This is a genomic window from Nocardia salmonicida NBRC 13393 (assembly GCF_001613085.1).
GTDB classification, from domain to species: Bacteria; Actinomycetota; Actinomycetes; order Mycobacteriales; family Mycobacteriaceae; genus Nocardia; species Nocardia salmonicida.
This window is the reverse complement of record NZ_BDBR01000046.1, coordinates 1-83,212: the sequence shown is the minus strand read 5'-3', so window position 1 is coordinate 83,212 and position 83,212 is coordinate 1. Positions and strand designations below refer to the sequence as shown.

Annotated in this window: 90 protein-coding genes and 1 pseudogene; 42 read left to right on the top strand and 49 right to left on the bottom strand. The window is 67.4% G+C overall.

The features are described from left to right. The coding region (locus NS1_RS32450) for a tetratricopeptide repeat protein (protein ID WP_157125510.1) at nt 1-1,663 on the bottom strand (1,663 nt) is incomplete at its 3' end. Further along, nucleotides 1,660-2,034 carry a hypothetical protein gene (locus NS1_RS32445; RefSeq protein WP_157125509.1) on the bottom strand — a complete coding sequence of 125 codons (375 nt, stop codon included), beginning with the start codon at nt 2,032-2,034 and terminating at the stop codon, nt 1,660-1,662. The genes NS1_RS32445 and NS1_RS32450, both read right to left, overlap by 4 nt. Before the next feature lie 601 nt (nt 2,035-2,635). On the opposite strand from NS1_RS32445, the gene NS1_RS42555 reads away from it, so the two are divergent. The 3 genes from NS1_RS42555 to NS1_RS40480 all read left to right on the top strand — a co-directional run bounded on the left by NS1_RS42555 (nt 2,636) and on the right by NS1_RS40480 (nt 4,918). After that, nucleotides 2,636-2,887, top strand: coding sequence for a GNAT family N-acetyltransferase (locus NS1_RS42555; RefSeq protein ID WP_373864378.1), 252 nt, complete (start codon nt 2,636-2,638; stop codon nt 2,885-2,887). A gap of 272 nt (nt 2,888-3,159) precedes the next feature. Then, a complete protein-coding gene (locus NS1_RS40485) occupies nt 3,160-3,963 on the top strand; it encodes a hypothetical protein (RefSeq protein WP_157125508.1) in 804 nt (267 codons plus the stop codon). 811 nt (nt 3,964-4,774) lie between these two features. Further along, nucleotides 4,775-4,918: a hypothetical protein gene (locus NS1_RS40480; RefSeq protein WP_157125507.1), complete on the top strand. Its 144-nt coding sequence runs from the start codon at nt 4,775-4,777 to the stop codon at nt 4,916-4,918. A gap of 174 nt (nt 4,919-5,092) precedes the next feature. Here the strand turns inward: NS1_RS40480 and NS1_RS41035 are convergent, their stop codons facing one another. The 3 genes from NS1_RS41035 to NS1_RS32425 all read right to left on the bottom strand — a co-directional run bounded on the left by NS1_RS41035 (nt 5,093) and on the right by NS1_RS32425 (nt 8,944). Next, complete coding sequence (locus tag NS1_RS41035; RefSeq protein WP_084504695.1) at nt 5,093-5,875, bottom strand: MerR family transcriptional regulator; 783 nt, start codon at nt 5,873-5,875, stop codon at nt 5,093-5,095. A gap of 436 nt (nt 5,876-6,311) precedes the next feature. Continuing rightward, complete coding sequence (locus NS1_RS32430) at nt 6,312-7,568, bottom strand: PucR family transcriptional regulator (RefSeq protein ID WP_062990659.1); 1,257 nt, start codon at nt 7,566-7,568, stop codon at nt 6,312-6,314. A gap of 41 nt (nt 7,569-7,609) precedes the next feature. After that, a complete protein-coding gene (locus NS1_RS32425) occupies nt 7,610-8,944 on the bottom strand; it encodes a lipase family protein (protein ID WP_062990657.1) in 1,335 nt (444 codons plus the stop codon). Nucleotides 8,945-9,292: 348 nt separating this feature from the next. Between NS1_RS32425 and NS1_RS32420 the strand changes: the two genes are divergently transcribed. The 7 genes from NS1_RS32420 to NS1_RS32390 all read left to right on the top strand — a co-directional run bounded on the left by NS1_RS32420 (nt 9,293) and on the right by NS1_RS32390 (nt 16,349). Continuing rightward, nucleotides 9,293-10,597 (top strand): cytochrome P450, encoded by a 1,305-nt coding sequence (locus tag NS1_RS32420; RefSeq protein ID WP_062990655.1) that lies wholly within the window; start codon nt 9,293-9,295, stop codon nt 10,595-10,597. Nucleotides 10,598-10,939: 342 nt separating this feature from the next. Next, entirely contained in the window at nt 10,940-11,251 is a 312-nt protein-coding gene (locus NS1_RS41980) for a GyrI-like domain-containing protein (protein WP_255284774.1), read from the top strand. Nucleotides 11,252-11,379: 128 nt separating this feature from the next. Then, entirely contained in the window at nt 11,380-12,336 is a 957-nt protein-coding gene (locus NS1_RS32410) for an alpha/beta fold hydrolase (protein WP_062990692.1), read from the top strand. 74 nt (nt 12,337-12,410) lie between these two features. After that, complete coding sequence (locus tag NS1_RS32405; RefSeq protein ID WP_062990653.1) at nt 12,411-12,932, top strand: P-loop NTPase family protein; 522 nt, start codon at nt 12,411-12,413, stop codon at nt 12,930-12,932. A gap of 75 nt (nt 12,933-13,007) precedes the next feature. Further along, entirely contained in the window at nt 13,008-13,364 is a 357-nt protein-coding gene (locus tag NS1_RS32400; RefSeq protein WP_056813521.1) for a BlaI/MecI/CopY family transcriptional regulator, read from the top strand. Next, entirely contained in the window at nt 13,361-14,311 is a 951-nt protein-coding gene (locus NS1_RS32395) for a M56 family metallopeptidase (protein WP_062990651.1), read from the top strand. Before NS1_RS32400 ends, NS1_RS32395 begins: the two co-directional genes overlap by 4 nt. Before the next feature lie 124 nt (nt 14,312-14,435). After that, a complete protein-coding gene (locus tag NS1_RS32390) occupies nt 14,436-16,349 on the top strand; it encodes an amidohydrolase family protein (protein ID WP_062990649.1) in 1,914 nt (637 codons plus the stop codon). Here the strand turns inward: NS1_RS32390 and NS1_RS32385 are convergent. Next, nucleotides 16,339-16,953 (bottom strand): class I SAM-dependent methyltransferase, encoded by a 615-nt coding sequence (locus NS1_RS32385; RefSeq protein ID WP_255284773.1) that lies wholly within the window; start codon nt 16,951-16,953, stop codon nt 16,339-16,341. The two genes, NS1_RS32390 and NS1_RS32385, sit on opposite strands and share 11 nt — an antisense overlap. A gap of 121 nt (nt 16,954-17,074) precedes the next feature. On the opposite strand from NS1_RS32385, the gene NS1_RS32380 reads away from it, so the two are divergent. Further along, nucleotides 17,075-18,028 (top strand): DoxX family protein, encoded by a 954-nt coding sequence (locus NS1_RS32380; RefSeq protein WP_063816336.1) that lies wholly within the window; start codon nt 17,075-17,077, stop codon nt 18,026-18,028. A gap of 319 nt (nt 18,029-18,347) precedes the next feature. Then, entirely contained in the window at nt 18,348-18,632 is a 285-nt protein-coding gene (locus NS1_RS32375; RefSeq protein WP_056813505.1) for a hypothetical protein, read from the top strand. Here the strand turns inward: NS1_RS32375 and NS1_RS32370 are convergent. After that, nucleotides 18,629-18,952 (bottom strand): hypothetical protein, encoded by a 324-nt coding sequence (locus NS1_RS32370; RefSeq protein ID WP_056813502.1) that lies wholly within the window; start codon nt 18,950-18,952, stop codon nt 18,629-18,631. The genes NS1_RS32375 and NS1_RS32370 overlap by 4 nt on opposite strands. A gap of 19 nt (nt 18,953-18,971) precedes the next feature. Beyond that, nucleotides 18,972-19,457, bottom strand: coding sequence for a MarR family winged helix-turn-helix transcriptional regulator (locus NS1_RS32365; RefSeq protein WP_056813499.1), 486 nt, complete (start codon nt 19,455-19,457; stop codon nt 18,972-18,974). 74 nt (nt 19,458-19,531) lie between these two features. Between NS1_RS32365 and NS1_RS32360 the strand changes: the two genes are divergently transcribed. After that, complete coding sequence (locus NS1_RS32360) at nt 19,532-20,962, top strand: MFS transporter (RefSeq protein ID WP_056813496.1); 1,431 nt, start codon at nt 19,532-19,534, stop codon at nt 20,960-20,962. A 1-nt stretch (nt 20,963) separates the two neighbouring features. Here NS1_RS32360 and NS1_RS32355 read toward each other — a convergent pair whose 3' ends face one another. Further along, nucleotides 20,964-21,689: a helix-turn-helix domain-containing protein gene (locus NS1_RS32355; protein WP_062990644.1), complete on the bottom strand. Its 726-nt coding sequence runs from the start codon at nt 21,687-21,689 to the stop codon at nt 20,964-20,966. A gap of 391 nt (nt 21,690-22,080) precedes the next feature. Here NS1_RS32355 and NS1_RS32350 point away from each other — a divergent pair, with 391 nt between their 5' ends. The 3 genes from NS1_RS32350 (at nt 22,081) to NS1_RS32340 (ending at nt 24,877) form a co-directional block, all read left to right on the top strand. Beyond that, nucleotides 22,081-22,665 carry a CHAP domain-containing protein gene (locus tag NS1_RS32350; protein ID WP_062990642.1) on the top strand — a complete coding sequence of 195 codons (585 nt, stop codon included), beginning with the start codon at nt 22,081-22,083 and terminating at the stop codon, nt 22,663-22,665. A gap of 188 nt (nt 22,666-22,853) precedes the next feature. Continuing rightward, nucleotides 22,854-24,002, top strand: coding sequence for a hypothetical protein (locus NS1_RS32345; protein ID WP_255284772.1), 1,149 nt, complete (start codon nt 22,854-22,856; stop codon nt 24,000-24,002). Nucleotides 24,003-24,166: 164 nt separating this feature from the next. Continuing rightward, nucleotides 24,167-24,877 carry a DUF1906 domain-containing protein gene (locus tag NS1_RS32340; RefSeq protein ID WP_062990640.1) on the top strand — a complete coding sequence of 237 codons (711 nt, stop codon included), beginning with the start codon at nt 24,167-24,169 and terminating at the stop codon, nt 24,875-24,877. 1 nt (nt 24,878) lies between these two features. On the opposite strand, the gene NS1_RS41975 is transcribed toward NS1_RS32340, so the two are convergent. Together NS1_RS41975 and NS1_RS32330 are read right to left on the bottom strand one after the other, a co-directional pair. Continuing rightward, the gene (locus tag NS1_RS41975) at nt 24,879-25,226 is read right to left on the bottom strand and encodes a hypothetical protein (RefSeq protein ID WP_056813479.1); all 348 of its coding nucleotides are present in this window, start codon (nt 25,224-25,226) and stop codon (nt 24,879-24,881) included. A 99-nt stretch (nt 25,227-25,325) separates the two neighbouring features. After that, a complete protein-coding gene (locus NS1_RS32330) occupies nt 25,326-26,105 on the bottom strand; it encodes an Rv1157c family protein (protein WP_056813477.1) in 780 nt (259 codons plus the stop codon). 193 nt (nt 26,106-26,298) lie between these two features. Here NS1_RS32330 and NS1_RS32325 point away from each other — a divergent pair, with 193 nt between their 5' ends. Further along, entirely contained in the window at nt 26,299-27,624 is a 1,326-nt protein-coding gene (locus NS1_RS32325) for a mannosyltransferase (RefSeq protein WP_371852112.1), read from the top strand. 6 nt (nt 27,625-27,630) lie between these two features. Here NS1_RS32325 and NS1_RS32320 read toward each other — a convergent pair whose 3' ends face one another. Beyond that, nucleotides 27,631-27,918, bottom strand: a complete 288-nt coding sequence (locus NS1_RS32320; RefSeq protein WP_056813475.1) for a 4a-hydroxytetrahydrobiopterin dehydratase — start codon at nt 27,916-27,918, stop codon at nt 27,631-27,633. A gap of 21 nt (nt 27,919-27,939) precedes the next feature. Further along, complete coding sequence (locus NS1_RS41030) at nt 27,940-28,116, bottom strand: hypothetical protein (RefSeq protein WP_165610273.1); 177 nt, start codon at nt 28,114-28,116, stop codon at nt 27,940-27,942. A 125-nt stretch (nt 28,117-28,241) separates the two neighbouring features. On the opposite strand from NS1_RS41030, the gene typA reads away from it, so the two are divergent. The 4 genes from typA (at nt 28,242) to NS1_RS32295 (ending at nt 33,437) form a co-directional block, all read left to right on the top strand. Then, on the top strand, nt 28,242-30,143 hold the full coding sequence (gene typA / locus NS1_RS32310) for a translational GTPase TypA (RefSeq protein ID WP_235569368.1): 1,902 nt from the start codon (nt 28,242-28,244) through the stop codon (nt 30,141-30,143). A 151-nt stretch (nt 30,144-30,294) separates the two neighbouring features. Beyond that, nucleotides 30,295-32,028: an ABC transporter family substrate-binding protein gene (locus NS1_RS32305; protein WP_084504693.1), complete on the top strand. Its 1,734-nt coding sequence runs from the start codon at nt 30,295-30,297 to the stop codon at nt 32,026-32,028. Continuing rightward, complete coding sequence (gene mshB, locus NS1_RS32300; protein WP_062990684.1) at nt 32,025-32,906, top strand: N-acetyl-1-D-myo-inositol-2-amino-2-deoxy-alpha-D-glucopyranoside deacetylase; 882 nt, start codon at nt 32,025-32,027, stop codon at nt 32,904-32,906. Before NS1_RS32305 ends, mshB begins: the two co-directional genes overlap by 4 nt. A 111-nt stretch (nt 32,907-33,017) precedes the next feature. Further along, a complete protein-coding gene (locus NS1_RS32295; protein WP_062990638.1) occupies nt 33,018-33,437 on the top strand; it encodes a hypothetical protein in 420 nt (139 codons plus the stop codon). Here the strand turns inward: NS1_RS32295 and NS1_RS32290 are convergent. From NS1_RS32290 to NS1_RS32275, 4 genes are all read right to left on the bottom strand, one after another. After that, nucleotides 33,427-33,780 carry a DUF1622 domain-containing protein gene (locus NS1_RS32290; RefSeq protein ID WP_056813463.1) on the bottom strand — a complete coding sequence of 118 codons (354 nt, stop codon included), beginning with the start codon at nt 33,778-33,780 and terminating at the stop codon, nt 33,427-33,429. The genes NS1_RS32295 and NS1_RS32290 overlap by 11 nt on opposite strands. A 70-nt stretch (nt 33,781-33,850) precedes the next feature. After that, nucleotides 33,851-34,591 carry a TetR/AcrR family transcriptional regulator gene (locus NS1_RS32285; protein ID WP_062990636.1) on the bottom strand — a complete coding sequence of 247 codons (741 nt, stop codon included), beginning with the start codon at nt 34,589-34,591 and terminating at the stop codon, nt 33,851-33,853. A gap of 287 nt (nt 34,592-34,878) precedes the next feature. Then, nucleotides 34,879-36,537, bottom strand: a complete 1,659-nt coding sequence (locus NS1_RS32280) for a PH domain-containing protein (protein ID WP_062990634.1) — start codon at nt 36,535-36,537, stop codon at nt 34,879-34,881. Beyond that, nucleotides 36,534-37,034 (bottom strand): PH domain-containing protein, encoded by a 501-nt coding sequence (locus NS1_RS32275; protein ID WP_062990681.1) that lies wholly within the window; start codon nt 37,032-37,034, stop codon nt 36,534-36,536. Before NS1_RS32275 ends, NS1_RS32280 begins: the two co-directional genes overlap by 4 nt. Nucleotides 37,035-37,185: 151 nt before the next feature. Here NS1_RS32275 and NS1_RS32270 point away from each other — a divergent pair, with 151 nt between their 5' ends. The 4 genes from NS1_RS32270 to NS1_RS32255 all read left to right on the top strand — a co-directional run bounded on the left by NS1_RS32270 (nt 37,186) and on the right by NS1_RS32255 (nt 41,809). Then, nucleotides 37,186-39,786, top strand: coding sequence for a bifunctional FO biosynthesis protein CofGH (locus NS1_RS32270; protein WP_062990632.1), 2,601 nt, complete (start codon nt 37,186-37,188; stop codon nt 39,784-39,786). Nucleotides 39,787-39,894: 108 nt separating this feature from the next. Next, nucleotides 39,895-40,218: a ferredoxin gene (gene fdxA / locus NS1_RS32265; protein WP_056813450.1), complete on the top strand. Its 324-nt coding sequence runs from the start codon at nt 39,895-39,897 to the stop codon at nt 40,216-40,218. Between the two features lie 26 nt (nt 40,219-40,244). Next, a complete protein-coding gene (gene dapC / locus NS1_RS32260; protein WP_062990630.1) occupies nt 40,245-41,330 on the top strand; it encodes a succinyldiaminopimelate transaminase in 1,086 nt (361 codons plus the stop codon). 74 nt (nt 41,331-41,404) lie between these two features. After that, on the top strand, nt 41,405-41,809 hold the full coding sequence (locus NS1_RS32255) for a protein kinase domain-containing protein (protein WP_255284771.1): 405 nt from the start codon (nt 41,405-41,407) through the stop codon (nt 41,807-41,809). A 100-nt stretch (nt 41,810-41,909) separates the two neighbouring features. Here the strand turns inward: NS1_RS32255 and NS1_RS32250 are convergent, their stop codons facing one another. Both NS1_RS32250 and NS1_RS32245 read right to left on the bottom strand, forming a co-directional pair. Beyond that, nucleotides 41,910-42,458 carry a hypothetical protein gene (locus NS1_RS32250; RefSeq protein ID WP_255284770.1) on the bottom strand — a complete coding sequence of 183 codons (549 nt, stop codon included), beginning with the start codon at nt 42,456-42,458 and terminating at the stop codon, nt 41,910-41,912. Nucleotides 42,459-42,551: 93 nt separating this feature from the next. Then, nucleotides 42,552-43,403: an oxygenase MpaB family protein gene (locus tag NS1_RS32245; protein ID WP_062990626.1), complete on the bottom strand. Its 852-nt coding sequence runs from the start codon at nt 43,401-43,403 to the stop codon at nt 42,552-42,554. Between the two features lie 125 nt (nt 43,404-43,528). Between NS1_RS32245 and NS1_RS32240 the strand changes: the two genes are divergently transcribed. Next, nucleotides 43,529-44,956, top strand: a complete 1,428-nt coding sequence (locus tag NS1_RS32240; RefSeq protein WP_062990624.1) for an acyl-CoA synthetase — start codon at nt 43,529-43,531, stop codon at nt 44,954-44,956. A 35-nt stretch (nt 44,957-44,991) separates the two neighbouring features. Here NS1_RS32240 and NS1_RS32235 read toward each other — a convergent pair whose 3' ends face one another. Beyond that, nucleotides 44,992-45,486: a molybdopterin-dependent oxidoreductase gene (locus NS1_RS32235; RefSeq protein WP_255284769.1), complete on the bottom strand. Its 495-nt coding sequence runs from the start codon at nt 45,484-45,486 to the stop codon at nt 44,992-44,994. Nucleotides 45,487-45,609: 123 nt separating this feature from the next. Between NS1_RS32235 and NS1_RS32230 the strand changes: the two genes are divergently transcribed. Continuing rightward, nucleotides 45,610-45,999: a PPOX class F420-dependent oxidoreductase gene (locus NS1_RS32230; protein ID WP_062990622.1), complete on the top strand. Its 390-nt coding sequence runs from the start codon at nt 45,610-45,612 to the stop codon at nt 45,997-45,999. On the opposite strand, the gene sigJ is transcribed toward NS1_RS32230, so the two are convergent. The 4 genes from sigJ to dapD all read right to left on the bottom strand — a co-directional run bounded on the left by sigJ (nt 45,974) and on the right by dapD (nt 49,805). Beyond that, entirely contained in the window at nt 45,974-46,852 is an 879-nt protein-coding gene (gene sigJ / locus NS1_RS32225; protein WP_084504692.1) for an RNA polymerase sigma factor SigJ, read from the bottom strand. The two genes, NS1_RS32230 and sigJ, sit on opposite strands and share 26 nt — an antisense overlap. After that, the gene (locus NS1_RS32220; RefSeq protein WP_062990620.1) at nt 46,849-47,928 is read right to left on the bottom strand and encodes an NAD(P)/FAD-dependent oxidoreductase; all 1,080 of its coding nucleotides are present in this window, start codon (nt 47,926-47,928) and stop codon (nt 46,849-46,851) included. The genes sigJ and NS1_RS32220 overlap by 4 nt, the downstream gene beginning before the upstream one ends. A 139-nt stretch (nt 47,929-48,067) precedes the next feature. Continuing rightward, nucleotides 48,068-48,685: a DUF8020 domain-containing protein gene (locus NS1_RS32215; protein WP_062990618.1), complete on the bottom strand. Its 618-nt coding sequence runs from the start codon at nt 48,683-48,685 to the stop codon at nt 48,068-48,070. 169 nt (nt 48,686-48,854) lie between these two features. Continuing rightward, a complete protein-coding gene (dapD, locus tag NS1_RS32210; RefSeq protein WP_062990616.1) occupies nt 48,855-49,805 on the bottom strand; it encodes a 2,3,4,5-tetrahydropyridine-2,6-dicarboxylate N-succinyltransferase in 951 nt (316 codons plus the stop codon). Nucleotides 49,806-49,923: 118 nt separating this feature from the next. On the opposite strand from dapD, the gene dapE reads away from it, so the two are divergent. Then, nucleotides 49,924-51,018 (top strand): succinyl-diaminopimelate desuccinylase, encoded by a 1,095-nt coding sequence (gene dapE, locus NS1_RS32205; protein ID WP_062990614.1) that lies wholly within the window; start codon nt 49,924-49,926, stop codon nt 51,016-51,018. A 26-nt stretch (nt 51,019-51,044) separates the two neighbouring features. Here dapE and NS1_RS32200 read toward each other — a convergent pair whose 3' ends face one another. Further along, nucleotides 51,045-51,863 (bottom strand): hypothetical protein, encoded by an 819-nt coding sequence (locus tag NS1_RS32200; RefSeq protein ID WP_218019994.1) that lies wholly within the window; start codon nt 51,861-51,863, stop codon nt 51,045-51,047. A gap of 99 nt (nt 51,864-51,962) precedes the next feature. On the opposite strand from NS1_RS32200, the gene NS1_RS32195 reads away from it, so the two are divergent. The 5 genes from NS1_RS32195 to NS1_RS32175 are packed head-to-tail and all read left to right on the top strand — an operon-like array spanning nt 51,963 to nt 57,023. Further along, nucleotides 51,963-52,763, top strand: coding sequence for an LOG family protein (locus NS1_RS32195; RefSeq protein ID WP_056813420.1), 801 nt, complete (start codon nt 51,963-51,965; stop codon nt 52,761-52,763). After that, entirely contained in the window at nt 52,757-53,311 is a 555-nt protein-coding gene (locus tag NS1_RS32190; RefSeq protein WP_062990612.1) for an LOG family protein, read from the top strand. The genes NS1_RS32195 and NS1_RS32190 overlap by 7 nt, the downstream gene beginning before the upstream one ends. Nucleotides 53,312-53,322: 11 nt before the next feature. Further along, nucleotides 53,323-55,089 carry a long-chain-acyl-CoA synthetase gene (locus NS1_RS32185; RefSeq protein WP_062990609.1) on the top strand — a complete coding sequence of 589 codons (1,767 nt, stop codon included), beginning with the start codon at nt 53,323-53,325 and terminating at the stop codon, nt 55,087-55,089. A 21-nt stretch (nt 55,090-55,110) separates the two neighbouring features. After that, nucleotides 55,111-56,088 (top strand): dihydropteroate synthase, encoded by a 978-nt coding sequence (gene folP, locus NS1_RS32180; protein WP_174562703.1) that lies wholly within the window; start codon nt 55,111-55,113, stop codon nt 56,086-56,088. After that, nucleotides 56,085-57,023 carry a glucosyl-3-phosphoglycerate synthase gene (locus tag NS1_RS32175; protein ID WP_062990607.1) on the top strand — a complete coding sequence of 313 codons (939 nt, stop codon included), beginning with the start codon at nt 56,085-56,087 and terminating at the stop codon, nt 57,021-57,023. Before folP ends, NS1_RS32175 begins: the two co-directional genes overlap by 4 nt. Nucleotides 57,024-57,076: 53 nt before the next feature. On the opposite strand, the gene NS1_RS32170 is transcribed toward NS1_RS32175, so the two are convergent. From NS1_RS32170 to sigE, 9 genes are all read right to left on the bottom strand, one after another. Continuing rightward, complete coding sequence (locus NS1_RS32170) at nt 57,077-57,511, bottom strand: DUF6640 family protein (RefSeq protein WP_062990605.1); 435 nt, start codon at nt 57,509-57,511, stop codon at nt 57,077-57,079. A gap of 1 nt (nt 57,512) precedes the next feature. Further along, nucleotides 57,513-58,106: a TetR/AcrR family transcriptional regulator gene (locus tag NS1_RS32165; protein ID WP_062990671.1), complete on the bottom strand. Its 594-nt coding sequence runs from the start codon at nt 58,104-58,106 to the stop codon at nt 57,513-57,515. Between the two features lie 102 nt (nt 58,107-58,208). Beyond that, nucleotides 58,209-59,288, bottom strand: a complete 1,080-nt coding sequence (locus NS1_RS32160) for an XdhC family protein (protein ID WP_062990603.1) — start codon at nt 59,286-59,288, stop codon at nt 58,209-58,211. Between the two features lie 93 nt (nt 59,289-59,381). Further along, the gene (locus tag NS1_RS32155) at nt 59,382-59,948 is read right to left on the bottom strand and encodes a hypothetical protein (protein WP_157125506.1); all 567 of its coding nucleotides are present in this window, start codon (nt 59,946-59,948) and stop codon (nt 59,382-59,384) included. A gap of 116 nt (nt 59,949-60,064) precedes the next feature. Next, nucleotides 60,065-60,922, bottom strand: coding sequence for a hypothetical protein (locus NS1_RS32150; RefSeq protein ID WP_056813397.1), 858 nt, complete (start codon nt 60,920-60,922; stop codon nt 60,065-60,067). Nucleotides 60,923-61,103: 181 nt separating this feature from the next. Further along, nucleotides 61,104-61,523 (bottom strand): Sec-independent protein translocase protein TatB, encoded by a 420-nt coding sequence (tatB, locus tag NS1_RS32145; protein ID WP_062990599.1) that lies wholly within the window; start codon nt 61,521-61,523, stop codon nt 61,104-61,106. A 33-nt stretch (nt 61,524-61,556) separates the two neighbouring features. Next, on the bottom strand, nt 61,557-63,089 hold the full coding sequence (locus tag NS1_RS32140; RefSeq protein WP_062990597.1) for a S1C family serine protease: 1,533 nt from the start codon (nt 63,087-63,089) through the stop codon (nt 61,557-61,559). A 10-nt stretch (nt 63,090-63,099) separates the two neighbouring features. Continuing rightward, nucleotides 63,100-63,468: a hypothetical protein gene (locus NS1_RS32135; RefSeq protein ID WP_062990595.1), complete on the bottom strand. Its 369-nt coding sequence runs from the start codon at nt 63,466-63,468 to the stop codon at nt 63,100-63,102. Between the two features lie 59 nt (nt 63,469-63,527). Continuing rightward, a complete protein-coding gene (gene sigE, locus NS1_RS32130) occupies nt 63,528-64,190 on the bottom strand; it encodes an RNA polymerase sigma factor SigE (protein ID WP_062990593.1) in 663 nt (220 codons plus the stop codon). A gap of 376 nt (nt 64,191-64,566) precedes the next feature. On the opposite strand from sigE, the gene NS1_RS32125 reads away from it, so the two are divergent. Beyond that, nucleotides 64,567-65,199 (top strand): O-methyltransferase, encoded by a 633-nt coding sequence (locus NS1_RS32125; protein ID WP_056813381.1) that lies wholly within the window; start codon nt 64,567-64,569, stop codon nt 65,197-65,199. Nucleotides 65,200-65,222: 23 nt separating this feature from the next. On the opposite strand, the gene glgC is transcribed toward NS1_RS32125, so the two are convergent. Then, the gene (glgC, locus tag NS1_RS32120; protein WP_056813378.1) at nt 65,223-66,440 is read right to left on the bottom strand and encodes a glucose-1-phosphate adenylyltransferase; all 1,218 of its coding nucleotides are present in this window, start codon (nt 66,438-66,440) and stop codon (nt 65,223-65,225) included. 111 nt (nt 66,441-66,551) lie between these two features. Here glgC and glgA point away from each other — a divergent pair, with 111 nt between their 5' ends. After that, nucleotides 66,552-67,718 carry a glycogen synthase gene (gene glgA, locus NS1_RS32115; protein ID WP_062990669.1) on the top strand — a complete coding sequence of 389 codons (1,167 nt, stop codon included), beginning with the start codon at nt 66,552-66,554 and terminating at the stop codon, nt 67,716-67,718. 61 nt (nt 67,719-67,779) lie between these two features. Here glgA and NS1_RS32110 read toward each other — a convergent pair whose 3' ends face one another. From NS1_RS32110 to NS1_RS40470, 6 genes are all read right to left on the bottom strand, one after another. Further along, nucleotides 67,780-68,610, bottom strand: coding sequence for a putative RNA methyltransferase (locus tag NS1_RS32110; RefSeq protein WP_174562704.1), 831 nt, complete (start codon nt 68,608-68,610; stop codon nt 67,780-67,782). Next, a complete protein-coding gene (locus NS1_RS39540; RefSeq protein WP_011211259.1) occupies nt 68,607-68,774 on the bottom strand; it encodes a DUF3117 domain-containing protein in 168 nt (55 codons plus the stop codon). Before NS1_RS39540 ends, NS1_RS32110 begins: the two co-directional genes overlap by 4 nt. Nucleotides 68,775-68,880: 106 nt before the next feature. Continuing rightward, nucleotides 68,881-69,513: a DNA-3-methyladenine glycosylase I gene (locus NS1_RS32105; protein ID WP_062990589.1), complete on the bottom strand. Its 633-nt coding sequence runs from the start codon at nt 69,511-69,513 to the stop codon at nt 68,881-68,883. Next, nucleotides 69,510-69,830, bottom strand: coding sequence for a DivIVA domain-containing protein (locus NS1_RS32100; RefSeq protein WP_056813364.1), 321 nt, complete (start codon nt 69,828-69,830; stop codon nt 69,510-69,512). The genes NS1_RS32105 and NS1_RS32100 overlap by 4 nt, the downstream gene beginning before the upstream one ends. A gap of 37 nt (nt 69,831-69,867) precedes the next feature. Next, nucleotides 69,868-71,004, bottom strand: a complete 1,137-nt coding sequence (locus tag NS1_RS32095) for an Mrp/NBP35 family ATP-binding protein (RefSeq protein ID WP_056813362.1) — start codon at nt 71,002-71,004, stop codon at nt 69,868-69,870. A 63-nt stretch (nt 71,005-71,067) separates the two neighbouring features. Continuing rightward, complete coding sequence (locus tag NS1_RS40470) at nt 71,068-71,331, bottom strand: hypothetical protein (RefSeq protein ID WP_157125505.1); 264 nt, start codon at nt 71,329-71,331, stop codon at nt 71,068-71,070. A gap of 100 nt (nt 71,332-71,431) precedes the next feature. Here NS1_RS40470 and NS1_RS40465 point away from each other — a divergent pair, with 100 nt between their 5' ends. Then, entirely contained in the window at nt 71,432-71,635 is a 204-nt protein-coding gene (locus NS1_RS40465) for a hypothetical protein (RefSeq protein ID WP_157125504.1), read from the top strand. A gap of 4 nt (nt 71,636-71,639) precedes the next feature. Here the strand turns inward: NS1_RS40465 and NS1_RS32085 are convergent, their stop codons facing one another. From NS1_RS32085 to NS1_RS32055, 7 genes are all read right to left on the bottom strand, one after another. Beyond that, entirely contained in the window at nt 71,640-72,035 is a 396-nt protein-coding gene (locus NS1_RS32085) for a hypothetical protein (RefSeq protein ID WP_062990585.1), read from the bottom strand. Between the two features lie 84 nt (nt 72,036-72,119). Then, nucleotides 72,120-72,845 (bottom strand): WXG100 family type VII secretion target, encoded by a 726-nt coding sequence (locus tag NS1_RS32080; RefSeq protein WP_062990583.1) that lies wholly within the window; start codon nt 72,843-72,845, stop codon nt 72,120-72,122. Further along, nucleotides 72,845-73,174: a type VII secretion target gene (locus NS1_RS32075; RefSeq protein ID WP_169812862.1), complete on the bottom strand. Its 330-nt coding sequence runs from the start codon at nt 73,172-73,174 to the stop codon at nt 72,845-72,847. The genes NS1_RS32080 and NS1_RS32075 overlap by 1 nt, the downstream gene beginning before the upstream one ends. Nucleotides 73,175-73,302: 128 nt before the next feature. Continuing rightward, nucleotides 73,303-74,166 carry a lytic transglycosylase domain-containing protein gene (locus tag NS1_RS32070; protein WP_062990579.1) on the bottom strand — a complete coding sequence of 288 codons (864 nt, stop codon included), beginning with the start codon at nt 74,164-74,166 and terminating at the stop codon, nt 73,303-73,305. Nucleotides 74,167-74,262: 96 nt separating this feature from the next. Continuing rightward, complete coding sequence (locus NS1_RS32065) at nt 74,263-75,564, bottom strand: lytic transglycosylase domain-containing protein (RefSeq protein WP_084504691.1); 1,302 nt, start codon at nt 75,562-75,564, stop codon at nt 74,263-74,265. Between the two features lie 181 nt (nt 75,565-75,745). Further along, entirely contained in the window at nt 75,746-76,336 is a 591-nt protein-coding gene (locus tag NS1_RS32060; RefSeq protein ID WP_056813355.1) for a DUF1003 domain-containing protein, read from the bottom strand. Next, nucleotides 76,333-77,640 (bottom strand): magnesium transporter MgtE N-terminal domain-containing protein, encoded by a 1,308-nt coding sequence (locus NS1_RS32055; RefSeq protein ID WP_084504696.1) that lies wholly within the window; start codon nt 77,638-77,640, stop codon nt 76,333-76,335. Before NS1_RS32055 ends, NS1_RS32060 begins: the two co-directional genes overlap by 4 nt. A 52-nt stretch (nt 77,641-77,692) precedes the next feature. On the opposite strand from NS1_RS32055, the pseudogene NS1_RS32050 reads away from it, so the two are divergent. The 3 genes and pseudogenes from NS1_RS32050 to NS1_RS32040 all read left to right on the top strand — a co-directional run bounded on the left by NS1_RS32050 (nt 77,693) and on the right by NS1_RS32040 (nt 79,791). Beyond that, nucleotides 77,693-78,621: pseudogene (locus NS1_RS32050) on the top strand (HpcH/HpaI aldolase/citrate lyase family protein). A gap of 89 nt (nt 78,622-78,710) precedes the next feature. Next, on the top strand, nt 78,711-79,205 hold the full coding sequence (locus tag NS1_RS32045) for a YflT domain-containing protein (protein ID WP_056813349.1): 495 nt from the start codon (nt 78,711-78,713) through the stop codon (nt 79,203-79,205). A 4-nt stretch (nt 79,206-79,209) separates the two neighbouring features. Beyond that, nucleotides 79,210-79,791, top strand: a complete 582-nt coding sequence (locus NS1_RS32040; RefSeq protein ID WP_062990577.1) for a suppressor of fused domain protein — start codon at nt 79,210-79,212, stop codon at nt 79,789-79,791. On the opposite strand, the gene NS1_RS32035 is transcribed toward NS1_RS32040, so the two are convergent. Further along, nucleotides 79,788-80,876 (bottom strand): magnesium and cobalt transport protein CorA, encoded by a 1,089-nt coding sequence (locus NS1_RS32035; protein ID WP_373864379.1) that lies wholly within the window; start codon nt 80,874-80,876, stop codon nt 79,788-79,790. The two genes, NS1_RS32040 and NS1_RS32035, sit on opposite strands and share 4 nt — an antisense overlap. Before the next feature lie 71 nt (nt 80,877-80,947). Between NS1_RS32035 and NS1_RS32030 the strand changes: the two genes are divergently transcribed. The 3 genes from NS1_RS32030 to NS1_RS32020 form a co-directional block, all read left to right on the top strand. Next, nucleotides 80,948-81,802 carry a PHP domain-containing protein gene (locus NS1_RS32030; protein WP_062990573.1) on the top strand — a complete coding sequence of 285 codons (855 nt, stop codon included), beginning with the start codon at nt 80,948-80,950 and terminating at the stop codon, nt 81,800-81,802. Beyond that, nucleotides 81,799-82,065: a hypothetical protein gene (locus tag NS1_RS32025; RefSeq protein WP_062990571.1), complete on the top strand. Its 267-nt coding sequence runs from the start codon at nt 81,799-81,801 to the stop codon at nt 82,063-82,065. Before NS1_RS32030 ends, NS1_RS32025 begins: the two co-directional genes overlap by 4 nt. Nucleotides 82,066-82,116: 51 nt before the next feature. Continuing rightward, nucleotides 82,117-83,212: FAD-dependent oxidoreductase (locus NS1_RS32020; RefSeq protein ID WP_062990569.1), on the top strand; the 1,096-nt coding region annotated here is incomplete at its 3' end.

The window sequence follows — 83,212 nt, the reverse complement described above, 5'->3', positions numbered from 1 at the left end:
GACCCACCGATCTGTAGGCGCCGGCGAGGTAGCTGCGGGTGGCCAGGGTGTGGGGGTGGTCGTCGCCGAGGACCCGCCGCCGGTCGGTGAGTAGCTGCTCGAACAGTTCGGCGGCTCCGCCGACCCTACCCACCTGGTGGTAGACGGCGGCAAGGTAGCTGTGGGCGGTGAGGGTGTCAGGGTGGTCGGGGCCGAGATGGTGCCGGTGGTCGGTGACGGTGCGCTCGGCGTGGGGGACGGCGCGTTGCAGGTCGGCCGCATCAGTCAGTTGTCTGGTGGCCCAGCGGCGGGCAGTCAGTATGGCGGCATGAATGTCGGCGCTCAGGGAGGGAGGGCCGGTTGCGACGTGTTCGGCGAGGGTGTCGACGTGGTCGACCAGACGGGCGCCTTCGCTACGGCGCTGGAAAGCCTCGATCGAGTTGAATAGGTGCGGTGCGAGTACCGCGACAGTGTTCGCGGCGATAGTGTCGAGGGTGCCAGCGGCGAAGGCGCGTTCGCGGACCACTCGGGCAGTCAGCCGGTGCATTACCAGCACCCGCCCGCCGGTCGACCACGACACCAGCGACCCCTCAACACAGCGTGTGATCGCCGCGCCTGTCAGTGGGTCCGTGTCCTTTTCCAGCAGTGCGGCTTCCACACCATCGGCCGACAGCATCGCCATCACGCCCACCAGCCACCGCACCCGCCCGTCGAGCGCGGTATCGCCGGTGATGACGGTATCGATCGCGAGCCCCAGCGCCTGGTCCACCGCACGGCCGTAACTGCTGCCGCGCTGGCGAGGCAGCGCGGCAGGGAGCGGCTGAGCAGCCAGCAACTCCTGGTAGCTGTGGTAGTCCAGACGCTGAGCGGTGATGGTGGCCGCGGCGGCTGCCAGAGCCAGCGGCAGGTCTCCCAACTCGGTAGCGAGGGTGTCGGAGCCGGTTGGGTCATCGAGCCCGGTCGCGGTGTGGAGGTAGCCGACCGACTCGGTGCGGTCGAACCCGGTCGCGGCGTCGACCAATTCACCCAGGCCGACGAAGGCGCGGTCGGTGCTGGTGATCACCACCCGCACCCCGCCGCCGGTGGGCAGGAACTCGCTCAGGAAATCCGGGTCGGTGGCGTTGTCGAATACCAACACCCCTGCCAACCCCCGCGCACTGTTGAGGTGGTCGCGCAGCCGCCGCGCCGAGACCAACGAATCTCCGTCCGGGTCGGCCACCTTCAACCTGGTGGCGATCTCGGCCAGCCCGGCCAGGGTGCTGTCGCGGGTCTCCGCACCGACCCAGCCCATCAACCTCGCGGACTCGTCGGTCATGATTTCGCGGGCGTAGGCGGCGGCGACCTGGGTTTTTCCGGCACCACGCATCCCGCACACCACCACCGCCACCTGCTCGCGCATCAAGGCTTCGCGGAGCTGGCCGACCTGGGCACGAGGCACGAAATGCCGGGCAGGGAGCGGTACCGCACCGACCACCAGCCCCGTCGTCTCCGCTGGTGCGGAGGGCGGAGATTCAGTGTCGTACCGGTGAATGTGGACTGTGGTGGTCTCGGTGTGGGAGTTGTCGACGCTGTTGTGGATATCGCGCCCGGCACTCACCTGGTCCAGACCGAGGAATGTGCCCGCGCCAGCCCGGTCAGCGTCGCGCCGCCATGGCCACCAGCGGCCGGTGGGTCGGTGGTTCATGGGTGTGAGGCATCACCGCGGCTGTCGGTGCCGTCGAAGGTCATGTCGCGCCCGGCCTGCAGTCGCCGCCCTCGCACGCCGGGTCCAGTGCCGTGGACCTGACCGAATCGCATGTCCCGGCCCGCGCTCGCATCCTCGACATCCATCCCCGGCATGGGCTCAGGAGCCGGAGCTGAGGGTTGGGCGGCGAACTGCAGCCACAACGACGTGCCGAACGCGGCGACGGTCAGCACCGCCACGGCCACCCACGCCCACATCGAGTGGTCACCACCGGTCGCGTAGTTCACCGCCACCGCCAACCCCGTCGTCACCACCGCGGTCACCCCGGTGGGCACCGCTACCCGCCGCACCACCTGCCACGAAACCGCCACACCGACCTCCACACTGTCGCTAAGTCCACTGATCCTCACATACTGGCCAGGGCGATACCTACTGCTGAGCAACCCTTTTCACATCCCGGACGGTCGTTCAACAATTCCTCAGTCAGCACCGGACCGGCCAGACCGACAGATGGGTTCTGTACCCACTGTCGGCCCAGGCCAGCGTCCCGGAGCTGTGGGTGTGCGCGTGGGGCCGTTGGCGAATATGACTGAGTGACTGGTCAGCCCAGGGTGGACCCTGTGGATCAGTATCCGGTGGCGGTGTCGCGGTTCAACCTCAGCTGACTCCGCGTGACGCTGAGCTTTGGTCGGCAGCGATCCGGGAACTGGTTGTGTGCCAGGGTGTTTAGGCGCTGGTAGTGTCCCTGCATGGCGTACGCGAAGGTGCGACACGTGGTCGGGGAGTGGGCTATCAAGCGGGGCGAGTTCCGAAGCGGAGTAGCCTCACTGTCGAAGAACAAGTAGGTGCTCCATGTTGTCCGTGTTTTATCAGGTCACAGTGCTTGATTCGAGACGGCGAGGGCAAGTGCAGCTGCCCCATACGCAGCACGAACTCGACGAGCGCGGCGACGATCCAGCCTAGGTCCGAACCATGGCAGTCCGACGATGGGCGGCAGGCATCGGCGGCCAGATCCTCCGGTGGGCAGCAGACACTGCGCGGGACCACGGCCGGGGCTTGCTGCGGTTGGACCGCGTGGCCACCAACGACCGGTTGCGTGCCTACTACGAGCGGGCTGGGTTCGTCCATTGCGGCGACGTTCCAGTTGGTGGGGCTCCGGGTCAGCGGCTCGAAGGTGGATCAGTCACGGTTGTCAGCAGATACGAACTGCGGTTGTGCGAATAGCTGCGCGCGGACCAGGGCGACAGCTTGGGAAGCAGGCGAATGAGCGGGAATGGTGGTCTGACCTTGTCTGACGTTTGCTCGTTGGCGCCGGATTTACCGACTTTGACCCTGGCTCGGGGGCACGAATGGGGCACGGAGGGAGGCACCCACCAGTGGAGGACCGGCACGATTGTCCCCGCATCGGCTGAGCTGGGTTGATTGGCAAGGCTTCTCTCCTAGACAGTTGCGGGCATCGGTAGATCCTCCATCGGGGCTGGCCGTAGGATCCCAGGGTGTCGTTCATCATTGACGTGGGCACCAATCTTGTTGCCAACATTGCGTTTTGGATACTGCTAGGTGTTCTATTTCTGGCTGGCGGGCGGACTGTCGAACGAAAGATGGTGCGATTTTTCGGCCTGAGCCGAGGTCGCGTGATCCAGATATATCTTTCGAATCTCGCCGAGCCGCACCCCGACGGCAGGCCTCGATTTACCCTGGGGTTCAGTGAGTTTCAGGCAGTTCAAAGCGTTAATAAACTCTTCGGTGCGGCCCCATTACGGCTTCCCGAACTCGTCCGAGGGCTGGTCGATGGGATTTGGCTTCGCAGGCCAGTGCGCTACCTGGTCGAGGTGAGTCCATCTACCGCCAACGCGACCCAGCTGTCGGACAGCTCCATTGTCGTCGGCAGCAGCACCCGCAACTCGGTTCGACGCTACAGCGTCGATCAGCAGTTGGTCAGAGCGGCGATGACCAGGGAAACCGGCGGATCCGAACCCTGGTACACCGCCGGCGAGGAGATGACAGTTAGCGTTCGTCTGGACGGGGGCAACCTACAGAACGTAACTGCTCGCAAGAATCTGCTGGTCATCGAAAAGGTTCGTGGAAGCGAGCAGGGTGCCGCCAACTTCTACTGCCTCGGGGCTCGAGGAGACTCGTCCTGGGCTGCTGTGGAGTACCTCGCGCGTACTTGGAAACAGCTCGATGCCGAGTTCGGAACCAGCGACTTCGTCATCGTGCTCGGAATACCCTGGGATGCAAACTACCTAACCAGCTATCAGGAACCTGCGCGGATCGCAGGGATCGCATTCTCCGACTAGGGATAGACCACGCCGCGTGCCATCTGATCGGCGGCATAGCGCGAGACTAGGAGGCCAAGGAGGTCAGGCGGCTACTACGTACTTGGCGCTCAGGAAATCCGCAAATGTCGCTGGGCGCCTGGTCACGAACCGTCCGTATCTGCCGAGGTGCGGTCGAGGATCCGGGGTGGACGCTGTGGATCGGTATCCAGCGTCGGTGTCGCGATTCAACCTCAGCTGATACCGCGTGACGCTGAGCTTTGGTCAGGAGCGATCCGGGAACTGGTTGTGCGCCAGGGTGTTCCGGGGCTGGTAGTGTCCCTGCATGACTTACGCGAAGGTGCGATACGTGGTCGGGGAGTGGGCTGTCAAGCGGGTCGAGTTCCGCAGCGGAGTAGCCTCACCGTCGAAAAACAAGTAGGTGCTCCATGCTGTCCGCGTTCTAGCAGGTCACCGGGCTTGATTCGAGACGGCGAGGGCAAGGGCAGACTGCGGTTATGAGTAGTGATCGCAGTCGGTGTGCAGCGGTGGCGCGTAGGTCGTCGTAGCGCAGACTCGGCACGTGTGCGTTCGATGGTGACCACCGCTCCGGAGGCAAGGCACCGCACCGACGAGCACCTGGCCAGGACCGAGCCGGTGACCGTTCGGGCAGTAGCGGGGAGCCGGTTCCGTCCAGCGCCCGTTGCGCAGATAGAGCCAGATCGATTCGCACATACGTTCGATTATCTATCGATCCGTCGGCAGATTCGGTCCGGCCTCGGCCCTGGTCGCTGGTCGCTGGTCGCTACAAGCTCGATGGAACCGTTTGCTGTTCGGCAACGTCTAGCCCGGCATGACACAGACACAGCACGTAGAAGTTCTGCCAGCGCCGCAGTACGAACCGGCGCTGGGATCGGAACCGACCCGCGATACCGCGGCGATCTGGAAACGGTATCTAGCCACTCCGGCGGTGGTCGAGCACGCCGAGGAGCAGTAGTCGGCGGATTGGTGCCCTGCCGTCCGCGTGGGCAAGGCGACGTCACGCGGACGGCAGGGGTCAAGCAATCGAACGTCCGCTCATGCCGAGAAGCGCGCGACCCGATATCGCGCGCTTCCGCTACGGCCAACTCGTGGCATCGCGTGACGCGAAGCCCTTGCGGCTGATCGGGATCTAGACGACTTGGAAGTTCTGACTGGCGATCGTGTATGCGTCGTCTGCCGAGGATCTGTTCAGTGTGAACGACGTCTCGAACGGGCGAGCATCGAGAACTCCGTCCCGCATGAGATTCCCAGTCACCCGTAGAAGCGCAGAGACGTCGGTGTCCGCCTGAACATCGATCGCGTTGACGTTGTACCCGGCCTGTGGCAGGCGGAGGAGCTGTTCGAAGATCGCAGTGGTGCCCACGTACGGAGTGTCCCCGACAGTGAGTCGCGCATCCTCGGCGTACCAGAGCTCTAGTGCGCGTTGTTGGGCCGCGAGCTGCGCAAAGTAAAGGGTAGTGAACGCCTCGGCATTGTCGCGGGTGAAGTATTGCTTGGCAGTGTCGTCGACCATGACAGTCCTCCTGATTAGTGCCAGGAAGTGATCCGCAGAGACTTCGGGCCGGTTCTCGGCCGTCGTCACCAGCGTCGCTACCAGAGCGTGCAGATCTTGTGTCGCGGCCACCTGAGCAGCCAGATAATCGCGATGTGCGACTAGCACTTGCGCCATAGCTACTGCGCCAGTGAGCACTTGCGCGATCTGGTCCAGACCGAGACCCAACTGGCGCAAAGCCAAAACCTGATACAGACGCTGGACGTCGGCTTCGAAGTAGAGCCGGTGACCGGAGCTGGTGCGCCCGGCCGGGCACACCAACCCGATGCGGTCGTAGTGATGCAGCGTGCGCACTGTCAGCCCGGACTTGGTCGCGAGCTCACCGACCTTCCACACCTGCTCGATACCCGTCTCGTCCATCCGCTTCCGTCTCTCACTTCCACCGACGCACCTCGCGCGGGTACCGCCAACGCTATGACCTGACGTTACGTCAGGAGCAAGTCGAAACTCTCCGTTGGATCGCGCTACTGCAACACTGCCGAAGACGTCCTGTATTGCCGCTGGGCGCGCGGTCACGAGCGTCCGCATACGCCGGTGTGCGGTCGAGGATCCAGGGTGGACGCTGTGGATCCGTATCCAGTCTCGGTGTCGCGATTCAACCTCAGCTGATATCGCGTGACGCTGAGCTTTTGGTCAGCACCGATCCGGGAACTGGTTGTGTGCCAGGGTGTTCCGGGGCTGGTAGTGTCCCTGCATGGCTTACACGACGGTGCGGTACGTGGTAGGGGAGTGGGCTGTCAAGCGGGTCGAGTTCCGCTTCAACGTGTGATGTAGCCCCAAAGGCTTTGAGCCTGCATCATCGACGTTGTTGAGCCCCGTCCGGAGAACTGGATGGGGCTCTAGTCGTTTCCCGTGCTCGGGTTGAAGTGGTCGGGTAGGTAACGATGCGCTGGGCGACCCGCGCGGCCATGAGAGTGGAAACGCCGCTGGGCAGCAGGGGGTCGTAGCCGCTCAGTTCGGTGATGCGGCAGAGTCGGTAGGTGACGGTGTTGCGGTGGATGAAGAGTGCCTGGGCGGCGGCGTTGTGATTGAACTCGCTGTCTATGAACGCATCGAGGGTCTCCAGCAGGGCAGGATGATCGGCGAGCGGATCGAGCAGCGCGGCCAGGGCGTTGAGCGTGGCTCCGCCCGCAGCCACGGAGTATTCGAACATCATGTGCCTTCGGGTGCAGATTGTTTCGGGCCGGGCAAGAGCGCGGGCTGTCTCGGCGACGGTGTGCGCTTCGATATAGGCCCCGGGGATGTCCGCCCGGGTGAGGGCGGTCGCGACGCCGATCCAGCATTCGGGCCGAGCAGCCTTGCTGGACAACCCGATACGGCTGGCCAGCGCTGCCGCCGGATCGTCTTCGTCGACCGGGCGCAGAGGGACGAGCGCGATCCAGCCACCGTTGTCGCGGTAGAGGAAGGTGCCCGGGAGCTGCCCGAGCCGGTTGCGTAGGGCGGTGAGCGTGCCGGGCGCGGGTTCGCCGAGCCGTACCGCGGCAACGAGGAACGATTCCGCGATGGGGATTTCGGGTGCGCCTGTCCAGCCGCTGATCTCGCGTCCAGCCAGCAGATCGGCGGCGATCTCGCCTTGGCGTTCCAGGATGTCCCAGCGTGGCTGGCGGCTGTCCTCGATCAGGGCGGTGGCGATGTGTGTGACCACCAGGTTGAGGTAGTTGGTCAGGCGCAGCCCGAGTTCCGGCAGCAGCGGGTACTCGTCCGGTTCGAGGACCGAGATGGACTGACTCCACAGGAATGCGGTACCGACGCGGTAATTGGTCAGGATCTCCTCGAGGGACATACCGTCACGGACCAGCCGCATCGCCCGCTCGACGATCGGGAGGGTGTCTTCTCTGGACAGTTCGTAATCCACGGTGAGCGACCGGAAGAACAGTGCAATGTTGAGTTGGACGCTCGGTACGAAGTCCGCGTCCAGCATGGAGTGGGGCAGCAGATCATCGGCCTTGAGGGCGGCGGCCAAGCCTGCCGCTTGGGCGTGCGTCCGCTCGACCACCTGCTGCCACCGCTTGTCGCGCGCGAGCCCGGGCTCGGGGGAATACATCTGGGTCATGTGCCCTCCTGAGACGCCGGTGCCCGCGTCGACCGATTCACTCAAGCGCCCGGGAAGCCTTCGGGCAACGGTGCGGGGAACCCGAGATTGAATGTAGGGCCCGGAGCCGAGCCGCGCAGTACGGCGCTGGTCCAAGCTACCGACGGAATCCAGCCGGTGACAGCGTTCACCCCGTGCTCAGGAAGGGGAACGGTGATGAACCGCAGGTCCGCACCGCTGTCCCAGTATTTATTCACGGTCGGCAGCACTGTCGACGGTGGCACGACCTCATCCCAGATACCGTGCCACCACAGGATCGGGGTGTCGGGTATGTGTTTGCCGAGGCTGTTGTCCTCCAACACTCGCTGGATGGCGGGCTCGGTTTCCAGTGATTTGCCCGGCTTGAAATACGCACTCAGTGGGCGGTATATCCCCGACGGCGCGAGGGTGATGACACAGCGAGACTGAAAATCGCGGAGTAGTTGCTGGCCTTCCTCGGTCAGCAACTCCTCGGGCCGGAATACATCCGGGTACTCCCGTGCGAAGGCCACGAGCCCGAGCCACATGGTGAAGTTGCCGATCCCCGCGAGTCCGGTCTGCGGCTGCACCGCGTATCGGGCGATTCCCGTGAGGCTGCCGGGGGTGGCGCCCACGGCCGTTCCGAGCAGCCGCACATCAGGCGCGTAGGTGGCGCGCAGTTCGGCTGCGCGAATCGATCCCGAGCCGCCACCGGAGTACCCGTACAGCGCGATGCCGGCATCAGACAGACCCAGTCCCGCATCGTTCTTCACCGCGCGCAGGCTGTCCAGCACCATCTTGCCCTCGGCGTAGGTGTTGAACGTATTGAACTTGCCGTCGAAGTCGGGGACGTTGAGGGCGAAGCCTTGCATCAGCCAGTAGATCGCTAGCGCGGACTCCTTCATCGTGCCGACCTGCAACGTGTACGACGGATTGCAGGAGGAGTTGGTGGAGTCGATGGCCTCCTGGAACGACAGCACCGGCCGTGTACTGCCCTGCCACGGAATGCCCGGGACGATGACGGTCGTGGCTGTCACGATGGGATTGTCGTGGACATCGTTGGACCGAAACAGCAGTTGCTTGGTGTAAACCGGGAACGGGATGCCGACCAAGCGGGTCTGGACCTCCCGCGTGCGAACGATCTGACCGGGCGCGTAGGAGGCAAGGTCGTCCGGATCGTTGTACCAGGGGTCTTCCGAGGGCATCGGAATCGGGAGCAGATCGTAGATCTGCGGTTCGGACGGCAGTTGCGGGAGTTGGTTCTGGTCTGGAGGGAATGCGATATCGGTGGGATCGCCCACCGCGGCACCGGCGCTGACCAGCACAGTTGCCGCGGATAGCGTCGCGACAGTCCAGTGTCGCAACCATGTCTTACCCATTGAACCTCCAGCGTCATTGCCATGAAGTGTCGAAAGCCTCCCGGCACCTCGAACAAGAACATCGCATGACACAGTGCGGAGTCTTCGGCACGATCCCAGCAGTGAACGCCAACATTAGTGCGTGTGCACAACCGATCCGAGGGCACTTCACCAGGCTCGATCGGGTTTGCCGGCCCGATGCTTCGGGTCGACCGCGCCAGTCTGCCGCCAACTCCACTCAGTGGATGGAAATCGGTAGGTCTCGAGATCCTGTTCCAGCGGGTTCCGCGTGGCCTGTGATTGTCGTTACAATCGTGTGATATTCGTAGCACCCAGGGGATTCGCCGGTTCGACGATCGGAGGGGCTCGATGAAACCGCATTACATGTATCGGTGGGTCAACAACCACGGGTTGGTCCTGCTGTTCAAGAAGATCCTGCTTCGTCGTGGCAATCCGTTCGCTCGGTTGATCGGCGGTGCGGAGGGGATCGAGAATCCGTACGCGCTGATCGAGGAGATGCGCGGGGAGGGTGGGTTGATCCGCGCCCTTCCGGTGTGGATCACCTTCGATCACGACATGGTCCGGGAAATCTTGCGCGACAGCCGTTTCGGTGTCGGTATACCCACTGTGTTCGGGATACCGGGGCCGGTCTTGCGCGCGCTGGAGCGTCAGCCTCTTCCGCCGAATCTGATGGATCCGCCGTCGATGCTGATGATCGACGAGCCCGAGCACACCCGGATGCGTAAACCGGTCTCCACGGCGTTCACCCCGCGGGCCATCGCCCGGCTGCGCGACAGGATCGAGACGGTCACCGGGGAACTGCTCTCGGAGCTGCCCGACGACGGGCCCACCGACCTGGTGACGCGGTACGCGGCACAGGTGCCCATCGCCATCATCTCCGAGATGCTCGGCTTTCCGGACGCCGACCGCGAGATGTTCCTGCACTGGGGCGACGAGATCAGTCCGTTGCTCGACCTCGGGATCTCCTGGCAGACGCACCAGCGGGCGATGGAATCCTCGGAGCGACTGCACCGGTATCTCGTCGACCACCTCGAGCGGCTCCGCGCCGAACCCGGCGACGACATCCTCAGCAGCCTGGTCACCTCGGGTGATCTGTCCACCTACGAACTGTGCGCGTCGGCGACCCTGCTGATGGCCGCGGGCTTCGAGACAACGGTCAACCTGATCGGCAAGGGTGTCGTCTGGCTGCTCCAGCACCCCGAACAGCTGGCCCGGTTGCAGGCCGAGCCGGACCTCTGGCCCAACGCGGTGGAGGAGATCCTCCGAATCGATCCGCCGGTGCAGTCCACCGCTCGCACCACCAGGACGGCGCTGGAGATCGGTGGTCTCGAGTTGCGCGAGGGGTCGACCGTGGTGCTGTCACTGGCCGGCGCGAACCGCGACCCCGCCGTGTTCACCGAGCCGGCCCGGTTCGACATCACCAGGGACAACGCCAAGAATCATCTGTCCTTCAGCAGCGGTAGCCATGTGTGCCTCGGCGCCGGTCTGGCCCGGATGGAAGCGGCGCATGCCCTGCGCGCGCTGTTCGAGACCTTCCCGCATCTGCGATTGACCCACCCGCCCACCCGGCGGCCGCTGTTCACCCTGCACGGCTATCAGCACCTTCCCTCGCACACCGGTCCGCGCGTCCGCAGCCACTCGTCCATCAGCTGACCCGCTCACCACACCCGCTGTCGCGCGGGACTCGCCTCGCCGAGGTCCGTCAATAGTTCGAATCCGTGCCTTCCGCCGAAAAGGTGTGTCGGAAGGCGATTTTCGTATGCGAGCGCACCAGTGTGCGGCACCCGATCGGATCGGGCAGAAAGCATCGGGCGCGCAGGTCTTCGGCTGACGATCGCCGTCCGGTACGGGTACGGGTACGGGTCGACCGAGGCATTCGGGCGAGCGTTCCGTGCTGTTCACGGCGTACGGCCCGCTGATGTGCGACGCGACGGCGGCCCCCTTCGAAGTCAATCGCAACTCAGGTTCCGCCTGACCGTCGAAGGGAGCACCGCCATGGATGCCCGGATCATCGAACAGCCCTCGTTCCGACTCATCGGCCACGCCGCTCGCGTGCCGTTGATCCACGAGGGTGTGAACCCACATATCCGAGCGCATATCGCGTCGCTGCCCGCGGCCGAGCACGCGCGCCTCGCGCAGCTCAGCAACACCGCGCCCGGCGGCCTGCTGCAGGTGAGTGCGGAGGTCGACCCGGATTACGCGCAGGACAGTGAGCTGACCTACCTGCACGGCGTCGCTGTCGCCGCTGGAACCGCCGTCGAAGAGGACCTCGACGCGATCGACGTTCCCGCCGGAATACGGAGCTGACGCGCCGCGACACCAAGGTGGTGTTCTGTGCACCCTCGGGGGAGCCGGCTCAGTACTCGGGGCCCTGATGAGGGGCCCCGATTCGGCGCAGAGTGGATGTTGTCACCACACGCGAACCGGAGGCTCCGATGTCGAACATCAGCACACTTGCCCGCTCAGCCGAGCGTCGTGTTTCGGTGTCGACCGGTGACGGCGTGGAGCTCGCGGTTCGTGAGTACGGTGCGCGGGATGCGCACATGACGGTTGTCCTCATCCACGGACATTGCCTGCGGACCGAGTCGTGGACGGATGTGCGGGACGCGCTGCTGCGCGAGCACACCGGCGCCAAGGTCGTGTGCTACGACCATCGCGGGCACGGTGACTCCGCTGCGGCGTCGAGGAAGACCTACAACATCGAACAGCTCGGTCATGATCTGCACGACGTGCTCGACGCCGTCGCCCCGGCCGGGCCGGTCGTGCTGGTCGGGCATTCGATGGGTGGCATGACCGTGCTGACCTACGTCGACCAGTACCGGCACGAGGTCGGGACCCGCATCGTCGGCGTCGGGCTCGTCGCCACCGCCGCGAGCGGGCTGGCCGACGCCGGCTTCGGCCGACTGCTGCACAACCCGATCGTCCCTGTTTTCCAGGCCGCGGTTCGGCGCGCACCGCGTCTGATGCAGCACGCGAAGGTACTGGCCTGCAAGGTTTTCGCCCCGGTCGTGCGCACCGCCGAGTTCGGCGATCGCAAGGTCAGTCAGCGCGTGCTGGCGCTGGCCGAGGCGATGCACAACGCGACGTCGATCGTGACCATGGCGACCTTCCTGAGCGCCTTCAAGACCTTCGACCGCACCGCCGCCCTGGCCACGCTCTCGACCGTCCCCACCATGATCCTGTGCGGCTCCGCCGACCTGATGACGCCCCCGTCTCACTCGGTCGCCATGGCCGCCGCCGTCGACTACGCAGACTTCGTGCAGATCGACGCCGCGGGCCACTCGGTGATCCTCGAACAGCCCGCGCAGGTCGCCGAGGCCATCGCCCGGCTGGTCGGCCGAGCAGCCAACGTCGACCGCCCCGAGCGCGCTCAGCTGGCCCTCGCCGCCTGAGGCCCGCCTGCTCGATCGGCCGGCAGAATCTGGCGGCCCGCGGCAGTTCCACGCTCCTGCTAGGGTCCGGAGCTGTGATCGTCTGGCTCAACGGCACCCACGGCGCGGGTAAGACGACGACCGGTGCGCTCGTGCAGAAGCTGATCCCGGATTCGCGGGTGTTCGACGCCGAGAAGGTCGGTGAGACGCTCATGGACGTCACGCCGGGGCTGCCCGCGACGAACAACTTTCAGCACTGGCCACCGTGGCGACCGCTGGTGGTCGAGACCGCCCGCCACATTCTCGACTACACGGGCGGCACACTGGTGATGCCGATGACCGTGCTGGTCGAGCAGTATTGGCGGGAGATCAGCACCGGGCTGGCGCGGCATGCGATACCCGTCCGGCACTTCGTCCTGCACGCCGACCAGGACACCCTCCGTGGGCGGATCGAGGGTGACACCGTTCTCGGCCCCTCGTCTTTCCGACTTCAGTACCTCGAGCCCTACGCGGAGGCCGCGCGTACCTGGCTGCACAGCGAGGCAGAGGTTGTCGATACCTCCGACATCACGCCCGCCGAGGCCGCTCGGCGGATCGCTGACGCCGTCGACAACTGACGCGGTTTCGACCCGAAAACTATGCGGAACAGTAAATTGGGCAGCCGGACGTGAATGCTCGGGCGAGGGGGCGTGATGAAGGGCCTGGGTGCGCTCGAGAGCCAGGTGATGGCGGTGCTGTGGGACAGTTCCGACGCGCTGTCGGTGCATGATCTGGTCGAGCGGCTGGACAGCGACGATCGGACTCCCGCCTACACCACGGTGTTGACGGTGGTGACGCATCTGTGGGAGAAGCGCTGGGTTCAGCGGGAGAAGATCGGCCGGTCCTATCGTTACCGGCCCACCCGAACCAGAGCCGAGGCGACCACGGATCTGCTGCGCGAAATCCTCGACGCCAGTCCCGATTCCTCCGCGGTGCTGTTGCACCTGGTGAGCACCGCCAGCGAGCGCGAGGTCGAGGCGCTGCGCCGCGGCCTCGCCGACGGACCATGATCCTCATCACGGCGCTCCTGGCCGCGGGTATCGCGTTGGCGGTGCTCGTTCCCGCAGCGCTCGCGCGCATCGATTTCACCGCTGCCCCGGCCGTCGGGATGACGGCGTGGTTGGGTGCGGTCGCCGCCACCATCGGGTGCGGCGTGCTGGCATTGGTGGCGTTGGCCTGGCCGGGTGATCCGCCGGGCAATCTGTCCGCGGGCAGGTGGGTGGCGAGCTTGGCCGCGGTCGAGCCCACGGTCGTCACCATGACGGCGGGGCTGATCATGCCGGTCGCGGTGATCGGCATGATCGTGCCGACCGGGCAGCTGGCGCGAACCGTCGTCGGGCACCGGGGGCGCACGGCGGCGCTGCGTCGCAGGCACCGGGAGTTGGTGGAGATCGTGGGCCGCGTCGATGCCGTCGGCGGGAAGCTGGTGCGGCTCGAGCACTCGGTTCCGCTGGCCTACAGCGTCGCGGGGCGCGGCGGCTTCGTCGTGGTCACCGACGGTCTGGAGCGCTGTCTCACCGACACGCAGTGGCGTGCCGTGCTCGCGCACGAACACGCGCATCTACGCGGGTTCCACCACCACATCGTCGGCGCCTGTCAGGTTCTCGCCCAAGCTTTTTCGTGGATTCCGCTGTTCGCCGCCGCCCCGGCCGCGATGACCACCCTTGTCGAGTTCGCCGCCGATCGCGCGGCCGCGACCTCGACCGACCCCCGCGCTCTCTCGGCCGCGCTGCACACGGTTGCCGCGCACGGCGCGACCACGCCGACGTCACCGCTGCGTTTGGTCGACGAATCACTGGCGATGCGGCTGAAGTGCTTGGGGGCCGCGCCGGAGTCCCGTTCGGCGGCACGTCGCACGGCGACGGCGATGCTGTTCGTGACGATGTTGCTCGCGCCCGTCGCGTCGGTCGTCGTGGTCGGGCTGAGCGCGGCGATGGTGTGCTTGCTCATGGTCTGAGAACCGACACGAAAAACTATGTTCCATAGTATTTTGACCGAAAGGGCGCGCACCCATCGTTCGCGTCAAATGTGAAACAGTTCTAGGTCAGAAATGGGAACCCTTGTATCCGAACATCTTTCGCTTGTCAGCAGCGGCCATCCTGGCGGTCGCGGGGCTCGCCGTGCCCGGCTGCTCGGGGTGGGCGACCGCGGCCCCGGACCAGACCCGCTATTCGCTGGTCGACGGCTGCTACCGGATCACCACTCCCGCCGGACCGCTGGTTCCGGCGTCGGGGCCCTATCGGATGCGCGCGACAGCACTCGGCGAATACCTCCTCTACGGGCGCAATCGTGAGGTGCTGGAAGCATCGGCGGGGTCGATCGTCCCCGCGAAGAATCCGTCACCCGCCGCGGTGTGGAAGGTAGATGGTTCCGGCGCAGGCGGTTTCACTCTCACCAATGCCGCGTCGACGACCAGCACGCCCGCCGACTTCGTCGCCGATACCGGTTGCGCGGACTTTCCCGAGGCCCGAACCGGTGCGGTGGGAACGCCGGGCCCCAGCGTCGGCGCGGACGGCGCGATCGTGGGCGCCATAGACGCGCACGCGCATGTGACCGCCTATGAGTTCATGGGCGGAAACTTCCACTGCGGCCGCCCATGGCATCCCTATGGGGTGACCTCCGCCCTGCCCGATTGCGCGCAATATCGCACCGGCACCAACGGTCTGGTCGCCGACTTCCTCGACTATGGTGAACCGTTCCACGGCGCCGATACCCGTGGCTGGCCCACCTTCCGGGACTGGCCCAAGCCCTCCGTGCTCACCGCGGAAGGCACCTACTGGACCAGCATCGAGCGCTCGTGGAAGGCGGGGCTGCGAGTGATGACGGTCGACCTGGTCGACAACGAGTCACTGTGCACCATGCTGACCGACCGCCGAAACCCTTGCGACGATATGGCTTCCGTACGTCTGCAGGCGAACAGCCTGCGCGGACTGCAGGACTACATCGATGCTCAGGCAGGTGGGCCCGGACAAGGCTTCTTTCGGATCGTCACCGAACCGGGCGAAGCGCGCCGGGTCGCCGCGTCGGGCAAACTCGCCGTCGTGCTCGGGATGGAGCTGTCCGACCCGATGGGATGCGGAGTCTTTCTCGGACAACCCGAGTGCGGCCGCGCCGATGTCGACCGCTGGCTGACCGAGCTCAGGAGCATCGGAGTCAGCAGCTTCTTCCCCGTCCACAAATTCGACAACGCCTTCGGCGGCACCAAGATGGACCACGACGTCACCGGCCTGCTGGTGAACGCGGGCAATTTCATGCAAACCGGCACGTTCTGGAACGTGCAGCCGTGCTCCGGCGCCGAACAGGACAGCACTCAGATCTCGGCGCCCATCGCCGGTCATATCAATCAATTCCTTGCGAATCTCACCGGGCCGCTGCTCGGCGGCGCACCGTTGCCGCTGTACCCGGCGGGGTCGCATTGCAATGCCCGCGGTCTGACCGAGTTGGGCGCGTACCTGATCAACCGGATGATCGATCACGGCTTCCTCATCGAAGTCGATCATCTGAGCGAAGCCACCGCGGACGAAGTCATGTCCATCATCGAAAAGCGTGACTACGCGGGCGTGCTGTCCTCGCACGGCTGGGACTCGACCCGCACCACCGAACGCGTCTATGCCGCAGGCGGTTTCGTGACTCCCTACGCTGGTGGCCCAGCCGGTTTCGTGAATGCCTGGCGCGAAGCCAAGGCCGCGCCTCGGCCGAACAGCGATTTCGGCTTCGGCTTCGGCTCGGACATGAACGGCATCGCCGGCCAGGGCGCGGCGCTGGGAGCCGATGTCGTGCGGTATCCGTTCGTCTCGCACGACGGTCAGGTGACCTTCGACCGGGAGCAGTGGGGCGAGCGAACGTTCGACATCAATACCGACGGCACCGCGACCTACGGGACCTACGCCGACTGGCTCGAAGCAGTCCGTATCCTCGGCGGCCCCGAGATCATGACCGACGTCTTCCACGGCGCCGAGGTGTACCTGCGGCTGTGGGATCAGGTCAGACGGTAGTTGTGCGGACCTTGCTGACCGCCAGGGCCGCGTGCGGCCGGACGTTTCCGGATGCGGGGTGGTGGAGGCGGTCGAGTTCGGCGAATCCGGCTGCGCGCAGGGTCGCGGACAGGTGGTCGGTCGGCCAGCGGTAGGCCGTGGTCACCTTGTGCGGGAAGGGTTCGACCAGGTCGGTGGATTCGAAGAAGCCGACCACCAGTCGGCCGCCCGGCGTGAGCACCCGGTGGAATTCCGCGAGCACGGCGGGAAGTTCGGTGGGGTCCATGTGGATGAGGGAGAACCACGCGAGGATGCCGGGGACGGACTCGGTGGGGGCGTCGAGCGCTCGCAGCGAGCCGAGTTCGAACGTGATGTTCGGATAGGCCGATCTGGCGTGGGCGATGAATTCTGGGACGAGGTCCACACCGGTGGTGGGGATGCCCGCGTCGGTGAGGAATTTGGTGAAGTGACCGGGTCCACAGCCCAGGTCGAGGACCGGGCCTGGGGAAAGGTGGGTGCCGGCGAAGGCGGTGTCTTCGGGGTCGAGGTCGGTGGGCGAGCCGAAGGATTCGATATAGAGGTTGTGGATGGCGGTGTAAGCGGCTTGGACGGTGTTGTCGGGCACCCGGTCGACGGTAGTCACTGGACAGGGCATGCCCTGTCTCGTCCATCGTTTGTGATGGCAAGACCCGGGTAGTCGAATGTAGGGAGCCGTTTTCCCAGTCGTAGACACGAAGGGATCGACGATGCCGATCAAGCCTGTTCGACGCATTGCTCGCGCGCTGCTGGGGACCACATTCGTGGCCGCCGGAGTGAACGGGTTGATGAATCAGAAGCCCCGCGCCGCCGCCGCGAACGCGCTGGCCGACAAGGGCAGGACCGGTCTGCCCGACGCACTGGCCGCGCGGGTGCCCGACGATCCGAGTCAATTCGTGCGAATCAACTCCGCGGCGCAGGTGGTCGGTGGCTTGTTGCTGGCCAGTGGACGGGCACCGCGACCCGCGGCCCTCGTGCTCGCCGCGACCGTGGTGCCGGGGACCGTCACCGAGCAGGACTTCTGGGCCGAGAGCGACCCGGACCGCAAGGCCGCGAAGCGGGTGGGGTTCTTGAAGGACCTCGGGTTGCTCGGCGGGCTGATGATCGCCGCTGCCGACACCGAGGGTAAGCCGTCGCTCGGCTGGCGGGCGCGTCGGGCATTCTCGCGGGAGGAGCCCCGCATCGCGGCCGAAGGCGCCGCCATCGCCGCCGCGGCCAAGGTTCGTGGCGCGCATCTCGCCGAGGTGGCCCACGAGCAGGGCGCGCATCTGGCGGAGGTCGCGAACGAGCGCGGCGCCGCGCTGGCCGAGATCGCCCGCGAACGGGGGCCGCAGCTGGCCGACGCGGTGCGCAACCACAGTGCCCACCTGGTGGAGGTCGCCAAGGACCGTGGTCCCGAGGTGGCCGAGGCTGTGCGAACCCGCGGTGCGCACCTGGTCGATGTGGCGAAAGACCGGGGTCCCGAGGTGGCCGAGGCCGCGCGAACCCGCGGCGCTCAGATTGCCGAGGTCGCCAAGGAAAAGGGGCCGGAGCTGGCCGAAGCCGCGCGCGAACGAGGCACGATTCTGGTCGAGACGGCCCGCGAACGCGGCTCGGAATTGGCCGCCGCGGCACGGGAGCGTGAGGAGATCGCAGCTCCCGCACGCCGGTGGTCGAGGCGATAGATGAACCCGCGCCGGGGATCTGCCACTGAGAAGGTGGCGAACCCCGGCGTCGTTGTGTTCCGCCGCGGCACGGCGGCTACCTGACCGGGGTCGAGCAGACGTCAGCTGCCAACCGTCCGGTCTGTACGTGAATGCCCCGATAATCGTGGTCTGGCGCTGTCACCTGCTGTGGCGCACCATAAAGCCGGGGTCGGGCTCACCGACGAACTCACCGTGCGAACCGAACATCGGGGCAATCCCGGCGATTCAGGTTTGGCGGTGAGTTCTGGTGTGAATACTGGGCATTCGCAATGCTTTTCGACAGAGTGGGATTCATCTGATGTTGTCCGGTCGTGAAACGTCCAAGCTGTACGCCGTTCGAGCCGCGGCGGTAGGGGCGGCGGTGACCATCGGCCTGCTCGGTTCGGCGGGAACCGCTGCCGCACTTCCGGGTTCGGGCTCGGCGTCGGGCTCGGCCAGCGGATCCGCGAACTCGGCGACAGGGTCGGCGGCCGCGTCGGCGTCGATCGATCCGGCGGTCGCGTCCTATCTCACCTGGCAGTCGGCGCAGTTCATCCACAACACCCTGCGCGTCCTGCTGTCGATCCCGATGCGCAACATCTAGTTCCAGGCCTTTTCCCAGCGCTCGGCCGCCCAGTCGCGCACCTCGCCGCTGAGCAGAATCGCGGGTAGCAGTAGCGCGAAGCCGATCAGCAGGATCGCCAGCCGCGCCCACACGCTCAGTTCGCCGAGGGCGCGCAGCAGCGCGGGCAGGATGCAGATCACGGCGAGCGCGACGAGGGCGATCGCCGCGAGGTTGTGTCCTGGCCCGGCGATCAGCGCGGCGCAGGTGCCGAAGCACAGGCCGAGGACCAGGCCGCCGACGCCGACGAAGTAGTTGTCCCAGGAAAGCCAGCTCGGGCGGGTAGACCGGTGAGTGACCACGCCGCGCAGCTTAGCGCGATCAGCTATCGCTGCGCGGCGGTCTGGGCCAAGGGTTTTCCTCCAGCTGTTCGACCGACCGGTTGAATTTGCGCATCAGTCTGCTGAGGTCGGCGACATCGTCGACGTCCCAGTCGGCGACGACTTTGCCGATGTCGCTGCTGCGGTGTCGCCGATCGGCTTCGAGCGCGGCCTTGCCGTCGGCCGTGGTCTTGATCTTGCGGGCGACGCCGCCGTCGGGATCGGGGACCCGTTGCACCAGTTCCTGTTTCAGCATCGCGCCGACCTGGCGGTTGATGGTGGAGATATCGAGCTGGAACGACTCCGACAGCTCGCGCAGGCTCAGCGGTTCACCGAGATCGAGCCTGGTCAGGATGAGGAACGCCGATCGGTCGAGGAGGAAACCGGGGCGCCTGCGGGTGGTCGTGGGAAAGTGCCGAGAGATCAGGTTCAACTCGAACACCAGGCGGGTGAACGGGGTGTCGTCGGCGGCGCCGGAATCGGACATGTGCCAACTATGTCGCGTGAGTGACCCCGGACACAAATTGTGTACCATGCACACCCTGTGTAGCGTGCATATTTGTGTCTGTAACTGCCGCCGACGTCACGCCGGCCCTCCCCGAAGCTCGCCGCCCGGCCCCGGCCGTGCTGATCGCGGTGCTCAGTACGGTCGGCATCGTCGTTTCTCTCATGCAGACGCTGGTCATCCCGATCATTCCGACGCTGCCGACCTTGCTCAACACCTCGGCCTCCAACGCCTCCTGGGTGGTCACCGCCACCCTGCTGGCGGGTGCGGTCTCGACGCCGATCGCCGGACGGCTCGGCGATATGTTCGGCAAGCGGCGAATCCTCGTCATCAATCTCGGCTTCATGATCGTCGGCTCGGTGGTCTGCGCGGTGTCGAGCTCGCTGCTGCCCGAGGTGCTCGGCCGGTCGCTGCAGGGCGTCGCGGTGGGTGCGATCCCGCTGGGGATCAGCATCATGCGCGACGAGCTCGCGCCCGAGAAGGTCGGCGGCGCGATGGCGGTGATGAGCGCGACCCTCGGCGTCGGCGGCGCCGTCGGCCTGCCGTTCTCGGCGCTGATCGCGCAGAACACGGACTGGCACATGCTGTTCTGGACCGCGGCCGGGCTCGGCGTGGTGTGCGCGGTGCTGGTTTTCGTGTTCGTGCCGGAGTCGCCGGTGCGCACGCCCGCGCGCTTCGATTTCGGTGGTGCGATCGGGCTGTCGATCGCCCTGCTCGCGCTGCTGATCGGCATCACCAAGGGTGCCGACTGGGGCTGGGCGAGCGGTTCGATCCTCGCGCTGTTCGGTCTGTCGCTGGTGAGCTTCCTCGGTTGGGGCGCCTATGAACTGCGCCGGTCCGCACCGCTGGTCGACCTGCGCGTGTCGGCTCGTCCGCGCGTGCTGTTCACCAATATGGCCTCGATCGCGGTCGGCTTCTCGCTCTACGGCATGTCGCTGACGTTCCCGCAGCTGCTCATGGCCCCGAAGCAGACCGGCTACGGGTTCGGGCTGTCGATGGTGGTCGCCGGCCTGGCGATGGCGCCGACCGGTCTGGTGATGATGCTGCTCTCGCCGGTGTCGGCGCGGCTGTCGGCGAAGAAGGGCCCGAAGTTCACGCTGGCGCTCGGCTCGGCGGTGATCGCGCTCGGCTACCTGTGCGCGGTCGTCATGATGGACACCGTGTGGCAGATCGTGCTCTCGGCGCTCATCGTCGCGGGCGGTGTCGGCCTGGCATTCGCGGCCATGCCAGCGCTGATCATGGGCGCGGTGCCGCTGAGCGAAACCGCCGCGGCCAACGGCCTCAACTCGCTGATGCGGTCCGTCGGTACTTCGACCTCGGCGGCGGTGATGGGCGTCGTGCTCGCGCACATGACCATGCACCTCGGCCCGCACATGGTGCCGACCCGGTCTGCGTTCCACACCGCGTTCTTCATCGCGATGGCGGGTGCGGTCGCCGCCATCGCCTTGACCCTGTGCATTCCCAAGGCGAAGAAGAAGGCCGACTGAGTCAGTCAGCGGCCGGCGAGTACACCACCAGCGACCAGTCCCGACGCGGTACCAGGGAGGCGCCGAGGGAGTGCACCGCCATCGAGATCGGCGCGCCGCTGTGCGGATCGCGCAGTTGCACCATCGGTCCGTCGGGTCCGGGCGTGGCCGACGGTTCGGTGGTCCAGAATTTCTCCCATTCGGAAGCGCGCGCACAGGTTTCGACGATCTCGGCGATCCGCGTTCGCGACGCCAATCCCGGGCCCATCACGCGAAACGCGTAGACGCACAGGTGAACCTGCTGCTCCCAGTCGACCAGCGCGGTCCTGGCGCGCGGGTCGAGCAACATCCACTCGAGCATCGACTCGCCCGTGACCAGGCCGGGAAAGAGGCGTCGCCACGCGGCGTTGGTGGCCAGGATCTCGAAGACCGGATGTAGTTGCAGGCTGGCAGGATGGGTGATCCCGTCGATCAGGACCTGGTCGGCCGGTCGGACGAGCGAGGGCGTCGAGTCGTAGCGGTGGGCCACCGACAGCGAGATCAGATGGTCGCGAAACACCTCGGGCACGTCGAGCGCGTCGAACAGCGCGGTCAGCGCCTCCAGTGTCGGTGTGCGCGTGCCCTGTTCGATCTTCTGGATGAGCGCGGGCGAGATGCCCGCCGTCTCGCCGAGCGCCGCCCTGGTCAGGCCCGACGATTCGCGGCGTTCGCGGAGGTATCGCGAGATCGACGCGTTCGGGTCTTCCACAATGCACTCCCGGTTCGGTCATAGGTACAAATTGGGACAGTCGCCTAGCTTGACCGAGGGTAAAGGTTTCGCAAAAATCATGTCAGCCGAGCGGGGCAGCGCGTGGCTACCCGACCGTCGCGCACAGGCTGATCATCGGCCTCTGTGCTGGTCGGGCCAGTGTGTTCCGAAGCGGAAAGTGTTCGACACCACCCCTGCGCGGGCTCGAGGTCGCCGGAGGGGACGGCGCGCACCCGTTGGCGCGCCGAGAGCGATCGCCGGGCTGATACCCGGGTGGCGCAGGGGTCCACCCGGTTGTTGCCCGTCCGCTTCGGAAAACACCCGCGATCGGGAACCGAACGCCCTCGCGATTCGTCCAATAGGTCAGAAGGACGAATGAGAGTGGGGGGCGATGACGCAGATTCACGCCGAACGATCCGGTCGACGCACGCCCTGGATCGTCGGAATCTCCGGAATGTTGGCCGCGGCGACCGTGGTAGTCGTCGGACTTGTGTGGTGGCAGCACGATTGGGGAGATCAGTTCCCCGCGCTCGACAGCGAACGTCTCGACGAGCAGCAGGTCGTGCTCGTCGACGTGTTGCGCCGCGAGTACGAGCAGCCCGGCGACGGCCCGAAGTACGCCGAGGGCGTCAAGGAGGCGTGGTGCGCCGACTTCGTCAGCTGGACGATGCGCGAGGCGGGCAGGCCGCTGGCCAACCCGAACTCCGGTTCCTGGCGGATCCCCGGCGTGTACACGCTGCAGGAGTACTACCAGCAGGTCGGCCGATTCACCCGCGCCGACGTGGGCTATCGCCCGCGCACCGGTGACGTGGTCCTCTACGGGCCCGACAGCCCGCTCGGCCAGCACACCAACATCGTGTTGAAGGCCGAGGGCGACACGATCACCACCATCGGCGGCAACGAAATGGGCGGGGTTCGGGTCCGAACCATCACACCCGCCGAAACCGCCGATCTGGTCGGTTACGGGCGATTCTGAAATCGATTGGCGCTCAAGACAACTGCGATGATCCTGGACGGCGGTACCACGCCGATACCCGTACCATGGAACTCGCGGCGCCCGGCAGCGCCGTCGCCGGCTCCTCCGTCCTGCTTCCCCCTCATCGGCAGGACGGGGGAGTTGTGCCACCAACAGCGGGTTCGCTGACGTCACGTACCGTGTTCGATGTGCGTGTGAAGGTGGACGAGCAGCCACGTCGTGAGCCGATGAGGATCGAGTACGCCGATTTCGGCGAACGATTCGTCACCTACGCGGTGACCGAGGAGCGCATCACCGCCGCGGTATCGGGGATGACCGGGCGTGGCGTGAAGATCGGCCCGTTCTCCCTCGGCCCCGCCGGGCTGGCCGGTTTCGTCGCCGAGGGCACCCTGGGAACCCCTGTCGTCACCCGTACTCGCGGTGACGCGCTGAGCTTCGGCGTGAAGGTCCCGCTGACCCTGGCCGTGAAACTGGTCCTCGGTGGACGCAAACTGCGCCTGGCCGCCGTGGTCGAGATCGGGCTGACGCTGCACGCCCGCACCGCCGCCCCGCTGCTGGTCGTGATCGATGTCGCCCCCGTGACGGCCAAGGACGTCAGCTTCACGTTGCGCGCCGAGGCCATCGACGGTGCGTGGGAGATGCTGCTCGACCCGATCGCGGGCCTGGTGCAGCGCGAGGTCGCCAGCCGGGTCAATGCCATCGTCGGCGATCCGAAGGTGCGCTCGGAGCGGGTCTTCGATATCGAGGCGATCCTGGACGGTTACCGCTCACCGCATCGCAACGACACCGTCTTCGAATGGATCGACTACCGCGAATTCGGTCTGCGCTTCTTCACCACCATCGTCACCAGGGATCGCGTGCACGGCGTGGTCGCGCAGTTGGCGGGCAACGAGATCGAGGTGGGACCGCTGGCCGAGGGCCCACGCGGCGCGGCCACGGTGACCGTGCGCGGTGCGATCGAGCAGCCGCGCGTGATCGATCGTGGCCTCGGCGAGCCGGGCGAGCTGCGGATCTTCGATATGACGCTGCCGGTCGGGCTCGACATCACCGTCGACGTCCTCAAAGCCAATCACTACCGCGCCGACCTCGAGATTCCGCTGGTCCTCACGGCAAGGGCCGCCGAGCCGTTGCAGATCGTGATCGAGGTGCCGCCGCCCGCGCTCGAGGACATCTCGATGGAGTTCACCGCGAAGGGCCTGCGCGCGGCGACCCTGGCCCGGCTGGCCGGGATCAAGAAGCAGGTCGTCGCGCAGGTCGTCGCGGTGGTGAGCACCGAACTGGCCGATCCGACCGGCCGCACCATCGATGTGGGCGCGGCGATCGACGGCGCGACCTGAGTCGTGTGACTCGTGGGGCGAATGTTGCCGTTGGTTCTGGTGGTTCCCCTGGGGTTGTGGTGCAATGAATCGCACGTTCCAGACTCCCGGCGCGCGATTTTCGGGGAAGGCGCGCCGGGTTCGCTTGCCGGTTGAAGGTCGGGTTTGCGCGAAGGAGTCCTGCGATGCGTTCTGTTCCGGTGAATCGGCGGAAGTTCTTCGGCTTGGCCGCCGCCGCGGCCACGATCGGCGCAGGCCTCGCCGCCGCCCCTGCCCGCGCCCAATCCTTCGGCACCATGGTCGACTACGCCGCGGGGGTTCCCTCCGCCGCGTCGATCGCCGCCGAAGGCCATATCGGCGTCATCCGCTATGTCTCCGAGCGAAGGCCGGGCGCGGAGTGGATGGAAGGTAAGCCGCTGCTCGCCGCCGAGGTCGAGGACCTGTGGGCCAACGGCCTGTCGATCGTGTCGAACTATCAGTTCGGTAAGGGCCCGACGGCCGACTGGCGCGGCGGCCTCGAAGCGGGCAAGGAACACGCCGAGCGCGGCTGGGCCATCCACGTCGCCGCGGGCGGACCCGACACCGCGCCGATCTACGCCTCCATCGACGACAACCCGTCGCAAGAAGAGTTCGACGAGATGATCGCGCCCTATATCGAGGGTTGGCAGTCGGTGCTCGGACCCGACCTCGTCGGCATCTACGCCAACGCGCCGACCATCGACCGCGCACTCGACGCGGGCCTCGGTTCCTGGTTCTGGCAACACAACTGGGGCACCGAGCGAGGTTTCGTGCACGATTCCGCGCACCTGCACCAATTCGAGATCGACAAGCGCTCGATCGACGGCGTCGGCGTCGATCTGAACCGGGTGCTGGCCGAGGACTACGGCCAGTGGTGAATCAGGTCTGGCAGTGGCACGTCGATCCGTGACGCAAGTCGGGCTCGTCGTCGGGCATCACGCACAGCGGTGTCGTGGTGTCGGGTGCGGAATGGTTCCCGAGCCAGGACAGCAGCGACCAGCGTGACAGCCCCGACAGCGCCGAACCCAAGCTGACGAACGAGCCCGACGAGATCGCCGACCCGAACGACCCGATCGAGCCGATGGACAGCACCGAGCCGACGCTGCCGATGGACAACACCGAATAGGCCGATCCGATCGACAGGATCGACCCCTCGGATCGGTAGGAGAGAATCGAGCGGCTGCTGCGAGTCGACCGAATGTTGCGAGATCCATGCGTGGTCGCCATCGTCTCGGTCTACCACATCGCGATGCCCGCGGGAACAGCCGAAAACAACTGAGCCCGATTCGCTCGCGAGGAACGAACCGGGCTCAGTGGATGTACTACCTAGACGGTGAAGAAGCCGAGGGTCGGCATGAACGTGCAGGTGCGCGGTGCGGCGCCCTCGGCGGCGGTGGTGAGCGAACCCGAGATCACCGCGACGACGCGGCCGTGGCCGGTGTTCGCGATGGCCGACAGGGTGGCCGGACCGCCGGGGTTGATCTTGGCCTCGTCGGTCAGCGTCTGAATCGCGGACTGACGGGTGTCGAGGTTGAGCCACTGCACCGTCATCGGCGGGTTCTGCTCACCGGTCGGCGCCTTGGTGCCGAGCGCGGTGAACACGAAACCGGCCTGCCCGGCGGCGGGGCCGGGCGGGGGCAGCTGCGCCGGACCGGCGACCGCGAGCGCGGTGCCGACCGAATCGGCGCCGTCGCCGATGCAGCCCTTGCCGATCGTCGGGTACAGGAACTGCGCGATGGCCGGGCCGTCCTGCGGGAGTTCGGGACCGCCGCCGCCGCTGCCGTCGAGGAAGGTGATGATCCGCTCGAGGGTGGCCTTGATGGCGGGCGGCAGGTTCAGCGTTGCCAGCAGTGCGCGCGCCTGATCGAGCAGGGCGGTCTGTGGGCTGGCGACGTCGGCCGGGCCCGCTACCAGGCCGGCCACGGCGGGGGCGAAGGCGGCTAGCGCGTCGACCGGAACGCCTTCTGGCACCATCGGGACGCTGATCGGCGCCGCCTGTGGGGCGGGCGCGGGCGCGGCGATGGTCGATGCGGGCGCGGCCAGCATGGCACCGGCAGCGATGGCGAGAGCGGTCGTTGCGATCCGCGATCCTCGGCTACGAAGCACTTGTCTAGCCGTCCTTACCTCGGTTTGCGATGGGCGAGGGTTGTCGACCCCAACATGTCGGGGGTCACTCTAAGGACAACGCTGCCGTGTTGTACAGCCGCCGGGCCCTGAGCGGATCACCGGCCGAAACCATGCTCATCGACGCTAGCCCTGACTGGCGTTACACCTGGGGATGTTGATGCAAATGTTACCGATGGTGTCGTCGCAGCCGGTGCGCGCGGGGGTCGATCGACGCCCGGTTAAAGTAGCGGAGCACCGTGAAACGGCGCCCGGCGCCACCCATCCGACCGAAAGCCTGGCTTTGAACAGACACCTCCGATGGGCTCTCGCGCTGCTCGGACTGTCCGTGCTCGCCCGGTTGGCCTGGATGCTCTTCGCCCCGAACGGGCTCAATGTCGTCGATCTGCACGTCTACGTGGACGGGTCGGCGTCACTGCTCACCGATCGGCTCTACGACTTCACCTACTCGGAGGTGACGCCGGACTTCCCGCTGCCGTTCACCTATCCGCCGTTCGCCGCGCTGGTGTTCTTCCCGCTGCACTATCTGCCGTTCACCCTCGTGGCGGTCGGCTGGATGCTGGCCACGGTCGCCGCGCTCTACGGGGTGATCCGGATCAGCTTCGAGCTGCTCCTCGGCGCGGAGAAGGCGAAGCAGACGCCGTGGATCACCGCGGCCGTCGGCTGGACGGCGCTCGGCGTGTGGCTCGAGCCGGTGCGAACCACGATCGACTACGGCCAGGTGAATGTGTTCCTGGTGCTCGGCGCGATGCTGGCCGTGCGCAGTGCGCGCTGGTGGATCTCGGGCACCCTCGTCGGCGTGATCGCGGGCATCAAGCTGACCCCGGCCATCACCGGCCTGTATTTCGTGGCGCGGCGGCGCTGGGCGACAGTGCTGTGGTCGGCGGCGGCCTTCGGGCTGACCGTCGCTGTGAGCTTTCTCATCAATGCACACGAGGCGAAACGCTATTTCGGCACCCTGCTCGGCGACGCCGACCGGATCGGCCCGGTGGGCTCGGTGTGGAACCAGTCGCTGCGCGGTGCGCTGAGCCGCATCCTCGGCTACGACGTGCAGTCCGGGCCGTGGTGGCTTGCCGCCGTCGTGGTCACGACGGTGCTGGCGTTCTGCGCGTGGCGCACCCTCGGCCCCGACGACCGGCTCGGCACCCTGGTGCTGGTGCAGCTGTTCGGGCTGATGATCTCGCCGATCTCCTGGTCACACCACTGGGTGTGGCTGATCCCGACGGTGCTGTGGCTGCTCTACGGGCCGCTGCGGGCCGAGCGCGTCGCGCGGATCATCGCGGGGTTCTGGGTGCTGACGATGCTGGTCGGCGTGCCGTGGGTGCTCTCGTTCGCGCAGCCGACGATCTGGACCATCCCGCGCCCGTGGCCGTTGGCCTGGCTCGGCGCGGTGGATGCGATCGGCGTGTTCGTGCTGCTCGGCTGGCTGATCTGGCGTGGCCGCGACAGCCTGCGCGCGCAACTCCCCGGCCGTCGCACGGCCGAGGTGCCCGCGAGCTGACGCTTGTCAGTCGACGAGGTCGTCGATGGTGTGCGCCATCGCCGTATCGAGCGCGGTGAGCCCACCGGCCGAATGCGTACTCAGCGTGAAACGCAGTGTGCGCCAACGGATATCGATATCCGGATGATGATCGGCCGCTTCGGCCGCGGTGGCGACCTTGCGGACCGTCTCGATGCCGGCGAGGAAACTCGGTGCCTGCACCGTGCGGGTGATCGCGTCACCCTCGCGTGACCACTCCGGAAGAGTGGCCAGCGCGATGGTGAGTTCGGGGGCGGAGAGCAACGGGGTACTCATACCTCGGTTGTACCCCTCCGCCTACTTGGCGCGCGCCAACTTCAAGGCCTTTTTGAGATCTTTACCGCTTGTTCCGGCGGCCTCGGCCTTCTTCATTCGCATGATGACGACGGGGCATTTGAAGCAGCGCGTCTTCTTCCTGCAGCACTTTTTCTTCGGCTTCAGGCTCGAGACCTTCTTCGCCTTCACCTTGCCCATGGGAGTTAGCGTAGCCTAAGTACAAAGCCTGACACGAGACTGTCACCGGGGTACCGGTAGGCTGTAACAGGCCGCGATGCCAGATGAATGCGCGCCAAATACCCCAACAGCAGGAGGATCCAGGCGTGTCGTCTTCACGCGATTTTCGCAACGTCGCCATCGTGGCCCACGTCGACCACGGCAAGACGACGCTGGTTGACGCCATGCTTCGTCAGTCGGGCGCGTTCGCTGAGCGAGCCGAACTGGTCGACCGCGTCATGGACTCCGGTGATCTCGAGCGCGAGAAGGGCATCACCATTCTCGCGAAGAACACCGCCGTCCATCGCCATAACCCCGACGGTTCTCTCACCGTCATCAACGTGATCGACACCCCCGGCCACGCCGACTTCGGTGGCGAGGTCGAACGCGGCCTTTCCATGGTCGACGGTGTCGTGCTGCTCGTCGACGCGTCCGAGGGCCCGCTGCCCCAGACCCGTTTCGTACTGCGCAAGGCCCTCGCGGCCAAGCTGCCGGTCATCCTGGTCGTGAACAAGACCGACCGTCCCGACGCCCGCATCGCCGAGGTCGTCTCCGAGTCGCACGACTTGCTGCTCGACCTGGCCTCCGACCTCGACGACGAGGCCGCCGAAGCCGCCGAGCTGGCGCTCGACCTGCCGGTCCTCTACGCCTCGGGCCGTGAGGGCAAGGCCTCGAAGGTGGAGCCGGAAAACGGTTCCGCTCCCGACGCCGAGAACCTCGACGCCCTGTTCGAGGTGCTGATGGACTACATCCCGGCACCGAAGAGCAACAAGGACGCGCCGCTGCAGGCCCACGTCACCAACCTCGACGCGTCGGCGTTCCTCGGTCGTCTGGCCCTGGTCCGCATCTACGCGGGCGAGCTGCGCAAGGGTCAGAACGTCACCTGGATCAACGCCGACGGCGCCAAGACGGTCAAGATCACCGAACTGCTGCAGACGATCGGTGTGGAGCGTCAGCCCGGCGAGGTCGCCGAGGCGGGCGACATCGTCGCCATCGCCGGTATCCCCGACATCATGATCGGCGACACCCTCGCCGATCCGGAGAACCCGATCGCGCTGCCGCGCATCACCGTCGACGAGCCCGCCATCTCGGTGGTCATCGGCACCAACACCTCGCCGCTGGTCGGCCGGGTGCAGGGCCACAAGCTCACCGCCCGCATGCTCAAGTCGCGCCTTGATGCCGAGCTCATCGGCAACGTGTCGCTGCGCGTGCTCGACATCGGCCGTCCCGACGCCTGGGAGGTGCAGGGTCGTGGTGAGCTGGCGCTGGCCATCCTGGTCGAGCAGATGCGTCGTGAGGGCTTCGAACTGACCGTCGGCAAGCCGCAGGTGGTCACCAGGCAGGTCGACGGCAAGACCCACGAGCCGTTCGAAGAGCTGACCATCGACTGCCCCGACGAGTACCTCGGCGCGATCACTCAGCTGCTGGCCGCTCGCAAGGGCAAGATGGTGCAGATGAGCAACCACGCCGCCGGCTGGGTGCGCATGGAGTTCATCGTCCCCTCGCGTGGCCTGATCGGCTTCCGCACCGTGTTCCTCACCGAAACCCGCGGCACCGGCATCGCCAACGCCGTCGCCCACGGTTACGCGCCGTGGGCCGGTGAGATCCGCGCCCGCCACACCGGTTCGCTGGTCTCCGACCGCGCGGGCACCGTCACCCCGTTCGCGATGATCCAGCTGGCCGACCGTGGTCAGTTCTTCGTCGAGCCGGGCGCCGACACCTACGAGGGCATGGTCGTGGGTATCAACCCGCGCGCCGAGGATCTCGATATCAACGTGACCCGCGAGAAGAAGCTGACCAACATGCGCAGCGCCAACGCGGACACCTTCGAGACCATGGCCAAGCCGTTGCAGCTCGATCTCGAGCTGGCGATGGAGTTCTGCACCGAAGACGAGTGCGTGGAGGTCACCCCCGAGGTGGTTCGCGTGCGCAAGCTCGTCCTCGGCGCCAACGAGCGGGCCCGCGACCTGTCGCGTCGCAAGGCTCGCGACAAGGCCGCCGCGAACTAGGCAGCAGTAGTTTCGAACGGCGTCGGCCGGGTACCGGAAACGGACCCGGCCGACGCCTTTTCGTAGGCCTGTACTGGCCGAACGGCAGCCGATCGAGGGGTTGGGTAGAGTGCGCAAGGTGAGTTCGGGGCGGCACGCAGGGTGGCGTGCGATGGTGCTGGCGATGATCGCCTCGACGGCGGTCGTGGCCGGTTGCACGGCGAATCCGCCACCGCCGATCGAGTCGTCCGACTCTCCCAAGACCACCCAGGTCAAGCCGGGGAAGAACACCGTGGTCGTCGCGATCGACGACATCGGGATCGGGTTCAATCCGCATCTGCGCTCGGATCAGTCGCCGGTGACCAGCGCGGTGAGTTCGATGGTGCTGCCGAGCCCGTTCCGTGCCGCGCCGAGTCCCGTGCATCCGGGTCTGGTCGAGTGGGTGCCCGATACCTCGCTGATCGTGTCGGCCGATGTGACAGCGCAGGAGCCGTTCACCATCACCTACACCCTGCGCAACCAGGCCAATTGGTCCGACGGCGCGCCGATCGCGGCCGAGGACTTCCGATTCCTCTGGCAGCAGATGATCAGCCAGCCCGGCGTGGTCGATCCGGCCGGTTACCGGCTCATCTCGGATGTGGCGTCCTCGGGTGGCGGCAAAACGGTCACGGTGACCATGGCGCAGCCGTATCCCGCCTGGCGTGAACTGTTCTCGAACCTGCTGCCCTCGCACCTGGTGAAGGACTCCCCGGGTGGGTTCACCAGCGGCCTGGTCGACAAGATTCCGGTCTCGGGCGGCAATTTCACCATCAAATCGGTCGATCGCGGGCGCGACGAGATCCTGCTCGAACGCAACGACCGTTTCTGGGGCACCCCGGCTTCGCCGGATCAGATCCAGTTCCGTCGTGGCGGCACGCCCTCGCAGCTGGCCGAATCGCTGCGCACCGGAGACGCGCAGATGGCGCTCGTGCACGGCGGCGTGGCGACCCAGGCGCAACTGGCCGCGATCCCGTCGGTGCGCACCACGATCATGCCGCAGGCCCGTGAAATGCAACTCGCGCTCAACGGCCGCTCCGGCGACCTCGCCGATGTCCGGGTCCGCAAGGCGGTGCTCGCGCTGCTCGACCCCGCCCTGTTGGCGACCGTCGGCGCGCAGACCGGCGGCTGGGTGGAACCCGCACGCGCACAAGTACTTTCGCCATCGAGCCCAGGCTACGTGCCCACCGCGCCGCCGCGGATGACCGCCGAGGAAGCGTTCGCGCTGCTGGCCGAGGCCGGTTACGGCCGCGCGCCGGAGACGCCGCAGACCGGTTCGCCCACCTCGCCCGCGCCGCGCCCGCGCTCGGTGGCGCGCAACGGCAAGGGGCTGTCGGTGCGGATCGGCGCGGTCACCGAGGACGCGTCGGCGCTGGCCGTCGCCAATACCGCCGCCGACCAATTGCGCAGTGCCGGAATCGATGCCACCGTGCGCGGCCTGCCCGCCGACGAGCTGTACGGCAAGGACCTCACCGAATCCTCGATCGACGCCATCGTCGGCTGGGAGCTGGCAGGCGGCGACCCGGCCACCGCACTGGCCTCGCGTTACGGCTGCCCGCCGGTCGTACCGGCAGGCGCCGAAGGTCCCGCGCTGGCCGCGGCGGAGGCTTACCGCCAGGCGCCGAGCAATATCGGCGGGGTGTGCGACCCGACCCTGCAGCCCTCGATCGACGAAGCCCTGCGCGGGTTCGATGTGCCGCGGATCCTGGCCGAATCCGAGCCTCGGCTCTGGGAACTGTCGACCGTGTTGCCGATCGTGCAGGACAACGTCGTCGCGGCGGCCGGTCCGCGCGTCGACGGTGTGTCGCTGTCGGGCGCGATCCAGGTCGGCATCTTCGGTGATACGGCACAGTGGCGGAGGATCCCATGACCGATACCGGCGGACTGCTGCTGGTTCACGCACATCCTGATGACGAAACCCTCACTACGGGTGGCACGATCGCGCACTACCGCAGGCGTGGCGTCCCGGTGACCGTGGTGACGTGCACGCTCGGCGAGGAGGGTGAGGTCATCGGCGACCGGTGGTCTCGCTTGATCGCCACCGAAGCCGACCAGCTCGGCGGCTACCGCATCGGCGAACTCACCGCCGCGCTGTCGGCCCTCGGCGTGACCGAGCCGCGATTCCTCGGCGGACCCGGTCGCTGGCGCGATTCCGGCATGGCCGGTACGCCGTCGGCGGCGAACCCGCGAGCCTTCGTGCATTCCGGTGACGCCGCTGTCGACGAACTCGTCGCGGTGATCCTCGAACTGCGGCCCCGGGTGGTGGTCACCTACGATCCGCGCGGCGGTTACGGCCATCCCGACCACATCCGCGCGCACGAGATCACCACCGCGGCCGTCGAGGCGGCCGCCGAGCAGGGCTGGGATGTCCCCAAGTTCTACTGGACCGTCACCGACGCCGACCTGCTGCGCCAGCACACCGCCGCGCTGGCCCGCCGCACCGTCGACGAACTGCCGGGCGCGCTGCCCGCGGGCTGGCGTCTGCCGGTCGAGGCCGAGCTGGCCGCCATGTCGACGAGCGGGGTGAGCACCGTGGTCGACGTCTCCGATGTGGTCTCGGCCAAGCGCGCCGCCATGCGCGCACACGCCACCCAGGTCACCGTCGCGCCGAGTGGCCGGGAATTCGCTCTGTCGAACAACATCGCGCTGCCGGTACTGCCCGAAGAGCACTTCGCACTGGTCCGCGGCACTCGCGGCCAGGTGGGTGCCGATGGATTCGAACACGACCTGTTCGCTGGTCTCGATTGAGTAGCTAGCCACGGCGTTCTATCGCTCATCTCGGTTGGCTGCTGATCGGTCGGCGATTCTCCAGGGCGCGCGCGACACGGCAGGCCGGTGCGGCCGAATAGACTCAGGCCCATGGTGACCGATCGCGATCAGCCCACCGCCGTGCTGCGGTCCTCGCGCCTTACCGGCGTGGCGGATCCGTTGATCGCGGGACTCATCGTCGTGCTGCTGTTCCTCGACGCGCTGATCACCCTGGCCGTCGAAGTGCTGTTCCTGCCCACTTATATCGGCTCGTTCGCCTTTCCGGTGGTGGCTTTGCTCGCCGCACCGATCAACATCGCCCTGGTCTACGGCATGGAATCGGTGACCGACCGGGTCGGCTTCACCTTCGCCCCGATCGTGGTGTGGGTCTTCGGGTTCCTGGTCTGCGCCTCGCGCGGGCCCGGCGGCGACATCATGCTCGGCAGCGACTGGCGCACCCTGCTGTTGTTCGCCTGCGGTGTGCTCGCCCCCGCGGGCTACCTGTACTACCGCTCGAACGTCATTCGGTAGATTTCGGCCGCTGCCACGGCCATTGCCCGGTCAGTTCGAGTTCGAGCGAGTAGCTGAGGAACGTCCGCACCAGCACGATCAACGCGAGCACGCCGACGCTGGTGAAAGTCGGTGAGATGGCGACCGTGCGGATGATGTCGGCCGCTACCAGGAATTCCAGTCCGAGCAGGATCGCCCGGCCGAGCCCGCGCCGATAGGTGTTGTAGGCGCGCTCGAACTCCTTGTGCTCTGCCAACTGCCGCAGGAACCGGACCGTGCCGATGAACCCGCCGATGACGATGGCCGCGACCCCGGCCCCGTCGAGCACCTGGCCCGCGGTCTCGATAACCTCGGTGAACTGCACGAATCACCCCTAGCGTCAGCGGCACGGCGATCGAACCGAACGCTACGCCGTGTCGGCGTCGCCCGCGCTGCTATCGGGCGTGGCGGGTCTGCGCGCCGTCCAGGATCAGGTCGATGGCCTGGGTGAACCGGCTGAGCACCCCGTCGGCGGCCTCCTCGACGACCTGCGGGCGCTGCTCGACATAGCGCCGGTGCAGGCGCGGATACTGCTGCGACGCGGCCTCGCTCGCCACCATCACCCGGTCCACCCACTGCCGCGTCGACAGGCCGCTGCGCGCGATCGTCATCATCATCGCGGCCTCGCTACCGCACGAGCCGACAACGAGCTGGAAGATCGCGTCGGTCGCGATATCGACCACCTCGTCGTCGAAGCCCCCGGCTTCCACGATGGCGACCATCGAGTCGGTCAGCCGCATCATGTTGGGCCCGAGATAGGTCAGCGCCGCGCTGCTCAGCACCACGGTGATCCACGGATGGGCCAGGATTGTCGCGCGCAAGCCGTCGGCCTGCTCGTGCATCACCGCTCGCCAGCGCTCGGGATCGGGCGTCGGTGTCGGCACCTCACCGATGACCTGGTCGACGACGAGTTCGAGCAGTTCGTCCTTGTTCGCCACGTGGGTGTACAGCGAGGTCGCACCCGCGCCGAGGCGGGCGCCGAGCTTGCGCATGCTCAACGCGTCGAAGCCTTCGGCGTCGAGCAGGGCGATGGCCTCGGCGACGATCTGGTCGCGGGTCAGTGTGGGTTGGTCGCGCCGTTCGCGCGCGGGCTTGGTCCACACCGAGGTGATCTCCGTCGAGCCGGTGCTCGCCATCCGCTGCCTCCTCGCGTTCTTCGACTTCGCCGATCGGCACAGCATAGCCCCGGCTGAACACTGTTCGGCGTGACCGCACAATGTGCGGAGAGCGCGGAAACGCTCGTCGCCGGGCTTGCCGGATCGTGTCGTCGAGCACGGAGCCGATACCCGCGTGCTCGCCGGCCGCCGCGGTGTCGACGCCTGACGCGAAAACGCCTGTGGGCGAATCCGAATTGGCGAAGGAGCCGGTGAACGCCTAGGCTGTCGACGCGGAATGGCCGGGAGTCCAAGGGCGCCCGGCCATTTCAGCGTTTACCGAGTCGGCCCGGGGTCACTGCCTCGATCAGGTCGGCGGCCTGATCGATCGGGATGTCGACCACCGAGTAGGACTTCTTGCCCGCCGCGGTGGCCGCGACGACAGTGGCGAGTCCCGCGCGGCGCTGCCAGAAGGTCTGCCGCACAGTCCATCCGATTATTCCGGGAGCTTCGAGACAGTCCCGATTGCGATCGAGGCTGCCGCTGCGGGTGATCAGCCAGGTCGGGCCGATGGTGCCGGGGAGTACGCGGTGGCCCAAGCCGCGGTAGCGGTCCTCGGCGAGCAGGGCCATGACGACGGCGAGCAGCACCGGGAAGGGCCAGGTCCACACCGGTGGATGCCCACCCGCGAGCGTGATGGCGAGCAGGACGACGGCAACGATGCCGACCGGCCACGCGGCGCGGGTGTAGCGGCGACGATGTGCGGCGGGTCCGTGGCGTCGTAGCTCGACGGTGCCGAGGGCGGAACCGGTGATCGGTTGCGGTGCGGGCGAATCCGTGAGTACGGCCGTCGAGGCGACTTTGTCGAGGGAGGTCGCGACCGGGCGTTCGGTGTCGTCGCGGGCTGCCAAGGCCGAGTCCGGTTCCTGGGCGGTCGACGCGTCTGCGCGCGGGTGTCGGCGGGTGCGGAGTAGTTCGTCGAGAGTGCGTTCGACGGCGGCGCGTGGGGCCTGGGGAAGGATCTTCTGCCGCGGGTTCTCGCCGGTCATGATCATTTCGAGCTGAGCGGCGTTGGCCGCGCGCAGCAGGAGCGGTTCGTTGAGCGTGGCGCCGCGGAAGCGAGCCAGGTCCAAGGTGATCTGACGGGTGGTGAACAGGCCGTGGCGCAGGTGCAGGGTGGCGCCGTTGTCGAGCACGCGCAGGCCGAACCAGGTGGCGAGGTAGTGGGCGCACCCGGCCAGGCTCACCAGCAGCACCGTCAGCAGGGTCAACCCGGTGATGACGATGACGACGATCATCGCGGTGTCGTCGTCGAGATGTTGCACGACAGCGCTTTTCGACAGCACGTCGATGAGTCCGTACTGCGCGCCGATTCCCGCGATCGGCGCGACTACGGCCAGACCGGTCAGCGACAACGGTGCGTACCGCACCCACGCCGCCTGCCAGTGCCCGATCTCCACTCCGGAGTCGGTGAGGGCATCGTGGTGCGAAACATGCGGCGCCCCGGCGCTCTCGCTGTGCCCGGGTGTCTGTCGACCGGTGTGCGCGAGTAACTCGGCCCGCAACGCCGGGATCTGACTGGTGTCGAGCGCGTCGAGCTTGAATTCCTCGCCCTTGTCGGTCTGCTTGCCGGTTCCGATGGCCAGTACCGCCAGCCCGAGCACCCGGTGCAGCAGATCGGCTTCCACATCCACCGACCGAATCCGCGAGCGAGGCACCGACAGCGTCCGGCGCTGCACGATTCCGCTGCGCAACTGCACGTGATCGGCATCGATCCGATACGAGGTGGTGAACCACCGCGCGATGCCGAACGCCGCGACGAGCGTGACCGGAATCAAACTCCACAGCGGATTGCCGCTGGTGGTGCCGACGATGATCGAACCGAGCAGCACCGGAATGTATTTCATGACCTCGTTGACCGGATACACCAGCAGCATGCGCGGATCCAGGCGCTGCCAGTCGGTCTCGGTGCGCGCGGGTGCGGTCATGTCGCGTCGCCGCGGTGCTGTGCGGCGATGGCGGTCAGCCGCAGCACCGTCTCCTCGGCGACCGGCAGGTCCAGCGCGCTGATCTTCACCGCACCCGCCGACGACGCGGTGGTGACGGTGACAGTCGCCAGCCCGAGGATCCGTTCCAGCGGCCCACGCTCGGTATCGACGGTCTGTACCCGCGAGATCGGCGCGACCCGCGATTCCTGAGCCAGCCACCCCACCCGCGTGTACACGGCGTCATCGGTGACCTCCCAGCGATGCACCGCGTATCGCCACACCGGAATCACCACAACGGCCAGCACCGCGAGCACCACGATCGCCAACCCGGCCAGCACCTGCCAGCCACGATGGTCATCGTCCAACACCGCCCACACCACGAGTACCACGAACAGCACCACCACCCCGATCGCGTTCTCCAACGCCCACAGCAGCTTGGCCTTGGAACTCGGACGCCAGGCCGGTTCGGCCAGGATGGTGGAGCGTGGCAGCGACATGCTGCCCATGGTTCCATGCGCGTGCGACGAGTTCACCCCGTCGGGAATACGCGCGGTCACGGGGGAGGTTGTCGTCGGACAAGGACGACCACGCCGCGCCCGCCACGGGCCCGTGACCTCACCGACCACACGTCCGGGGAAGAAGTAGCGCATGATCGACGGGGTGACCGACCTTCCGAAGCCGAGCGTTCCGATGTCGCCGCCGAGTCCCACCGCCATGCGACGGGCCCTGCGCCGAGCCCGCGACGGCGTCACGTTGAACGTCGACGAGGCCACCGTCCTGCTGCATGCCACCGGCGACGACCTCGTCGACCTGTGCGCGAGCGCCGCCAGGGTCCGCGATGCCGGGCTCGAATCGGCGGGTCGCCCACGCACGATCAGCTATTCGCGCAATGTGTTCATCCCCCTCACCAAGCTGTGCCGGGACAAGTGTCACTACTGCACGTTCGTCACCGTGCCCGGCAAGCTGCGCGCCGAGGGCAAGGGCATGTTCCTCGAACCCGACGAGGTCCTCGAGATCGCCCGCCAGGGCGCCGCGCTGGGGTGCAAGGAAGCGCTGTTCACCCTGGGCGACCGGCCGGAGGACCGCTGGCCGGAGGCGGCGCAGTGGCTCGACGAACGCGGCTACGACTCCACCCTCGACTACCTGCGCGCCGTCTCCATCCTCGTGCTCGAGGAGACCGGCCTGCTGCCGCACCTGAATCCCGGGGTGATGAGCTGGAACGAGATCTCCCGCCTCAAGCCCGTGGCCCAGTCCATGGGCATGATGCTCGAGACCACCGCCACCAGGCTGTTCACCGACAAGGGCGAGTGCCATTACGGCAGCCCCGACAAGGATCCCGCGGTCCGGCTGCGCTCGATCACCGACGCGGGCAGGCTCTCGGTGCCCTACACCACCGGCATCCTGGTCGGCATCGGCGAGAATCTCACCGAGCGCGCCGAGTCGATCATGGCGATTCGTCAGCAGCACAGAGAGTTCGGGCACATCCAGGAAGTGATCGTGCAGAACTTCCGGGCCAAGGACGACACCGCCATGCGCGACGTCCCCGACGCGGGCGTGGCGGAGTTCCTGGCCACCGTGGCGGTGACGAGATTGCTGCTCGGACCCGATGTTCCGGTGCAGGCGCCGCCGAACCTGGTGTCGCACAGCGATTGCCTGGCCCTGATCGACGCGGGCATCGACGACTGGGGCGGGGTGTCGCCGGTGACGGTCGACCATGTGAACCCCGAACGGCCGTGGCCGAACCTGGACACCCTGCGCGAGATCACCGAGGCGGCCGGGTTCACCCTCGTCGAACGCACCTCCGCGCACCCGAAATACGTTCGCGCGGGACACCCGTGGATCGACCCGCGGATCGGCGCGCATGTCGACGCGCTCACCGACCCCGCGACCGGGCTGGCCAGGCCGGATGTGCTGCCGGTCGGCCTGCCGTGGCAGGAGCCGGACGAGTCGTGGGATTCGGTCGGCCGTGTCGACCTGAACACCGCCATCGACACCGAGGGCCGCAATACCGACAGTCGCAGCGATTCCGGGCTCGGTCAGGAAGTCGTCGGCGCGTTCGGCGACTGGGAGACGATCCGCGAACACGCTCGCGACCTGGCCGTCGTGGCGCCAGAGCGCCTCGATTCCGAGGTACTCGATGCCCTGCGCGCGGCCGAGAAGGACCCGGCGGGGCTCACCGACGACCAGTACCTCGCATTGGCGACGGCCGACGGCGCCAATATGGAAGCCGTTGCGGCACTGGCCGATTCGCTGCGCCGCGAGGTCTCCGGTGACGAGGTCACCTATGTCGTCAACCGCAATATCAACTTCACCAATATCTGCTACACCGGTTGCCGATTCTGCGCCTTCGCCCAGCGCAAGGGCGATGCCGACGCCTTCACGCTCAGCACCGACGAGGTCGCCGATCGGGCGTGGGAGGCACACGTCGACGGCGCCACCGAGATCTGCATGCAGGGCGGCATCGACCCCGAGCTCCCCGTCACCGGCTACGCCGATCTGGTCCGCGCCATCAAGGCCCGCGTCCCGTCGATGCACGTTCACGCGTTCAGTCCGATGGAGATCGTCAACGGCGCCTCCCGTGGCGGCCAGAGCATCCACGACTGGCTGTCGGCGCTGAAGGAGGCCGGATTGGGCTCGATCCCCGGAACGGCCGCCGAAATCCTCGACGACGAGGTCCGCTGGGTGCTCACCAAGGGCAAACTCCCCACCTCCGCCTGGATCGAGGTCGTCACCACCGCCCACAAACTGGGCATCCCCTCCAGCTCGACGATGATGTACGGCCACGTGGACAACCCGACGCACTGGGTCGGCCACCTGCGGGTGCTGCGCGGCATCCAGGACGAGACGGGCGGCTTTACCGAGTTCGTCCCGCTGCCGTTCGTCCACCAGAGCGCGCCGCTGTACCTCGCGGGCGCGGCCAGGCCGGGGCCGACCAACCGGGACAACCGCGCGGTCCACGCCCTGGCCAGGATCATGCTGCACGGCCGCATCCACAACATTCAGACCAGCTGGGTGAAACTGGGTACCCTCGGTACTCAGGCCATGCTCACCGGCGGCGCCAACGATCTGGGTGGCACCTTGATGGAGGAGACCATCTCCCGGATGGCCGGCTCCCAGCACGGCTCGGCGAAAACCGTCGCCGAGCTGACCGAGATCGCGGCGGGCATCGACCGTCCGGTCCGCGAACGCACCACCACCTACGGACAGGTGGAAGCCAAACCGACACCACTGCCCTTGGCTATCGGATGATTGCCAGAGTGAGTTAGGGCAGGCTGACCTGGGAGTAATGTGGGCGGTCGGGATAGGGTTTCGTGGGCGGAGTAACCCCGCAGGTGAGGACAGACTAGGAGAACGGCAGTGCCGTACATCATCGCTGAACCGTGCGTTGACGTGAAGGACAAGGCGTGCATCGAGGAATGCCCCGTGGATTGCATCTACGAGGGCGGTCGCATGCTCTACATCCAACCCGACGAGTGCGTGGACTGTGGTGCGTGTGAGCCGGTCTGCCCCGTGGAAGCGATCTTCTACGAGGACGACACTCCGGACCAGTGGAGCGGTTACATCAACGCCAACGTCGACTTCTTCAACGAACTGGGATCCCCCGGTGGCGCGACCAAGGTCGGTGTGGTCGATTTCGACCCCGCCTTCATCAAGGCGCTGCCCCCGATGGCCGAAGAGTGAGCACAGGGGCGCCCACCCGTGGGCGTGTGAGCAGCCTGCTGCCTGATTTCCCGTGGGACACCATCGCGGCGGTCAAGCAGAAGGCGTCCACCCATCCGGGTGGACTCGTCGACCTGTCCGTGGGGACACCGGTGGACCCGGTCGATCCGCTGATCCGGGCGGCACTGGGTTCGGTGGCGGCTGTTCCCGGCTATCCGACCACGCACGGCACCCCTGAGCTTCGCTCCGCCGTCGTCGCGGCGTTCGCGCGCAGGTTCGGCGTCACCGGCGTCGACCCTGCGGCGGTGCTGCCGGTGCTCGGCACGAAGGAGCTCATCGCCGGGCTGCCTCGGCTGCTCGGCATCGGCTCCGCCGATCTGGTGGTAATCCCCGAGATCGCCTACCCGACCTACGAGGTCGGCGTGCTGCTGGCGGGCGCGAAGCCTTGGCGCGCAGACGGTCTCACCCAGATCGGCCCGCAGAACCCGGCGCTGATCTTCGTGAACTCACCCTCGAACCCCACCGGCAAGGTGCTGCCCGTCGAGCACCTGCGCAAGGTGGTGGCGTTCGCCCGCGAGCGCGGCGCGATCGTCGCCTCCGACGAGTGCTACCTGGGCCTGACCTGGGAGGGCGAGGCGGTGTCGATCCTCGACCCGCGCGTCTGCGACGGCGACCACACCGGCCTGCTGGCCATCCATTCCCTGTCGAAGACCTCGAACCTGGCCAGCTACCGCGCCGGTTTCATCGCCGGTGACCCGGAACTGGTGGCCGAACTGCTCGAGGTGCGCAAGCACTCCGGCATGATCATGCCGTTCCCGATCCAGGCCGCGATGACCGCCGCGCTCAGCGACGACGTGCACGAGGCCGAGCAGCGCGAGCGTTACCGCGCCCGCCGCGAAATCCTGCGAAGCGCTTTGCTGCAGGCGGGTTTCCGCATCGACTTCTCCGAAGCCGGGCTGTACCTGTGGGCCACCCGCGGCGAACCCTGCCGCGTGACCCTCGACTGGCTCGCCGAACGCGGAATCCTCGCCGCCCCCGGCGATTTCTACGGTCCCCGTTCGCCCGAACACGTGCGTATCGCGCTGACCGCCACCGACGAGCGCATCGCCGAAGCGGCCGCCCGCCTGTCCTGAACGCGATCTCGGCGCGCTTGCCGATATCGTGTGGAGCACAAGGGGACAGTGTCGAGGGACAACGGATGCACGGGGTGGAGTTCGGCGCCGGCACGGTCTTCGCGACCCTGGCCTACGCGTCCCCCGAACAACTCTCGGGTGAACCGGTCGATCACCGCTCCGACCAGTACTCGCTCGGCTGCACGTTGTTCACCCTTCTCACCGGCGAAAGTCCCTTTTCCGCCGACAATCTCGGCGCGGTGGTCGCCGCCCACCTGACCAAGCCGGTACCTCGCGCGTCCGCGGTGGTCGGCGACCTGCCGCCTGGAATCGACGCGGTCATCGCCAAGGCCATGGCGAAGGCGCCGGACGAAAGATTCGACAGCTGCGAGGAATTCGCGCGCGGCGACAGCGGCCTTGGTCGGTGTGGGTTCCGCGTCGCAGGGCCCAGGCAGTTCCCCGCCGCCCCCTACCGGGGAAGCCGCCCGTATCGCGAGTAGGTCGGCCGTTTCAGCTGGGGCGTCATTCGGCCGTGAAAAGCTGCCGACGGATACCGGTGAGGACACCCGCGATAACTGGTGGCAGCAAGCACCCTTCTGATCAGTACGCCCCAGCCAGGCGAAGGATCAGCGCGGGCAGGGCGTCGAGCACGTCGGCGGACTGGTCGGCCGACGCGCCGTAGGTGTGCGCGGCGACCGAGAAGCCGGGCCCGATGGATGCGGAAGCCACCTCGGGAGCGCCTACATCCGACCATCCCCACTTGCTGCCCTGCACGCCGGGGAGTTGGGCGGTGCCCCAGTTCTGGGGAGTGCCGTCGGCGGCGGTATTGCTCGCACCCGCCATCCACTCGAAGATCGGCGAACCGGCGTCGGAGTCACGGATCATCCGTTCCGACAGCGCGCGGTCCTCCGGCGAACCGTCGCCGTGGCGTAGCGCGTAATCGGCGATGTAGAGCTTGGACATCGACAGCGCCGCCCGCGATTCGTGCTCGTTGGCTGTGCCCCAGGCGAATCCGCCCGGCATCCGCAGCGACATGGCGGTTCGCGACGGCACCGTCGACGGGTCCTCGTCGGCGCGGGCGGCGGGCGCGGCCACCATGAGGCCGACGGCGACCGCCGCCGCACACCACGTCACTGTTCGAATGCTCACGAACGTCCTCCGATTCCGCGCGACGGCGTTGCGATCGTGGGGAATGAAATTCGAACGCCGCAGGTCAGCGTGGGAGGCGCGCGGTACTACCGATCAGATCAGGGGCTTGCCGCGCCGGTGCCGACGGCGCATGTCGGCGAGGGTGACATTGAAGGGGAAGTTGCGGAGGGGGCGCGGCAGGCGGCCCGTCACGTTGCCGGTGGTGCGCATCAGGCGGTTGAGTTTGCGTTCGTCGGCAGGGCTCCACGACAGGCCGAGTTCGTCTCGGAGGTGTTGGGGTAGCAGGCCGGTGGTGAACCAGCGGTGGAAGCCGGCGAAAGGTGGGCGCAGGATCGGGTGGAGCATCTTCAGGTCGAGCAGGTCGTCGAAGTAGGCCTTGACCGTGGCGTCGACGCTGGTGAGCTTCAGATGCTCGGACCAGTAGGCATCGAAGGCGGCGCGGTCGGCGGGCCACATCTCGCGGGGTACCTGGAGGGTGGTGCCGAGGTAGTGGGCGTAGTCGTAGAAGGTGTCGGCGATGACATCGTCGACGGGGCCGTAGAGACGATCTATCACGTCGACCGAGCCCCAGTACAGACACGCGGCCACCCACAGCTGCAGGTTCTTGTCGAAGGCGTTGTACTTCACGGGGCTGTCGGCGGTGGAGTGGACCTGGCGGTGCGCGCCGTTGACGGCGGTGCGGTAGGCCGCGCGGTCGGCGTCGGTGCCCATCAGCGCGACCGACAGATAGGTGAGCGTGGTTCGGGTGCGCTTGATCGGGTGCCTCATGATGCTGCCGCTGTGCACCGTCGATTCGGCGACGCCGTGGCCCACGGGTGCCAGGCTGAGCTGCATGATCACATTGGCGGTCGCGCCGTAGAAGGCAGCGGAGCCGTCGACGTAGTCGCGGATGTCGAATTGTGCCGGTTCGGATTGCTGCGAACGCGAGCGCGACTGGATGGTCATCGTTGACCCCGTTTTCGTCGAAGAGAGCGTGAGAGAATTATACGTTGAATCTCGCATCATGTCACCGGGGTGTCAACGACAGCGGCGGCGGTACGGGCGGAACCTCGTCGCGTTAGCGTTGACGGATGCCCTATGGTCCGCCGCTGCTGCTCGCTTCGTTGAATCCGGCCGCCGTCGCCGCCGGGGATGACATTCCCGACGCCGTCACCATCGATGATGCCACCGTGTCGCGCAGTGATCTGCTGGGTTCGGCAACATCGGTGGCGGAACGGATCGCTCGTGCCGACCGCGTCGCGGTGCTGGCCGAACCGACCCTGCGCACCGTGATCGCCGTGGTCGGTTGCCTGATCGCCGGTGTCACCGTGGTTCCGGTGCCGCCGGACTCCGGCGTCGCCGAGCGCGAGCACATTCTGCGCGATTCGGGTGCGCAAGCCTGGCTGGGTCCGGCCCCGGAGGGCACGGAACTGCCGGTGGTGCCGGTGCGGCTGCACGCGCGGTCGTGGCATACCTATCCCGAACCCGATCCGGCGGCGATCGCGTTCATCCTCTACACCTCGGGAACCACCGGGGCGCCCAAGGGTGTGATGCTCAGCCGCGGCGCGATCGCCGCCGGGCTCGACGCGCTGGCCGAGGCGTGGGCATGGACGTGGAAAGACACACTGGTGCACGGGCTTCCGCTGTTCCACGTGCACGGGCTGATCCTCGGGCTGCTCGGGCCGCTGCGCATCGGTAGTCCCGTGATCCACACCGGCAAGCCGACGCCCGAGGCGTACGTGGCGGCGGGCGGCAGTCTGTACTTCGGCGTGCCGACGGTGTGGTCGCGCGTGGTCGAGAAGCCCGAACTGGCCAAGGAATTGGGTAAGGCGCGGCTGCTCGTCTCGGGCAGTGCGCCGCTGCCGGTGCCGGTGTTCGAGAAGCTGGCCGAGCTCACCGGGCAGGCGCCGGTGGAGCGGTACGGGATGAGCGAAACCATGATCACGCTGTCCACCCGGGCCGACGGTGAGCGCAGGCCCGGCTGGGTCGGCACACCGGTGCGAGGGGTGGAAACGAGGCTGCGGGACGAAGGCGGCGAGCCCGTTCCGCATGACGGTGTGAGTATCGGTGGCCTGCAGGTTCGTGGACCGATGCTGTTCGACGGGTATCTGAATCGGCCGGAGGCCACCGCGCGGGACTGGACCGAGGACGGCTGGTTCCGCACCGGTGACGTGGCTGTCATCGATGCCGACGGGTTCCATCGGATCGTCGGGCGCGAGTCGATCGATCTCATCAAATCCGGCGGCTACCGGATCGGCGCGGGGGAGATCGAGACCGCGCTGCTCGGGCATCCGGCGGTCGGCGAGGTCGCCGTGGTCGGGCTGCCCGATGACGATCTCGGGCAGCGGATCGTGGCCTTCGTCGTCGCGCGTGACGGGAGTTCCGACGCGCTCGGTGTCGAGCTGACCGCCTATGTGGGCGAACAGCTTTCGGCGCACAAGCGCCCGCGTGAGGTCCGCTTCGTCGACGCGCTCCCGCGCAACGCGATGGGCAAGGTGCAGAAGAAGCTGCTGGACTGAGATTCACTCGGTCCGTTCGGTGCTCCCGCGAGCGCTCATTCGCCGGATCGGTCCGATCGACGCGTGGTAGACCGGCCGAGCAATGCGTCCCGACTCACCAGCCGAATCGGAGCGCCGTGATCGCTCGTGAGCGGCTGTCCGTCGAGCCGATCGGCGATGAGCACGTCATCGGCCAGCGCGTCCTCGAGCAACGCGATCGACTGGAACCCGTCGAGACCTTCGAAAACGACGTGACTGATCGAAATGCCCGGCGCGAGAATCGGTTCGACGCGCGTGCGGTAGAACGCCGCGAACGGGATGCCCTCCCAGCGCAGGTCGGTAGCAGACCACCCGGCCACGCAGTGGAAGTCGGCCTTCACCTCCACGCGCGGTAGCTGGGCGAGGTCGGTCATGGCGAGAGCGAACGGTTGGGTCAGCTCGCCACCGACCTCGATCACCGGGTTCGCGGGAATCGGCGGCGGTGGGTGATGCAGGTGGGTGCCGAAGCGGGGAAAGCCGTCGATCGCGCGTTGACCAGGGGGAAGTGTCATGCCGAACCTCCAGTTATACGGCGCCGTATAAATGGCAGCGAAGCGCGTGGACGGCGCGAGGTCGAGCGGCGGTGCGCGGCGATCCCTTGACCTCTACAGCGCTCGAGGTTTTAGCGTCGAGGCATGAGCACAACGCTGACACCGGAACACCTCGCTTACCTGTCGACCCAGCAGCTCGGGCGGTTGGCGACGGTCCGCCCCGACGGCACCCCGCAGAACAACCCGGTCGGCTTCCGCTACAACGCCGAACTCGGCACCATCGACATCGCGGGCTGGAACATGGCCGCCTCCAAGAAGTTCCGCAATCTCGCCGACAACGCCCAGGTGGCCTTCGTCGTCGACGACATCGCCTCGGTGCGGCCGTGGCGGGTGCGCTGCCTCGAGATCCGGGGCGCCGCCGAGGCGCTGACCGGCGTCGAGTCCTATATCGGTGATCAGCCCGACGCGCTCATCCGGATCCACCCCGAGCGGATCATCGCCTTCGGCCTCATTCCGGAATCCGCACAGCACTGAGCTTTTCGGGGTTGCGCATGGAGTAGATCGCAGTGACCCGGCCATCGGTGACCTCGACGGACGTCACCTGATCGAGCACGCCGTCGACGGTCGCCAGGATCGTGGGCATCGCGTTGTAGATGCCCAGGTGCGCGCCGAGCACGCCGAGCCGCTGACCCTTGGCGAGCAAGCCGATGACGAGCCTGGCCACCTTGTCCTGGCCGCGTACCGGCCTGCGTACCGCGTTCACCACGCCGCCGCCGTCACCGAGGAACACCACCTCGGGAGCGAGCACGTCCATCAGTGCTTGCACATTGCCGGTGGCGGCCGCGATCGAGAACTTCTCCACCACCGACTGGGCCTCGGCGGGAGTGGCGACGGCGGTGTGGCGCGCGGCGTGCACCCGGTTGCGGGCGCGCTGGTTCAGTTGCCGCACAGCGGCTTCGGATTTGTCCACCGCCGCCGCGATCTCCGGATAGTCGAACGCGAATACCTCACGCAGCACGAACACCGCCCGCTGCACCGGCGTGAGCGTTTCCAGCACGAGCAGCATCGCGGTGGTCACCGCCTCGCCGGTGAGCACGTGCTCGACCCCGCCGTCGGCCTCGGTGGCCAGTGGTTCGGGCAGCCACGGACCGATGTAGTCCTCACGCCTGCGCGCGGTGGACCGCAGCACCCCGAGCGCCTGCCGCGTGACGATCTGCGCGAGGTAGGCGCGCGGGTTCTCGATCAGCGCGAGGTCGACCTCGCGCCAGCGCAGGTAGCTGTCGTGCAGGACGTCCTCGGTGTCGACGACCGAGCCGAGGATCTCGTAGGCGATCGAGAACAGCAGCCGCCGGTTCTCGGTGAAGGTGTCGACGTGTGCCTGGATCACCGTTTCGGGCCGCTGAGCCACACGCTGTTGCCGGTGCGCGAGGCGTAGGCGGCATAGCGGCTGATGCGTTCCTTGGTGAACGAGGCGAGGGATCCGCCGAGGTACAACCGCTGGGCGATGTCGTTGCGGTCGGTCGCCTGCACCAGCCCGTCATGCCTGCCCAGGCTCATTCCCTGGCCGCTGTAGCCCAGCGAAAACGGCCGCGGCTCCCGTCCTTTGCTCATCCTGGCCAGCGTATCGGCCGCGTGTGCGCCCTGGGGAGCGGCAGTGGCGCAGGACATGCGCATGCCGGGCACAGCCGCGCAGTCGCCGACGACGAAGACGCGAGGATCGGTGACGCTGCGCAGGTCGGCGTCGACCAGGGCGCGGCCGTCGATGTCCACCGCGAGTCCGCTGCGAGCGGCCAGTTGGGGTACCGCGGAGATGATCGCCCAGAGGGTGAGATCGGAATCGAGTTCGGTGCCCGAACGCAGGCGCAGGGTCGTCGCATCGATCTCGGCGACCCGATCGGCCACGATCTCCACGTTCAATCGGGTCAGCGTGTTCCTGATATGCCGCTGCGCGCCGACGGAGAGCCAGTCGGCGACCGTGTCGCTCACCAGTCGTACGCGCAGGTCGGGACGGGCTTCGGCGATCTCGGCCGTGGTCTCGATCCCGGTCAGCCCACCACCGATCACCGTGACGATCCCGCCGGCGGGCAGCGCCGCGAGCGCGATGCGCGCCTGTTCGGCGCCTTCCCACGTACCGACCGCGATCGCGCCGGGCAGTGGGTTCGCGATGCTGCCCGCCGCGAGGATCGCGTGGTCGAAGTTCAGGCTCCGGCCGTTGTCGAGGGCGACAGTGCCGTCGCCGATCTTGTCCACGCTCGCGGTCTCGACCGTGATCGCTTCCCTGAGCATCTCGGCGAGCGGCCGGGCCGCGGCGCCGCTGCCCGCGATCTGCTCGTGCAACCGCACCCGCTCGATGAAGTCGCCCCGCGGATTGACCACAGTGATCCGCGCGTCGGGAACCTTCTTGTTCAGTCGATTCGCCGCGACAGTCCCTGCGTAGCCCGCTCCGATAACCACGATGTCCATCTGTGCCTCCTGCCATGGGAACTGAGGTGTTCGACCATGGGATGCGGGCAGGCGCTTGTTTGTGACGGTGATCCCCACCACAGCGGAAAGGCCCCGTACTCCGCAGAAGTACGAGGCCTTTCCCTATCGCGATGTCAGATCAGGGCTGACCGGTCGCGAAGGCGATCACGGCATCCAGGAATTCCTGGCCGCCCATCAGGTAGCCGCCGATGACCATTCCGGCCGGGATGGTGAACAGCCACAGGAACGGGAAGAACGCGCCGATGACGCCGCCGATGACGACGCCGGGCAGGTTCTTGTTGACCTGCTCGACGAGCCGATCGTAGGAGCTGATGTCCTTCAGTTCCGCGATGCTGCTCAGCTTCGCGGAATCCTCGGGTGCCATGGTGGAGGTCAGCTTGACGGTGCGGCCGTCCTCGCTGATCTGCGGGGTCACGGCGATCGGGAGGCCGGCGACCTCGGAGCGCAGCGGCGCCTGGTCGACGATCACGCCGTCGGCGGTCTCGAGCAGCACCGAGGCGCCGTCGGCGGCGACCGCGAACTTGCCGTTGTCGACTGCCCAGGTGACCGTCTTGTCAGCCGGGGACACCGTGGTCTGATAGTTGATTCCGTGCGTCACGCCAGAAGTCACGCCCCCCGAAGCCACTACAGCGGGCTGTTCGGTGGCCACCGCGGGCGCACCGTTGGCAGTGGCAGCGGTAATCCCCACCGCGGCGACCGCCATGAAAACAGCAGTAGTGATCTTTCCGAACTTCATTCTTGAATCCCTCCGCTTTTTCGCTGTCCTGATCGGAGCAGCGAAACGAAGGTTAGCGCGCGAATTCGCTTGTCGCACATTTGGGTTCATCTTCATGAAACCGCAATATTTGCTGAATTGTGACTGGTGAGAAGAATTGCCGGGCCGTTCGGCCCGGCAATTCGACCGGTCAATCGTTGGCGTGCAATGCGGCGTTCAGTTCCACGCCGGTGCCCTTGCGCCCGACGACCTCGACGGTGCCGGTGATGGAATTGCGACGGAACAGCAGGTTGTCCTGACCGGACAGGCTCGCGGCCTTGACGACGGTGCCGTCGGGTCCGGTGACCTTGGTGCCCGCGGTGACGTAGAGGCCCGCCTCGATCACGCAGTCGTTGCCGAGGGAGATGCCCACGCCCGCGTTGGCGCCGAGCAGCGAACGCTCGCCGACCGAGATGACCTGGGTGCCGCCGCCGGACAGGGTGCCCATGATGGAAGCGCCGCCGCCCACATCGGAACCGTCGCCGACCACGACACCCGCCGAGATGCGACCTTCGACCATCGAGTTGCCGAGGGTGCCCGCGTTGAAGTTGACGAAGCCCTCGTGCATGACGGTGGTGCCCGCGGCGAGGTGCGCGCCGAGGCGGACCCGGTCGGCGTCGCCGATGCGCACGCCGGAGGGGATCACGTAGTCGACCAGGCGAGGGAACTTGTCGACGCTGAGCACCGTCACCGGGCCGCGGGCGCGCAGCTTCAGGCGGGTCTGCTCGAAGCCCTCGACCGCGCACGGGCCGTGGTTGGTCCACACGACATTGCTGAGCAGGCCGAACTGGCCGTCGAGGTTCAGGCCGTGCGGCTGGACCAGACGGTGCGAGAGCAGGTGCAGGCGCAGGTAGACCTCGTGCGCGTCGACCGGGGCGGCCGACAGATCCGCGATGGTGGTGCGCACCGCGATCACCTCGACCCCACGGGCCGCGTCCACGCCGAGGAGCTCGGCGAACTCGGGCGCCTCGGCGGCGTCGAGGCGCTGGGAGCCGGTCTCGGTGAACTCGCCCAGCGCGGGGCTGGGGTACCAGGTATCGAGGACGGTCCCGTCCGAGGTCACATTGGCGATACCGACTGCAGTTGCTCCCTGAATACTCACGGAGGCTATTTTGCCCGTTCCGGCCGGTGCGGTGTGCCGCGGGCCCTGTGCGTTGGACCACGCGGTCGGCTTCGCCCGGATCCGCGGATCGAGGGCTCGGCCGTACTACTGTCGAGATGTGACTCTCGATTTGCTTGCCGATCCCATCCAGTTGACTGCCGCCCTCGTCGACGTGCCGAGTGTGTCGCGCGACGAGGCCAAGATCGCGGACCTGGTCGAGCAGGCGATCCGGGAGCAGACCACCGGGTTCGAAGTGCTGCGGCACGGCAATGTGGTGCTGGCGCGCACACAGCGCGGATTGCCCACACGGGTAATTCTGGCGGGCCACCTCGATACGGTACCGATCGCGAACAATGTGCCGAGCCGACCGGATCGAGTCGACGGCGAAGCAGTGCTGTTCGGTTGTGGCACAGTCGATATGAAATCCGGCGACGCGGTATTCCTGCATCTGGCCGCCACGATCGCCGACCCGGCCCATGATTTGACGCTGATCTTCTACGACGGCGAGGAGATCGCCGCGGAGTTCAACGGACTCGGACATATCGAGCGTGAATTGCCGGAATGGCTCGAAGGCGACTTGGCGATTCTCGGTGAACCGTCGGCGGGTTGGATCGAGGCGGGGTGCCAGGGCACCTTGCGGGTGCGATTGACCACCGCGGGTGTGCGCGCGCATTCCGCACGGGCATGGCTGGGGGAGAACGCGATTCACGGTCTCGCTCCGGTGCTGGCGCGGTTGTCGGCCTACGAGGCGCGCGAGGTCGATATCGACGGTTGTGTGTACCGCGAGGGTCTGTCGGCCGTGCGGGTCTCGGGCGGGGTCGCGGGCAATGTGGTGCCCGATGTCGCCGAGGTGGATGTGAACTTCCGTTTCGCCCCCGACCGCACCGTCGAGCAGGCCGTGGCGCATGTCCGCGAGGTCTTCGACGGACTCGACGTCGCCTTCGAGGTCACCGACTCCTCACCGGGCGCCCTGCCCGGCCTGACCGCCCCCGCCGCCCGCACCCTCATCGACTCCGTCAACGCCCACGGTGGCGGCGGCGTGCGCGCCAAGTACGGCTGGACCGACGTCTCCCGCTTCGCCGCCCGCGGCATCCCCGCCGTGAACTTCGGCCCCGGCGACCCCAACCTCGCCCACAAGCGCGACGAGCACGTCCCGCTCAGCCAGATCACCGCCGTCACCGCGATGCTGCGGACCTACCTGTCCAAGCCGTAGACCGAGACGCCCGTCGAGCTTCGCGCTCACCAACCGTTGGTGAACAGGGCGGCCAAGCCGGGGACCGGGTTCGACGCGTTGGTGGTGTTGGCTACCGCGACGACGACCATGATCAGCGCGAACAGTGCCGAGAGGGCGCCGAACCAGGCGAGGACGCGGCGGGAGCGCCGATCGGGAGACCGGACGGATGTGCGCCACAGAAAGGCGCACCCCCCGAGCAGGAGAACGGCCGTGACGGCGGCGAGCGCGGCCATCGCCACGTGGTAGCGAGCGAATTCGTCGATCATCACCTCCAGCGGGGGTACCCGGGTGCCGTCGGCCAACCGGCGGTCGACCTGGGTGATGACCTCGGTCGGGGCGGAGTCCTCGCCCAGCAACATCGGCAACAGCGACGCGAAGGGCGTCACCGCGCCCTGCACATTGGCCAGTACCAGCACCAGCGAGCACAGCGCGAGCACGGCGGCCAGACCACCGGACACCGCGAGACCGACCCGTGTGCCCAGCGCGGCCTGGCCCGCCGCCATGAACGCCCGCCAGAGCTTCACGGTGAGAGTGACGAGCACAGCCAGCAGAATCGCGGCGAGTACCGCTTTGACGAGGTGGTAGCGGTACCAGTAGTCGACCACCTTCGCCAGGTCGGCGGTGAACTCCCGGTTCCCGGCCTGCCAATACTCGACGAAGGCCGCGCGGAACGCTCGTCGGAGATCGTTCTCGTCGCTGAAGCCGGCCTCGACGCTGTTCGCCAGCAGGCGTGGAGCGACAACGAACGCGGCGATCAGCGCACCGGCCATGGCGACGAGTACGACGAGCACGCGACCGGAATGTGCCGCGGCGGCAGGGGACACAGGAAATCCTTCGGCTCGATCGAGGACGCGGATGGCCGTGGCCCGGCCGATCCAGAAGCGCGCGCCCGTGACCGGAATCCAACACAGTAGGTTGGGGTCATGTCTACCGATTCCGCTGATGAACAGGTTGGGAAGGTCAAACCGAAGTTCCGTGGTCCGGTGATGTTCCGCCGGGAGCGCAAGCCCGGTGTGCGGACCGCCGACCGGAACCTGCTCGATACGCGGCAGGACAGCGACTGGGTGCACACCGATCCGTGGCGGGTACTGCGGATCCAGGCCGAGTTCGTCGAGGGTTTCGGCGCGCTCGCGGAGATCCCGCCCGCGGTGACGGTATTCGGCTCGGCGCGTACGGGTCCTGACCACCCCGAGTACGTGGCGGGCCGGGAGATCGGCGCGGCGCTCAGTCGGGCGGGCTTCGCGGTGATCACCGGCGGCGGGCCCGGCGCGATGGAAGCGGCCAACCGCGGTTGCTCGGAAGGGGGCGGCTACTCGATCGGGCTCGGGATCGAGCTGCCGTTCGAGCAGGGGCTCAACGAGTGGGTGGATCTGGGGATCAACTTCCGGTACTTCTTCGTCCGCAAGACGATGTTCGTGAAGTACTCCCAGGCCTTCGTCTGCCTGCCCGGCGGTTTCGGGACCCTGGACGAGCTGTTCGAGGCGCTCACCCTGGTGCAGACCCGCAAGATCACCCGCTTCCCGATCATTCTGTTCGGCACCGCCTACTGGTCCGGCCTCGTCGACTGGCTGCGCAGCTCCCTGGCGGGCTCGGGCAAGATCTCGCCCGAGGACCTCGACCTGATCCAGCTCACCGACAGCGTCGACGAGGTCGTGCGGATCATCCAGGGCGAAACCGGCGACCACGCGAACATCGAGCGTCTCGGCACCGAGGACCAATGGTGAGCTATTCCGTGTGTGTCTACTGCTCCGCCAGCACCACCGATCCCCACCTGATCAGCCTCGCCGCGCGCGTCGGCACCGAGATCGCGCGTCGCGGTTGGCAATTGGTCTCCGGTGGTGGTCATGTATCGATGATGGGCGCGGTCGCCACCGCGGCCAGGGCCGGTGGCGCGCACACCATCGGCGTGATCCCGAAACATCTGGTGCACAAGGAAGTCGCCGATGTCGACGCCGACGAACTGCTCGTCACCGACACGATGCGCCAGCGCAAGCAGCTGATGGAAGCGCGCGCGGACGCGTTCCTCACCCTGCCGGGCGGCATCGGGACCCTCGAGGAACTGTTCGAGACCTGGACCGGCGGCTACCTCGGTGAACACACCAAACCCGTTGTCCTGCTGAACGCGAACGGCTTCTACGACGGCCTTTTCCACTGGATCGACGAACTGTCCGAGCGCACCATTGTGCCGCGGGCAGCACGTGACCGACTCATCGTGGCCACCGACCTGCCCACCGCGTTCGCCGCGCTGGAACCGGCCGCGCCCGCACAGTAGGAGAGATCGACGTGAGCAATGACACGCGCGACACGGTAAGCATGTTCGACCTGGCCAAAGCCCTGCCCGCCATGGCGCTCGACGCCCCCGGCATGCTGCGCAACGCGCGCGGAATGCTGGTGGGGCCCAAGGACAAAGCCTCCATCGGGCTGTATTTCCAGCGGGTCGCCCACCGCAGGCCCGACCGGGTGTTCCTGCGTTTCGAAGGCCGTTCCTATACCTACCGCGCCGCCAACAGCGAGGTGAACCGTTACGCCGCAGTGCTTTCCGCGCGCGGGGTGACGCGCGGCGACGTGGTCGGCGTGCTGATGACCAACCGGCCCGAAATCCTGTTCACGGTGCTGGCCGTGCTCAAGCTCGGCGCCACGGTGGGGCTGCTCAACTACAACCAGCGAGATCAGGTGCTGGCACACAGCATCGGGCTGCTGGGCAGCGTGCTCGATGTCGTCGGCGCGGAGTGCGCCGAGGCGCTGGATTCGCTGCCCGAGCCGGCGGAGAACGTGCTCACCGCCGAGGAGCTGGCCGAGTCGGCCCGCACCGCGACCGATTCCGACCCCGCAACGTGCGCGCGGGTCCTGGCCGGGGAACGGGCGTTCCTCATCTTCACCTCCGGCACCACCGGGCTGCCCAAGGCCAGCGTGATGACCCATCAGCGCTGGACCAAGAGCATGTCCGGGCTCGGCGGCCTCGGCGTCCGGTTGCGTGCCGACGACGCCCTGTACTGCTGCCTGCCGCTCTATCACAACAACGCGCTCACGGTCGCGCTGTCGGCCGTGCTCGCGGGCGAATCGACCTATGTGCTCAGCCGCAAGTTCTCGGCGTCGGGGTTCTGGGACGAGATCGCGCGCGAGCGGGCCACCGCGTTCATCTACATCGGCGAGCTGTGCCGCTACCTGATCAACCAGCCGGTGCGGTCAGGCGAGCAGGGCAACCGGGTCCGGCTGGCCGTCGGCAACGGGTTGCGGCCCGAACTGTGGGACGAGTTCCGGCGCCGATTCGGGATCGGCCGGGTGGTCGAGTTCTACGGGTCCAGCGAGGCGCCGCTGGCGTTCGTCAACGCGTTCGGCGTCGACCGTACCGCCGGACTGTGCCCGCTGCCGTACGCGGTCGTCGAGTACGACGACGAGACCGGCCACGCGCGGCGCGGTCGCGATGGGAAGCTGCGCCGGGTGCGGTCCGGCGGGGTGGGGCTGCTGCTGGCGAAGGTGAACAACCGTCAGCCGTTCGACGGCTACACCGACAAGAAGGCGTCGGAATCCAAGCTGGTGCGCGACGGCTTCAAGAAGGGCGACTGCTGGTTCGACACCGGCGACCTCGTCCGCGATCAGCATTTCTGGCATATCGCGTTCGTCGACCGGCTCGGCGACACCTTCCGGTGGAAGGGCGAGAACGTGGCGACCACGGAGGTCGAGGGCGCCCTCGGGCACGACGAGCGCGTCGATCAGGCCGTTGTCTACGGCGTCGACATCCCCGGCACCGACGGAAAAGCGGGCATGGCGGCGATCACGCTGGCCGACGACGCGTCGTTCGACGGGAAGGCCCTGGCCGCGACCGCCTACCAGCGACTGCCTTTATACGCGGTCCCGCTGTACGTGCGCGTGGTCGCCGAACTGGAGCAGACCTCGACATTCAAGAGCCGGAAGGTGGAATTGCGTAAGCAGGGATACGCACCCGACGCGGACGGTCAGCTGTATGTGCTGTCCGGTCCGACAGATGGCTACATCCCGGCTTACGACGGATACGCCGATGACGTCGCCGCCGGTCGAGCCCCGCGCTAGCAAGGTAACGTCTGATTTCGCATGAACATCGGTAACTCGTCGGGTACGCCCGGACCCCGACCAGAGAACGAACCGCCTGCCCGGAGCACAAGCAGTCGCGGTCCCGAGTCGTCGGCGGAAATCCCGGGGAGGCGCGACGAGCGCACCTTCTGTGGGCGCGAGGTAGCGACGGATCGCGCGTTGGTGATGGCGATCGTGAATCGCACGCCGGACTCGTTCTACGACCGTGGCGCCACCTTCAGCGACGAGGCCGCGATGGAACGCGTCTCGCGCGCGGTCGACGAGGGCGCCGATCTGGTCGACATCGGCGGGGTGAAGGCGGGGCCGGGAGTCACCGTCGACGCGGCCGAGGAAGCGCAGCGGGTGGTGCCGTTCGTCGCGGCGATCCGGGCGAAGTATCCGGACCTGTTGATCAGTGTGGACACCTGGCGAGGTGACGTCGCGCGGGCCGCGGTCGCCGTGGGCGCCGACCTGATCAACGACACCTGGGCCGGCGCCGACCCCGATCTCGTGCACGTCGCCGCCGAAACGGGCGCGGGCATCGTGTGCAGCCACACCGGCGGCGCCGTGCCGCGCACGCGCCCGCATCGTGTTCGCTACGCCGATGTGGTGGCCGAGGTGACCGCCACCGTCGTCGCCGCGGCCGAGAATGCCGCGTCCGCGGGCGTGCGAGCCGATGGCATCGTGATCGATCCCACTCATGATTTCGGCAAAAACACCTATCACGGGCTCGAGTTGTTGCGCGGAATCGACGGTCTTGTAAATACCGGATGGCCAGTGCTGATGGCACTGAGCAACAAGGATTTTATCGGGGAGACTCTAGGGGTAGGTCTTACCGAAAGGGTCGAGGGCACACTGGCGGCAACCGCATGGTCGGCCGCCGCGGGCGCTCGGATCTTCCGGGTTCACGAAGTCGCCGAAACCCGGCGGGTCGTGGACATGATCGCCGCGATCCAGGGCATCCGGCCCCCCGCACGAACTCTGCGAGGTCTGGCATGAAAATCCAACACCGCGAGCCCGCCTGGGCCACTACCCACACATGGGACACCCCTGAATGGACGGTCGGCGAGCTCGTCGCCGCCAAGGAGGGCCGCACCGTTTCGGTGGTGCTGCCCGCGCTGAACGAACAGGACACCGTCGCCGGGGTCGTAGCCAGTATCCGGCCGCTGCTCGGCACGCTCGTCGACGAACTGATCGTGCTGGACTCCGGGTCCACCGACGCCACCGCCGAACGCGCACGCGCGGCGGGCGCCGAGGTGATCTCACGTGAGGAAGCCGTTCCCGAACTCGAACCGGTCCCCGGCAAGGGCGAGGTGCTGTGGCGGTCGCTGGCGGTCACCACGGGCGATCTGATCGCCTTCGTCGACTCCGACCTGATCGACCCCGACCCCGACTTCGTGCCCAAGCTCCTCGGCCCGCTGCTGATGATGCAGGGCACGCACCTGTCCAAGGCCTATTACCGCCGTCCGCTGCGTCAGGGCGAGTCCGTCGACGCGAACGGCGGCGGGCGAGTCACCGAACTCGTCGCCCGTCCGCTGCTGGCCGCCCTTCGCCCCGAACTGGTGCAGGTGCTCCAGCCGCTCGGCGGCGAATACGCGGGCACCCGCGAACTCCTCACCGCGGTCCCGTTCGCTCCCGGCTACGGCGTGGAGATCGGCCTGCTCCTCGACACCTACGACCACATGGGCATGGACGCCATCGCCCAGGTGAACCTGGGCGTGCGCACCCACCGCAACCGCCCGCTGTCCGACCTGGGCGTGATGAGCCGCCAGATCCTCGGCACCGCTCTGCGCCGCAGCGGAGTCCCCGACTCGGGTGCTCCGCTGACCCAGTTCCCGTTGATCGAAGGCGAATTCATCGCCCATTCCACCGCGGTCTCGCTCGAAGACCGACCGCCGATGAAAACCCTTCGGCCCGAACAAGTCGCGGCCTAGTCGTCCACATCGGGCGGCGCCTCGGTCAGTGGACCGCAGCGGCGCCCGATGTGTCAGTTCCGGCGTCGGGTGCTGAGCGCGACGGCGGTGGTCAGCACTGCCAGCAGGATCATTGCCAGCAGCACCTGCGGGTGCAGGCCGATGATCGTGGTGTCGGCGAACTCGGGATCGTGAACAGCGGTGCCGGGGAACAGCATTGCCGCCAGCAGGCCGAGCCACGGCGTAGCCAGGATCGCGCAGGCCGTCCACAGGCGCGAGCGGGTGCCGCCATCGCGCCGCAGCAGCAATGTCAGCGCCAGCACGCCGAGCAGGATCGACATGACGATGTACTGGGCGTCGTGGAATTTCGCGTGCGGCGGCCAGGCGTCGTTGCGCAGGTGCTGAGCGGCGCCCGCGGGGATGACGAAATCGGCCAGCAGAGCACCGAATACGGTGATGACCGCGACGAGTACGGCGAGAACGCGTGGGGCGGACAGGGTTTTCGTCATGTCACGGGGTTCCTTGCTGGCGTGCGGGTTTCGAGGTGCGGCCGCGCAGGAAGTCGTCGAGGACCTCGCGCACGTAGTCGAGGTCGAAGGTCCGATTGGCGACGAGCCGCCGGAAGAACAAGGGACCGTGCAGCTGATCGACCGCGAGGTCGATATCGAGTTCGGCGGGGAGTTCCCCGCGGGTGACGGCCTCGGTCAGCGTCGTGCGCACCGCCCGGGTGCCCGACCGGTACAGCGACTCCTTCACCTCCGCGAATTTCGCGTCGACAGCGGCCCTTTCGATCATCACCCGCATGCCCTGCTCGGTTGCCGGTTCGTGCAGCATCGCGCGCGTGGCAGTCAGCGCGGTCAGCAGATCGGCTCGCAGATCCCCGGTCGGCTGTGGCTGCGCGAGAGTGATGTGGCGCGTCAACGTGGCGCGGACGAGATCGGTGGGCTCCGGCCAGAGCCGGTACAGCGTGGCTCGGCTGATCCCGCTGCGCGCCGCGACGGCCCCATGCGTCAGCCCGGCCAATCCCTGCTCTATCAACAGCTCTCGCGCCGATACGAGCGCGGCATCACGGCTGCGCACCGTCCGCGGATCGGGTGGTCGCACGAACATTCCCTTCGGACAATCTGTTTCATAACTTCGATACAAACTGTATCGAAGTTATGAACGAATGAACAGATGTCCAGGGGAGGAAGTGCCGAGCGGGACCTAGTCCGGGCGGCGGTGGATCGGGCCGTCCAGCTCTGCCAGGGGCCGGGCTGTGGCGCTTCCTCGGGTGGCGAGGATTTGGGCGAGGATGGAGATGGCGGTTTCTTCGGGGGTGTGGGCGGCGAGGTCGAGGCCGAGGGGGCTTCGGACGCGGGCGATGTCGGAGTCGAGGAGTCCGGTTTCGCGAAGACGGGCGGCGCGGTCGGCGTGAGCTCGGCGGGAACCGAGAGCGCCGATGAACGCTATGGCCGGGAGGCCGAGTGCGGCGGCCAGGAGGGGGACGTCGAACTTGGGGTCGTGGGTGAGGACGCAGAGGACGGTGCGGTCGTCGATGCGGCCCGCGACCTGTTCGGCCTCCAGGTAGCGGTGCGGCCAGTCGATCACCACCTCGTCGGCTGACGGGAAACGGGCTGGGGTGGTGAAGGTTTCGCGGGCGTCTACGACGGTGACGTGGTAGCCGAGATTCGCCGCGCCGACGGTCATGGCGCGGGTGTAGTCGTTGGCGCCGGCCAGGATCATCCGGGCGGGGGAGCGGAAGACCTGGACGAAGGTGCGGGGGCGTTCGGCCTGGGCGGGGGTGCAGTCCTGGGCTCCGATGAGTCCGTTGTGGCCCGCGGTGAGGAGGGCGGCGGCGTCGTGGTCGAGGCCGCGCCATGGGGCGGTGTCGCCGGGGCGCAGGAGTTTTCGGTCGGGGGCCGACTCGAGGGTGGTGGCGTAGGCGATCGGATGGTGCGCGTCGAGTGCGGAGTGGAGGGCGCGCAGGACGGGCAGATCGTCGCGGTCGAGGCGTTCGACGAAGACTTCGATCTCGCCACCGCACGGTAGGCCGACCGTGAGTTCATCGGCGGCCGCGAACCGCTCGAGGCTCGCCCGGCCGTCGAGCAGAACCTGGCCGGCGGCAGCGAGCACCGCCGACTCGACGCAGCCGCCCGACAGCGAACCGAGCACGCGACCGTCGCCCGTCATCGCCATCGCGGCCCCGGTTTCGCGCGGACCCGCACCGGTCCGGTCGACGATCCTGGCCAGTGCCACGGCCTGATCACCGAGCAGTTCGAGTACCTGTCCGAGGAGATCACGCATCACGCACCGGCCTCTCCACAGTCACCCATCGAGGCATGTGACCGTTCGACCAGCCTAGCTATCGTCGAGCATTTCGCGCGCGGCGAGCAGCTCTCAGTCGAGGATCTCGCGCTGCTGCAGACCCGCGGGAACCGCGCCGGCGTGGAAGAAGTCGCGGAAGATCTCCACCGCGTTGTCGGCAGTGAACACCTCTTCCGGGTAGACGTAGGTGTCCTCGTCGCCGTGCGGGAGGTACACCGTCGGCAGGCCGAGTCGACTCCCGGGCAGCCCGAGGGTGAAGCGCCGGGTGACGTGATCGATGGTCGTGCGCAGTTGCAGAGTCATCGCGTCCGCCGAACCGGCGCAGCCGAGCGCGAGATCGCCGCGCGCCGAACTCGCGGTCGTGGTGACCTCGGTGGCGGGCACCGGCTCGGGTAGCACGGTCAGATCGAGTGAGTAGCGCTGATGCCCATCCATCCGGCGCAACGGGCGTAGGAAGCTGTCCACGTCCTCGTGCGGGCCGATGAAGACCTTCAGACGATCGCTGTAGGTCACACGATGGGTGGTGACGATGACGTCGCCGGTGGTCGGCTCCGCGTCGAAGGGCGGAACGGGCCGTGGATGGCCTGCCGCGTGCACGGGCAGAACCCGGCATGCGCTGGCCTCTGGAGACGAGAACATGTGATGCTCACCTACTCACACTCGGTTACTCGCTAGCAATCTAACCATCGCGGGCGACTTGTGATCCATAACAGTACAGTGATGCAGATCACTGAGCACGGCGAGTTTAGTTCAGTCTACGGACGAACCCGGGTCGTAGCCAACTTTGGGTCTGTTTCATGGCGGTAAACCGGGGTGAGCAAATCCGCATCAACGGGTTCGCCGGTGGCGCGGTCGTATCGGACTGCGATGAGGACCGAGAACAAATGGCTGCTCGCACGCTCGTGCAGGGTCGCCAAGCGGGTCGCCAGCAATCGGATCGCACCCAGTGAGCCGGGCGGATGCAGGCCGTCGATCAGCATGATGCTGCCGCGCCGGTCGGGCCGGGGGAGCCGAGCCAGGTAGGCGATGTCGTGCGGTTCGGTGCCGCCGGGCCGGTAGACGCGGCGTGCGGCCCTGTCCTCTATGCCGCGCCGGGTATCGCCCGCCCTGGTGACGGTCCGGCGCAGGCGCGGATCGGCCACCACCAGCTGGCGCAGGCTGGGCGAGAGTTCGGGGCCGCCGAGAATCACCAGCCCGTCGCGATTGAGGTCGATCGGTCGGCCGGGCATGAACGTCTCGACGTTCGCCGCGAAGCCGAGTTGTCGCAGCAGTTCGGCCAGACGCTGCGCGGCCTGTGGGTCCGGTGCGCCCAGGAGTCGGCCGGAGCGGACCTCGGGGGCGAGCACGGTCAAGGTGCCGTGGCCGAAGAACAGACCTTCGGGGACGGGACCCTGCGTGCTCACCTGGTGAATACGCGCACGCGACAGTCCGGCGGCGGCGCCGATCCGGGCGAACGTCCAGCCGTCGGCATGGAGTTCTCGGATCACGGCTCGCCGGATCCTGGTTAGTTCGTTGATGGTCTGCTGGGCAGCCGCCACCCCGTCGGTGGCTGCTTTGAGTCGCTCGACCTTGTCCTCGATCGCGAAAACTCGTGCCACGTCATCGGCCGACATGTGCGAAGTCTAGACAGCTCGACAGCGTTGTGTGTCTATAACGGTTGACATCGAACTGTCTTGCGACACAACACTCTCGGAGGCGGTTTGTCGGCAAATCACACAGAAGCGAGGTCGCCGCCGCAGAGTTCGTTCAGCGCGATCTCGCAGCAAATGCCGACCGTGCGGTGTGTTCGGCGAGCTAAGTCGCGTCGTAGTCGACCGGGGGGCGCTCGTTGCGCTCCAGCGACTTCGGCGGCGGGGGGGCCGACGGAGTGGAAGGCATGCCGCTGCTGGTGCCGAACAGCTGCTTCTTGTCGGGCACCGCGCTCTCCAGATCGCGCAGCACCGAATCGTCACCGCCCAGCAGGTGCTTGGTGACCACGGCCCTCGGGCTCATGCCACGCAGCTCGTTCAGCTCGGCGAGCGGCTTGCGCAGGTCGTCGAACTCCGGTCCGAGCTCCTGTTTCAGCTGCGAGGTGGCGCCGCTGGCGTAGTCACGCGCCTGGCGCAGCGCGCCTGTGGTCCAGCGGACGGCGCCGGGCAGTCGCTCCGGACCGAGGATCACGAGGGCGGCGACGAGCAGGATCATCATCTCGCTCCACCCGATGTTGCTGAACACGGTTCCAGGTTACCCGGCGCGCGCGTCCGCAGGTCAGTCGGATTCGAGGGTGACCGGCACGTCCACCTGCCTGCCATCACGGATCAACTGCACGTTCACCGTTTCGCCGATCTTGCGCGACTGCACGGCGACGACCAGTTCGTCGGGCCCGGTGACCTCGCGGTCGCCGATCTTCACGACCACGTCGCCCTCGACGATGCCCGCCTTGTCGGCGGGGCTGCCCGGCGTCACATCGGCGACGGCGGCACCGCTCATCACCTCGTTGGCGACGGTCTTGGTGCGCGCGCTCAGGCCGATCACCGGGTGGTGCATCTGGCCGTCGCGGATCAGGGTCTGGGTGACGGCGGTCATCACGTCGACCGGGATGGCGAAGCCGAGGCCCACCGAACCGCCGGTCTCACTGCGGATGGCGGTGTTGATACCGATGACGCGGCCCTGCATGTCGACCAGCGCGCCACCGGAGTTACCCGGGTTGATCGCCGCGTCGGTCTGTACGGCGTCGATCACCGCGTTGGTGTCGCTGCCCTCGCCCGCGAGCTTCACGGGCCGGTGCAGGGCGCTGACGATGCCGGAAGTGACGGTCTTGCTCAGGCCGAGTGGCGAACCGACCGCCAGCACGTCGTCGCCGACCTGCACATCGGCGGACTTGCCGAGATTGGCCACCGTCAGGTTCTTGGCCTCGACCTTGAGCACCGCGAGGTCGGTCTTGGGATCGCGCCCGACGATCTGCGCGGGCACCCGGGTGCCGTCGGAGAACTGGACCTGGATGGCGGACCGGTTGGACTTGTCGGTCGCGGCCATCGAGATCACGTGGTTGTTGGTGACGACGTAACCGCCGCCGTCGATCACCACGCCGGAACCGGTCGCGCCGTTGTCGCCGACAGTGGCCCGGATCGAGACCACCGAGGGCAGTACGGCATTGGCGACCGCGGCGATCTGGCTGTGCGGGGTCTCGACGCCCGCGCTCTGATCCAGGGTCACCTTGCGTGAGGTGAGCGTGGACGCGGTCTCGGCGGTGACCCGCCCGACCAGTCCGCCCACAACGGCGATGCCGAGGGCCAGTACGGCCAGCATCGCCAGGGCCTTCGGCGCCACCCGCGAACCGAACAGCACCTCGCGAGCGCTCAGCTTGTCCGCGACGGGCAACCGGGCAGGCGGGGGAGTGTCGACGGCGGGCGCACCGAGCCGGGCCGCCGCGTCGGGATCACGCCACGGGTCGACCGGACCCGCGACGACCGTCTTCGACTCGTCGGCGCCGGGCTCGCGCTGCAACAGCTCCGAGGAGCCCTCGGGCCGGGCGAACGCCTCGGCGAGCACGCCGTCCGGCGGGCGGGCGACGATGCCTTCCTCGGCGCCCTTTCCGGCCACGCGCTGCGGGTCGTACGGTGCGAACGAACCGGCTTGGCCGTTCGGGCGGCGGAACGCGCGCGCGGTGTGGCTGTCGATGTGCGGCCGGTAGACCGGGCGCGGCCCGAGGCTCGGTGCGTCCGAAGGGCGCAGCGTGCCCCGATTGTCCCCCGAATCCGAGTGGTCGGCCGATCCGGAATTCGTCGATTCGCCTGTCACGTCGCAGACTCTACTTGCGCCGCCACGTTGTCCACCGGGTCGCGGTGAAGGAATCTGTGATGAATCCGAGAAATGCCTCGTTACGGCGCTGCGGTTCGGGTGCGTTGCCGGGGAGGTCGGCCAGCGGAATGCGCGAGAGGCTGTCGTGCAGGCTGCGCGGAATCGCCACCTCGGCGGCCCGGCGCAGCGCGATGCGCGCCTGCTGCTGGGCATCGACCTCGGACGCGCATTCGGGGCAGACCGAAAGATGCTGGGCGGCACGCAGATAGGCGTTCATCCGCAGTTCGCCGTCGACAAAAGCCGCGACAGCCTCACTGGCCAGGTGCTCGGTGGGCTGAAAGCGCGGTGGGCGACCTGCGGCACTGGGTTCCACGCTCATCCGGGATTCTTCCTTCCGACCGACGTCAACCGAGAGCCCCCGGTGACGTCGAACTCCCGTCACAACGATGGGGCTTCAGCGGAGTACCGCTGCTCACTTCCATTATGCGCAAGGTACTCGCGCAATGCCTGACGCCCGCGATGGATCCGGCTTCGCACGGTGCCCAGTTTCACACCCAGCGTCGCGCCGATCTCCTCGTAGGACAGACCCTCGATGTCACACAGCACGACCGCGGCGCGAAACTCCGGCGCCAGCGAATCGAGTGCTTTCTGCAGGTCGGGGTCGAGGCGGGAGTCGTGGTAGGCGTCCTCCGGGGTCGGGCCTTCGGCGGGCACCCGGTCGTAGTCCTCGGGCAGCGCTTCCATGCGGATGCGGTTGCGACGACGGACCATGTCGAGGAACAGGTTGGTGGTGATGCGGTGCAGCCAGCCCTCGAACGTGCCGGGCTGGTAGTTCTGCAGCGAGCGGAACACCCGGATGAAGGTGTCCTGGGTGAGGTCATCGGCGTCCTGGGCATCACCGGAGAGGCGGTAGGCCAGGCGATAGACCCGGTCGGCGTGCTCGCGGACCAGTTCGTCCCAGGAAGGCATGGCGGCGCGATCGCCGGTCGCGTCGAAAGCGGCGGTGCCGGTGAGTTCGGCCTCGAGTTCGTCGGCTTCTGCCGCGATGAGATCGGCGGGCAGAGTCTGGTCGGTGGCGTCTTGACGCGCCGTGTCTACCATCGTGATGGGACACCTCCTACTCGGGACCGCTGGCACAAAACCTGGCTGGTCCGGGTCAGCGAACCTTGCTTACCGACAATCAACCAGCAACTGTGTGCGGTTGTTCCCGAGTCTCGTGCCCGCCGCGATCGGCTGGCCTTGCGTAGGGCAACTATTCCCTGCCCTGATATGGGTCAGGTGTGGAGATCCTGAGTGTGACCTGAGAATTCTGGTCGAACTCGACCCTAGTCCAGTCGCCAACGGAGAACCAGCAGTTCGGGGGCTGTTGTGACCGATCCGCAAACTTTCGGCAATTGTTCGGGATCTGTGCGACACAGTGTCGGATCCGTCCCTTTGCTGAATACACATACCCCCTCGGTGGCCTAGCCTCATAGCTGTGGCATCGAACGTGGAGCGGAACCTGGCCTATGTGGAGGAGTCCGTCGTCGAAGACGAGGTTCTTCTCGAAGCGCGCGAGCGGGCCACCGAATTGGGTGCCGCGCCGGTGCCCGCGGCGGTCGGTGCGCTGCTGAGCATGTACGCGCAGATGCTCGGCGCGCGCTCGGTCGTCGAGGTGGGCACCGGGGCGGGCGTCAGTGGGCTGTGGCTGCTCGACGGGATGCGTGAGGACGGGACGTTGACGACGATCGACTCCGAACCCGAGCATCAGCGCGCGGCCAAGGAGGCGTTCCGGACCGCCGAGATCACGCCGTCGCGCACGCGACTGATCAACGGGCGCGCGCTGGACGTGCTACCCCGCCTGGCCGACGGCTCCTACGACCTGGTCTTCATCGACGCGGCACCGATGGAACACCCCAATTACGTCGAACAGGGTGTGCGGTTGCTGCGCGAAGGCGGCGCGTTCATCCTCAACAACGCGCTGCTCGGCGGGCGCGTTCCCGATCCGGACCAGCGTGACCCGGCCACGCAGGCGGTGCGTGCGGCGACTCGTGCGATCGCGGAAAACCCCGAGCTCACCAGCGTTCTGATCCCGATCGGTGACGGGTTGCTCTGCGCGTCGAGGTGCTGATCGCGGCACCAGCCGCAAAAAATTCAGCCGACCCAGATGCCCTTGCCGACGGTGACCACACCGCCGTTGCTGACGGCGAAACGCTCCCGGTCGCGATCGAGATCGAGGCCGATGATCTCGCCCTCGCCGACCACCACGTTCTTGTCCAGGATCGCGTGGCGCACCACCGCGCCACGCCCGATCCGCACACCGGGCATCAACACGCTGCCCTCCACCGTGGCGCCGTCCTCGATCACCACGTTCGAGCTCAGCACCGAATTGCGGACCGTGGCCGCCGACAGGATCGAGCCCGCCCCGACGATCGACTCCTGGGCGAGCCCGCCCTGGGCGAATTTCGCGGGCGGCAGGTTCTCGGCGGCGCCGCGGATCGGCCAGTGCTTGTTGTACAGGTTGAACACGGGGTGCACCGAGACCAGGTCCATGTGCGCCTCGTAGAAGGCGTCGATGGTGCCCACGTCGCGCCAGTAGCCGCGGTCGCGTTGGGTGGCGCCGGGGACGTCGTTGTCGGCGAAGTCGTAGACGGCGGCCTGGCCCGCGGCGACCAGCGTCGGGATGATGTCACCGCCCATATCGTGGTCGGAATCGGAGTTCTCGGCGTCGGCGCGGATGGCGTCGACCAGTACGCGGGTGGTGAACACGTAGTTGCCCATCGACGCGAACGTCACGTTCGGGTCGTCGGGGGTGCCCGGCGGATGCGCGGGCTTCTCCAGGAACTGGGTGATCTTGCCGGACTCGTCGGTGTCGATGCAGCCGAACGCGCTCGCCTCGGCCCTCGGCACCCGGATGCCGGCGACGGTGACGCCCGCGCCCGACGCGATATGGCTGGCCACCATCTGTTCCGGGTCCATCCGGTACACGTGGTCGGCGCCGAACACCACGATGTAGTCGGGGTCCTCGTCGTAGATCAGGTTGAGCGACTGCATGATCGCGTCGGCGCTGCCGGTGTACCAGCGCGGCCCGAGACGCTGCTGGGCGGGCACGGGGGTGATGTATTCACCGGTGAATCCGGACAGCCGCCAGGTCTGCGAGATATGGCGATCGAGCGAATGCGATTTGTACTGGGTGAGCACGCACAGACGCAGGTATCCCGCGTTCACGAGGTTGCTCAACACGAAGTCGATCAGCCGGTACGCGCCGCCGAAGGGGACCGCGGGCTTGGCACGGTCGGCGGTGAGCGGAAACAGTCGTTTGCCCTCGCCACCGGCGAGCACGATCCCGAGTACGTGCGGCTGGCTCCTCACCCTGCTCAAAGTACAGGGCCAGCGGGGTTACGGTGGCCCATGTCGACCCGAGGGTCTAATTTGGACCCAGTGAGTGATGGCACCGACAGCGAGCAGATTCCAGCGCAACCGCTGCGAGTCGCCATGCTGACCCGGGAGTATCCCCCCGAGGTGTATGGCGGTGCGGGCGTTCATGTCACCGAACTCACGGTCCGATTGCGTGATCTCTGTGATGTCACCGTGCACTGCATGGGCGCGCCGCGCGGCGGTGCCGTGGTGCACCGTCCCGACCCCGAGCTGTACGCCGCCAATGCCGCGTTGCAGATGATGTCGGCGCAGTTGCGCATGGCCGACGCGGCGGGCGGCGTGGACGTGGTGCACTCGCACACCTGGTACGCGGGGTTGGCCGGTCACCTCGCCGCCATGCTGCACGGGATTCCACATGTGCTCACGGCGCATTCGCTGGAACCGCGCAGGCCGTGGAAGGCCGAACAGCTCGGTGGCGGATATCGCCTCTCGTCGTGGTCGGAACGCAATGCGATGGAGCACGCCGATGCGGTGATCGCGGTGAGCGAAGGCATGCGCCACGACGTCCTCGACGCCTACCCCGCGATCGATCCTGATCGAGTTCATGTGGTGCACAACGGCATCGACGCGGGCGTGTGGTATCCCGGTCCGCCCGGCGGTGGCGAGACGCCGGTGCTGGAGCGGCTCGGGGTGCGCACTGACCTGCCGATCGTGTCGTTCGTCGGACGGATCACCCGGCAGAAGGGTGTCGGGCATCTGCTCGCCGCGGCCGCCTCGTTCGACCCCGATATCCAGTTGGTGCTGTGCGCGGGCGCGGCCGATACCAAGGAGCTCGAGGTAGAGGTCGCGGCCGCGGTCGACGGATTGCAGCGTCGGCGCGGCAACGTCTTCTGGGTGAAGGAGATGCTCCCCGCCGGGCAGGTCCGCCAGATCCTGTCCGCCTCCTCGGTATTCGTGTGCCCGTCGGTCTACGAACCGCTCGGCATCGTGAACCTGGAGGCGATGGCGTGCGCGACCGCCGTCGTCGCTTCCGATGTGGGTGGGATTCCGGAAGTGGTCGTCGACGGGGGCACCGGTCGATTGGTGCACTACGACCCGGAGGCGACGGAGGAGTACGAGCAGGGGCTCGCTGCCGCCGTGAACGATGTCGCGGGAGATCGGGCGCTCGCTGTGCGCTACGGCGAGGCCGGGCGGGCGCGGGCGATCGCGGAGTTCGACTGGGCACGGATCGCCGAGCGCACGCTCGAGGTGTACCGGAGTGTGTTGCGCTAGGGCCCGGTTGAGCCGCAGGGCGCTCGGTGGGGGAGCGCGGGCCGCGGTGCGACGTGTGCGGTCAGCCGCGAGGTAGATAGGTCGACACGGTTACCGAGGCCGTCACTTCGGTGATGTCGGGTAGGGCGGCGATGCGTGGATCGTCGGCGGGGGTGCCGTGGAAAGCCGACGGGCCCATCGCGACGACGTTGGTGACGTCGAGGCGCGACAGCTTCATCGGAAACTCGACGAGGGTGTGCTCGACGCGGGTGAAGGCGCCTGACAGCGAGTCGGCCAGGCGGCGGTCCTTGTCGGGGTCGACACTGACCATGCCGAGGGGGCCGATCAGCTCGCCCAGATGACGAGGCGTCGGCGTGACGACGACGAAGCGTCCACCCGGGGTGAGCACACGGGCGACTTCGGCGGGGTTGCGTGGGGCGAACACCGAGAGCACGCCGGAGACGGCGGCGTCGCGCACCGGGAGGCCGCGCCAGGCGTCGGCCAGTACGGAGCCCATGTGGGGATGCCCGCGGGCGGCTCGGCGGGCGGCGGGCTTGGCCACGTCCAAGGCGATGCCGAGGGTGCCTTGGTGCGCGTCGAGCACCTCGGCGAGGTAGTAGCCCGTACCCGCGCCGATCTCGAGCACCGTGCCGTCGGTGTCGAGGGCACGAGCGATCGCCGCGGCGATCGGGGCGAAATGGCCCGCACCTTGAAAGGCGGCGCGGGCGTCGAGCATGTCGGCGGTATCGCCGGTCATTTTCGTCGATGCGCCGGTCAGCAGCCCGACATAGCCCTGACGGGCGATGTCGAAGCTGTGGCCGATGCCGCATCGCAGCGCACGATCGTGCGGTTGCAGTGCATCGCCGCACTCCGGGCAGGCCAGAAGTGCGGCGACCTCGGTCAGCGCATTCAGCTGGTGACGCTCTTCAATTCGTCACCGAGCGCCGCAGCCTCGTCCGGTGTGAGTTCGACGACCAGACGCCCGCCACCCTCGAGTGGAACCCGCATGACGATTCCACGACCTTCCTTGGTTGCTTCGAGGGGACCGTCCCCGGTACGGGGCTTCATGGCCGCCATCCTCTGCTCCCTCCAGATCTGCGCGGTGGTTCTGCGCACTGTTTTCTCGTCTGCCGGTTGTCGCCAACCAGCGGGCTCGCCGGGTGTTCGGCGGGCCACACCGGTCCTATTCTTCCCTATTGCCGTCGCGGGCGGACACCTGAGTACGAAATGTGACTGCTGAGTCGGTTCCGTTCGGTACCGCGCCCACCCAGCAAACGTCCAGGTGATCGTCCACCATGCCGGTTGCCTGCATGAGGGCATACGCCGTCGTAGGGCCGACGAAAGCGAACCCGCGACGCTTCAATTCCTTTGCCAGAGCAATGGATTCAGGTGTGGTCGCGGGCACATTCGCGATCGAGGTCGGCCGTGGGCGTGGCGCGGGTGCGAACGACCACACCAGCTCGTCGAGACTCGTCGGCAGGTCGCGAGCAACCCGGGCGTTGTTGATCACCGCGTCGATCTTGGCGCGGTTGCGCACGATGCCGGCGTCGGCGAGCAGCCGCGCGCGGTCCTGATCATCGAATTCGGCGACCTTCGCGATCTCGAAACCGGCGAACGCGGTGCGGAACGCGGGGCGCTTTCGCAGGACGGTGATCCATGCCAGCCCCGACTGGAAGGCCTCGAGGCAGAGCCGTTCGAACATCGCGTCGTCGCCGTGCAGGGGTTGCCCCCACTCGGTGTCGTGATAGTCGCGGTACAGCTGCGAGCCGGTCGACCAGTCGCAGCGAACGAGGCCGTCGTCGGCGAGCTCGCTCACCCGCGATCCTGGCCTGCCGCCACCTGCGCCTGCCACTGCCGAACCTGGGCCAACTCGAACTCGAGTTCGTCGATCCGATCGGCCAGCCTGCCCAGCGCCCAGTCGACCTCACCGGCCTTGTACCCGCGCACCACCTGCTGGAACCGCAACGCCCGCACATCGGCCCCCGTGACCCCGTCAGCGGGCAGCACAGTAGCTGTGGTCCCGTCAGGCAACGGCCCGAGTTCCTCGGACCGCCCGAACACCGCACTGGCGACAAGGAACAACATCGCCGCAACCAACCCGACGATGAGCACGTACAGAAGCAGCGTCAGCATGGAAACAGCCTAGGCAACGCCACTGACAAGTCCCGAATCAGAGATGACGAGTTGTGTCGATTCCCAGTGACATGCCTGCCAGGCCACGCTTGCGGACGGCGAGTTTGTCGGCGATGTCGAGCAGGGCGACGGCGGCGGGGTTCTCCGGGTCGGAGAGCACGATCGGGTTGCCGTCGTCGCCGCCTTCGCGCAGGGCCTGCTCGATCGGGATCTGGCCGAGCAGCGGCACATTCGAGCCGACGGCGCGGGTGAGGCGGTCGGCCACGACCTGGCCACCGCCGGAGCCGTAGAGCTCCATGCGCGAACCATCCGGCAGGTCGAGCCAGGACATGTTCTCCACGACCCCGGCGATGCGCTGGCGGGTCTGCAGGGCGATCGCACCCGCGCGCTCGGCCACCTCGGCGGCGGCGATCTGCGGTGTGGTGACGACCAGGATCTCGGCGCTCGGGATGAGCTGGGCGAGGGAGATCGCGACGTCGCCGGTGCCGGGCGGCAGGTCGAGCAGCAGCACGTCCAGATCGCCCCAGAACACGTCGGCGAGGAACTGCTGCAGCGCGCGGTGCAGCATCGGGCCGCGCCACACCACGGGAGTATTGCCCTCGGTGAACTGCGCGATCGAGATCATCTTCACGTCGTGCGCGACGGGCGGCATGATCATCCGCTCGACCTGGGTCGGGCGGGCGTCGGTGCCGAGCATGCGCGGGATGGAGTGGCCGTAGATATCGGCATCGAGCACACCGACCGACAGCCCACGCTGCGCCAGTGCCACGGCCAGGTTGGCCGTGACGCTGGACTTGCCGACGCCACCCTTACCGGAGGCCACCGCGTACACACGGGTCAGCGAACCGGGCTGGGCGAACGGGATGACCGGTTCGGCCGAATCTCCACGCAGCGACTTGCGCAGCTCGGTGCGCTGCTCATCGCTCATCACATCGAGGTCGACCGTCACCGCGCCGGCCCCGTTGACGTCGGCGACGGCCTTGGTGACCCGCTGAATGATCTCGGTCCGCAACGGGCATCCGGAGGTGGTCAGATAGATCTCGATGTGCACGTCACCGCTGTCGGCGATGGCGATGGACTTGACCATGCCCAACTCGGTGATCGGTTTGCGGATCTCCGGATCGTCGACCTTCGCGAGCGCCGCCCGCACATCCGCTTCCGTAATCACTGACATACGCCCGATGTTATCCCCCCAGCGGTAGCGAGCCTTCCGGGGATTCCAGACGGACCCGATCCTTCAGCGGGTATCGGCCCGGTTCCGCTCGACCGCCGCCACGAAATCCGGGTGCGCGGAAACGATCAACTGGTCGGCGGCCACATTCATCCACACATCCGAGAAATACCCGGATCGACTCCACGCGAGCATCGCCGCCACCAACGCGATCGGCAGGCACCCGGGCACCACCGCGAGAGCCAAAGGGAGATAGAACTGCTCCAGCTCGAGCTGCTTGGCGATGAAAATCGCCGCGATCGTCAGTGGCACAAACAGCAGCGACAGCACCGCGATCCACCTGTCTCGCCGGATCTCGGCGAGACAGTATTCGCAGGCCGGACACTGGAACCTGACGCGCGCCTCTGCCGGAATCTGCCGTCGGGGCGGCATGGACCGCAGAAAGCTCCGTAGCGTCGGTAGCTCCGACAGCGGGCCGCTGGAATTCACCGTGCACGCACGGCTGCCCACGGCGGATAGGCCGTGCTCGCTGCAGAACTCGGGCATGGGCTCGGCGAGGACCAACTCCATCGGCGTCGCCGACAAGATCGGCATCCAGTCCGGGTTGTACTCGGTATCGAAGACGACCTGTTGACGAGTCATCGCAGCCAACCCCGCTGTTGCCGTTCGCGGAAATACGCGTCGTCCTCGTCGTCCTCATCCGGTGTGACGATCCGCTCGCGGTTGGGCTTGCGGGTCCCGGGCACCACGTTGTCGGCGGGTGCAGACGGCGTGGACGTCGATGGGGTGGGCGGTGGCTGCGGCTCGTCGGCGAGAGGTTCGACCCGAAGGCGCGCCAAATCGGCTTCGCCCTGCTCGGCCAGTCGCTGCCGTTCCTCGTCCGACATCTCGGCGAAGTGCCGCATCGCGTCGGGCATGGTCCGATCGAGAACCCGGTTGAACCCTTCACTGTGCATCAGATCGCGCGCGCTGCCCGTCCCTGCGAGGATCCCACGGAGTTGATTCTTCAACTGCGGATCCGTGGCGGTATCCATCAGGACTCGCAGCGCTCGGGAAAGTTGCCGTGAGACGGCGATGTCTCCGCGGGCCAAATCGTGAATTGGCTCAGGCGTACTCACTCAGGCTCCCGGATGGTCGTAGCCGGCATCGGGCAGGGCAGGCATGTCAGCCGACTCGATCACCGCGACGACGCCGAACCCGACACCAGCGATCCCCTCGAGAGCCGCGTAGCCGGTGTTGAAGGTTTGGACCAAGTCGTTCCACGCCTTGATGACCTTGAGCGTGGTCAGGGTGGCTGCAGCGACAAGTGCCGCCGTAGCGACGAGTCCGACGCCGGTGAGCCCGGCCACTTCGGCTGCTGCCAACTGGATCAACGCGATGGCCCCCCAGTCCAGCAGGGCCTGCAAAGAATTGCTCATCGCTGTGGAGAGGTGGTACGCGGAAGATGCGAAGCGGTTGATCTCGTCAGCCATCTCCTGCAAAGGCCCCACCTGGGCGGAGACAGCGGAGGAGAGCTCAGTGAAGTAGGCCTGGGCGCTCGTCGCGGCGTTGCCGTCCCAGGTCGCGTCGACCGTTGTCGCAGCGGACTTGACTGAGTCGGAGAACGTCGAGCTATAGGCAGCGAGGTTCTCCACGGCCTTGCCCGCTTTTTGCAGGGCCTCCCAATCACCGGAGATCTTGGAGGTTACCCATTTCAGCGGGTCGGTGCCGATGACGTTCTCGCACCACTTGCACACCCAGTAGGACGGCGAGACCGCATTGGAGGTGATGAGGAACTCGAACTGGTCGCTGAGCGGATCCTCCAGCGACGGTTCGGCCAGGTACTCGGACGGAGCCTTTGACATCACCGACCGCCTGCGGGATAGGTGCGGTCCAACGCCTCGGCATTCGCTTTGTCGGTGGTGCGGTACACCTGTGCGACGTTGGTCAGTTCGGCTGCCGCATTCTCGCAGAGCGTGCCGAGCGTGGCGTAGTTCGGCGTGAGTTGGGCGTGTGCCTCGCTGACGGCACTGAGCCCGATACGGATCAACCCACCATCGCCCCAGACGGTGTTGTCGAGAACCAGCCACTTCTCCAGATAGGCGACGACATTCGCATTGGCTTCGGCGAGCGTGCGCAAACTTGCCGCGAACGTGTCCACCGCGTCCGGCTCGACCTTGAAAGTTTCCGACATCTGGACCCCCATCGCAGCGGCGACTCGGAAGTCGCGTGTGTCGGAGCACTTTCACATAGGTGAACTGCTCAGTGCAACCACGCCTTATCGGGCGAGCCGGACCGAGAAGTGGACTTCGACGGACGGGGCTAGTGGATCCTGGGGAGGTCCTGGGGCTTGGGGGCCAGGCCGCTGGAGTACGAACCCGACCAGGCCATCACGTTGGCGACGTAGGCCATCGAGTTGTTGTAGCGCAGGATCGCCTTGGACTGCTGGGAGAGGTCGCGCATGTTCAGGCCGCCGTCGCAGAGGTAGCGGCCCGCGGTGAGGGCGGCGTCGAAGAGGTTCTGGGGATCGGCGATGCCGTCGGCGTTGCCGTCGGCGGCGTAGCGGTGCCAGGTTTCGGGCAGGAACTGCATCGGGCCGATGGCGCGGTCGTAACCGGCGAGGCCGTCGAGGTCGCCGCCGTCGGTGTCGTGGATGACGTTGTTGCCGGAGAGACTGCCGTCGAGGACGGGTCCGTAGACCGCCTTGATCGGATTGCCCTGTGCGTCGGCCTTGCCGTAGGCATGGGTGGATTCGACGCGGCCGATGCCCGCCAGCAGCGACCAGGACATCCCGCAGTGCGGATCTTCCACGGCCAGTTGCTGTTCGGCGGTCTGATAGGCGGCGACGGCGATGCCCGGAATGCCGAGCGGACCCGCGGGCATATCCGAGGCGGCGCGATCGTCCGACAACGCAACGGTTTTCACGACCGGCGCGGCAGAGGCCGACTGGCGAGCCTCCGCATGCGTGATCTCGGCGACGTCGGCCTCCGATGACGCGACCAGATCGGCCCTCGTCTCCGGCTCGGCGCCGGGAAGCAGGTCGTGCTCGACAGCTGCGGTGGTTGCCGTGGTCGCCTCGGAGGTGGCCGCGGTAACGGCTACCAGTCCAGCGGGGACCAATCCGGTCAGTGCGATGAGCGAGCTACGTCGAACTGTCGTAGCAGGCTGTTTCCGATGACGACCCACTGTGTGGTGCCCTCCTCAACCGTGTTGGATGAGAAGAGGTTACCGCACCCGAGACCTTTTTGTTACTCCCTTGTGATCTGAGTTTCGGTTTGATTTCTACGGGGCCGGTGCGGGGGCGGGCGGCAGCGGGATGACGATGCCGAACGGCAGCGTGATGCCTGGTTGCTGGGTCGGCGCCACCGGCGCGGGCTCGGCGGGCGCCGGTTCCTCGGCGGGCGCGACACCTGGCTCCGGTGTCTTCTCCGGCGTGGCGGGGGCCGGCTTCTCGGTGGGCTCGGCGGCGGCCGGGGTGCACGCGGCGGGCTCGACGACCGGCTGCTCCGGCTCGGCCGGGTCCTTCGGCGCCGCAGCGCCGTAGGTCTGCTCGGCGGGCTTGTCGGCGGGCTTCTGCTCGGGTTCGAGCGGGTTCGGCATCTGCGCGGGCAGCGGCTCGCTCACACAGGTTTCGGGCGGCGCGACCGGCGCCGGGCAGAAGATGCCACACGGGATCGGCGGCAGGCCGGGCAGCGTGATCATCACCTGGGTCGGTGTGGTGACCTTCGGCGTGGTCGGCTTCGGCGTGGTCGTGGGGGTGGGTGTGTTGGTCGAGGCGGCCAGCACATTGGGGGCCACCAGCGGGGCACTGCCCGGCGGGATGATCTCCGGCGAGATGGCCACCTGGCTCGGCGCGCCGCCCGTCCGATACGCCGCCGACCAGCTCAGCACATTGGCCGCGTAGGACATGGAGTTGTTGTAGCGCAGCACCGCTCGCAGTTCCTGGGCTGCCTCGCGCAGGTTCAGGCCGCCCGAGCAGAGGTATTTGCCCGCGGCCAGCGCGGCGTCGAAGACATTGTGCGGGTCCGCGGCGCCGTCGCCGTTGCCGTCGGCGGCGTAGTGCGCCCAGGTGCTCGGCAGGAACTGCATGGGACCGAGGGCTCGCACGAAACCGCCGTCGGCTTCCTTGATGACCTCGTTGCCCGGCAGTGTGCCGTCGAGCGCGGGCCCGAAGATCGGCGTCGTCGTCGTACCGGCGGGGTCGGTGCGGCCGCTGCTGGCGTGCCCGGATTCGATCCGGCCGATGCCGGCGAGCAGGTTCCAGGTGAGTCCGCACCCCGGCTGCGCGGTTTCCATGGCCAACTCGGCATTGCGGTAGGCGGCCAGCACGATCTCCGGGATGCCGAGTGCGCCGCTGCCGGTGGGTAGCGAGATGCTTTGCAGCGGGACGGTTCCCGCGAAGGGTGCGGCGCTGTTGGCGCTCGGCGAGAGGGCCCGCAGCCTGCGCGGCGCCTCCTGCGCGATCGGCAACAGGCCGACGATCTCGGACGGATCGGTTTCGGGCGTGTCATCGGCGGTGCTCGCGCTGGCGGCCAACAGTGCCTCCGGCGCGGTAGGCGCGGTACTCGGGTCGCTGGTGTGCACGCCCGATCCAGAGGCGACGAGACCTGCGACTACAAGGGCCGACATCGTTATCGGAGCAGAGATTCGCACGGCCACACCCTTTTCGTCGAAAAGCAGCGGCGCCGCAGAGTCCCCCTCCGGCCCGCCCGGAACAACGTGATCCAGGTTACCTACCGGTCAGGAAGTTGTTGAGCATTTCCGGTCATACGTCTGGAGCGCCTGGCGAAATCGGGGCGGAAGAGGGCGTTTGACCGGAGGTTTTCTTGCGGACCGCTTTCCGCTTTTTGTCCGTCTTCGGCGCGCCGTCGGGCGTGGTGACCGCATCGATGCGGTCGAGGACGTCTTTGATCTCCTCGAGTTCGCGACGCAGATAGTCGCGGGTGGCGACCTCGCCGACCGCGAGGCGCAGCGAGGCGAGCTCACGGGCGAGGAACTCGGTGTCGGCCTTGGTCTGCGCGGCCCTGGTCCGGTCCTCGTCGAGGGAGACCTTGTCCCTGTTGTCCTGGCGGTTCTGCGCCAGCAGGATCAGCGGCGCCGCGTAGGCGGCCTGGGTGGAGAAGGCCAGATTGAGCAGGATGAACGGGTACGGATCCCAGCGCAGCGCCACCGCGAACACATTGAGCAGGATCCATACGATGACGATCACCGTCTGGATCGCCAGATAGCGCCCGGTGCCGAGGAACCGCGCCACCCGCTCGCTGGAGCGGGCGAACGCGTCGGAATCCCAGTCGAAACTGAACCGCGACCCGACCGGGGTCTCCAGTCGTTGCCTGGCCGGATTCTTCTCACTCACGCCGTGCTCCTGTTCGCCGGACTCGTCTCGACCTGGCCGAGCATCGGCGGTTCCTCTTCCCGCCAATCCTCTGGCAGCAGATGATCGAGAACGTCGTCGACGGTCACCGCGCCGAGCAGATGGTTCTCCGCGTCGACCACGGGCCCGCACACCAGGTTGTAGGTGGCGAAATAACGGGTCACCGCCGAGAGCGGCAGATCGGGTGACAGCGGCGCCAGATCACTGTCGAGGATGCCGCCCACCAGGTGCGCGGGCGGTTCCCGCAGCAACCGCTGAATGTGCACGCAGCCCAGGTAGCGACCGGTCGGCGTAGCGGTAGGCGGTCGCACGACGAACGCCATCGAGGCCAGCGCCGGTGTGAGGTCGGGGTCGCGGACGCGGGCCAGCGCTTCGGCGACGGTCGTCGCGGGCCCGAGCACGATCGGCTTCGGCGTCATCAGACCGCCCGCGGTGTCGGGGGAGTGCGCGAGCAATCGGCGCACCGGCTCGGATTCCTCGGGGTCCATCAGGGCCAGCAGTGATTCGGCTTCGCTCTCGGGCAGCTCGCCGAGCAGGTCGGCGGCGTCGTCGGGGTCCATCGCCTCGAGCACGTCGGCGGCTCGGCGCACCTCGAGATGGCTGAGCAAGTCGACCTGGTCGTCGTCGGGCAGTTCCTGGACCACATCGGCGAGGCGTTCGTCGTCGAGGGCGATCGCGACCTCGATGCGGCGCTTCTCCGGGAGCTCACGCAGCCGGTGCGCGACATCGGCCGCGCGCAGTCCCTCGAACTGGGTGAGCAGGGTGGTCACGTCCTGGCCGGGCCGGTCCACCTCGGCGGGGGTGAGCCCGTCGACCTGTGACCACTCCACGACGTGCACCGCGCGCCTGCGCCCGATCCGCCGGTGGCCGCGCACCGCGACCCGGCTGACGATCCAATCCCTGGTCCTGGTCTGTTCGATGCCCAGATCGGCGACCAGCACGTCGACATCGGCCAGATCCGGCAGGTCCGGGTCGTTCACCCGTACCTGCGAATCGACGATCTGCGCCATGGCGAGGAGTTCGCCTGCTCGCGGTGCGAAACGGCGCAGGCTCACGGTTCCGGTATTGAGCGTGACCATGCCGGGTTCGATCGCGGTCACCCGCAGTATCGGCACGAAAATTCTTCGCCGGGTGAGCAATTCGACGACGAGCCCGTGGACATGTGGCGGCTGGCGCCCGTTCCGGACGGCGACGACCACGTCGCGGACCCGGCCGATAGACTCCCCGTCCGGACCCAGCACCGTCAGGCCGGCGAGCCGGGCGACGTACACCCTGGTGGTTGCCATGACCATCAGGCTATCGGTCGGGTACGGCCGCTCGAACCAGGAGGCGCTCCTCATGAAGCCACGTCGGTCGGTACTCGCTGTGCCGGGAAGCAACCCGAAGATGATCGCCAAGGCGAAGACTCTGCCGGTGGACGAGGTGTTCCTCGATCTGGAGGACGCGGTCGCCCCCGGCGCCAAGGCCGCCGCGCGGGCGAACATCGTCGCCGCGCTCAACGAACCCGGCTGGGGTTCGCAGTTGCGGGTGGTGCGGGTCAACGACTGGTCGACCGAATGGACCTTCGCCGATGTGATCAGCGTGGTCGAGGGCGCGGGCAGTTGGATCGACGCGATCCTGCTCCCCAAGGTCGCCGACGCGGGTCAGGTGCAGGCCCTCGACCTGCTGCTGACCCAGGTGGAGAAGGCCAGCGGCCTCGAGGTCGGGCGGATCGGCATCGAACCGCAGATCGAGAACGCGCTCGGCCTGCGCAATATCGACGCGATCGCCACCGCGAGCCCGCGCGTGCAGACACTGGTGTTCGGGCCCGCCGATTTCATGGCCAGCATCAATATGCGCACGCTGGTGGTCGGCGAGCAGCCGGAGGGCTACGACGTCGGCGACGCCTATCACCACATCCTGATGACGATCCTGCTCGCCGCCCGAGCCCACGGCCTACAGGCGATCGACGGCCCCTACCTGCAGGTTCGCGATGTCGACGGTTTCCGCCGGGCCGCGGGCCGTACGGCCGCACTGGGTTTCGACGGCAAGTGGGTGCTGCATCCCGGCCAGGTGGACCGGCCAACGAGATCTTCAGCCCACGTCAGGCCGACTACGACCGCGCCGAGTTGATCTTGGAGACCTACGCCTTCCATACCTCCGAGGAAGGCGGCGCGCGTGGCGCTGTCATGTTGGGAGATGAGATGATCGACGAGGCCAGCGCCAAAATGGCACAGGTTATCGCCGACAAGGGCCGCGCTGCGGGAATGACAAGGACTGACGTCTGATCCCACAGGTCATCGCCGACAAGGGCCGCGCTGCGGGAATGACGCGTTTCACTGCGGCACAGCCGGTCGAGGAATAGCAGAATAGGACTATGACGAATCCCTTGGGCAACTCGAATCGCGGGCGGCAGGCGTTGCCGACGCCGCCGTCGGGCTGGCCGGTCGGCTCCTATCCCACCTACGCCGAGGCGCAGCGTGCCGTCGACTACCTGGCCGACGGGCAGTTCCCGGTGCAGGACGTGACCATCGTCGGTGTCGATCTGATGCAGGTGGAGCGCGTGCTCTATCGGCTCACGTGGGGCAAGGTCATCGGCGGCGGCGTGGTGTCGGGCGCGTGGCTCGGCCTGTTCCTCGGTCTGCTGCTGAGCCTGTTCACCACCACCGGCGGAGCGCTCGGACCGCTTGTGGTCGGTCTGCTCGGCGGCATCGTCTTCGGCGTCATCACCACCTCGATCCCGTACGCGGCCACCAAGGGGCAGCGCGATTTCGCCTCGACCATGCAGTTGGTCGCGGGGCGGTACGACGTGCTGTGTGATCCGAAGTCCGCCGAACAAGCCCGCGACATGCTGGCCCGATTGGCCCTGTAGCGCAATGGATGTAGAGAACACGGTCCGCGCGGCGGTGCTGGATCACTTCGAGGTCGAACGCGCACAGGTCGATTCGGCGTCGGTCACCTTCCTCGGGCTCGAACCCGTCGAGATCCTGCGCATTCCGGGCGACGGCGCGGTCCACTACGCGACAGTGGGCGGTTCGCGTCATCCGATGGGTGATCCGACCGATCTGCTGGCCGACCCGGTGCGCGGACCGCGCGCCGAACTGATCCTGACGCTGTTGATGAGCGCGGACCCACAGGTCGGGGTGGTCAAATCCCTCGGTGTCCTGGTCGCCTCGCCGTCGGTGGAAGGCGTTGTGCTGCAAGCCGACGCGCTCCTCGATCTCGGGGAACCGCTGTGGCGCAACGCGAAGTTCACCGCGGTCGTGCTCGGCGAGAGCGACATTCCCGCGGTCGGGCTGCCCGACCCCGCCGACCCGGTGCGCTACCTCAGCGTCACCCCGGTGACCGCGACCGAGGCCGCCTGGGTGCGGGTCCGCGGCGCCCAGGCACTGCGTGACGCCTGGGCGGAGGCGGGCATCGACGTGCGTGATCCCGAGCGTGGCGCGGTGAATCTCTAGAGCCACCCGTTGCGGCGGAAGCTGCGGAACAGCCACGCGCAGATCACGGCCATGAGCACCAAGGTCGAGGGATACCCCCACCATTGGTGCAGGAGCCACATGTGGTCGAAGTTCATGCCATACACGCCCGCGATCAGCGTCGGCACGGCCGCCATCGCGGCGTAGGCCGAGATCTTGCGCATGTCGGTGTTCTGCTGAACGCTGATCTTGGCCAGCGCGGCATTGACCAATCCGCTGAGCGCTTCGTCGAAATAGCTGATGTGATCGGAGACGGTGACCTGGTGGTCGGCGACGTCGCGCAGATAGCGGCGGATCTCCGTGGGCACCGGTAGTTCGGTGTTGTTCACCAGCCGCTCCAGCGGAACCGCCAGCGGCGCCACCGCCCTTCGCAGCTCCACCACTTCGCGCTTGAGCTGGTAGATCGACCCGATTCCGATCTTCGAGGCGGGCGTGAACACTGCCTCTTCCATCTCGTCGATATCGATGCCGACGGATTCGGTGACATCGACGTAGGTGTCCACAATGTGGTCGGCGACGGCGTGCAGCACCGCGGTCGGTCCGTATTTCAGCTGTTCGGGACGGTCTTCCAGCTCGTGGCGCACGTTGGACAGGTGGGTGTGTTCGCCGTGACGCACCGTGACGGCGAAGCGTGGCCCGGTGAAGACCATGATGTCGCCGGTCTCCACGATCTCGCTGGTCGAGTCGATCTCGTGGTCGACGTAGCGGACCGTGGTCATCACCAGGAACAGCGTGTCGGCGTAGCGCTCGAGCTTGGGGCGTTGACGGCCCTGCACCGCGTCCTCCACCGCCAGCGGATGCAGGTCGAAGATCGAGGCGATGTCGTTCATCTGCCGGTCGTCCGGGTCGTGCAGGCCGATCCAGACGAATCCCGATTCGGTCTTCTCCGCCGCCGTCAGTGCCTGCTGTGGGGTGAAATGTCCCGGCTGCCGCTCGCCGTCGACGTAGACCCCGCAGTCGACGATCGCTCGCGCCGTCGGGACGGGGACCTGTGGTCGCGGCGTCTTCGTCGCGCGATTCGGCCCGTGGAACGACGGCATCGGCGGAAAGGAGGGCACCGAGCCGATCCTACGGTCACCGACCGTGCGGAGACCCTTCGAACGCGCGGTACCCGAGACCGCACTGTAAGACTGAGGGTGTGCGCATCGATCTGCATACCCATTCCACCGCCTCCGACGGCACCGACAGCCCCGCCGAACTGGTGCGTCATGCCGCGGCGGCCGGTCTCGACGTCGTCGCGATCACCGACCACGACACCACCGGCGGCTGGGCCGAGGCCGAGGCCGCCCGCCCACCGGGACTCACCCTGGTGCGTGGCATGGAGATGTCGTGTACGGGCATGGGCGAGGACGGCTACCCGGTGCCGGTGCATCTGCTGGCGTATCTGTTCGACCCCACCGACCGCGGTTTCGCCGCCGAACGCGAGCGGTTGCGCGGCGAACGCGTGGCCAGGGTGCGGGCGATGGCCGACAAGATGGCGGCCGACGGGCTGCCGATCGATCCCGACGCGGTGATGGCGAGCGCCGGTCCTGCCGTCGGCAGGCCGCATCTGGCGCAGGCGCTGGTCGCGGCCGGGGTCGTCGAGAGCGTGAACGCCGCGTTCATCGATCTCCTCGCCCCGCACGGGCCGTACTACGCCGAGAAGGCCGACACCCCGCTGACCAGAGCGGTGCAGTTGATCGCGGCCGCCGGTGGGGTCAGCGTGATCGCCCATGCCAGGGCGCGCACACGGGGCAGACTGCTGGCGCTCGACGAGATCAGGGAGCTGGCCGGGCTCGGCCTCGGCGGGCTCGAGATCGACCACCCGGATCACAACGACGCCGATCGTGTTGTGCTGACCGGTCTTTCGCGGGAACTCGGCTTGGTTCGCACCGGCTCGTCGGACTATCACGGCAGCAACAAGACCATCCGGATCGGCGCGTGTGCCACCGATCCCGATCAGTACGAAGCGCTCATCGACAAGGCGAGCGGGACGCCGGTGATCGCCCCGTGAACCTGGTGCGCGGCTTCAGCGGCGTCGTCGCCGGTGGGGTGCTCGTCCTGTTGTGCGTGGTCGTGGGTGCGGCGGTGATCGGCTCGCGCCGCGACTTTCCCGGACCTGGCGCCGAATCACTGGCTTGGCATTTCGTGGCCGCGGCGGTGGTGGTCGTGGCGCAGGTCTTCGCGGATCGGCGGCGCGGGATGTCGGCACTGTTCGGAGCCGTGACGGTCTTGGTCACGGCTGGTGTATTGCTTTGGACACAATGGTGGGGTTGACGGCCGCGTAATGGTTGCGGACGGGTGAACTGTGCCCGAATATTTCTCTTTGTGACCAGTATCGAAACGGATGTCTTGGTACTCGGCGGTGGCCCCGCCGGGCTCTGGGCCGCCGTCTCGGCCGCGGCGACGGGCGCGCGGGTGGTGCTGGTCGACAAGAGCCGCTGCGGTTCCAGCGGGCCCACCGTGTACGGCACCACCGTGCTCTGGGCGATCCCGCCCGGTCCCGGCCGCGCCGACGCGGTCGACAAGGCGTTCGTGGCGGGCGGCGGGCTCGGCGATCGGGCCTGGCTGCACCGCGTCGTCGAGGAGACCCACCGGCGATTGCAGTCCTGGTCGGGCACCCGCCACCGCGTCCCCGACCCGAACGGCGACCCGGCGCACGTGCACTTCGACGGCGCGAGCTACCTGCGCCGCCTTCGACGCGGCGCGCTGGAGGCGGGCGTGCGCATCCTCGATCATCATCCGGCGCTGCAACTGCTGGTCGATCCGGCGGGCACCGTGGTCGGCGCCGCGGGGGTCCAGCGTCACAACAAGTTTCGGCCGTGGACCATCAGGGCAGGCGCGGTCGTGGTCGCCACCGGCGGCTGCGCCTTCCTGTCCGGCGGCGCGGGCACCGACGTGAGTACCGGCGAGGGCTTGCTGATGGCGGCCGAGGCAGGCGCCGAACTGTGCGGGATGGAATTCTCCAGCGCCTACGGGCTGGCGCCGGTGCTGTCGCGAGTACATCCGCATCCGGCGGTCGCGCCCGGGCTGTCGGTGCATTTCGCGGCCCTCTACGACGAGTCGGGCGCCGAACTGCCCGACCGGTATCCGGCGGCACTCACCGCCATCGCGGAGGGCAGGCGGGTCTTCGCCGCCCTGAGCGAGGTGCCCGACACCGTTCGGCACTGGCTGAGCAGGCACGGCGCGATCGATGCCACGGGTCGGGTTCCGGTGCGAGCGGTGCTGGAGGGCACCATTCGCGGCGCGGCCGGACTGGCCCTCGCCGACACCGATTGCTCGACGACGATCCGCGGCCTGTTCGGTGCGGGCGATGTGACGGGCCGACAGGTGGTCACCGGAGCGGCGGGCGCCACCGGCGGCCTCAACGGTGCGTGGGCGCTGGCCTCTGGCAGCTGGGCGGGTCAGGGTGCCGCCGCGTTCG

What these genes read in the sequence shown, in the direction of transcription:
- NS1_RS32040 (WP_062990577.1), top strand. Translation starts at nt 79,210, where the DNA reads ATGGATGTAGAGAACACGGTCCGCGCGGCGGTGCTGGATCACTTCGAG.
- NS1_RS32425 (WP_062990657.1), bottom strand. Translation starts at nt 8,944, where the DNA reads ATGGGTAAGACATGGTTGCGACACTGGACTGTCGCGACGCTATCCGCG.
- NS1_RS32240 (WP_062990624.1), top strand. Translation starts at nt 43,529, where the DNA reads ATGCCCTATGGTCCGCCGCTGCTGCTCGCTTCGTTGAATCCGGCCGCC.
- NS1_RS39540 (WP_011211259.1), bottom strand. Translation starts at nt 68,774, where the DNA reads ATGGCGGCCATGAAGCCCCGTACCGGGGACGGTCCCCTCGAAGCAACC.
- NS1_RS32215 (WP_062990618.1), bottom strand. Translation starts at nt 48,685, where the DNA reads ATGAAGTTCGGAAAGATCACTACTGCTGTTTTCATGGCGGTCGCCGCG.
- NS1_RS32295 (WP_062990638.1), top strand. Translation starts at nt 33,018, where the DNA reads ATGGTGACCGATCGCGATCAGCCCACCGCCGTGCTGCGGTCCTCGCGC.
- NS1_RS32170 (WP_062990605.1), bottom strand. Translation starts at nt 57,511, where the DNA reads ATGACGAAAACCCTGTCCGCCCCACGCGTTCTCGCCGTACTCGTCGCG.
- NS1_RS32320 (WP_056813475.1), bottom strand. Translation starts at nt 27,918, where the DNA reads ATGAGTACCCCGTTGCTCTCCGCCCCCGAACTCACCATCGCGCTGGCC.
- NS1_RS32085 (WP_062990585.1), bottom strand. Translation starts at nt 72,035, where the DNA reads ATGGATACCGCCACGGATCCGCAGTTGAAGAATCAACTCCGTGGGATC.
- NS1_RS32400 (WP_056813521.1), top strand. Translation starts at nt 13,008, where the DNA reads ATGAAGGGCCTGGGTGCGCTCGAGAGCCAGGTGATGGCGGTGCTGTGG.
- NS1_RS32275 (WP_062990681.1), bottom strand. Translation starts at nt 37,034, where the DNA reads ATGTCGCTGCCACGCTCCACCATCCTGGCCGAACCGGCCTGGCGTCCG.
- NS1_RS32220 (WP_062990620.1), bottom strand. Translation starts at nt 47,928, where the DNA reads ATGGACATCGTGGTTATCGGAGCGGGCTACGCAGGGACTGTCGCGGCG.
- NS1_RS32280 (WP_062990634.1), bottom strand. Translation starts at nt 36,537, where the DNA reads ATGACCGCACCCGCGCGCACCGAGACCGACTGGCAGCGCCTGGATCCG.
- NS1_RS32410 (WP_062990692.1), top strand. Translation starts at nt 11,380, where the DNA reads ATGTCGAACATCAGCACACTTGCCCGCTCAGCCGAGCGTCGTGTTTCG.
- NS1_RS32195 (WP_056813420.1), top strand. Translation starts at nt 51,963, where the DNA reads ATGTCTACCGATTCCGCTGATGAACAGGTTGGGAAGGTCAAACCGAAG.
- NS1_RS32340 (WP_062990640.1), top strand. Translation starts at nt 24,167, where the DNA reads ATGCGTTCTGTTCCGGTGAATCGGCGGAAGTTCTTCGGCTTGGCCGCC.
- NS1_RS32150 (WP_056813397.1), bottom strand. Translation starts at nt 60,922, where the DNA reads ATGTCGGCCGATGACGTGGCACGAGTTTTCGCGATCGAGGACAAGGTC.
- NS1_RS32430 (WP_062990659.1), bottom strand. Translation starts at nt 7,568, where the DNA reads ATGACCCAGATGTATTCCCCCGAGCCCGGGCTCGCGCGCGACAAGCGG.
- NS1_RS40480 (WP_157125507.1), top strand. Translation starts at nt 4,775, where the DNA reads ATGACACAGACACAGCACGTAGAAGTTCTGCCAGCGCCGCAGTACGAA.
- NS1_RS42555 (WP_373864378.1), top strand. Translation starts at nt 2,636, where the DNA reads ATGGCAGTCCGACGATGGGCGGCAGGCATCGGCGGCCAGATCCTCCGG.
- NS1_RS32155 (WP_157125506.1), bottom strand. Translation starts at nt 59,948, where the DNA reads ATGTTCTCGTCTCCAGAGGCCAGCGCATGCCGGGTTCTGCCCGTGCAC.
- NS1_RS32395 (WP_062990651.1), top strand. Translation starts at nt 13,361, where the DNA reads ATGATCCTCATCACGGCGCTCCTGGCCGCGGGTATCGCGTTGGCGGTG.
- NS1_RS32325 (WP_371852112.1), top strand. Translation starts at nt 26,299, where the DNA reads ATGGTGTCGTCGCAGCCGGTGCGCGCGGGGGTCGATCGACGCCCGGTT.
- NS1_RS32365 (WP_056813499.1), bottom strand. Translation starts at nt 19,457, where the DNA reads ATGTCCGATTCCGGCGCCGCCGACGACACCCCGTTCACCCGCCTGGTG.
- NS1_RS32230 (WP_062990622.1), top strand. Translation starts at nt 45,610, where the DNA reads ATGAGCACAACGCTGACACCGGAACACCTCGCTTACCTGTCGACCCAG.
- NS1_RS32135 (WP_062990595.1), bottom strand. Translation starts at nt 63,468, where the DNA reads ATGAGCGTGGAACCCAGTGCCGCAGGTCGCCCACCGCGCTTTCAGCCC.
- NS1_RS41030 (WP_165610273.1), bottom strand. Translation starts at nt 28,116, where the DNA reads ATGGGCAAGGTGAAGGCGAAGAAGGTCTCGAGCCTGAAGCCGAAGAAA.
- NS1_RS32305 (WP_084504693.1), top strand. Translation starts at nt 30,295, where the DNA reads ATGGTGCTGGCGATGATCGCCTCGACGGCGGTCGTGGCCGGTTGCACG.
- NS1_RS32080 (WP_062990583.1), bottom strand. Translation starts at nt 72,845, where the DNA reads ATGTCAAAGGCTCCGTCCGAGTACCTGGCCGAACCGTCGCTGGAGGAT.
- NS1_RS32285 (WP_062990636.1), bottom strand. Translation starts at nt 34,591, where the DNA reads ATGGCGAGCACCGGCTCGACGGAGATCACCTCGGTGTGGACCAAGCCC.
- sigE (WP_062990593.1), bottom strand. Translation starts at nt 64,190, where the DNA reads ATGGTAGACACGGCGCGTCAAGACGCCACCGACCAGACTCTGCCCGCC.
- NS1_RS32100 (WP_056813364.1), bottom strand. Translation starts at nt 69,830, where the DNA reads ATGCTGACGCTGCTTCTGTACGTGCTCATCGTCGGGTTGGTTGCGGCG.
- mshB (WP_062990684.1), top strand. Translation starts at nt 32,025, where the DNA reads ATGACCGATACCGGCGGACTGCTGCTGGTTCACGCACATCCTGATGAC.
- NS1_RS32160 (WP_062990603.1), bottom strand. Translation starts at nt 59,288, where the DNA reads ATGCGTGATCTCCTCGGACAGGTACTCGAACTGCTCGGTGATCAGGCC.
- NS1_RS32055 (WP_084504696.1), bottom strand. Translation starts at nt 77,640, where the DNA reads ATGGCAACCACCAGGGTGTACGTCGCCCGGCTCGCCGGCCTGACGGTG.
- NS1_RS41035 (WP_084504695.1), bottom strand. Translation starts at nt 5,875, where the DNA reads ATGGACGAGACGGGTATCGAGCAGGTGTGGAAGGTCGGTGAGCTCGCG.
- NS1_RS32380 (WP_063816336.1), top strand. Translation starts at nt 17,075, where the DNA reads ATGCCGATCAAGCCTGTTCGACGCATTGCTCGCGCGCTGCTGGGGACC.
- NS1_RS32235 (WP_255284769.1), bottom strand. Translation starts at nt 45,486, where the DNA reads ATGACACTTCCCCCTGGTCAACGCGCGATCGACGGCTTTCCCCGCTTC.
- NS1_RS32045 (WP_056813349.1), top strand. Translation starts at nt 78,711, where the DNA reads ATGACGAATCCCTTGGGCAACTCGAATCGCGGGCGGCAGGCGTTGCCG.
- NS1_RS32175 (WP_062990607.1), top strand. Translation starts at nt 56,085, where the DNA reads ATGAAAATCCAACACCGCGAGCCCGCCTGGGCCACTACCCACACATGG.
- NS1_RS32190 (WP_062990612.1), top strand. Translation starts at nt 52,757, where the DNA reads ATGGTGAGCTATTCCGTGTGTGTCTACTGCTCCGCCAGCACCACCGAT.
- NS1_RS32420 (WP_062990655.1), top strand. Translation starts at nt 9,293, where the DNA reads ATGAAACCGCATTACATGTATCGGTGGGTCAACAACCACGGGTTGGTC.
- NS1_RS32350 (WP_062990642.1), top strand. Translation starts at nt 22,081, where the DNA reads ATGACGCAGATTCACGCCGAACGATCCGGTCGACGCACGCCCTGGATC.
- NS1_RS40465 (WP_157125504.1), top strand. Translation starts at nt 71,432, where the DNA reads ATGGACCGCAGAAAGCTCCGTAGCGTCGGTAGCTCCGACAGCGGGCCG.
- NS1_RS32375 (WP_056813505.1), top strand. Translation starts at nt 18,348, where the DNA reads ATGTTGTCCGGTCGTGAAACGTCCAAGCTGTACGCCGTTCGAGCCGCG.
- NS1_RS41980 (WP_255284774.1), top strand. Translation starts at nt 10,940, where the DNA reads ATGGATGCCCGGATCATCGAACAGCCCTCGTTCCGACTCATCGGCCAC.
- folP (WP_174562703.1), top strand. Translation starts at nt 55,111, where the DNA reads ATGAACATCGGTAACTCGTCGGGTACGCCCGGACCCCGACCAGAGAAC.
- NS1_RS32075 (WP_169812862.1), bottom strand. Translation starts at nt 73,174, where the DNA reads ATGTCGGAAACTTTCAAGGTCGAGCCGGACGCGGTGGACACGTTCGCG.
- NS1_RS41975 (WP_056813479.1), bottom strand. Translation starts at nt 25,226, where the DNA reads ATGGCGACCACGCATGGATCTCGCAACATTCGGTCGACTCGCAGCAGC.
- NS1_RS32095 (WP_056813362.1), bottom strand. Translation starts at nt 71,004, where the DNA reads ATGTCAGTGATTACGGAAGCGGATGTGCGGGCGGCGCTCGCGAAGGTC.
- NS1_RS32245 (WP_062990626.1), bottom strand. Translation starts at nt 43,403, where the DNA reads ATGACCATCCAGTCGCGCTCGCGTTCGCAGCAATCCGAACCGGCACAA.
- NS1_RS32270 (WP_062990632.1), top strand. Translation starts at nt 37,186, where the DNA reads ATGATCGACGGGGTGACCGACCTTCCGAAGCCGAGCGTTCCGATGTCG.